We start from the raw sequence: 113,831 nt of genomic DNA, 5'->3' as shown, positions 1-113,831 counted from the left end.
GCAACCTGCGCATAAACGACCGCTCGATGATCTGGGCCAGTGTGTCTGTCTCCTCCTCGGGGAAGAAATCATCCGGCTTCGGCGTCCTGAGCACTGTCTTGCTGCGTTTGTTCCACGCGATCAGCCCGGTCTCTTCCATGCGCGCCAGAATGGTGCGCACGGTGGTACGGCTGACGCCAAGCAAAGTGCCCAGCTCCGGCTCTGACGGCAGGCTCTGCGTCTCATCGAGCAGCCGCAGACCCCTATTGTAAGCGTCCTTGTAGACGTTGTTGCTCTTCGACATCCCTGCCCCGTTGCGCGCCGGCGCTTGCTGTGGCTGGCTTGAAGCGCGATATCACATATGTCCTGGCTCTCACCCGGCAGAGCAAACGCTCTGCGTGTCAGACGCCGCTCCCCACAAGCCAAGCGTCCATCGGACGCATGGTCTCCTCCTGAAAAAACAATTGACGCACAAATGTTTTTTCACGATAAAAGACATTATATGTAAACAGACGCGTGTCAATCCGCGCATCCCCAGGAACAGACCCAGGAAACTGCCCGTGAACGCCTCGAACAGCATTCTTCTGTCCCCCGCCGACAATGTCGCGGTCGCCAATGGCCGCATCGAGATCGGCACCCCTCTGCCCGGCGGCGCCGTCGCCACGGCCTTGATCGAGCCCGGCCACAAGGTGGCGATCAAGCCTATCGCCGCCGGCGAGGCGGTGGTCAAGTATGCCCAGGCCATCGGCCGCGCCACCCAGGACATCGCGCCCGGCGACCACGTCCATTCGCACAATCTGGTCTTCGAGTCCGGCCGTCTGCCGGTGGTGCCGCCGAGCGAAGCGGAGCATGCCACCGAAGCTGACCGCGCCCGGACATTCATGGGCTATCGTCGCGCCGATGGCCGTGCCGGCACGCGCAACTTCATCGGCATCATCGCCAGCGTCAATTGCTCGGCCACCGTCTGCCACGCCATTGCCGACGAGGCCAACCGCGTGCTGTTGCCGAAATATCCGGGGATCGACGGCTTCGTCCCGATCGTCCATGGCCAGGGCTGCGGCATGAGCGGTACCGGCGACGGCATGATGGTACTGCACCGCACGCTCGCCGGTTACACCCGCCATCCGAATTTCGGCGGCGCGTTGATGGTCGGCCTCGGCTGCGAGGTCAACCAGCTCACCCTTTACGGCCAGAAGGGTGCGGCGGCGGGAAAACGCCATTTCAACATCCAGGACGCCGGCGGTTCGCGCAAATCGGTCGCAAAGGCGATGGGCGTGCTCGCCGAAATCGCCGAGGAAGTCGGCCAGTATCAGCGCGAGCCGATCCCGGTCTCGGAGATCGTCGTCGGCCTGCAATGCGGCGGTTCCGACGGCATGTCGGGCATCACCGCCAATCCCGCGCTGGGAGCGGCGGTCGACATCCTGGCCGGCGTCGGCGGCATCGGAATCCTGTCGGAGACGACGGAGATCTATGGCGCCGAACATCTGCTCGCCTATCGCGCGGCAACGCCGGAGATCGCCAAGAAACTCGACGGTTTCGTCAAATGGTGGGAAGACCACGTTGCCAAGCACGGCGCTTCGATCGACAACAACCCCTCGCCCGGCAACAAACGCGGCGGCCTGACCACCATTCTGGAAAAGTCGCTGGGCGCCGTCGCCAAGGGCGGCCAGACTCCGCTCAACGGCGTCTTCGGTTATGCCGAAAAGGTCACCGGCAGTGGCCTGGTGTTCATGGACACGCCCGGTTACGACCCGGTCTCGGCGACCGGTCAGGTGGCGGGCGGCGCCAACATCATCGTCTTCACCACCGGCCGCGGCTCCTGCTTCGGCTGCCGGCCGACGCCGTCGATCAAGGTCGCCACCAACTCGACCATGTACCACCAGATGGAAGAGGACATGGACGTCAATTGCGGTGTCATCGCTTCGGGTGAGAAGACCATCGCCGGCATGGGCCGGGAACTCTTCGAACTCATCGTCGAGACGGCATCGGGCCGCAAGACCAAGAGCGAGGCGTTCGGCTACGGCGACAACGAGTTCGTGCCGTGGCACCTCGGCGCGACGCTCTAACCACCGACGAAAAAAGCGGGCTGCAACGACTGCCCACAAGGGGAGGCTTTGGATGGACAAACGCCGCATCGGCACGACTGTGCTCGAGGTCACTGAGATAAGCTTCGGCGGAGCGGCGATCGGCGGGCTCTACCGGGCCTGTCCGCGCGAAGCGGCGATGGAGACGCTGCAGACAGCCTGGGATGCCGGCCTGCGCTATTTCGACACCGCGCCCTTCTATGGCTTCGGCCTGTCGGAGCGGCGGACCGGCGATTTCCTGCGCTACAAGCCGAGGGATTCCTATGTGCTGTCGACCAAGGTCGGCCGCCTGTTCCGCCCGGTGCCGAAAGACCAGGTTCCCGATCATTCCTATGTCGACCCGCTGCCTTTCGCGCTCGACTACGACTACTCGTACGACGGCATCATGCGCTCGGTCGAGTTCTCCTATGCCCGGCTCGGGCTGAACCGGATAGACATCCTGTTTGTGCACGACATCGGCACCTACACACATGGCGTCGAGAGGACGAAGCTGCACTTTCGCCAGCTGATGGACGGCGGCTTGAAGGCGCTGGAAGAGCTTAAAACGTCCGGCGTGATTTCCGCCTGTGGGCTCGGCGTCAACGAGGTGCAGATCTGCCTCGACGTGCTGCGCGAAGCGCCGCTCGACTGCATCCTNATCCTGCTGGCCAGCCGCTATTCGCTGCTCGACCGCTCGGCTGAAGCCGAGTTGCTGCCGCTGTGTCGTGAGCGACAGACTTCGCTGATCATCGGCGGCGTCTTCAACTCCGGCATCCTGGCAACCGGACCGGTGCATGGCGCGCATTTCGATTATCTGCCGGCGACGCAGGACATACTCGATCGTGTCGGGGCGATGGAGAAAATCGCTGATGAGGGCGGATATCCGCTGGCGGCGGCTGCATTGCAGTTTCCGCTGCAGGAGCCTGTCGTGGCCAGCGTGCTGACCGGAACGGCCAAGCCCGCCAACCTGACGCGCAACCTCGACCTGTTCGACGTCCAGGTGCCGCAAGCGGAATTCGCCCGCTACGCTCCCTACACCATCGTGCAGGAGCTCGGCTGACGAAACGCCACGATCACGGTTCTCAAGAAGGAATAAATATTCCATATTGACTCGACGGTGGAATTAATATTCCATGATGATCAAGGAGGATCGGGAGCGTCTGGACGTGGCACTAAGGATCGGCAGGGAGGTTTCCCCGCCAAGCCATGCGCAGGCCGATATGAAACACCGCTTGCGTCGGCCGGACCGATGCACTATCAAAAAGCGGCAACTGTTTTTTATTGATAAAGTTCTGTTTGGGCCGCGCCTATCCAAATGGAGCTTCCGTAACCTTCACCGGGCGATCTAGGGAGGATTCCTAATGAAATTCGTGACCAGCATTCTCAACCGCCGCTCACTGATGGCACTAGCTGCCGCCTCGATGCTTGCCGGCACGCTGCACACGGCGCCGGTTTCGGCGGCGGACGTGACCATTCCGATCATCGTCAAGGACACCACGTCCTTCTACTGGCAGATCGTCCTGGCCGGCGCCCGCAAGGCCGGCAAGGATCTCGGCGTCAACGTACCCGAACTCGGCGCCCAGGCTGAAACCGACGTCAACGGCCAGGTCTCGATCCTCGAGAATGCCGTCGCGGGCAACCCGGCCGCGATCGTCATCGCGCCGACCGAATTCAAGGCGCTTGGCAAGCCGATCGATGAAGCGGCCAGCAAGGTCAAGGTCATCGGCATCGACTCCGGCGCCGACTCCAAGGCGTTCACCTCGTTCCTGACCACCGACAATGTGCAGGGCGGTCGCGTCGCCGCTGACGGTCTTGCAGCAGCCATCGGCGAAGCCAATGGCGGCAAGATCGAGGGCGACGTCGCCCTGATCACCAACGCGCCGGGCGCCGGTTCGCTGGAGCAGCGCAAGCAGGGCTTCACCGAGCAGCTGGCCGCGAAATATCCGGGGCTGAAGCTCGTCGCCGACAAATATGCCGACGGCCAGGCAACGACCGGTCTCAACATCGCCACCGACCTGATCACCGCCAACCCGAACCTCAAGGGCATCTTCGCGTCCAACCTGATCATGGCGCAGGGCGTCGGTCAGGCAGTCGCCGAGAACAACCTTGGCGGCAAGCTGGCGCTGGTCGGCTTCGACAGCGACGAGAAGCTGATCAAGTTCCTCAATGACGGCGTCATTTCCGCGCTCGTCGTCCAGGATCCGTACCGGATGGGCTATGACGGCATCAAGACCGCGCTCGCCGCCTCGAAGGGCGAGAAGGTCGAGGCCAATGTCGACACCGGCGCCAACCTGGTGACCAAGGCAAACATGAAAGACCCCAAGATCGACGCCCTGCTCAACCCGAAGCTCTGAGCCCGTCAGGCAAAAATCGTTTCCGGGGCCTCGCGCCTCGGAAACATTCGATACCGGCTTGAATATCCACCGGCTTGAATTACCTCGGCGATGTGGCTGACTGCATCGCGACGTGCCAACCGTAAGGCCAACCTGGGAGGATTGTCATGACGCCCACGGCGCAGGAACTGCACCCGGCCCCAACGCTAGCGCCCGGCAGGACGATCCTCGAACTGCACGGACTGGAAAAGCGCTATCCCGGCACGCATGCGTTGAAGCCCGTTCACCTTGCCTTCAAGGCAGGTGAGATCCACGCCATCGTCGGCGAGAACGGCGCCGGCAAATCCACCTTGATCAAGCTTCTGACCGGCGTCATGCCGCGCACCTCCGGCGATGTCATCTGGGAGGGCAAGCCGGCAGCGCTGGCAACCCCGCACGAGGCAATGGCGCTGGGCATCAACGCCGTGCATCAGGAGGTCGTGCTCTGTCGCCATCTCACCGTCGCCGCCAACATGTTCCTCGGCGAGGAGAACTCGCGCTTCGGCATCCTGCAGCAGCGCGCCATGGTCAAGGAAGCGCAGAAGATCATCGACGGTCTCGGCTTCGACCTGCCGGCGCATGTCATGCTGGGTGACCTCACCATCGGCCAGCAGCAGCTGATCGCCGCCGCCCGCGCCACCGTGCGCGGCACCAAATTCCTCATCTTCGACGAGCCGACCGCCTATCTCACCCGCAAGGAAGCCGACCAGCTGTTCACGCTGATCCGCAGGCTCAAGGGCGAAGGCGTCACCATCATCTACATCAGCCATCGCATGGAAGAGGTGTTCGAACTCGCCGATCGCGTCTCGGTGCTGCGCGACGGCACGCTGGTCGGCACTCGCAACATTGCCGAGACCAATGACGCCGAGCTGGTCAAGATGATGATCAACCGCTCGATCGAGCAAGTCTATCACAAGGAGCATTTCACCCCCGGTGCCGTGATCGTTGAAGCGAAAAACCTGTCGGGCAAGGGTTTCGAAGACGTCTCGATGACGGTGCGCGCCGGCGAGATCGTCGGGCTCTATGGCCTGATCGGCGCCGGGCGGAGCGAGTTCGTCACCACGCTCTATGGCCGCCACAAGAAGTCGGCCGGACAGGTCCTTTGGCAAGGCAAGCCGGTCCACATCAATTCCGAGCACGACGCGATCAAGCTCGGCATGGCGCTGGCGCCAGAAAGCCGCCGCGACCAGGGCCTGTGCCTGAACCTGCCGGTCGGCCTCAACCTCAACCTGCCGATCTACAAGCGCATCTCCAACAACCTGCTGATTTCGAACACGAAGGAAAAGGCTGAAGCCGATCGCCAGATCGCCGGCCTCCGCATCAAAACGCAAACACGCGGCGCCCTGGCCTCCAGCCTGTCCGGCGGCAACCAGCAGAAGATCGTCATCGGCAAATGGCTGGCGCACGGCGCTAAGCTGTTCATCTTCGACGAGCCTACGGTCGGCGTCGATGTCGGCACCAAGGCCGAGATCTACCGCCTGTTCGGGGAACTGTTGTCCAAGGGCGCCGGCATCATCCTGATCTCGTCCTATCTGCCCGAGGTTTATGAGCTCGCCGATACGCTGCACGTGTTCCGGCGCGGCAAACTGGTCGCCAGCCATGGCTTTCGCGCCGCCAGCCACGAAGACGTGCTGACGCAGGCGATCGGCTGACAAAACGAGAAACGGGAGGAACCATGAGCATCGAAACCGCCGCGATCGAAAAACCGAAACGGAACTACAACGTCCTGTTCGGGCTGACGCTTCTGGCGTTGCTGGTTCTGCTCTGGATCGTGCTGTCGGTGGCGACGCCGAGCTTCGCCTCCTCCAACAACATCGCCAATCTTTTGCGGCAGGGCTCGATGATCGCCATCATGGCGGTCGGCCAGACCTTCGTCATCATCACCGGCGGCATCGACCTCTCGGTCGGCGCCGTGGTCGGCTTCGCCACCGTCATTGTCGCCATGATGATCAATGCCGGCTTCCCGATCTGGGTCGCCATTCTGGTGACGCTGCTGGTCGGCGTTGCCATCGGCCTGTTCCATGGCTTCGGCATCGTCAAGATGGGCCTGCCGCCCTTCATCATCACGCTGGCGACGCTGACCTCGTTGCGCGGCATCGGCCTGTTGATGACCAACGGCAATTCGATCAACATCAACAGCGACAGCTTCACGGCCTTCTCGCGCAGTTCCTTTGTCGGCATCCCCAATCTGTTCTGGATGGTGATCCTGGTCGGTATCCCGGCCTACATCTTCCTGCACCACAGCCGCTGGGGCCGCTATCTCTTCTCTGTGGGATCCAATGCCGAGGCCTCGCGCCTCTCGGGCGTCAATGTCCAGCGCACCATCTACATGGCCTACACGCTGTCGGGCCTGTGCGCGGCCTTCGTCGGCGTGCTGCTGGCGGCGCGCATCGGCATCGGCAACCCGACCCAGGCGGAAGGTTGGGAGTTGCAGGCGATCGCCTCATCGGTGATCGGCGGCACTTCGCTGTTCGGCGCCGTCGGCTCGGTGCATGGCCCGCTGCTCGGCGCCTTCATCCTGGCCACCATCAACAACGGCGCCAATCTGCTCAATGTCAACTCGTTCTGGCAGCGCATCATCACCGGCGCGTTGATCATCATCATCGTCTATTTCGACGGCCTGCGCCGTCGCGGCAAGTAATCCTCCCTGACCTTCCGTGTCGGTCCGCTCAACAACGGACCGGCGCCTTTTTGAACACTGGAATTGCCGAATGAAAGCTGTTGTCTGCCGCTCGCCCGGCGAGCTTGTCCTGGAAGACCGGCCGGCGCCAGGAGCGCCGCTTGCCGGCTGGGCGCTGGTCGCCGTCAGCCATGTCGGCATCTGCGGCACCGACTACCACATCTTCGAAGGCAAGCACCCGTTCCTCGCCTATCCCCGCATCATGGGCCACGAAGTGTCGGGCACCGTCGTCGAGACCGGCGAAGATGTCGACCTTGCCGTGGGCGAGCCCGTCATCATCAATCCCTATCTCGCTTGCGGAAAATGCATCGCCTGCCGGCACGGCAAGCCGAATTGCTGCGTCAGGATCGAAGTGCTTGGCGTGCATCGCGACGGCGCCATGGCCGAGCAGATCCTGGTGCCGGCACGGAATCTCTATCCAGCAAACGGCTTGTCGCTGGCCGACGCGGCGGCGGTGGAATTCCTCGCCATCGGCGCGCATGCCGTGCGGCGTGCCCGCGCCGAACCAGGCGCCCGCACGTTGGTCATCGGCGCCGGGCCGATCGGCCTTGGCGCAGCGCTGTTTGCGCGCATCGCCGGGCTCGATGTCAGCCTGCTCGACATGAGCACGGAGCGGCTGGATTTTGCAAAAGGCGAACTCGGCTTCGCCACGCTCGACGGTTCACAAAAAGCGGCAGCCGAACTGGTGCGCGACGCAACCGGCGGCGAAGGGTTCGACGTCGTCTTCGACGCCACCGGCAACACCGCCTCGGTGCAGTCGGCCTTCGCCCATGTCGCGCATGGTGGCACGCTCGTGCTGGTCAGCGTCGTCAAGGACGACATCGTCTTTTCCGATCCGGAATTCCACAAGCGCGAAATGACATTGATCGGCAGCCGCAACGCGCTGAAAGTCGATTTCGACCACGTCGCCGCCTCGATACGCAACGGCGCCGTGCCTCTGGCAAAACTCGTCACCCACCGCACCACGCTGGCCGGCACGCCGGATGATCTCGCCCGCTGGGCGCATGAGAAATCGGGGTTGATCAAGGCTGTGATCGAGGTGGGGTAAGACATCCGAAAAATTTGGTGGAGCGATAAGTGCCGAGTTAAGGCAGATCGCATACCTCGGCGATTTGCGAAAAGGCCCGTCGCTTCCTCATCCACGGGCGGAGCAAGGAGCGAAGCGACGCGGCGCAGACCCGAGGTTTCATTCGGTGACGTCTGCGCTAGAATCCAGCGGTGCAAAAAGAGGCGTCCATTCGCATCTCCTACCTGCACCGCTGCGGCGCGCGACAGTCGCGGCATGGGTCCTCGGGTCTCCGCGTCCGCTGCGCTCCCGCTCCGCCCGTGGATGAGGAAGTGAGCGGCTAAGCCGCCCGCTTCCACCCATCCCTGATATGCCTGTATCCCTCGCGATAAACTGCCTCCGGCGTCTCGGAAAAATCCCGCCACACCTTGGTCGCCGCCGCCAGATCCTTCAGCGATCTGCCAAACGCCTCGATCGTCAGCCAGTCGTCATAGCCGCTCTTGCGGATGGCCGCGAAAGTCTCTTTCCACGGAATGTTCCCGCGCCCCGGCACGCCGCGATCGTTCTCCGAAATGTGGATGTGCACGACATTCCGCCGGTGCTTCATGTAGGCGCCGATCGGGTCGGCTTCCTCGATATTGGCGTGGAAGGTGTCGTACATCGCCTTGATGTGCGGCCGGTCGATGGCATCGACGTGCTCGGACAGATCGGCCATCGTGTTCAGCAGATAGCACTCGAAACGGTTGAGCGCCTCCAACCCGATGGTAACGTTCCGCTTGCCGGCATGATCGCCAATGGCGCGCTGCGAGGCGATCGAGCGCTTCTTCTCGGCAGCGGTCGGCCCGCTGCCGGAGAAGGCGCCGAGCGTCGAATGCAGCGGCCCGCTCAGCGTACTCGCGCCGAGCGCCTGGGCGCAATCGATCGCCCATTTCATGTAGCCGATGCCGGCCTTGCGGGTCGCGGCATCCGGCGAGATCAGATTCATCGCCGGGTCGCCCATCGCCGTGACAGCCGTGCGCTCCAACCCGATGCGGTCGAGCAGATCGCCAAGCTTCTTGTAGTCCTCTGGCGTGCCTGAGAAGATCGGTATCTCGACGCCGTCGAAGCCGGTCGCCTTGATGTCGCGCAGCAACTTCTCGTGTTTCTTAGACACGGAAGTCGTCCACAAAAACATGCACATGCCGATTTTCATCGACAGCCCCTCCTCGTTTGACGGCGCGCGCTGGTTTCTTTCGCACCTCGCACCATGCGCCCTCATTCGGCCGCTTCGCGGCCACCTTCTCCCCGAAGGGAGAAGAGACTTGGCGCCGGCGCTCCCTAAAGTTTCGTCCACGCCCCGTTCTTCTTCGATGACTTCACGCAGGCCTCGATGAACGCCATACCTTCGACGCCGTCCTGGATGGTCGGGAACACCACGTCCTTGCCCGGCTTGCCGCCCTTCTTGCGTGCCGCGCGGATCGCCCGCGCCGCCTCCTGGTAGATGTTGGCGAAGCCTTCGAGATAGCCTTCCGGATGGCCAGACGGAACGCGGCTGACGCGTCCCGCAACTGGCAGCGCGCCGGCGCCGTTGCGGGTGAGCAGCTGCTTGGGCTGGCCAAACGGCGTGTACCAGAGATAGTTCGGATCGGCCTGCACCCATTCCAGCCCGCCTTTAGAGCCATAGATGCGCAGCTTCAGCCCGTTCTCGTGGCCCGGCGCCACCTGGCTCGCCCAGATCATGCCCTTGGCCGGATGCACCTTGCCGACCGGCTTGAAGCGCAGCATGACATTGACATTGTCGTCGAGCAGTCGCCCCGGCACGAAAGCGTCGAGATCGGCCGACAGGGAATCGAGCTCCAGACCCGAGACGAAGCGCGCCAGATTGTAGGCATGGGTGCCGATGTCGCCGAGCGCGCCGCCCGCGCCCGCCTGCTTGGGGTCGGAGCGCCACGCCGCCTGCTTCTGGCCGGTGGCGGCAAGATCCTCGGTCAGCCAGTCCTGCGGGTACTCGGACTGAACGATGCGGATGTCGCCAAGCTGCCCCTTGGCCACCATCTCGCGCGCCTGCCGGATCATCGGATAGGCAGTGTAATTGTGCGTCAGCACGAACACCTTGCCGGTCTTTTCAACCACGGCCGCGAGCTTCTTGGCCTCGGCCAAAGTCGTCGCCAGCGGCTTGTCGCAGATGACGTGGATGCCCGCCTCGAGGAAGACCTTGGCCGCCGGCACGTGCACATTGTTGGGGGTGACGATCGCCACCGCCTCGATGCCGTCCGGGCGCTTGGCCTCGGCCTTGGCCATCTCGGCATAGGAGGCGTAGCTGCGCGCCGGGTCGAGACCGAGTTCGGCGGCGGAAGCCTTGGCGCGCTCGGGATTGGCCGACAGGGCGCCGGCCACCAGCACGAAGTCATTGTCCATGCGCGCCGCGATCCGGTGCACCGCGCCGATGAAGGCGCCTTGGCCGCCGCCGACCATACCATAGCGGNTTGTCCATGCGCGCCGCGATCCGGTGCACCGCGCCGATGAAGGCGCCTTGGCCGCCGCCGACCATACCATAGCGGATCGGGCCGCCCCCCGCTTCCGACTTCGATGCGCCGACCATGTCTTTCTCCTGCTTGTGTCAAATACCCATCATGGCGCGCAGCATCTTCTTGTCGGTGGTGCCGCCGGCGAAATCATCAAAGGCCTTTTCCGTCACCCGGATAATGTGGTGCTGGATGAAGGGCGCGCCTTCGGCCGCGCCGTCCTCCGGATGCTTGAGGCAACACTCCCACTCCAGCACCGCCCAGGAATCGTAGCCATACTGGGTAAGCTTGGAGAAGATGCCGCCGAAATCGACCTGCCCGTCGCCAAGCGAGCGGAATCGCCCCGCGCGATTGGTCCAGCTCTGATAGCCGGAATAGACGCCTTGCCGCCCCGTCGGATTGAACTCGGCATCCTTGGCATGGAAGGCCTTGATCCGCTCGTGATAGATGTCGATGAATTCGAGATAGTCGAGCTGCTGCAAAAGGAAATGCGACGGGTCGTAGTTGATGTTGCAGCGCTTGTGACCGCCAACCGCATCTAGGAACATCTCGAAGGTTGCGCCGTCGAAGATGTCCTCGCCAGGATGGATCTCGTAGCCGACATCGACGCCGTTTTCGTCATAGACGTCCAGGATCGGCTTCCAGCGTGTGCCGAGCTCGGCGAAGGCCTCCTCGATCAGCCCGGCCGGCCGCTGTGGCCAGGGATAGAGGTACGGGAAAGCTAGGGCGCCGGAAAACGTCACCGAGGCTTTCAGGCCAAGATTCTTCGAGGCCTTGGCGCCGAACTCCATCTGTTCGACCGCCCATTTCTGCCTGGCCTTGGGGTTGTTGTGCACCGCAGGCGGTGCAAAGCCGTCGAACTGGGCATCATAGGCCGGGTGCACCGCCACCAGCTGCCCTTGAAGATGCGTCGACAGTTCGGTGATCTCGACGCCGGCATCAGTGCAGACGCCTTTCACCTCGTCGCAATAGGTCTTGGAAGATGCCGCCTTCTTGAGGTCGAACAGGCGTGCATCCCAGGTCGGGATCTGCACGCCCTTGTAACCGAGACCGGCCGCCCATTTGGTGATCGAGGCCAGCGAATTGAACGGCGCGGTATCCCCCGCGAACTGCGCCAGAAACAGCCCCGGACCCTTCATTGTCGACGGCATCGGCATCCTCCCAATTCATTTTTCCAAGGACCAAGCATAGCGTCTGATGAAAGCAGGGCCAGCCTCTTTGGTCTCTCGTGATGTGCATTCTCGTATCGGCATTCTGGTATTACCAAATACCGAAAATGGGTCAAGCCATTTGACTCACGCGCAAAGCTGCCAGGGCATTCCATTTTTGGCGATATATACCAGCATAATCAATACGGTACACAGATGTCGATATCGCATGGCGGCGGTTCTTGCCGCGCGACAAAAATTGCTGTAGACCTCCATTAGGGCCCAATTGGTCGAACCAGTTGCGCAAAAACGCTGGAGCGCCTTGGGGAGGAAACACGCGACGCGCCTTGTGGGGCGCGTCGCAGGCGAACTGGCACAGACGAATTCTGGGAAGGATAGACCATGCATCTTTCGACGCACAACTGGATGCGCGCGGAACCGTTGGAGGTGACGCTGAAGCGCATCAAGAAATTCGGCTACGAGTCGATCGAGATTTCCGGCGAGCCCGAGCAATACAAGACCAAGGAGACCCGCGCGCTGCTGAAAGAATACGGCATCCGCTGCTGGGGGTCGGTGACGCTGATGCTGGGCGAACGCAACCTTGCCGCCAGGGACCAGGGCCAGCGCGAACGCTCGGTGCAGTACGTCAAGGACGTGCTGACCATGGTCAGCGAACTTGATGGCGAGATCATAACGCTGGTGCCCGCGACCGTCGGCAAAGTGGTGCCGGACGGCACCGAGGAAGAGGAATGGAAGTGGGTGGTCGACGCCACCCGCGAATGCTTCACCCATGCCAAGAAGGTCGGCGTCAAGATCGCGGTCGAGCCGCTCAACCGCTTCGAGACCTATCTGTTCAACCGCGGCGCGCAGGCGTTGGCCCTGGCCGATGCGGTCAGCCCCGAATGCGGCGTCTGCCTCGACGCCTATCACATCCATATGGAAGAATTTAACGTCCATGACGCGATCCGTCAGGTCGGCAAACGGCTGTTCGACTTCCACGTCGCCGACAACAACCGCTTTGCCGCCGGCCTTGGCCAGATCGATTGGCCACGGATCGTGCAGACGCTGAAGGAAGTCGGCTATGACGGCGCGCTGACCAACGAATTCGTCGCGCCCGTCGACCGCACACCCGCCGCGCCCTATCCCGACATGGTCGACCGGAATCCGGTCGACATTTCTCCCGAACAGCTGAAGTTCATCCAGGATCACGGCTCCAGCGTGCTGACGGAGAAATTCTACACCGACCAGATGCGCATCACGGCCGAAACGCTGCTGCCGCTGATCAAGTAGCCGATCGGGATGCGCATCAAAACGGTCCAGGCGTGGTGGGTCCGCGTGCCGATTGAGGCCGCGAAGCAGCATCGCAGCGACTTTGGCCAGGTGACGACGTTCGACGCCGCCATCCTGCGCATTGAGACTGACGACGGGCTGATCGGCTGGGGCGAGGGCAAGAACGCCGCCGGCAGCGCCGGCAGCTATGGTGCGCTGGTCTACATGCTGAATCACGAGGTCGGGCCGCAGCTGATCGGCCGCGACCCCGCCGACATCGGCATGATCTGGGAGATGCTCTACAACGGCGTGCGCCATGACAGTGCCGCGCGCGCCGGCCATGCCATGCCGCAGCTGGCGCGGCGCGGCATGAGCATTGCGGCAATCAGCGCCGTCGATATCGCGCTCTGGGATATTCTGGGGAAGTCGTTGGGACAGCCGGTGTGGCGGCTCATCGGCGGCCGCAAGCTCGACCGCATGCCGGCCTACGCCTCCGGCGGCTGGGCTGCCGCCGACACTATCGGCGAGCAGCTCAAATCCTACATCGCCAAAGGCGGCTTCAGGGCGCTGAAGATGCGCGTCGGCGCCATGGACGGCGCCCCGCACATTTCCGCCGCCCGCGTCCGCGCCGCACGGCAGGCGCTCGGTCCTGACGTCGAGTTGATGGTCGACGCGCACGGCACCTATACGGTGGCCGAGGCCAAGCGCTTCATCAGCCTGGCCAGCGATCTCGACCTCGCCTGGTTCGAGGAGCCTGTTATCGCCGACGACAAGGCTGGTATGGCCGAGGTGCGCGCCTCGGGCTCGATCCCGATCGCCACCGGCGAAAGCGAAGCGACGCGCTACGCTTTCCGCGATCTCGCGGTGCTGAAATCCGCCGACATCTTCCAGCCGGATCCGGCCTTTTGCGGCGGTATCAGCGAGGCGATGAAGATCGGCACCATCGCCAGTGCCTTCAATCTGCGCTTTGCCCCGCATCTGTGGGCCGGCGCGCCATGCTTTTTCGCCGGCCTGCATGTTTGTGCGGCCTCGCCTGCCAGTTTTACTGTCGAATATTCGCTCGGCGCCAACCCCATGATCCACGATCTTATCGAAGAGACTGTCGAAGCAAGGGACGGTATGATAGCGATCCCTGAAAAGCCGGGTCTGGGATTCACCATTTCGGAGCGGTTCCTGGAGGCGCACGCGCAACGCGGTTGACGATGAAAGAAAAGAACCTTCTCGCCGAACTCGCCGCCTATCTGTTCGCCCATTCGGACAAGGAGAGCGGCCGCACGCCCTCGGAGCGCGAGCTGGCGGAGCATTTCGGTGTCAGCCGCGGCCAGATCCGCGAGGCGCTGGCCATTCTGGAGGCCATGCGCATCGTCGAGCGCCGCGCCAAATCCGGCATCTATGTCGACACCAGGCAGGCCAGTGTAGAAGCCTTGGCTCTTTTCGCCCGCGCGGGCCTGCCGCTCGATCCGGTGCAGATCTACGAGACCGTCGAACTGCGCAAGATCCACGAGATCAAGGCCGCCGAACTTGCCTGTTCGCGTGCCACCGAAGAGAATTTCGAACGCCTGCGGGAGATCCTGAAAGCCTCGGAGGAGTGCATCGCCGCCGGCGAAGGCCTCGCCAAGGAAGACCGCGAATTCCACCTCGAAATCGTGCGGGCGACCAAGAACGGCGTCTTCCACAATATCTGCAGCGTCTATTACCTGATGGGCGAGCAGCGGCTGCCGATCTACTTCAACGATCCCGAGCGCTCAGTGCGCTCGCATGCCGAGCATATCCAGATCTACGAGGCGCTGCTGCGTCGCGACGGCAATCTCGCCCAGGCGCTGATGAGCGCCCACCTGCAAGGCGCGGAAAGCTACTGGAAGGGGATCATCGAGGGCCGCGAGGCGCAAGCGCAAAGCCTGGCATTTGAGAAAGCCTAGAGCAATTCCAGGAAAAGTGTGAAACGGTTTTCCCGGGAAAGCGCGCAGCGCTTTCCCTTGCGACAAACACGAGAGCCCCATGCCCAGAATCCTGTCGACGCACACGCTGCATCCGCGTGCCTCCGCAATGCTGGCGGGCGCCGGTGAACTCGTCGTCGCCTCAGCGCTCGATGCGGCAACGCTGACCGCCGAGGCGAAGCATGCCGACGTCATCATCGTTCGCGCACCGCTGCCGCCGTCGCTGTTCGAAAACGCCACGAAACTCAGAGCCGCGGTCCGCCACGGCGCCGGGCTCGACATGGTGCCGATGGAGGCCGCGGCCGCGGCCGGCGTGCTGGTCGCCAACGTGCCGGCGGTCAATGCGCGTTCGGTCGCTGAATATGTGATGTTCGCGGCCCTTGCCCTGCTTCGGCGCTTCCGTTCGGTCGACCGCGACTTGCGCGCCAAGGGCTGGAATGCCGGCCGCGACCACGCCAGCCATGCCAGCGAGCTTGCCGGCAAGACCATCGGCATCATCGGCTTCGGCGCCATCGGTCAGGCAGTCGCCCATATCGCCGCGCACGGCTTTGGCCTCGACGTCGTGGCGACGACCCGCAGCATGCAGCCGGCACCCGACAGGATCGGCTTCCTGTCGATCGATGCGCTGATCGAACAGAGCGACATCATCGTGCTCTGCTGCCCGCTGACGGAAGAGACGCGCGGCTTGATCAGCCGCGAACGCATCGCCCGCATGAAGCCGGACGCGCTTTTGATCAACATTTCGCGCGGGCCGGTGATCGATGACGAGGCGCTGATCGAGGCCTTGCGCCAAGACCGGATCGGCGGCGCCGCACTCGACGTCTTTGCCACGCAGCCGCTGCCGGCAAACCATCCCTATTTCGGTTTCGACAATGTCATCGTCACCCCGCATATGGCGGGGATCACCGAGCAATCGATGATGCGCATGGGGGTGGGTGCTGCCGGCGAGACCTTGCTGGTGCTGGCCAACCGGCTGCCTGTCAATCTGCGCAATCCCGACGTGGTCGAGCATTACCGCCGGCGGTTTCCTGCCGACTGACGTTTCTGCGAGCCGCCTCAATTTTCGCGGATTTGCCGTCGACCTTCGCCGACATGGTCAAGAGCGTCGTGAGAGTTCTTCTTCTGATTGCCGGTACAAGCGTGCCGCCAGCCGAGGCTCAGGCCGAAAGCAGCTACGTGCCTTGCGACAACGGCCTGCGCTGCGTGATGGCGCCCTGCCCTTCTACCAGCGCGCTCGACCTCGCCACCGGAAAGGTCGTCAAGGGTGTGTGGGTCGACATCGACGGTTTGCCGCAGCAGGACAAGGCGCTTGACCTTTCCGACAAGCTCTATGCCGGCAAGCTCGTTGTCACAGGAACAATCGAGAACCGGCCACACAGCTTCAACGGCAAGCAGCACGACGTGCCGACATTGTTCGCGACGGGCATCCTGCGCACCGCCAAGGACAGCGAACGCAAGCACTGCTCGTCGGGTTGACTATTACCGACCAAGCAGCCGCTCGATTTCAGCCGCGATGCGCAGCAGATGGTGGTCATGGCCATTGCGCGCCACCAGCATCAGCCCGGCCGGCAGCGTCATGCCGGGCATCGGCAGCGAGATCGCGCAGAGGTCGAACTGGTTGGCGACCTGCGTGTTGCGCAGCAGCAGACCTTCGGTGCGTTCACGCAGAGCCGTATCCTCGGCCATCGAAACGATAGTCGGCGCTGTCACCGGCGTGGTCGGCAGAGCCAGCACATCGACCGAACCCAAGCGCTCGTCCATGGCTATGCACAGTGCCGCGCGACGACGCATTGCCCTGATATAAACCGGCGTCGGTATGGCCGCCGCCCGCGACAGCGGCCCGCTGACATGGGGATCGACCGGCACCGATGCGCCCGTCGCCAGCCAGTCGGCATGGATTTCAGCACCTTCCATGGCCGCGATCGAGCCGCGTTTGGTGGCCAGGCGCAGATCGGCAATGAGGTCGTCGATCGAAATGTCCGTCAGCCACGCGCCTGCCTGCTCGATCCCGGCAAGGCTGCGATCGAACGCGGCGGCAACCTCCGTTTCCGTGTCTTCGAAAAGCAGGCCGCGCGGAATGCCGACACGAAGCCCGGCAAGCGCTAACGGCAGGTGCAGTTGCGGCATCTGCTCGCCGGCCATCGCGGCGTCAGCAAGCGCACATTCGGCAACGCTGCGTGCCAGCGGCCCGATCGAATCCAGTGTCGCCGACAAGGGATAGGCGCCGGTCAAAGGCACGCGCCGCGCCGTCGGCTTGAAACCGACGACACCGTTCAGCGATGCCGGGATGCGCACCGAGCCGCCCGTGTCGGAGCCGATGGCGATGTCGCTCGTCCCCTCGCCCACGGACACACCGGCGCCGGACGACGAGCCGCCCGGGATGCGGCTGGCGTCGGCGGCATTGCCCGGTGTGCCGTAGTGCATGTTGTCGCCGATGGCGGTGAAGGCGAATTCGGTCATGTTGGTCATCCCGATGATGACCGTGCCAGCTTGGCGCAGACGGCTGACGATTGCCGCATCGTGTCGACGAGGCGCGGTGTTCCTCAGCATCAGCGAACCGGCCGTGGTCGGCTCGCCGGCGACATCGAACAGATCCTTGATCGAGACGATGGTGCCGTCGAGCGGCCCAAGCGACACGCCGGCCCGTTTGCGGGCGTCGCTGGCATCGGCCGCGGCGCGCGCGGCTTCGGCATAGAGTTTGGTGTAGACCTTCTCGTCCGCCTCACGATTGGCAAGACGTGACAGGATGATTTCGAGACGGTCGCGGATTGATTGCATGTCGATGTGGGATTCCGTCAAGGTGGAGCGTCTTTAAGGCAGGCGCCGGTTTGGCCTGCGAAAGGGATACCCCGGCCAGCGTGCCTTTGCACCTGCCAGCGATAGGAAGGGACTGATGCTGTACAAAGGTAGCTGCCACTGCGGCAAGGTTGCGTTCGAATTCAAGGCGCAGCTGACCGGCGCCGTGCGGTGCAATTGTTCGATCTGCTCGCGCAAGGGCGCGCTGTTGGCCGCCATCCCGCATGACAGCCTGACGGTGCTGGCGTGGGGCGACGATCTCGGCACCTACACATTCGGCAATCATGCAATGGCGCATCGCTTCTGCCGCACCTGCGGCATCCATCCCTTTGCCGAGGATGTCAGTCAGGGCAGCGAACGCAGCGCCTACATCAACCTCAACTGCGTCGCCGATTTCGATCCCACCGGCCTGCCGGTCTTCGACTTCGACGGCCGCGCGGTCTGACCCTACGGTGGCCTCTCACCACAAAAGCAACGCCCCGAAAACCTTGATAGTTCTCGGGCCCGCTGCTTCAGCCAAGGATGGCTATCGGCTATTCGACGCGCTTAGGGCCGCGCGCGAACACAACGATCGCCGCCAGCAAGGTCGCAGCGCCACAATAGGCGAAGGCGCTGGCCACACCGGCATTGTCGACCACCAGGCGGCCGAAGACGGCGCGTTTCTGGCGCTCGCCGTTTCTTGCGTCTTTCCCGCTCGCGCCTTTGACCTCGAGGACAGCTATCTCCCGGCCGACAAGATCCCCTATGTCGCCGAAGTGCCAGACCAGCCGCATCGCCTTGGCCCGTTGTGGGGTGACCGGGCCAAAGGCCCGGCGGGCACCTTGCTGAAAGTTCCCGGCAACTGGCGCGCGCCGGTTCATGCGCACACCGCCGACTATCGCGCGGTGGTCATCAAGGGACTGTGGGCGCATTGGCAAATGGACGGCGACGAAGCGACGAAGGTCGAATTGCCGCCGGGATCCTACTGGACCCAGAAGGCCAACGAGATGCACGACGACGCCTGCCTCTCAGAGATGGAGTGCGTGATCCTGCTGATCAACGATACGCCTTACGAGACCTACTTCCAGAAATAGCTGGACGATCGCCTGCAGATTTTCGCGGGCGGATTGGCGCCGGCGGGAGTCTGCAGGAGAGCCTATCCGGCGTGCCGCAAGCTCACGCCGCTGCCTTGTCGAACAGCACCACCTTGTCCGCGTTCCAGGCAAAGCGCACCGATTGCTCGATCGCCACATCGGTCCGCGCCGGCACGGTAGCGCGCAGCGTGGCGTCGCCGACCCGCAGAGTCAGGATCTTTTCCACGCCATGGTTCTCGACATCGTAGACGCGCGCCTCGACCGGCGCGCCGCTCTCGAGATAGACGTCCTCGGGACGGATGCCGAAGACGAGCGGGCGCCCTTCCGTTGCCGCACCAGTCTTCGCCCCTCCAAAACCCTTGGCTCCTGCTGAAAGCGGCAGCTCGAAATTCGTCGGCGCCATCACCGCGCGGTTGTTGATCAACCGGCCGTCGATGAGGTTCATCGGCGGCGAGCCGACAAAGCTCGCCACATAGGTGTCGCGCGGATTGTTGTAGATCTCGTGCAGCGTGCCGGTCTGGACGATGCGGCCATGGTTCAGCACGCCCACCTTGTCGCCCATCGACATCGCCTCGATCTGGTCGTGGGTGACGAACAGGAAGGTGGCGCCAAGCTGGATCTTCAGGTTCTTCAGTTCCGTGCGCAGCGCCTCGCGCAGTTTGGCGTCGAGCGCCGACAGCGGTTCGTCAATCAGGAACACGCGCGGCTTGCGCACGATGGCGCGGCCGATCGAAACGCGCTGCATCTCGCCGCCGGACAGACGATCGGTCTTGCGGTCGAGCAGATGTTCGATCCTGAGTGTTTTGGCGGCGCGGTCGACACGATCCTTGATCTCGGCGTCGGGTCCTCCGGTCAAGCCGGAGGATGACGGCGTGAGAGTTGAGAGGGCGACGCACACCGACCGTCGCGGACGGGCGCGAGCGCGACCTGCCGGATAGCGTCAGCTGCTGATCATCGCGCTGTCTTGTTGAGAGCGGTGACGATCAGCGCGAGAATCACCGCCGCGGCGGCGATTTCCCACACGAAAGCCTGCTTGTAGAAAGGCGGCGTGGCGAGCTGCGCCTTGCCGGCGAGAGTGTTGGGGTCCGGTGGATTGAGGAAGAAGACGCCGTAGAGATGCGCCGCCGTGATCGATACCAGCAGCGCAATGCAGAAGACCAGCGCCACGACCAGCGCTACGGTCACCACACTGCGCACCTTGACGCCCGGCTGGGCCAACGGCAGCAGGTTGTTGATGAGCCCGGCAAGCACCACGAGACCGCTGCCGACCGCGTACAGGCCGATGGAAAAGGGTTGAAAGATCAGCACCAGCGCCAAGACGCCGAGGCCAATGATGAAGAGCTCGAGGCGGAACGCGCCGGCGCGGCTCATGCCGGAAGAACTGTCGCTCATGACCGCACCGCCTTTCCGGCGCCATCGAAGACATGGGTTTGCCTGGGATCGGGGCGTAGATTCAGCGCCTCGCCGACCTTGACCCACTGGCTTCTCGTCACCACGACGCGGATGTCGGCGCCTGCCGCCGTGCGGGCATGAATAAGGGTTTCGGCGCCCATGGGCTCGATGAGCTCGGCTCTGGCGGAGATGGTGCCACGGTCCCCCGTATCGGTCACGGTGAAAGCACGGGGGCGGACACCGATCGTCACCTTGCCGGGCTGCAGGCGCGCGACCGCCGCGTCCGTGCGGATCGCCAGACTAATGCCGGCCACGGTCATGTCCGCCGTGCCATCGGCGAAGGCCTTGAGGTCGGCCTCGAGAAGATTCATCTGCGGCGTGCCGATGAAGCTCGCCACGAAAGCATTGGCGGGCTTGGCAAATACCTCGTGCGGTGACCCGACTTGCTCGATCAGGCCGTCCTTCATGATGGCGATGCGGTTGGCCATGGTGAGCGCTTCGAGCTGGTCATGGGTCACGATCACGGTCGCTTTGGAGAGGCCCTGCAGCACTTCCTTGATCTGGCCACGCATGGTTTGGCGCAGTTCGACATCGAGACGCGACAAGGGCTCGTCGAAGAGGAAGCAATTGGGGTCGCGGACGATGGCGCGGGCCATGGCGGCGCGCTGCTTTTCGCCCTCGGATATCTGGTTCGGCAGCCGGTCGAGAACGTGCTCCAAGTGAAGGATCGCGGCGACGCGGTTGACGCGGGCAGTCCGCTCAGCCCCGGAAATGCCGTCATGATAGAGCGGGAAGGCGATGTTCTCGGCGATCGATGCCGACGGGTAGAGCGCGTAGAACTGGAACACCATGGCGATGTCGCGCTTTTCGGGCGGCAGTTTGTTCATCACCTTGCCGGCGACGACGACCTCGCCGTCAGTGACGCTTTCCAGCCCGGCGATGACGCGTAAGGTCGTCGTCTTGCCACAGCCGGACGGGCCGAGAAGGCAGACGACCTCACCGGCGGCCACCGACAGGTCAACGTCCTTGACCGCGGTGAAGGAGCCGAAGCGCTTGGTGACTTTGCGGAGTTCGATGGTTGACATCTCAGCGCTTCACCGTGCCGAAGGTAACACCGCGCAACAGATGGTTTTGCAAGAAGAAGGTGACCAGGAAGACTGGGACGAGGAACAGGGTTTCGATGGCGGCAAGCAAAGTCCAGTCGGTGCCGCGTCCACCCGACGACACGGCCTGGTTCATGGCGACCGGGACCGTCCTCGTGTCGGGCCCCGAGAGCAAGAGGGCGAAGAGGAACTCGTTCCAGGTGAGGATCAGGCCGAACACGAACGTGGCGGCGAGCCCGGCAATGACCTGGGGCAGGCAAATCTTGAAGAACACCCGCATTCCGGACGATCCGTCGAGGCGGGCGGCATCCTCGACGTCTGGCGACAATTCATCGAAGAAGCTCTTCATCATCCAGATGGTGAAGGCCAGGTTGAAGGCGGTGTAGAGCATGATGATGCCGAGATACGAGCCCGACAGGCCCACTACGCGGAACATCAGGATCACCGGAATGATCACCACAATCGCCGGCAGCATGCGCGTGGTCAGGATGATGAACAGGTAGGTGTCATTGCCTTTCAGCGGATAGCGCGAGAAGCCGAAGGCCGCCAGGGTGCCGATGACCAGCGCCAGCAGCACCGAAGCCGAGGCGATGAAGATCGAGTTGAAGAAATAACGGTCGAATCCTGTCGCTTCCGGGGCACCGCCCGACGTCATCGAGCGAGAAAAGACGGACCCAAAATTTTCGAGCGTGGGCTTGAACACAAAATGATCCGGAATCAAGCCGAACAGCGACGTGGGCGACAGCGTCGGAGGCACCAGAAGCGCGTCGCCCTGCGGTTTGAAGGCGGTGAATATGATGAACAGCACCGGCAGAAAATAGATAAAGGCGACGACGGCCACGGCGAGCGTCCGCCCCCAGCCGGCCTCGTCTACTCCGCTGGCCCTGCGGAAGCCGAGCTTTCCCAATATCGATTCGGTCACGGGTTAGGCTCCCTGCGTACGGCGGTTTGCGAGGTACAGGTAGAGGTTGGTGAGAACGATCACCATGAACAGCATCAGATAGGAGATCGACGCGCCCTCACTCGTCTTGTTCTGCTCGTTGGCGATGCGGATCAAGTGATAGGAGATCGTCAGCGTGTCGTTGCCGCCCTTGGTGAGGAGGATGACGAGATCCGCCAGCTTGAATGCCTCGATGGTGCGGAAGAGAAGGGCCAACATCAGAAGGCCGCGGATGTAGGGGAAGGTGATCATCCAGAATTGCCGCCAGCTGGAAATACGGTCGATGGCAGCGGCCTCGTAAAGGTATTTCGGCACCGAGACGAGGCCCGCCAGCACAAGGAGCATGACGAAGGGCGACCACATCCATGCGTCGGCGAAAACGATTCCCGCCACGGCACCGACTTTGTTGCTCATCAGGATGAACTGGTTGCCGGAGATGGAATTGATGACGTAGCTGAGAATCCCGAATGTCGGGTCATAGTAGTAGGTGAAGAACACGCCAGAGGCGACAACCGAAAGCATCATCGGTGTCAGCACCAGGATCAACAAATACTTGCGCAGCGGAAATTGCTTGGCGAACAGGATGGCCAGCAGAAAGCCGACGATCATCTGCGCGGAGACGGTGAACACGACGAACATGGCGGTATTGATCAGCGCGCCCCAAGTCGCGTGAGCAGCGAGATCGTTGGTAAGGATCCGGATGTAGTTCCCAAGTCCGACGAAGCGGATCGTCTGCTGGTTTGCCTGGTAGGCGAAGAACGAAAGGCCCAGCGACCACAGCAGGGGGAAGATATTCATCACAAACAGAACGGCGATTGCCGGAGCGACCAGCAAGGCGCCGAAGTAGTGGCGGCGATACGCGTTGACGGTAAATGCGGCCGCGACCAACGCCACCGCGGCGCCCACCACCCAGAAGGAGACAGCCGCAGGCAAGCCCGCCATTGATATGGCCGACACGACGACAGCGACAGCGATGGCGAGTTTCCAGTTGTGGGCAACAACCGCGGTAAGGCGTGGTGTCAGCAGCGTGCTTGAAACAGCGGTCATGGGAGTCCGAAATATGGAGCGCCTGAAGTGGCAATGACGGGGAGCGGCTTTTGCCCGCTCCCCGCAGCTATGTCGGAAGGTTACTGGATAAGACCATCGTTCTTCAGGAGGTCCTCCTGGAACTTGGCGATGTTATCCAAGGTGGTCTTGGCGTCCTGCTTGCCAGTGATGGCTAGGTCGTACTGGTCCTGCTGCTGGGTGAGCAGTTCGAAGAACTGCGGCACGTGCCACATGTCCTTCTGCCAGTCGAGCGAGTTCGCCCAGGCGCGGTCCCACGGACGATAGGTCACATACTTCGGATCGCTGTAGACCGACTTGATCGCGGACTGGCCGCCGCCGGCGGCGAACTGGTGCTGGATATCAGGCGAGAGCCACCACTTCACGAAGCCAACCGCTTCCTTGATTTGCTCAGGCGTCGTCCAGGTGGTGAGAACGAAAGGCTGTCCGCCGATCTGTGACGTACGATTCACCTTGCCGTCGGCACCGCGCAGGCCTGGCGCCAATCCGAACACCAGCTTGTCGGCAACCTTCGACGTCTTGGGATCGAGCGAGGCTTCGGCGAGACCGATCCAGTCGATGTTCATGGCCACCTTGCCTTCACGGAACAACTGGTCCGAGACGAAGATGTCCATGGTGCCGGTCTTGACCACCGGCGGCATGAACTTCAGCAATTTGAGGAAATGCTCCATGCCCTCAATGGACTTCGGGGAGTTTACGACGCCTTCGGCATGTCCGGTCGGGGCCTTGGTTTCATCCCAGATGCCGCCGCCATGCTCCCAGACGAACGTGTGGACCGAGCTCGTCGAGAAGTCGTAGCCTTTGCCTGCCTGATAGGCGATGCCATAGAAATCGTCATCCAGCACCTGGCCGGCGAGCTTGTCGCCCTTCTTGCGCTGGAAGAATTCGCCAACATGCTCGAACGTGTTCCAGTCCATGGCGTCGATTTCTTCGCCGGTGCAGGGCAGCTTCTCATTGTACTTCGCCTTGTAGGCGGCCTGCTCGTCGTTGTTGCAGAGCACGTCCTTGCGGCCGTAGGTGACCAGCACGTCCGGGAACTGCGGGAAGCCGTAGTAGTTCGGCGTGCTGTTGGGATAGGTCGAGTAGGCGTTGAGCACGGCGGGATGCATCGACTCCATCGTCGCCTTGAGTTCCGGGTCGGCATCGATGAGATCGTTGATCTTGCGGAAGTAGCCGCCTTCGACGAAGGCGCCCAGCCACTGCGAGTCCGACACGATGAAGTTGTACTTCTTTTCGCCCGAGGTCAACGAGGCGTTGACGCGGGTGTAGAAATCCGGCCACGGAATGAAGTCCACATCGAGCTTCACAGTATTGCCAGACTTCGGCTTGTACTGCTCGTCGAAGAACTTCTTCATAATGCGGGTCGGGGGCCAATCCGGCACCGCCATCGTCAACGTCACTTCTTCGGCAGAGGCATAGGTCACGCCTCCCACCAGTAGTGTGGCAGCGAAGCTTGCGGCTGTCGCTAGCCCTTTCAGTTTGGTCATCGCCGTCATTCGCGTTTCCTCCCTTGGTTAACCGGATTGCTTCTCGCCGTTCGAGTCAGGTCATTGCCTGGCCGCTCGCGGCGCGGAAGACGTGGATTTTCCTGTTATCGATGGCGATCGATGCCGAATCGCCGGTCCTGATGCTGGCGGCGATCGCTTCCGGCAGCACCATGCGCAACATCTCGCCGCCGGCCTCGACCGAGACGATCGTTATGTCGCCGAGCGGTTCGACCAGATGCACCTTCGAGGCAACCCCGGCTTCGCCCTTGGCGGCGAGCCGAATGTCGCTCGGGCGAATGCCGATCAGCGCGGCCTCGTTGGCATCGGCAGTCTTTGGCGCCGTCGCCGGAACCAGAGTCCCGAGCGGCGTGTCGAAAGATCTGGTGTCGGCGCGCACCGAGGCCGTGAACAGATTCATGTGCGGCGAGCCGATCTTGCTGGCGACGTAGGTATTGATCGGCTGCTCGTAAAGCTCATCTGGCGTGCCGATCTGGACGATGCCCCCATCGCGCATGACGGCGATCGTCTCGCCCATCGAGAGAGCCTCGAGCTCGTCGGGCGTGGCATAGATCACGGTCATGCCGAACTGGCGGTGCAGCCGCTTCAGCTCGGCGCGCGTCTCGTGCCGAAGCTTGGCGTCGAGATTGGTGAGCGGCTCATCGAGCAGAAGAATCTTTGGCCGGCGGATCAGGGAGCGGCCGAGCGCGACGCGCTGCTGCTCTCCGCCGGACAGGGTTGCCGGCTTGGCCTTCAGGCGGTGTGTCAGCTTCAGGATCTCGGCGGTCTCTTTCACCCGCTTGTCAATCTCGGCGCGCGCGGCTTTCTCCTCGCGCAGCGGATAGGCGAGATTGTCATAGACCGTGAGGTGGGGGTAAAGCGCGAAAGACTGGAAGACCATCGAGATGCCTCGGCCGGCGATCGGCGCATGGGTCATGTCGCGGCCGCCGATCTCAAGCGTGCCGGAGTCGGCCTGGACGAGGCCGGCGATAGTGCGCAGCGTCGTCGTCTTGCCAACGGAGCTCGGCCCGAAGAGTACGAAGAAGCGGCCTTCGTCGACGGCGAAGCTCAGGTCGGTGATGGCGCGCACGGATCCATAGGCCTTGCTGAGCCCATCGAGGCGCAGCGCAATCCCCTTGCCGGCACTGGCGCGAGGCGACGTCTGCGTCACGATGCGCCACCTCGTGCGGACGGAACACGCGCCATCCGTATGATTCTCCTCGCCCTGCCGAAATGGACTGCGGCTGTCATTCTCGATCCGCCTTTTCTTTCCTAATCTGGTATTACCAATTTTAGATAGCCGTCAAGCTCTTTCTTGGACCACCACCGGACCTTGTATAACCGGATTCTTCATGTATCCGACTGTTTTCCCTGAATTTTCCTACTCGTTGATATAGGAGAGCCTTGTTTCGGCACTGCCATCCCGGTTAACATCAATAGTGGGCATCCAAATCTGGTCGAACCAGATTGGCGCTATTTCGCCAATGCCGCTGTCGGGGCCGCATCGATTTCAGCCGTTGATTCCGCCACCGCGGCGCGCACAAGGGCGCCCGCCGCCCATTGCGCGACCGACCGCATGCCGCGGCTATCGAGCCCCCATATATCCTTCAGCACGATCAGCACTTCGACGCCGAACATCATCGACAGCGCCTGGGCCAGGCGCTTGAACTCGCGCGGCGGCAGCCGGCCCTTGAGCGGTGCGATGGCATCCTTCAGCAGCTGGACGCGATGTCCGCGCGTGAATTGCGGCTCGCCGCCCAGCGTGCCCGCCTGCCGCTGCGCCCATTGGTCGAGCGACAGTTTCAGCGCTGCCTTGAAAGTTGCCTCGAAAGCTTCGATGCGCGGCATGGCGGTATCGAACAATTCGGCAACGCGCCGCCCGGCATCGGTGGACGTCGATTGCCAGGTCAGGATCGGCCCAAGCCCCTCGTCAACCACCGCCTGCACCAGGGCTGCCTGGCTGGGGAAATAGCGATAGGCGGTGGCGCGCGACACTTGCGCCGCCTCCGCGACTTCGCTGACCGACGGGGTGACGCCCGCCTGCATCAGCCGCGTCGCCGTCTTCAGCATCAGCCGTTTTGTGCGGGCCCGTGGGCCGCGTTCGGCAGCCTCGTTGGCGTCGTCGCTCCCAGCGGCTTGTTGACGTGAGACATCCATGTCAATACGATACGCGCGTCTCAAAAAATTGCAATGACCTTTGCCCACCGAAAGGCCGGCAAAGGGCGACAGGCGGTCCGGCGCCGGTCGGCCGGTGACGGGAGAAACGCGATGGAGCGCATCTACGTGGTGGGCACAGCCGACACCAAGGGCGAGGAACTTGCCTTCCTGGCCGATGCTATTGCCGCCACCGGCAGTTCGGTTGCCCGCGTCGACATCGGAACGCGCGGTGCCACGGTGCCGGTCGATATCCCGGCCAGCGAGGTCGCGGCGCATCATCCGGGTGGAGCCAGTGGCGTGCTCGGCATCGATGATCGCGGCACGGCAGTGGCCGGCATGGGCGCCGCCTTCACCGGTTTCATTCAGTCGCGCGACGACATATCAGGCGTGATCGGCATTGGGGGCGGCGGCGGCACGTCGATCATCACTGCTGGCATGCGCGCCCTGCCGCTTGGGCTGCCCAAGATCATGGTCTCGACGCTCGCCTCCGGCGACACCGCGCCCTATGTCGACGTCTCCGACATCATCATGATGCCATCGGTAACCGATATGGCGGGACTGAACCGGCTCTCCCGCACGGTGCTGCACAACGCGGCGCAAGCGATCGCCGGCATGGCCACAAAGCCGGCGCCGACTGCCACCGGCAAGCCGGCACTCGGGCTCACCATGTTCGGCGTCACCACGCCTTGCGTGACCGCCATCGCGGATCAGTTGCGCGCCAACTATGACTGCATGGTTTTCCACGCCACCGGCACCGGCGGCCGCTCGATGGAGAAGCTCGCGGACTCGGGCCTGCTCGCCGGCGTCATCGACATCACCACGACGGAAGTCTGCGACCTGCTGTTCGGCGGCGTGCTGCCTGCGACGGAGGACCGCTTCGGCGCCATCGCCCGCACCAAGCTGCCCTATGTAGGCTCGGTCGGCGCGCTGGACATGGTCAATTTCTGGGCGCCGCCGACCATTCCCGAGAAGTTTAGGGGCCGGCTGTTCTACGAACACAATCCCAACGTCACACTGATGCGCACCACGGTGGACGAATGCCGCGGTATAGGCGAGTGGATCGGCACCAGGCTCGCTCGCTGCGAGGGCCCTGTGCATTTCCTGATCCCCGAAAAAGGCGTCTCGGCACTCGACATCGAGGGCGGCGCCTTCTTCGACCCCGAAGCCGACGCCGTGCTGTTCGATGCCGTCGAGCGCACCATCAAGCCGAACGCCGCGCGCCGCGTCACACGCCTGCCGTTGCACATCAACGATCCGGAATTTGCCAAAGCCGCAACCGCGGCCTTCCTCGACATCGCCAGATAGTGAGAGCCAACAAATGCCCGCAATACCGCGCAAAGACATATTGAAGAAGTTCAAGGCGATGATCGCCGACGGCGTGCCCATCGTCGGGGGCGGCGCCGGCACCGGCCTGTCGGCCAAGGCCGAGGAAGCCGGCGGCATCGACCTCATCATCATCTACAATTCCGGCCGCTACCGCATGGCCGGGCGCGGCTCGGCTGCCGGCCTGCTCGCCTATGGCAACGCCAACGAGATCGTCAAGGAAATGGCCTATGAGGTGCTGCCGGTGGTCAAAAAGACGCCGGTGCTGGCCGGCGTCAACGGCACCGATCCCTTCGTCATCATGCCGCTGCTGCTTGCCGAGCTGAAGACGATGGGCTTTTCCGGCGTGCAGAATTTCCCGACCATCGGTCTGTTCGATGGCAGCATGCGCCAGAGTTTTGAGGAAACCGGCATGGACTTCGGGCTGGAGGTCGACATGATCGCCGAGGCGCACAAGCTCGATCTTCTGACCACGCCCTATGTCTTCAACCCCGACGAGGCGCGCGCCATGACAAAAGCCGGCGCCGACATCGTCGTTGCCCATATGGGGGTGACGACCGGCGGCTCGATCGGAGCCACGTCGGCCAAGTCGCTCGACGACTGCGTGGTCGAGATCGACGCCATCGCCAACGCGGCGCGATCGGTGCGCAAGGATGTCATCCTGCTTTGCCATGGCGGACCGATCTCCATGCCGGACGACGCGAGATACATCCTCGACCGCTGCAAGGGCCTGCATGGCTTTTATGGCGCGAGTTCGATGGAACGGCTGCCGGCTGAAGCCGCGATCGCCAGGCAGACGGCGGATTTCAAGGCCGTCACGCTGCACGACCAGAAGAAAAAGAAGGGATGAGATCATGACCGACAAGAGCAAGGTGTTCGTATACCCGAAGGACGTGAGCGCCTTCGGCTTTGACTGGGGCAAGCTGTCGCTGACGGTCGCGCCTGAAGTGAATGGCGCTGAGCGCTTTTCCGGCGGCGTCGTCGACCTGCCCTCAGGCAAGGGCCACACCCGCCACAACCACCCCGGCGCGGAAGAAATCATCTTCGTCATCTCAGGCAATGGCGAACAAATGGTCGAGGACGAGAACGGCAATCCGGTCGTCGCCAAGGTCGGCCCCGGCTGCACCATCTATGTGCCGGAAAGCCGTTTCCATTCGACACTGAACACGGGCGATGGGCCGATGCAGCTCTTCGTGGTCTATTCGCCGGCCGGACCCGAACTGGTGCTGCGGGAGCTGCCGGATTTCAGGCTGATCCCGGCGGGGAAGTAATCGCGAAAGGCCCCCTTCATCCGGCCGCTTCGCGGCCACCTTCTCCCCGAGGGGAGAAGAGGCAGAAGCCAGCGCCGGCGCAAACTCCTCTCCCCTCGGGGAGAGGTCGGATAGCCCCGAATTGCCCTTCGCAATTCGGATGGCAATCCGGGTGAGGGGGTAGCGCCGAGCTAGGCTATCCCACCTCTATTCCACCCCCGCGCCCGATCCCCAAACATCACATATCCCGTATCCGTCACCGCCAACGTGTCCTCCAACTTGATGAACCCCCGCGTGGGGTGAAGCATGGTCGTCTCCACCGACAGCACCATGTTTGTCTCCAGCGGCTTGGCGGCATAGGTGCCTTCATAGGTCACCGGATGGTTGGTCATCAGGAACGGAGCCTCATGCGTGATCAGCCCCATGCCGTGGGCGAAGAAATCCGTGTAGGGCGCGACCTCGGAGGCCTTCAGCACGCCCTCGGCATGCGAAATCATATCGCCGCCGACGGTGCCTGCCCTCACCTTCGAGAACGCCGCCTGCTGCACCGTCTCGACCTCGGCCAACAGATCTTCCAGTTCGGCATCCGGTTCGCCCAGAATGCCCATGCGGCAGAGGTCGCCAATATAGCCGTGATAATTGCCGCCGGAATCGATCGACAGCACGTCGCCCTTTTTCCAAGCCTGCGGTGACGCCGCGCGGTTGTGGCTGGCGCCCAACGTCAGCAGGCAATATTCGAAATGCGCGCCGCGATTGGTCTCCTCGCGCCGCAGATGCTCGATGATCTCGGCCTTGGTCTTGCCTTCGTGCGCCCACTGGATGGTCGCCAACATGGAATCGGTGATCAGCTCGGAGGCGATGCGCAGCTTTTCCAGCTCGGCGTCCGTCTTGATGGCGCGCATGCGCTCCAGCATATCGGTCGCGTCGATCAGCTTCGCGTCCGGCAGCGCCTTGCGGATCAGTGCATAAGCATCGGACGGCAGGAAGGCCGGCTCGATGCCGAGGCGGGCGCCGGCCTTGCCGATCTTGCTGATGTGCTCGACCGCAAGATTGGCAGCATCGAGCGTGCCCCAGCAGGCGGGATGCAGCGTCGGCGTCCAGAACGGGTTGTTCTGGTGCTCGGCGCCTTCCATGCGGTTGCCGATATAGGCGGCATGATCGGGCCCACCCTTTTCATAGACGACGACAGGCAGGTAACGGCTATGGCCGATCGCATCCATGGCGGCAAAGAAGATGAACTTGTAGCCGCCGAGCAGATACTGCGTGTTGTGCTTGGACGTCGCGAGCAGAACATCGATGCCGGCCTCTTCCATCAGCCGGTCGACCCTCGCCTGGTCGAACGGGATATTGCTGACGGCGCTCTTGCCCGGGGCAATGTTCATCTTTCTCTCCCTGATATCAGTGGGATCGCCGGCCGTACTGCGCCCAATCCCTTGGCTTCGATCAAATCTGCACCATTTCGTTAACTCTGGTCCAGCCAGAAACAGGTTAGATTGCTTCGGCAGGCTGTCACCACTCGTCATTGCTGCACACTAAGGCAATCTGGTCCTACCAGAATTCCAGAATGAAAGGGCCACCTCTAAAACTGGTCCAGAGGACGAAAATTTCAAAGCCAAGCAAAGATGCGCCAATTCCGTCTCTGGCGAAACCCTTGGCAAGGGCCATAATCGCCGCGAGGATGCTGGCGGGTGCCGCCAGCTTCGAGGGGTGCGCCCATCTGGTCGCGGAGAGGACGGAGGTTGATCATGTCGGATATTTCCAGACGCACGCTGCTTGGCGGCTCAGTTTTACTGCTGGCCTCCACCGCCATGCCCACATTCAGCTGGGCGCAGACGCCGAAGAAGGGCGGCCGCCTCGTGCTTGCCGCCGATTCCGAGCCGCGCAACCTCAATCCGGCCATCGTCGCCTCCAACGGCGTCTTCTTCATCTCCAGCAAGATCGTCGAAACGCTGGCCGAGGCCTCCTTCGACGGCAAGGACGGGCTCCAGCCGCGGCTGGCACTCAGCTGGGAGGGCGCGGCCGACGGCCTGTCGGTGACGTTCAAACTACGCGAGGGCGTCAAATGGCATGACGGCAAGCCGTTCACCTCGGCCGACGTCGCCTTCTCCGCGCTGCAGATCTGGAAGCCGCTGCAAAATCTCGGCCGCACCGTGTTCAAGGATCTGGCCAGCGTCGACACCCCTGACGATCTGACCGCCGTCTTCAAATTCGCCAAGCCAACGCCGTTCCAGCTGATCCGCAACGCGCTGCCGGCGCTGTCAAGCGTGGTGCCGAAGCACATCTACGAGGTCGGCAAGATCGAGGACAACCCGGCCAACAATGCACCCATCGGCACCGGGCCGTTCAAGTTCGGCGAATACAAGGCCGGCCAGTATTACAAGCTGACCAGGAATGCCGATTACTGGGCCAAGGACGAGCCGTATCTCGACGAGATCATCTACCAGGTGCTACCCGACCGCACGTCGGCTGCAGCGGCGCTCGAGGCCGAAGAGATCCAGCTCGCCGCCTTCTCCGCCGTGCCCCTGGCCGACCTCGACCGCATCTCCAAGGTGCCGGGCCTGAAGGTGATCTCCAAGGGCTATGAGGGGCTGACCTATCAGCTCGTCGTCGAGATCAACCATCGCCGCAAGGAACTGGCCGACGTGAAGGTCCGCCAGGCGATCGCGCATGCCATCGACAAGGACTTCGTCGTCAAGACGGTGTTCCTCGGCTATGCCGCTGCCGCCACCGGCCCGGTGCCGAAGAACGATCCGCAATTCTACACTGCCGACGTGCCGATCTATCCATTCGACGTCGCCAAGGCCAACGCCTTGCTCGACGACGCGGGGTACAAGCGCGCCGATGACGGCAAGCGTTTTGCGCTGAAACTCCTGCCGGCACCCTATTTCAACGAGACCAAGCAGTTCGGCGACTATCTGCGCCAGGCGCTGGCGGCAATCGGCATCGACGCCGTGATCGTCAACAACGACTCGGCCGCGCACATCAAGGCCGTCTACACCGACCACGCCTTCGACCTCGCCGTCGGCCCGCCGGTGTTCCGCGGCGACCCGGCGATCTCGACCACCATCCTGGTGCAGAGCGGCATTCCCGACGGCGTGCCGTTCTCCAACCAGGGCGGCTACAAGAACGCCGCGCTCGACGCGCTGATCGCCAAGGCTTCGGAGACGCTGGATACGTCAGCGCGCACCGACCTCTACAAGGAATTCCAGAAACAGGTCGCGGCGGACCTGCCGCTGATCAACGTCGCCGAATGGAGCTTCATCAGCGTCGCGCGCGAGACGGTGGGGAACATCGCCAACAACCCGCGCTGGGCGGTTTCGAACTGGGCGGACACGTATCTGGAATCGTGACACATTTGCGCGGATGAAAGTTCGCAAAGAAATTGGTGTGAAGGCATGGCGTAGGGCCGCGTTTCGTCACACCCCCCTCTGTCCTGCCGGACATCTCCCCCGCAAGGGGGGAGATCAGCAGCTTCCAGAGAGGGGTGTCTCGCACCAGCGTCACGATCAGCTATGCGCTGACTACTTCAAAAACCCGTTCTTCTTCAAAAAGTCCTCGGCGACACCCTTGACCGGCTCGCCGCCGACCTGGACGCGGCCGTTGAGTTCCTGCAGCGTGACGAGGTCGAGCTTGGCGAACACCGGCTTCAACAGCGTCTCGATCTCCGGATGCTCTTTCAGCACCGCTTCGCGGATGATCGGCGCCGGCTGGTAGACCGGCTGCACGCCCTTGTCGTCGGCGAGCACGACCAGGCCGGACGGCGCGATGCCGCCGTCGGTGCCGTATACCATGGCGGCGTTGGCGCCGTTGGTCTGGTTGGCGGCAGCACCGATTGTCGCGGCGGTGTCGCCGCCCGAAAGCGTGATCAACTGCTCCGGCTTCAGCGTGAAGCCGTAAGTGGTCTGGAACGCCGGCAGGGCTGCCGCCGAATTGACGAACTCGGCCGACGCCGCCAAAACCACCGTGCCGCCGCCGGCGACGTATTTGCCGAAGTCGGTCAGGGTCGCCAGCTTGTTGGTCTCGGCAATCTCCTTGCGCAGCGCGATCGCCCAGGTGTTGTTGGCCGGTGACGGCGACAGCCAGACGATCTTGTTGGCGTCATAGTCGAGCTTCTTGGCGGTCTCATAGGCCTTGGCGGCATCCTTCCAGACCGGATCGTCGGCCTTCTCGAAGAAGAAAGCGGCATTGCCGGTGTACTCGGGATAGATGTCGATCTCGCCGGCAGTGATCGCCTTGCGTACCACCGGCGTGCCGCCGAGCTGGATGCGGTCGGTGGTCTTGATGTTGTTGGCGTTGAGCACAAGCTGGATGATGTTGCCGAGCACGCCGCCCTCGGTGTCGATCTTCGAGGAGACGACCACCTGGGCATTGGCGGAGGCGGCCGTGATGCCGAGCGCCAACGCCGCGCCGGCCAGAATCTTGACTGAAAACATTGTGAAAACCCCTTGCTTTGGACCGAAATGCGGTGGCCGCATATGAGCATGGCTTCAACGCCCCGTCGGGGCACACGGTTTCATAACAATGGGTACAGACGCAATAATTTTGTGCGGTCGCCGCGATTTCGGCCGCCGCCATGCTGACACGTCGTGCCAAGCCAAAGATAGAACCGGATCAGGCGCGGGCTTTGCGCGATCCGGTCAGTTTGAGCGCGCCAAGGGCGACGAAGCAGAGGGCGACGACCGGGAAAACCAGCCAGTTCAGCATCTCCCAGCCCCAGGCATTGTAGATGGCGCCCGACATTAGCGAGGCGAAGGCGACGGAGCCGAACAGGACGAAGTCGTGGAAGCCCTGCACCTTGCTCTTTTCGGACGGATGGTAGCTGTCGGCGACCATGGAGGTGGCGCCGATGAAGGCAAAATTCCAGCCGAGGCCAAGCAGGATCAGCGCCGTCCAGAACTGCCACAAATGCAGGCCGGACAATGCCACCGCGGCGCAGCCGATGAGCAGGACCAGGCCGGTGGCGACGATGCGTTCGGCGCCGAAGCGATGGATCAGCGATCCGGTGAAGAAGCTCGGCGCAAACATCGCCATCACATGCCAGGAAATGCCGAGCGTGGCGTCGTCTGTCGACAGGCCGCAGCCGACCATGGCCAGCGGCGCGCCGGTCATGACGAAACTCATCAGCGCATAGCTGCCGACGGCGCAAAACAGCGCCGCGACAAAACGCGGCCGGGTGACGATATCGGACAGCGGCCGGGCGTCGCTTGACGCGACTTCCGCGTGGCCGGGAGCCTTGGCCGGGATGCGCAGGAATGACAGGATGATGGCGCCGGCCGCCGCCAGAACCGGAATGGCCACGAACGAGCCGGCAAACATCACCGGCGCCAGCAATTCGCGGGTGAAGATGACGATCTGCGGCCCGAGGATCGCGGTGATGACGCCGCCGGCCAGCACGAAGGAAATGGCGCGCGCCTTGAATTCGGGCGGAGCATTATCGGCGGCGGCGAAGCGGAACTGCTGGACGAAGGCGCCGCCGACGCCGATCACCAGCAGGGCGAAAGCGAACAGCCAGAAGCTGGCGTGGAACAGTGCCAGCGTGGAGATGACGCCGCCAAGCGCGGTCACGATGGTGCCGGTCATGAAGCCGCCGCGCTGGCCGAGCCAGCGGATGATGGCCGCGGCCGGCAACGCGCCGAGCGCCACGCCGATGTTGAAGCCGGTGATTGGCGCCGTTGCCAGCGACTTATCGGGGCCAAGCAGATATTGCCCGGCCAGCCCGCCCATGGAAATGGCAATCGGCGCGGCCGAACCGATAATCGCCTGCGACGTCGCCAGGATGATCGCCGTGCGGCGCGCTTCCCTTGCTGCGCCGGGGACGGTGCCGGTCACAATGCGTCCTTGCCGCGCCCCTCGCCCCGCACCCGGCGCGACACACGGTCGAGCACGGCGTTGGTCAGCTTCGGCTCGTCTTCCTCGTAGAAGGCCTTGGCGATGTCGACATATTCCGAAACGATGACGGCCACCGGCACGTCGTCGCGCTTCATCAGTTCGTAGACGCCAGCGCGCAGGATGGCGCGCAACGTCGAATCGAGTCTGGACAGCGGCCAGTCTTCCGTCAGCGCCTGGCGTATGATCGGATCGATGGTCGTCTGGTTCTCGACGACGCCGGCCAGGATGGCGCGGAACCACTGCGCGTCGGCCTCCCGATAAAGCGCGCCGTCGACTTCCTTGCCGAGCCGGAACGCCTCGTATTCGGCGGTGATCTCGAAGACGCCGCTGCCGGCCACGTCCATCTGGTAAAGCGCCTGCACGGCGGCCAGACGGGCGGCGCCACGCTTGTTGGCGTGGCGTATCGCGGGCTGGCCGGGCGAAGCGGGTTCGCTCACGATTGCGCTCCCAGCTTCTCTTTGAGCGCGATCATGGTCAGCGCCGCGCGCGCGGCAAAGCCGCCCTTGTCACCCTCCGAGCGCTTGGCGCGCGTCCAGGCCTGCGCGTCGTTCTCGGTGGTCAGGATGCCGTTGCCGATCGCAATCGCTTCCTGGACCGAGAGATCCATCAGCGCGCGACTCGATTCATTGGCGACGATATCGAAATGATAAGTGTCGCCGCGGATGATGGTGCCGAGCGCGACAAAACCATCATAGTCCTTGCCGCCCTCGCCCATGCCGTCGAGCGCAAAAGTGATCACGGCTGGAATTTCCAGCGAACCGGGAACGGTGACGACGTCATAGGTCGCGCTAGCTTCGTCGAGCGCGCTCGTCGCGCCGTCGAGCAGTGCGTCGGCAAGATCGTCATGAAAGCGCGCCTCGATGATCAGAAGGTGGGCCTTCTTCTTCGGGCGAATGAACGCTTTGCCGTGTTGGGATGTGCCAGCCATAAATGTCTCCGGGGGTAGCCGGTGACTTAGGCCGAAGCCGGTTCGATCGCAAGCGGAAGATTGCTGGAGGCGAAGCCTGGCCTAGCGCGTCTTTGGGCTGGGCGTCGGTAGCGGCCACTCGCTGCAGAGGCTTTCAGCCCAGACGAGAACAGCTTCGTGATCCACTACACGACCCCCGTCTACATCGGACATTGCTTCGCGCGTAAGCCGCTTTTTCTGTTCGATTGTGAGTCTTGCGGCCATCAAAGCCCCTCTTTCGCCGCCTCGACTAGGCGCGCGGCGTAGCGGGCCATGGTGTCGATCTCGAGGTTGACCTTGTCGCCGACCTTGCGCTCGCCCCAAGTGGTCACGGTCAGCGAATGGTGGATCAGAAGCACGTCGAAACGGGTGCCCTCGACCTTGTTGACGGTAAGCGAGGTGCCATCAAGTGCGACCGAGCCTTTTGGCGCGATGAATCTCGCCAGTTCGCGCGGCGCCTCCAGCGTAAAGCGCACCGCATCGCCTTCATCCTTGCGCTCGATGATTTCGGCCATGCCGTCGACATGGCCCGACACGATGTGCCCGCCGAGTTCGTCGCCGATCTTCAGTGCCCGCTCGAGATTGACCTTGGTGCCTGATTTCCAGCCCGACGCCGTGGTCAGCCTGAGGGCCTCTTCCCAGGCTTCGACCTCGAACCAGCGTGCGTTGGACCCGCCATCTGGCAGCGCCGTCACCGTCAGGCAGACGCCGCCGCAGGAGATCGAGGCACCGATGGCGATCGTCGCGGGGTCATAGCCGGTGTCGATGCGCAGGCCGACGCCTTCGCTCAGCGGCTTGACGGCCGCGACGGTGCCGATATCGGTGACAATTCCAGTGAACATTTCAGATATCTCTCACCCATTCGGCATAGCTGTCTTCCCCGAAGCGTATCTCGCGCAACTTGCGGAAGCCTGCCGGGATATGGTTGGCGTCGATGGGCGACGCAATGCCGCCCTCGCCGATCGCTTCCGGTCCCTGGAACAGCACGATGCGGTCGACCAGTCCTTCGGCGAGGAAGGCGCTGGCTACCTTGGCGCCGCCTTCGACCAGAACGCTGGCCATGCCGAGCGCGCCGAGATCCTCGAGCAGCTCCGGCAAGGCAATGCCGCCTTCATGGGTTTCGGTGCCGATGAAGCGCACACCGGCACGCTCCAGCACCGACCGCCGCAGCGGGTCGGCCTCCAGGCTCGCGGCGATATAGAGCGGCACCCGGTCGATGCCGGAGACCAGCTTCGAGGCTTCGGGCAGCCTGATCTGGCGGTCGAGCACGATGCGCGCCGGCGAGCGGTTCTCCAGCCCCGGCAGCCGGACGGTGAGCGCCGGATCATCCTCCAGCGTCGTGCCGATGCCGACCAGTATGCCATCGGCTTCGGCGCGCATCAGATAGACTTCGCGGCGGGCGATATCGCCGGTGATCGCGACCTGGCCGGCGCCGTGCCTGCCGATCTTGCCGTCGCTGGAAAGCGCAAGCTTCAGAATCACTTCCGGGCGCTTTTTCAGGGACCGAATCAAATAGCCGGCCATCTGCTCGGCGGCTTCCTCGGCCAGCACCTTTTCGACCACTTCGATGCCGGCGGCGCGCAGGATGGCATAGCCTTTGCCGGAGACGCGCGGATCGGGATCGCTGGCGGCGCCGACGACCCGCGCCACTCCGGCATTGACCAGCGCGTTGGCGCAAGGCGGCGTGCGGCCATGGTGGGCGCAGGGCTCCAGCGTGACATAGGCGGTGGCACCGCGCGCCAACTCGCCGGCTTCAGCCAGCGCTTCGGTCTCGGCATGCGGCCGGCCGCCAACAGCGGTGACGCCGGTGCCGACGATCATCGGGCCGGCGCCATCGTCGCGAACGATGATGGTGCCGACCGAAGGGTTGGTCGAGGTGCGGCCGGCATTTCTGCGCGAGAGCCTCAGCGCTGCGGCCATGAAGCGGCGATCGAGGGCCTGCTGATCGGCCTTCCCTGACGTTTGGCTTGCCATGCTCAGCCGGCGTCCTCTTCGCTCTTCAGCTCGTCGCCTTTGAGTTCGTCACCTTTGAGCTCACCCAGCACATCGTGAAAATCCTTGGCCTCACGGAAATTGCGATAGACAGAGGCGAAGCGGACATAGGCGACGTCGTCGAGCGACTTCAGCGCTTCCATCACGAGCCGGCCGACCTCGCCCGAGGCGATTTCCGTCTCGCCGGAGCTTTCGAGCTGGCGCACGATGCCGGTGACGGCGCGGTCGATGCGCTCGGGATCGACATTGCGCTTGCGCACCGCGATCTCCACCGAACGCAAGAGCTTGTCGCGGTCGAACGGCACCTTTCTGCCGGACTTCTTGACCACCACGAGGTCCCGCAACTGGACGCGCTCGAAAGTGGTGAAACGGCCACCGCAATCGGGGCAAACGCGCCGCCGGCGGATCGCGGCGCCATCCTCGGCGGGGCGCGAATCCTTCACCTGCGTATCTTCGGACTGGCAATAGGGACAGCGCATGGAGAGCCTTCGGGTTGGCGATTCTGGCGGAACGATAGGCTTAGAGGTTTTTGCCGGGACGGCAAAGGTTCGGCAACGGCCGCTCGCGCCCTCAGAGATAGCGAGGCGGGAGGAAAATTGCCAGCCGCGCCAGATATGTCAGGGGGCGACGTCCTTGGTCGGGAAGCCGCAGGACGTTCCGAGGTTGCGGTAGGCCTTGGTGAAGCCATCCATCGGGATGCTGGCGACAGCCTGCTTGCCGAACGTCACATCGAGCGAGATGACCTGGCGCATGGCCCGCAACAAAGCGAGACTGGTCTTGGCCTGGTTGTCGACGGTCCAGCTCGGGCGGCCGGCATCATTGGAATAGACGGTCGCGGAAACCTTGACGCCGGGGTCACCGAAGGTCGCGGCGATCTTCTTGCCGGTCGGCAGCTCCTTGTTGGCGATCGTGAACATGATCGCGGGATAGGCATCGGGCGGCAGCGCGTCGCCGGTCGAGATCGAAAGCGTCAGCGTGCCGGCATTGCCGCCGCCATCGACAAAGGCCGTGGAGGCAGCGCAGGTCTTGCGGGAATCCTGGCCGGTGTCGAGCGCATCGATGATGGTGGTCCACCTGCCAAAGGTGTTTGTGGCGGGGATATCCGTGCCCGGCTGCGTCTGCTCCTGGGCGATCGCGCCCGACACGGCGACAGCGGCAAGCGAGCCGAGGGAGGCCAGAACGGCAGGATGGAACATGCGCATCGTCAAATCTCCAACAGGCCGCGCCGCCCGGACAGCAAGCGGCGCAGAGCGCGGGATAAAAGACGAAGCGCCGCTGGCGGTCAACCGAGATAGGGATAGAGCGGGAAACGATCGGTCAGCGCCACGACCTTTGCCTTCACCGCCGCCTCGACCGCCGCATTGCCTTCGTCGGAATTGGCGACCTTCAGCCCGTCCAGCACTTCGGCGATCAGCTTGCCGATCTCGCGGAACTCGGCCTGGCCGAAGCCGCGCGTGGTGCCGGCCGGCGTGCCCAGACGCACGCCAGAGGTGACGAAAGGCTTTTCCGGATCGAACGGGATGCCGTTCTTGTTGCAGGTGATGTTGGCGCGGCCGAGCGCTGCCTCGGCGCGCTTGCCGGTGGCGTTCTTGGGCCTGAGATCGACCAGCATCAGATGGTTGTCGGTGCCGCCGGAGACGATGTCGAGGCCGGTTTCCTTGAGGCTCGACGCCAGCGCCTTGGCGTTGGCGGCGACGCTCTCGGCATAGAGCTTGAAGCTCGGCTTCAGCGCCTCGCCGAAGGCAACCGCCTTGGCGGCGATGACATGCATCAGCGGGCCGCCCTGCAGGCCGGGGAAAACCGCCGAGTTCATCTTCTTGGCGATGTCCTCGTCATTGCACAGGATCATGCCGCCGCGCGGGCCTCGCAACGATTTGTGCGTGGTCGTGGTCACGACATGGGCGTGCGGCAGCGGTGACGGATGCACGCCGCCGGCAACCAGGCCGGCGATATGGGCCATGTCGACCATCAGATAGGCGCCGACCGCATCGGCAATCTCGCGAAAGCGCTTCCAGTCCCAGATGCGCGAATAGGCGGTGCCGCCGGCCAGGATCAGCTTCGGCTTGGTCTCATGCGCGGTCTTTTCGATCGCGTCCATGTCGAGCAGATGGTCGTCCTTGCGCACGCCATAGGAAACGACCTTGAACCATTTGCCGCTCATATTGACGGGCGAGCCGTGCGTCAGGTGGCCGCCGGAGTTCAGGTCGAGGCCCATGAAGGTATCGCCCGGCTGCAGCAGCGCCAGGAAGACCGCCTGGTTCATCTGGCTGCCGGAATTCGGCTGGACATTGGCGAAGTTGCAGCCGAACAGCTTTTTGGCGCGCTCGATAGCGAGTTCCTCGGCGACGTCGACGAACTGGCAGCCGCCATAATAGCGCTTGCCCGGATAACCCTCGGCGTATTTGTTGGTCATGATCGAGCCCTGCGCCTCGAGCACGGCGCGCGAAACGATGTTTTCCGAGGCGATCAGCTCGATCTCGTGACGCTGGCGGCCAAGCTCGTTGCGGATCGAGCCGAAGATCTCCGGATCGGCATCTTCCAGCGTGGTTTCGAAGAAGGATTCGAATTTGTTCGACGCTGCCGCTGCAGTTGCCATGGCCTGAAATCCTTCGGTTCGGGGCATTTATCTATGCATATCGTTGCCCCGAAACCGCTGCACGGTTCCGGGCGACATGCATTGCCGCGCCATTAACACAGTTGTTTTCGCCTCGCCACGTTTGCAGCGCGAAATTTGCTGGCCGGATTGCGCCAGAGCGGCCCTGAACCGCTATTTTCGCTCCTGCCGCCCCTGCAGCAAGGCTTCGGTGAGCGTGATCTCGGTAAACAGCGCCTGCGCCGTATGGTCGTTGATCGCGCCGCTGCTTAACATGTCGCACACGGCGATGCGCTCGGCCTCGATGCCGGCAAGCCGCATTTCGAGCTCCAGCCGCCCGGCTTCGCGGGCCTCCGCCCGGGCGTCGTCGGCCTCGTCCGAGGTGGCGATGCGGCGCCGGTAGCCGACGACGATGTTTTCGGCGGCGGCAAGCCTGGCGCCGGGGACCTCGCCCTGGTCGTCGTCGCTGGCGCCCGCCATGCTTTCGACGCGGGCGATGGCCGCCTTGGCGGCGCCGATGCGGGCGAGACGCTCCTCGATGGCGCGGCCATCCTCGCCCGGCTCGACCAGCCCGCGCGCTATCTTCGGCAGCGCCACGCTGGCGATGGCGAGCGAACAGATGATGACGCCGGCGGCGAGGAAGATCACCAGGTCGCGCGCGGGAAAAGGCGAGCCGTCCGGCATCGCAAGCGGGAGCGACAGGATGCCGGCCAGCGTGATCGCGCCGCGCACGCCCGCCACCGAGCCGGCAAGCCGCACACGCATCCCGAACGGCTCGGCCTTGCGCTTTCCCCATTTTGCCTTGAGGCCTGCCGCGATGTCGCCGACCCAGATCCAGAGGAAGCGCAGCGCGATCAGGCACAGCGTCAGCGCTATCACCGTCGCGACCGGCTGGATGATCGGGTAATGGCCGGTCAGTTCAGGCGGCACGCGGCGAATGATTTCGGGAAGCTGCATGCCGAGCACGATGAACAGCGCGCCATTGTAGACGAAGGACAAGGTCGTCCACAGCGAGATCGTCTGCATGCGCGCCGAGACGCCGAGGAAGCGGAAGACGCCGGAGCTGCCGGTCAAAACCCCGGCGGTGACCGCCGCCAGAATGCCTGAGGCATGCAGATGTTCGGCGACGAGATAGGCATGAAGGGCAGCAGGACCATGACCAGAACCTGCGCCTCGGCCGGAACGCCGCCGATGCGATTCAGAAGCTGCAGCAGCCTGGCGGCGATGAACAACGCGGCGATGCCGGCCAGGGATGCCGATGGCGACGGCATAAACGAAGCTCAGCGATGCATCGGCGAAGGAAAAGCTGCCGGTCACGGCGGCGGCGACGGCGAAGCGGAACATGACCAGGCCCGAGGCGTCGTTGAGCAGCGCCTCGCCTTCCAGAATATGCATCAGCCGCGCCGGCACCAGGCTTCTGTCGACGATCGAGGACACCGCCACGGCGTCGGTCGGGGACAGCACGGCGGCGAGCGCGAAGGCGACGACCAGCGGGATGCTCGGCACCAACCAGTGCAAGGCATAACCGAAGCCGACAATGGTAAAGAAGACCAGCCCGATGGCCAGATCGAGGATCGGTCCGCGCAGCGCGATCAGCTCGCGTTTGGGCGCTCCATAGGCATCGCCGAACAAAAGCGGCGGGATGAACACCAGCAGGAAGAGTTCGGGGTCGATCTCGACATGGATGCCCTTCACCGGCCATGCGAGCGCGGCGCCGATGGCAATCTGCAGCACCGGCAGCGGCACCCGAACCAACCGCACCAGTGCGCCGGAAAGAGCGACGAAGACCAGCACGGCGAGGATGAAGATTGCGACCTGCATGGCGCGATTCCGGCTGTTTTGAGGACCATGCGCAATTGCCGTTAGTCCGTCCAGATGGGCCTGCGGCGCAACGTCCGGCAGTGTTCATGGCCTGCATGGCTGGCGGCCACCAGTCTTCTTCTGTTGGGATGTCGAACGGAAAAGGCCGCCTCACGGCGGCCTTTCATAAAAAATTCAGGCACCTAGAGCGAAGAGGTGATCTGCAGTTCGCTGGCGCCATCGAGCGCGTAGACGTCGTCGCGGAACTGCACGACGCCCGGACCCGTCGACCAGGCCGACACATAGAGGAAGTGGACCGGAACCGGGTTGACGACCTGCACCGGCGTGTTCTCGCCGGTCTTGATGGTCGCCTCGAAATGCTGGCGGTCCCAGCCGGGTGTGTCGCGCAGGATCCATGTGACGAGGTCGCGCACGTTCTGGACACGCACGCAGCCCGAGGAATCGAAGCGCATCATCTTGCCGAACAGGCTTTGCTGCGGCGTATCGTGCATGTAGACGCCGTCGGGGCTGGGGAAGTTGATCTTCACCGAGGCCATGGCGTTGCCGGAACCCGGATCCTGGCGGAAGCGGTATTTTGCGGCATCATCCGTCGACCAGTCGACAGTCATCGGATCGACTTCGCTGCCATCAGGCGCAAACAGCCGGATGTGGCTGTCCTTGAGATAGTCGGGGTTCTTCCGCATCAGCGGAATGATGTCCTTGCGCACGATCGAGACCGGCGCGTTCCAGTAAGGATTGACGATGATCTCGTTGATCTTGGAATTGACCACCGGGGTCTGGCGGTCGATCTTGCCGACGATTGCGGTGTGGCGCAGCACGACGCGATCGTTCTCGACCGCCTCGATCTGTGCCGCCGGGATATCGACCAGCACATAACGGCTGCCCAGCGTGCCGGCCTTTTCGCGCAGGCGCTCCAGGTTGGTCTGCAACTGACCGAGGCGGATCTGCGCCGAAACGTTCATCGCGGCGTAGGTGTATTTGCCCATGGCGCCGTCGGCCGGCAGGCCATGGCGCGCCTGGAAGCGCTTGACCGCGGCGTCGACGTAGGAATCGAACGATGTCGAAATGCCGGCGCTCTGCGCCAGGTCGCCCGAAACCATCAGCCGCTTGCGCAGCGGCACCACGTCCGGATCGTCGACGCCAAGCTGCAGCTTCTTGGTCGCCGGCACCTCGCCCCAGCCGCCCTGGGCGACGATGTTCTGATACTGCGCCACCGCCTGTTCGGTGAAGGCGACCGTCTGCAGGCTGAAGATCGGCAGCGTCGAGGCGACCTTGCCGCCCTCCGAGGCGCGGGCATCGAACTGGTCGTCCCAATTGCCGCGGCCCGATGATTTCAGGATATCGTCGATCACATCCTGCGCGCTGGCGGCATTGGCAACCATGGCAACGGCGAGCGCGGAAGCTCCGGAAAGGAAAAGGCGGCGGCTGGTTCTCATGGACGTTCCAGACATTCTTGTCGTGTTTGGCTTCTAGCGTTTGGCTGTTGCAGCGTTCGGCTACGTGCTCGATCTTGGGCGATATCGCCCGCACTCTAAAGTTGGCACTGTTAACAATTAGCCAACCATGACCTGCATCACTGAGCCGTGAAAAGCGGACCGCGATGCGACATTACAGGCGCGCGAACAGCTTTCGCCGCCGCATCACCCGCATCCCCGCTTCCACCGCGAATATGGCGGCAACGTGGCTTACGCCGAATTTGGAAGCGCCGGCGGCTCGAAAAGAAAAGGCCGGTGCTTTTCGGCACCGGCCTGTTGGCTGAGACTTTCCTCCGGCCGCGCTTCTTCCGGCGCAGCTGCTATTCAATGGCCCGCTGATTACATCCGGTAGGCGATGGTGTCGTTCCAGAAGCGGTCGAGGCGCTGCAGCGCGCGGTTCATCTGCTTGAACTCTTCGCTGTTGATGCCGCCGACCTGTTCGATCGAGCCGACATGGCGCTCATAAAGACCGGCGACGACTTCCGCCACTTCATTGCCCTTCGGCGTCAGCGAAACGCGGACCGAACGGCGGTCGATGCGCGAGCGCTGGTGGTTGATGAAGCCGAGATCGACCAGCTTCTTCAGATTGTAGGAGACGTTCGAGCCGAGATAGTAGCCACGCGAGCGCAGCTCGCCGGCGGTCAGTTCGGAATTGCCGATATTGAACAGAAGCAGCGCCTGGATGGCATTGATGTCGGAACGGCCGTTGCGGTCGAACTCGTCCTTGATCACGTCAAGCAGACGGCGATGCAGACGCTCCACCAGCTGCAGCGATTCCATGTAAAGCGAACGGATAGCCTCGCGGCGATCGTCGGATACGTTGGCGGTCTTCGCCGCCGGACGCGAATTGATCATTGTCTTTGCCTCTCGTTTGTCGCCCTGGTGATTTTTTGTTTTTCACCTTGATTGCGACACTATCGAATACTCATAAAATTCGACTTAAACGCTAGGGCTAACAAGAGCTTACCGGTAATAGGTTTCGCAAGACGCTTAACGAACGGTCACCCGAGCAAGGATAATTAACCTAAAGATTTAGCCAATGGCTGCGGGGCGGCGTTTCAGGCGCGCGCGGGGCGCTTGCGCATCCAGATAACGACGCGGAAGGCGATGTAGAGCAGCGCCACCGCGGCATGCGAGAAGACGATCAGCGGCCGGTGGCCGTACAGATCGGGGAAGCCGGCATACATGATGGTCTCGGTCACCGCGCAGATGAACCAGATCACCGGGCCCCACGACGCCAGCATCCAGAGGCCGGCGGCGGCGAAGGGGAAGAACACGGCCAGCATCACCGCCACGACCTGCCAGTGCACCGGCATCAGGTCGAAGCGCCACAGCGGGCCGGGATAAAAGCCGATCAGCCGTATCCAGTACAGGATGCCGAACAGCAGGCAATAGCCCGCTATGACGCGCTGGAACCAGGCGAAGATGATCTCGACACCCGAGGGCTGCAGCACGATGCGCCGCGACGTGACCTCGCTCACAGTTCGAGCTCCCGTTCGAGCGGCGCGAAATAGGCGTCCACCGAAGCAGCGTCGACCTCGGCCAGGCTTGCCGGCCGCCACTGCGGCGTCGAACCCTTGTCGACGAGGACGGCGCGGATGCCTTCATAGAAGTCGTGCCCGGCCAGCATGCGGTTGAGGATGCGGAACTCCATCTTCATGCAGGCTTCCATCGACAGCGTCAGCCCGGCGCTGATCTGGCGCCACGCGACATTAAGGCTGGTCGGCGAGCGGGTGCGGATGGTGGCCAGCGTCTTGGCGGCAAACTCGTCGGCGCCTGCCGCCCGCTCCAGGCTCTCGAGGATTTCGGCGAGCGAGGGTTGGGAAAAATGCCGGGCAATGGCTTCCAACACCGGCTGGCCGGTCTCGCGCCTGGCCGGCACGAAAAAGCCGCGCAGCACCGATTCCGGATCGCCATTGGCGCAGAGCCGGTCGAGAAAGGCAGCCTGGTCGGCGGCCTTGATGGTGTGGGTGGCCAGGCCAGACCACAGCGCATCGCCATAGCGGATGCGGTTGCCGGTCAGCGCCAGATACATGCCGAAGCTGCCGCCGAGGTCAGGCAGCAGATGGCTGCCGCCCACGTCGGGGAAGAAACCGATGCCGACTTCGGGCATGGCGAACTGGGCGTTCTCGGTCAGCACGCGCTGCGAGCCGTGGAAAGAGATGCCGACGCCCCCGCCCATCACGATCCCGTCGATCAGCGCGACATAGGGCTTTTTGTAACTGTTGATGCGGGCGTTGAGCCGGTATTCGTCGGCGAAGAACTCGACCGGCGGCTTCCCGGCGCGGGCCTCGTAGACGTGCATGATGTCGCCGCCGGCGCAAAACGCTCTGCCCTCGGCCTTGACGACGACGACATCGACGCCGGTATCGCGTTCAAAAGCGTCGAGCGCCTTGTCCAGCGCCTTGATCATGCGATGTGTCAGCGCATTGAGCGCCTGCGGCCGCGTCAGCGTGACGACGCCCGCCTTGCCCAACCGTTCGAAGCGGATCTCGTCGCCGCCGCCAAAAACCATCGTCAGAGAATCCCTCCCCGCGCCTGCGGGACTGAAGTGCTAAAGGTGGCGCATGGGTGCGTCAACCGGCGGGCGCGGTTTGGATTTTCGCAAGGGAACGCGACCGTGCTTTGCCCCCGACAGAAATGCGCGCAAAATTGCCGGGCAAAACAGCCTTTCTTCTGATGCAGGGACAAACGCATGACGCTTGAAACCGCAGCGCCGAGCCATGGCTGGGAGATGCCGAAAAAGTTCGACCCGGATGATGTTCTCAGCCGCCCGCTGATGGCCAATCTGGCGACCGTGACGCCTGACGGCGCGCCGCGCAACGCGCCGATGTGGTTCATCTGGGAGGACGCTGCGATCTGGCTGCTCGGCTCGACCGGGGCAAGTGCTGTCAAACACCTCGAACGTGACCCGCTGCGCCGTGGAGATCGTCCATTTCGACAATGAGGCCGGCATCCTGCTGCATCTCGGCCTGCGCGGCGTCGCCACCATCGAAGCGATGGCGCCGAACCGCTTCAAACGGCTGCTGCACAAATATCTCGGCCCGGAGGCGACCTGGAACCGCTGGTTCATCGACAATGTGGCCGACATCGACCATCCGGACGGGCGCCTGATCCGGCTCGCCCCGGAGAGCATCTTCACCAACAATGTGTCGTTCTTCAAAACCGGCCCCGAGCTGGCGTGGCCGCCGAAGCCGTAAGCAGCGCGTTATCGACTGGCACAATCGTGTCGCATTGGTCAGAGGCAAGGCCTCGTGGTAAAAGCCGCCTCGACCCGGAGTTTTTGCGATGAACAAATTCACTCCCGCGACGAGCAACAAATTCGCACCGGCAAAGCCCGCCGGTGCGCGCAGCGTCGACGAGATCACCGGCAGCCGCCGCTTGCGGCGCATGCGCAAGGCCGACTGGTCGCGCCGCCTGGTGCAGGAAAACCGGCTTACCGTGGACGATCTGATCTGGCCGATCTTCGTGATCGACGGCAAGAACACGCGCGAGCCGATCGCCGCCATGCCCGGCGTCTTCCGCCTGTCGCTGGACCTCGCCGTCAAGGAGGCCGAGCGGGCCGCTAAGCTCGGCATTCCGGCGATCGCCACCTTCCCCAATGTTGAACTCAGCCTGCGCGACCAGACGGGATCGCACATCCTCGACCCGGAAAACATCATCAACCGCGCCACCCGCGCCATCAAGGACGCGGTGCCGGAGATCGGCATCATCACCGATGCGGCGCTCGACCCGTTCACCTCGCACGGCCATGACGGCATCTTGCGCGACGGCATCATCGTCAATGACGAGACAGTGGAACAGGTGACCGCCGCGGCCGTCATCCAGGCAGCGGCCGGCGCCGACATCATCGCGCCGTCCGACATGATGGACGGCCGCATCGGCGCCATCCGCGACGCACTCGACGCCAATGGTTTTCAGGATGTGGCGATCATGTCCTATGCGACGAAATTCGCCTCCGCCTTCTACGGCCCCTTTCGCGAGGCGGTCGGCACCGCCGGCCTGCTCAAGGGCGACAAGAAGACCTACTATCTCGACCACGCCAATTCCGACGAAGCGGTGCGCGAGGCCGAGCAGGATATCGCCGAGGGCGCCGACATGCTGATGGTCAAGCCCGGCCTGCCCTATCTCGACATCATCCGCCGGCTGAAGGACGAGTTCCAGATGCCGACCTTCGCCTACCAGGTGTCAGGCGAATATTCGATGATCAAGGCGGCGGCCGCCAATGGCTGGATCGACGGCGAAAAGGCAATGCTGGAGAGCCTGCTCGCCTTCAAGCGCGCCGGCTGCGACGGCATCCTGACTTACTTCGCGCCGGAAGTGGCGCAAATGCTGAAGGGATAAATTCACTCCAGCACATAACTCTCTTTGACATTTCTTGTTTCGAAGTCCAGCCGACCACGCCCGCAAACCGACATGTCTTGGAACAAGTCGGGCTTCTTGATGCCTGCTTCAACACAGGCTTCTCTCAATTTGGGGGTGCAAATGACAATGCCCATGTTCTTCTGTTTGAAGATATGCGCATCGCCAACAATCTCCTCCTTGAAATAGAAGCAGGCGCCTCCGGCGCGGTCGTAGTGGACGCCTCCATTCTCGCCGATCAAAAGCCTAAACTTCGACGATTCGAGATCCACGGCATCAATCTTGCGAACGATGTCGCAAAGGTAGTGCTTTGGTTCGATCGGCTTTCCGCTCAAATAGAATACGTCGCAGTCGTTAAACACGACCCCATCGGGGTCGACTGACTGCAGAACGTCCTTCAGGCGCTCGGATACAAGCCAGTAACAATGAAAATCTTCTAAGTCTTTTGGTGGCCTGCAATAGGCTGTCGCTTCAGGCCGTAGCCTGGGCGTCTCCGGGTACTCAGGAAAGCCGTATCCCCCAAACTCCGTCGGCCCGAGCAGTATGCGGGGTGGCGGCACCAAAGCTTGGGCGTTTTCCAGCTGAAGACAATGGGACCCGCCGCGATATGTCGGTCCGATCTGGAAGAATTTTCCATGTTTCTTGAATTTCGCCTCTTTGCGGAAAACCCGCTCTGGGACTTGAGCTGGCCTATTCTGCGGGCGGTTCCGGTTGGCAAACAGTTTTGCAATGAGTGAAATAATGGTCACGTGCGCGCCTGCTCAGTTTACCGACTTTCGAGTTCAAGACTAAATCGCGTGAGAGTACCCGTCCACCTGCTTCGCGCCCGAAGTGGCGCAAATGCTGAAGGGTTAGCCGGAACCCTGATACACCGGGTTCCGGCTTTTCCTCACGCCTTCGGCAAATAAGGGATCGTTCCAGCGAGATCGGTATCGTCGATCAGTTGGAAGCGGCTGTCGCTGCCCTTCCGGCGCTCCGCCACAAACGGAGCGTATTGCGGATCGTTGGTGAAGGCTTCGGCTGCCTTTGCCGACGGAAACGCCATGATGGCGATCAGGCTGGTGTCGAGCGGCTTGCCCTCCAGCGTCTTCACATTGCCGCTGCGGGCGAGATACTTGCCGCCATGCTTGTGGACGAGGTCATGCACCGAAGCGGCATAGGCCGGCACCCATTTGTCGTCCTTCACCTTGATGTCTGCGATCACGTAAGCGGTCATTGTCCAACTCCTCATGGATCGGCACCGGACTGCCCGGTGACGTGACCGCTGCCTCGCATGGCGGCGCCGGACCGCTCCAGTCACAGAACTGTACCGGGGGTGCCAGTACAGCTTCTGTACTGGCTGAACTCAGGTTTTCTGAATAAGGTCCGGCAACATCTTTTGGAGCTCACCACATGACACAAGCCGGTTACAAGCAATTCTGCCCGCTCTCCATGGCCGCCGAGCTGCTCTGCACACGCTGGACCATGGTGCTGCTGCGCGAACTGGTGGCGGGATCGACCCGCTTCAACGATTTGCGCCGCGGCGTGCCGAAAATGTCGCCAACCCTTCTGTCGCAACGGCTCAAGGACCTCGAGGCCGGCGGCATCGTCGAGCGGACCGAGATCGCGACCGAGAAGGGCGTGTTCGAATACCGGCTGACCGAGGCGGGCCGGGATTTGCGCCCGGTTGTCGAGGCGATGGGGTTTTGGGGCCAGAAATGGGTCGAGGCCAGGCTGTCGCTCAAAAACCTCGATCCGTCGCTGCTGATGTGGGACATGCGGCGCAATCTGAACCCCAGTCCGCTGCCGGACGGGCGCACCGTGATACAATTCCTGTACCATGACCTGCCGGCGTCAAAACGATCGTGGTGGCTGATCGTCGAAAAGCAGGGCGAGGTCGATCTTTGCTGGTACGATCCGGGCTTCGACGTCGATCTCTACGTCTCGACCGATCTGTGCACCATGACCTCGATCTGGATGGGGCTGACGACAGTTCACAAGGAACGCGACAAGATCAGCCTGACCGGCGATCTCGACGTCGCCGGCAAGATGCAGATCTGGCTTGGGCTCAGCCCGTTTGCGGTGATGCCGAAGCGCGTGGCGGCTTGAGGTCCCTGCGCATTCCACAGATCGGCTTGCCTCTAAAAATACTAGTTGCAAAATGCAATCAGTTTGAATACTGATTGCAAATCACAACTGGTCACCGAAAGGGAGTCTCCATGTCCAAACTTCGCGTCAATGCCTTCACCTTGTCGCTCGACGGTTTCGGCGCCGGTCCTGACCAGGACCTGCAAAATCCGCTCGGCGTTGGTGGCGAATATCTGCACAAATGGATGACCGGCACCCGCACCTTCCATGAGATGGTCGGCAAGGATGGCGGCACCACCGATGTGGACGACCGGTTCACTGTCCGCAGCTTCGACAATGTCGGGGCCTGGATCCTCGGCCGCAACATGTTCGGCCCGATCCGTGGCGAATGGCCAGACGAGAGCTGGAAAGGCTGGTGGGGCGACAACCCGCCCTATCACGTGCCGACCTTCGTGCTGACCCACTACAAGCGCGACCCCATTGTGATGGAAGGCGGCACCGTTTTCCACTTCGTTGCCGGCGGCATCCACGCCGCGCTCGAACAAGCAAAGGCCGCGGCCGGCGGCAAGGATGTCCGCGTCGGCGGCGGCGTTTCCACCATCCGGCAATATCTGCAAGAGAAGCTCATCGACGAGTTGCATCTGGCGGTGTCGCCGGTGTTGCTCGGGAGGGGCGAGAGCCTGTTTGCCGGGCTGGATATGCTGAAGCTGGGTTACCAGTGCACCGAGCAGGTGGCGACAGCGCTCGCCACGCATGTGACGATCAAGCGGGTGTAGTGGCGAAGTGATAGGCGCAGGCTTCTTTCTCCCCGTTCTACGGGGAGAAATGCCCGGCAGGCAATGAGGGGCAGCGCTGCTTTTGGAGGTTAGCAGCGTCCGACGGCTGTGAATTCGTCGATGCCGGCGCTGCCCCTCATCCGCCCTTCGGGCACCTTCTCCCCGTGAAACGGGGAGAAGGAAAAGTGCTCAATACTTCTCCGGCACGTAAAGCTCGCGCGGCAGGACCTGGCGCTCGTACTCCGGGTTGAACACCCGCTCGGGCAGCGTGATTTCTTCGTGCGGCACGTCCTCATAGGGCAGCTGTTTGAGGAGATGGTCGATGCAGTTCAGCCGCGCCCGCTTCTTGTCGTTGCCTTCGACGATGTACCACGGTGCCTCTGGGATGTTGGTGCGGGCAAACGTCTCTTCCTTGGCCTTGGTGTACTGCTCCCAGCGCACGCGCGACTGCAGGTCCATCGGCGACAGCTTCCACTGCTTCATCGGGTCGTGGATGCGCATCATGAAGCGCATCTGCTGTTCCTCGTCGGTGATCGAGAACCAGTATTTGACCAGCGTGACGCCGGAGCGGACCAGCATGCGCTCGAACTCCGGCACGTCGCGGAAGAACTCTTCGACCTGATCGGGTTCGGCAAAGCCCATCACCCGCTCGACGCCGGAGCGGTTGTACCAGGAGCGGTCGAACAGCACGATCTCGCCGCCGGCCGGCAGATGCGGCACGTAGCGCTGGAAATACCACTGCGATTTTTCGCGCTCGGTCGGCGCCGGCAGCGCCACGACGCGGCAGATGCGCGGGTTGAGGCGCTGGGTGATGCGCTTGATGACGCCGCCCTTGCCGGCGGAATCGCGTCCTTCGAAAACCACCACCAGCTTCTTCTTGTGGTAGGCGACCCAGGACTGCAGCTTGATCAGTTCCGACTGCAAGCCGATCAGGTCGCGGAAATACTGCATGCGGTCGATCGACGGCGGATGCGCGTTCTTGTAGATCTTGGAGATCTCCAGCGACAGCGCCGGCTCCGACATTTCAAGCTCATAGTCCTCGTCGAGCATGTCGGCGAGTTCGGCTTCCAGCCAATCCCTGGCCGGAGAATTCTGCTTCAACTCGGTCATTTCCACTGCTCCGCTTGCCGGCTGGCATGAAACCCTGAGCCGACTCGATATAGGCCGCCAATGACGGTTTTATTGCAAGCCGCCGGCCAGCCGGTCATCACTGCAAACCAGCGAGCATTGCCGATCCATCGCCCTGGGATGGCGACAAGCCGCTCAAATTGTCCTACAATTGGCGGACCCCTTCGGGCTTCCCCGCCCTTTCCTGCTAAAACCGCCTCCCCACCAAAACTACGAGGATCTGACATGGAATACCGCACGCTTGGCCGTTCCGGCTTGAAAGTTTCGGCGCTGACCTTGGGAACCATGACCTTCGGCGGCAGCGGGCCGTTCGCCGCCGTCGGCAATTCCGATCTCGCGGAGGCCTCGCGCATCATCGACACTTGCATCGATGCCGGCATCAATCTCATCGACACCGCCAATGTCTATTCCAACGGTCTGTCGGAAGAGATCATCGGCGAGGCGCTCGGCGGCAAGCGCAAGAACGACGTGCTGATCGCCTCCAAGGCGCGCATGCGGATCGGCAAGGGCCCCAATGACGAAGGCCTGTCGCGCCATCATCTGATCCGCGAATGCGAGAAGAGCCTGAAGCGCCTCAGGACCGATGTCATCGACATCTATTTCCTGCACGAATGGGACGGCGCGACACCGCTCGAGGAAACCATCTCCGCGCTCGACACGCTGGTTGCCCAGGGCAAAATCCGCTATGTCGGCTGCTCCAACTATTCCGGCTGGCAGGTCATGAAGGCGCTCGGCATCAGCGACAGCCAGCACCAGCCGCGTTTCGTCACCCAGCAGATCCACTACACGCTGGAAGCACGCGAGGCCGAGTATGAGCTCTTGCCGATCTCGGTCGACCAGGGCCTTGGCGTGCTGGTGTGGAGCCCGCTCGCCGGCGGCCTGCTGTCGGGCAAATACCGCCGCGACAGTCCGACGGCGCGCCAGATCGGCGGCTGGTCGGAACCGCCGATCCGCGACGAGGGCCGGCTGTGGCGGATCGTCGACGTGCTGGTCGACATCGGCGCCACTCGCGGCGTCTCGGCGGCCCAGGTGGCGCTGGCTTGGCTGCTTGGCCGGCCGGCCGTCAGTTCGCTGGTGATCGGCGCACGCAACGAGGCCCAGTTGAAAGACAATCTCGCCGCGGCAAGCCTGACGCTGTCCTTTGATGAACGCCAGCGTCTCGATGCCGTCAGCCGGCCGCCGGTGCTCTATCCCTACTGGCACCAGCAGTTTACGGCGAAGGACCGCTTCGGCCCGGCCGATCTGGTTATGGACCGCAGCGTCATCTGACTTAAGGGCGCCGGAAGCCGCTAGCCCGCGATAAACCGCCAGACCTGCGGATCGGGCTCGATCTGGCCGCTGAGCACGAAATATTTGTAGAGCACGAGCAGGCAGATCGCCTGCTCGGCCCGCTCGTCGGCGAATTTGCGGCAATAGGCGTTGGCCGCCGCAACGATGCGCTGGGCCTCGGCCGGATGCTGCTCGAGATGATGCACCCGCTCGGCCAGATCGCTGAAGTCGGGCGCCAGCGGCACATAATGGACATCGGGCTCGAGCTGCCCCTCGGCGAACCAGGTCTCGTAAGTCGGCAGCGGCATCAGGCAGAGCGAGTTCGAGCTCATGATCCATTTCAGATTGGTCGCGACATCATTGCCTTCGAGCGAGATGATGTAGCGGTAGCGGCGCTGCTGATCGATGCTGAGATAGGGCTTGCGGTATTCCGCAGGTGCTGTCGCCCTCGGCGTGCCGACATCGCAGAACGGCAGATTGCGGGCTGCATCCAGCAACAAGGTGCGGATCGGATTGTTGAGTTCGCCGCGCCAAACGACGAGCGGATGCTTGTCGGCGAAGGCGACATCGTCGGCCGGCATGTAGAAATGACGGAACTTGTTCAGCTTGAACAGGACGCCGTTGCCGTTGTCGCCCGCTATCGGCCGATCCTTGACGATCGACGGCATCTTCGGCACTTCGATGACGTCGCCGAATTCCAGGTCGATGCGCAGATCTGGGTCGAAATAACGGGTGAACTCCTTCAGATCGTAATAGTACATGCTGCGGTCCGACGGCAGCCGGCTGACCGGCACGGCCTCGGGGCTGGGGCTAAAAGGCTCCCGCAGCGTGTTGTAGTAATTGAGCCGCTGGCGGACCGATGCGTCGGAAAGCCTGGCCTGATCGAGCAGCCGGCCGAGCCGGCGCCGGAAAAGAACCGGCGGCGCGATGTCGCGCATGGCGTTGCGCGCATAGTAGATCAGCTTCTGTGCGTTTCTTTGAAGCGTGGCCATCGGTCGTTTTGATTCGAAATCGGTCGGCGGCGGCTCCAGCAACTGTCCCGCAGCCTTTTCTAAACCATTGTGTTCGCCATCACGCAAGTCCAGAACCGCTGGCATCTGCCCTCGCGGCGCTGTTGTGTTTGCCGGCCAATGCTTCTAGGCAGGATCAGGCACAGCGAAAGGAAACGATATGGCTCGACCACCGAATTACGGTCAGGAACGCAAAGAGCGCGACCGGCAGAAGGCCGCCAAGAAGGCGGAGAAGCTCGCCGCCAAGGTCGCGGCCAAGGAGCGCGCCGAGCCTGAGAACGAGGCAAGTTCGAAAACCGACACCGAGACAGAAAAATAGGCAAGACAGGATCACCGGCCCGCGAAACGGGCCGGATCCTGGCAAAATGCCGGTCTGATCAGGCCGATGTGATCAGGCCGGGGCCTTGTCGCTGACGAAGACGTTGACCTCGCGCGCGGCGGCGATGAAGGCGCGTCTTGCAATCATCGCCGGCTTGTCGCCGGCCAGCGCGTCATGGCAGGCCTGCAGCGCTTCGCGGTGCTTGGGGCTGCGCTTGCCGGGCCAGCTGTTGAGCAGGTAATCGGAAGCCTCGCGCACCGTACGCAAGAGCTGAGTGCTTCCCTCCGTGCCCGACTTAACGGTCACGGGTGTTTCAAATCGGTTGTTTTCCATGGCCGCCTCTTACGCCATCGGCGTCCGCGAAGCGAGGCCGAAAGCGGATCGCGACGGCGTTCTTTCGTTTTCGTGACCAGTATCAAGCGGCGACGACGGCAAAACCCCTGGCGCGCAGGCCGCGCCGGTCATTGTGCAACGACGTCACCAGGCGGTCGCGGCTGCCGGCGATATGGGCCGAAAGTCGCGCCGCCGCCGCATCGGCATCGCCGGCCCGCACCGCCGCCAGAATGGCGTGATGCTCGCTCCAGGCGCGGCCAAGGGCCGCCTCGTCGCGCACCTCCAGCCAGCGCGCCCGCGACAGGCGCGTCATGGCATCGCGCACGGCCCGAAACAGGAACTCGTTGCCGGAGAGCCGCGCCAGTTCGATATGGAAATCCATGCCGACGCGGTGCCATTCCTCGCGCGGCGTGGCAGTGTCGCAGGAATCCAGCATCGCCTCGATGACATCGGCTGCGCTCCTGTCGGCCAGCGCCGAAGTCAGCCTGACCGCCGCGACCTCGACCGCTTCGCGGTACACAGCGATCTGTTCCAGTTCGGCAAGGTTGATCGGCGACACGGTCCAGCCGCGCCCGTCGCGGCAGATAAGCCCTTCCGTCTCCAGCCGCAGCAGGGCTGCCCTGACCGGCGTACGCGAGGCGCCGAAGCGGCTCTCGATCCAGCGCTCCGTCAGCCGCTCGCCAGGACCGACCTCGAGGCCAAGGATCATCTCGCGAAGCGCTTTTTCGACGATGTGCATCTGCGACATAGTTGCTTCCATTGCTGGCGATCGGCCTTGCCCGTTGGTCTTGCCGATCACATTGAGAGCGCCTGATTGACAGCAGCCGGGCTTTGCGTCCATGAGGGTACCAAGTTGGTATCCCAAAATGGTATCCGCAGCAAGCGGACAGGACAGGACATGCCGCAGGACAGTGCAGCGCGGGCCGCCGAAGCGCCTTCCACCTACAACATTCATTGGCGGCGCAACCTCTTCGTGTGCTTTGCCGGATCGTTCAGCACGCTTGTGGCGATGACGTTGCTGCTGCCGTTCCTGCCGCTCTATGTCGAACAGCTGGGCGCCGTGGGCCACGCGGCGATCGTGCAATGGTCCGGCATCGCTTTCGGCGCCACCTTCCTTGCCGCCGCCCTTGTCGCGCCACTGTGGGGACGGCTGGGTGACCGTTATGGCCGCAAGGTGATGCTGGTGCGCGCCAGTTTCGGCATGGCGATCTGCATGTCGCTGACCGGCATGGTGCAGACCGTCTGGCAATTGGTGCTTTTGCGCCTGTTGATCGGCTTTGCCGGCGGTTATTCCTCAGGCTCGACGATCCTTGTCGCCATGCAGACGCCGAAGGAGCGCTCCGGCTGGGCGCTTGGCGTGCTGTCGGCCGGCATCACCGCAGGCTCCCTGGTCGGCCCGTTGCTTGGCGGTGCGCTGCCGCCATTGATCGGTATTCGCGCTACCTTCCTCATCGCCGGCGGCGTCATTTTCCTGGCGGCGCTGGCGACGACGTTCCTGATAAAGGAGATGCCTCGCCCGCCAGTACAGGCAAAACGCGAGGAGAAACCAAAGGGCGGTTGGGCGCAGATCCCCGACAAACGCCCTGTCGTGGCCATGCTGGCGACCGGCATGCTGTTCACCTTCGCCAACATGTCGATCGAGCCGATCATCACCGTCTACGTCCAGCAACTGGTCGCGGACGCAAGCCGGGTGACCCTGGTCTCAGGTGTCGTCATGTCGGCGGCCGCACTCGGCGCCATCCTGTCGGCGTCACGGTTGGGCAAACTCGCCGACCGCATCGGCCACTGGAACGTCATCGTCGCATCGCTGGCCGTCTCGGCGCTGCTGTTGATACCGCAGGCCTTCGTCACCGAGAGCTGGCAGTTGGTCGGGCTGCGGTTCCTTATGGGTCTGGTGCTGGGCGGGCTGTTGCCCTGCATCACCAGCGTCATCCGCCACAATGTTCCCGATGGGGTCGGCGGCAATGTGCTGGGCCTGGCAATCTCGGCGCAATATGTCGGCCAGGTTGCGGGGCCGCTGCTGGGCGGCTTCGTCGGCGGCCATTTCGGCATGCGCGCGGTGTTTCTCGGCACGTCGTTGCTGATGGCGGGCGGTGCCGCGTATAATTGGCTGGCCCAGGCGCGCCGCACGCGCGACATGCTGGCGATATCGGAAAAATCCTGACAGACAGGTCGCGCCGCCTATCGTCAATCACGGAGCCCGAGACATGAGCATCGCCGAGTCAGCACCAGCAAACAGCGCGCGCATCCTCGTTTTCGCCGGCGGCATTGCCGGCGCGGCGGGCGTGGCGCTGTCGGCGGCTTCAGCGCATCTCGGCGGCGCGTTCGTCGGCACGGCCGCATCCTTCCTGCTCATGCATGCGCCGGTGTTTTTGGCCGTCGGCCTCGCCGGCGCAAGCCGGATCTTGCGGATCGGCAGCCTGGTGCTGCTCGTCGGGCTTGTTCTGTTCTGCGGCGATCTGCTGGCACGGGATTTCGTGGGATCGCGGCTGTTCCCGATGTCGGCGCCGATCGGCGGCACCTTGCTCATCGCGGGCTGGCTGGTGATCGCGGCCTCGGCGCTCGTGCGACAACGGACCTGACGGGGCAAGAACCCTGCCCCATCAAATATCGCAGATTTAATCCTGCCGGCTTTCCGGCAGCAGGTCGCGGTTGCGCTTGGCAGGCTTGGTCGGCCGCCGCCGTTGCGGCTGCTCCGTGGCAGGCGAGATACCCCAGTAATTGCGATAAATGTCTTCGAACAGATGTTTCACGGGATGCATGTTCGTTCTCCTCTTCAAGAACTTGAATCGATCCAATCAGCTGGCACGAAAATGTCTGGCCGATCAGCTGCGCTTGCGTTTCACAAGGTATTGGTCTGGCCGATCAGCTGCGCTTGCGTTTCACAAGGTATTGCAGGTCACGCCTCCACGGCCCGACCTTGTCGCGGCGCCTGCGGGTGGCGGCGTCGGAGACTATGCCCCAATCATTGCCGTAGATGTCTTCGAACAGATAATTCACGGGATGCATGGCACCCTCCTCTTGAATCGATCCAAGTTGTACTTAATGAATCCCTTGGATCGATTCAAATATAGACCCTCTCCGCCGTCCGATCAAGGGAAAATTTGAACCGATCCAACGAAAGTGCTAAACAGGCTCCGGTTCAGGAGACGAAAATGACGGCATTGACCTCCGGCAAGACGAGACCAGTGCGGCTTGCCGACATCGCCAAGGCGGCCGGGGTCTCGCACGGTACCGCGTCCAACGTGTTCGCTCGCCCGGAGATCGTGCGCGAAGAGGTCCGCGAGCGGGTCAAGGCGGCGGCGGAAGCGATGGGCTATGCCGGCCCGGATCCCAAGGGCCGGCTGCTGCGCGCCGGCAAGGTCAACGCCATCGGCGTGGCAACGGCGGAACCATTGTCCTATTTCTTCGACGATCCCTTTGCCCGCGTCATGATGGCCAGCATTTCGCAGGCCTGCGACGCCACCGGCGCCGGAATTTCGCTGGTCTCGGCCGCCAACAGCGAGCAGCTCGCCTGGAACATCCAGAGCGCCCTGGTCGACGGCTTCATCGTGTTCTGCATCGAGGGTGGGTCGCGGCTGGTCGAACTGGCGCGCGAACGCAAACTGCCTTTCGTGGCGCTTGATCTCGATTCGGAAAATGAGGCGGTCGCTGCGATCGGCGTCGACAACGTCGCCGGCGCGGGTCTGGCGGCGCGCCATCTGGCCGAGTTCGGCCATCGCAGCTTTGCCGTCCTCGCCCTGGAATCTGCCGACGCTGGCTTTGGTCCCGTCACGCAGGAGCAAGTCGAGACGACATCCCTCTACTCGGGCACACGCGACCGTCTGCGTGGCTATTTCGGCGAGCTCTCCCGCTTCGGCATCGACGTCTCGCAAGTGCCAATCTACGAAACCCTCAATGACGAGGCGAGCGTGCGGGCCGGCCTCGATCATATTTTCGCGCTGCCGCAGACGCCGACGGCAATCCTGGCCATGTCGGACAAGATCGCGCTGCATGCGCTCGACTGGCTGCGCGAGCGTAACATTGCCGTGCCGGGCGATGTGTCAATCGTCGGCTTCGACGGCGTGCCGGAAGGCGCCGACTCCGAGCCGCCACTAACCACTGTCGCCCAGCCGATCGCCGAGATGGGCCGGCTGGCCGTCAAGGCGATCCTCGAAAATGACGGCTCGCAGCACCGGCAATTGCTGCCGGTCGATCTTGTGGTGCGGGGGTCGTCCGGCCCCTCGCCTGCTAGCTAGGCGGCTGATGTGGGATCACCGGCTTAGCCTTGGCATCGCGGGCATGCCGAAGGTCTGGTGAACGGCTGGCGCTTCTTTGCGAACCGGCTTTTTGCCCAACCCGATGCCGGACAGCCACTCAAGATAGAAGGCGAGCGCGAATTGCATGGCGATGCCGGCCGAAATCAGCAAGGCGTCATAGGCAAAGCCGCCCGGATTGATCAGCTTCATCACCTGCGCCGCCATGGCGATCAGCGTGCCGGCGAGGAACACCGGCAAGGAGCGCTTGCCGAGCAGCGCTAGCGGGTGATCCGGGCTGAGACAGAACAGGTTCGAGAAAGCCGGCAGGGCGACGATCAGATAGCTCACCGCCAGTATGTGCAGGAGCCGCGGCAGCGACAGGAACGTCTTGTCGAAGCCGCCGATCACCACGGGCAGGTTAAACCATGTTATCTCGCCCCAGAGCGGGCTGTGCACCCAGACCGCCGCTGCCGCGACATAGGTCGCCGCGGCGCCCACCAGCCAGCGGTTCACCGGGAACGTGCCGCCGCGCCTGACATGCAGCATGCCGGCAAGGCCGATGTTGAACAGGAATTGCCAGGACAGCGGGTTGAGGAACCAGAAGCCGGGCTCGGGATAGTTCGGCGGCGCGATCTGCCAGAGGCCGGCGGCAAGCCACAGCGCGCCGGAAAAGACCAGCGCCGGGAGCGGCCGGTAGCTGACGAAGAGCAGGAAAAGCGGCGCCATCAACAGCAGCGCCGCATAGACCGGCAAAATGTTGTTGTAGCCAAGCTGGTGGCCGAGCGTGACAATGCCGATCATGACCTCCGGCGTGTTCTTCATCAGCGGCTCGATGTTGATCAGCTTGAGCAGTTCCGGCCGCCGGCCGTACACCGCCGCGGCGCAGAACAACGCCATCACAACCATGGTGGTGACGATGTGGGCACTGTAAAGCACGCCGGCCCGGCGCCACATCTTCAACATCGCCAGCAGCCGGCCGCCCGGCTGGAACTTGTTGCCATAGGCGAGTGCGACCGACATGCCGGAAATCAGCACGAAGGCTTCCGCCGCGTCCGAGAATCCGAAATTCTTGTAGGTCAGCGTTTCGAAGACGGTGCCCGGCACGTGGTCGATATAGATGGTCAGGAGTGCGAGCGCACGGAACACGTCAATGCGCGTGTCGCGATCGGGGATACGCGGAGCGCGATCGGCGATACGCGGAGCGCGATCGGCGATACGCGGGGCGCGATCGGGCGGGACTGGCAGGGTCATCGACAAAAGGCCTCAAAGGAGAGCAAGGATGCTCGCGTTGTTCATGCCGGGATGCGACCATCGGCGCACACCGCTTCGATTCCTCCCGCAGGGAGCATATCGGCGCAGAAACGGTCTGAAATGAGCCTGTTGCAATCACATTTGGCGGAGCGTGAAAATATTCCGTTTTGAAGCTGGCAAAGGACCAATGTCTCCGTGAAAACAACGAGATATGAGCGTGCATCGATATAGCGACGAGAACGCCTTTCTGCACCAGGATCTGGCCTTTCCCTACCGCCTCCTCAAGCCGGAGAATGCCGGCGGCGAGAGCCTGTTTTTACTGCACGGATCGGGTGTCGACGAAACGACGATGGTCCCGATTGCGAGGCAGATCGCCCCTAACGCCACGCTGGTCGCGGTGCGTGGCCGCATCCGCCAAGAAGACGGCTTCCGCTGGTTCGAGCGGATCACGCCGACCAGTTTCGAACAGGCGAGCATCCGTGCCGAAACATCGTACTTTGCCGCCTTCGCAAGCGAGGCCGCAAAGCGCCACGGGCTCGACCTCGCCCGGGCGACTTTCCTCGGCTATTCCAACGGCGCCAATCTGGTTTCCAGCCTGATGCTGCTCAACTCCGGCCTCGTCCGAAAAGCGGCGTTGCTGAGAGCAATGCCCGTGCTTGACGATGCGCCGGCAACCAATCTGACCGGAACGCGCGTCCTGATTGTCGCCGGTGCCGCCGATGAGACCTACGGGCCGTTTGCGCCGCCACTGGTGACGCTGCTCAACAAACATGGCGCCGAGGTCGATGCGCGCATCGTGCCTTCAGGTCACGAAATCGGCGACCCGGATGCCGCCATCGTCCGGCAGTGGCTTGCGGGACCAGCATTGGTCGCACGCCAGGCAGGCTAGGAGACCTCCGGTAGACCGCATCGGCGCCCGGCGGAACAGCTGAGCAGATGCTCGTCGCCTAGCCCTGTCCCATCCGGTTCCAAGCATCGAGCCCGGCGATCTTGTAGGCTTCGGCCAGCGTCGGATAGTTGAAGGTGTTGTTGACGAAGAAATCAACCGTGCCGCCGAGGTTGATCACCGCCTGGCCGATATGGATAAGTTCGGTGGCGCCTTCGCCGACGATGTGGGCGCCGAGCAGGCGGCGCGTTTCGACCGAGAACAGCAGTTTCAGAAAGCCGGAGTTGACGCCCATTATGTGGCCGCGCGAGGTTTCGCGGAACCGCGCCAGACCGACTTCATAAGCAGCGCCGCTCTCGCGCACCTGCTCCTCCGACTGACCAACGGTGGAGATTTCCGGCACGGCGTAGATGCCATAGGGGAAGGTTTCCGGCGGCGGTGGCAGTTGCACGCCGAAGGCGTGGCAGGCGGCCACCCTGCCCTGCTCCATCGATGTCGAGGCAAGGCTGGGGAAACCGATGACGTCGCCGGTGGCATAGATGTTGGGCGCACTGGTCTGGAAGGTCTGCGGATCGACCTTGATGCGGCCCCGGGAATCGGCCTCGATGCCGACCACGTCGAGGCCGAGGCTGCCGAGATTGCCGCTGCGGCCGGCGGCGTAAAGCACGATCTCGGAGCGGATGGTGCGGCCATCGGCGAGCGTCACTTCGGCATAGTCGGGTTTTGAGACGATTTCCTTGACCGTACTGCCGAGGCGAATGGTCATGCCGCGGTCGCGCATCTGGTGGATGAAGTCGTCGACGATCTCGCGGTCGACGAAATCGAGGATGGTGTTGCGCGGCTCCACCAGCGTCACCGGCACGTCGAGCGCCGAAAAGATCGTCGCATATTCAACGCCGATGACGCCGGCGCCGATCACCGTCAGCGTGCGCGGCAGATGGTCGAGTTCCAGCATCTCATCGCTGTCGAAGACGCGGATCTTGTCGAAAGGCACGTCGCGCGGCCGGTGCGGCCTGGTGCCGACCGCGATCAGCGCATTGGTGAAACCAACCTCCGAGTAGTCGCCATTGTCTGCCGTCAGGCTGACCTTGTTTGGGCCGACGAATTTCGCCATGGCGCGGACGCTTTTGACGGCGTTGCGCATAAACTGGTGCTGCAGCACCTCGACCTCGTGGTCGAGCGTCTTGTGCAGCCGCTCGACCAGGTCGGCGATGGAGATGTCCTGCTTGACCCGGTAGCCGCGGCCGTAAAAGCCCCGCTCGCGCCAGCCGGACAGGTTCAGCACCGTCTCGCGCAGCGTCTTCGACGGGATGGTGCCGGTGTGCACCGAGACGCCGCCGAGGCGCCGGCCCCTGTCGACCACCAGCACCGATTTGCCGAGCTTTGCCGATTGCACCGCGGCGCGGCGCCCGGAAGGGCCGCTGCCGATGACCAGCATGTCGTAATCCATGTAACCCCGTCCCCTCGGCGTCTTGTTGCGCCGCAGCAAGCTAACGCCATCCGTCCACCAAATTCAATCGGCTCAACCGCGCCACACTGCCGACCCGGACCGATGGACGAACCGATCTTGATTCCGCCCGCGGTCTTCACCATTTCAGTGGCGGCGCACCCTAGCGTGGCGCCTGTTACGAGGACATGACATGAACGCGCGCGTACTTGACGGCGAAATCATCACCAGCAGGCTCGACGACGTCAGGGCCTATGACGGTGTGCGCACGCGGCGCATCCTGGCCTTCATAATCGACTATTGCATCGTGGCGCTGCTCACCATTCCGTTCGCGATCCTGGTGGCCGTGCTTGGCCTTTTGACATTCGGTCTTGGCTGGGCGCTGTATTCCATCCTCGTGCCGGCGGTCGCCATTCTCTACATCTGGAACACGCTGGGCGGTCGCAACCAGGCCACATCAGGCATGAAGATGATGGGCATTCGGCTCGATCGTCTCGACGGCAGCCGTATCGACGGCCTCACCGCCGTTGTCCATTCGGTGCTGTTCTGGGCGAGCACGGTCATCCTGACGCCGCTCGTCCTCCTGGTGACGCTGTTTTCCGATCGCAAGCGCACACTGCACGACCTGCTGCTTGGCACGGTCGTCAGCCGCAGCGACCGTTGAACCGGCGTCCAACCGACGCCAACAGGCATTTGTGCGCAAATGTGAAGGGGTCCGTTCAACCCCGCCTTCACAATCCTGTTGAATTTTTCGCCAGCCAAGCCAAAGGTAGAGCGATTCGCAGGAGTGTTCCCAAGGTTCGATGACGCACCATCCGACCCAGTCGCCGCAGTTCTTCCTGACCGCGCCATCGCCGTGCCCGTATCTCGAGGGCCAGTTCGAACGCAAGGTGTTCACGCATCTGGTCGGCGACAAGGCGCCGGAGATGAACGATCTGTTGACGCAAGGCGGTTTCCGGCGCTCGCAGAACATCGCTTACCGTCCCGCCTGCGAGACCTGCCGCGCCTGCGTCTCGGTGCGTATCCTGGCGCAGGAGTTCACCGCCAGCCGCAACATGAAGCGGGTGATCCAGCGCAATTCCGATCTGATCGGCGCCATGCACGACGCGCAGCCGTCGACCGAGCAGTATTCGCTGTTTCGCGGCTATCTCGACGCTCGCCATCGCCGCGGCGGCATGTCCGACATGACGGTGCTCGACTACGCCATGATGGTCGAGGATACCCATGTCGACACCAAGGTGATCGAATACCGGCGCCGCGGCCCCGACACATTCATCACCGGCAAGGGCCAGGGCGAGCTGATCGCCGTGGCGCTGACCGACAAGATGGCCGATGGCCTGTCGATGGTCTATTCCTACTTCAATCCCGAGTTCGAGGACCGTTCGCTCGGCACCTTCATGATCCTCGACCACATCGCCCGCGCCAGGGCCATGGGCTTGCCCCATGTCTATCTCGGCTACTGGGTCAACGGCTCGCGCAAGATGAACTATAAGATGCGCTTCATGCCGCAGGAGCATCTCGGCCCGAAGGGCTGGGAACGCTACGACCACGAAGCGGTCACGCGCTGATTTTTCTTCTTACCAAATCCTGATCTAAACATTTTCAGCCGAGACGATGCTGGTCTTTCCGCCCGTTGGCGGGGCGATTGCGCCGACCGGCATCTGCTCAAATCATTGCGAAAGCCGTTGCATGTCCTCTCACAATGCCCACACCAAAGGACTTCTGCTCACCGCGCTTGGCGGGCTGGCGCTGACCATCGACATTCCCCTGATCCGGCTCGCCCATGGCGAAGCCTGGACGATCCTTTTGCTGCGCACCGGCTGCACCTTCGTGGCAGGGCTGATCGTATGGGCCATCTGGCGCTCGTTCAGCAAGAATGCTCCGCAGCTGATACCCGGCTGGTCGGGGCTCGTCGTCGCCACCCTCTACGGGCTCGGCGCGATCGCCTTCATCACTGCCGTCTACAACACCTCGACCGCCAATCTGGTTTTCATCCTGGCCTTCTCCACCATGTTCTCGGCGCTGCTGTCGTGGCTGTTCCTGAAGGAGCGACCACAGCCGCTGACGCTTGCGGCAATGGCGCTGATGATCGTCGGCATCGCGATCATCGTCGGCGATTCCGTCGGCACGGGAAATCTGTTCGGCGATGTGATGGCGCTGTGTTCGGCCTTGGCGATTGCCTGCGCCATCACCGTTTCACGCGCCAGCGGCAGGGATATGGGATTCACCGCGCTGACCGGCGTCCTGCTGCCGTTCGGGCTGGCGGCGCTCATGGTCTCCAAGACCGGTTTTCAGGTGGAGGCGCCATGGTGGATCGTTTTCAACGGCGCCGTCATCATGCCGTTCGCCTTCTTCTGCCTAGCCAACGGGCCGAAATACATTTCAGGCCCGGAAGTGGCGATGTTCTATCTCCTGGAAACGGTTCTGGCGCCGGTCTGGATATGGATGATCTTTGCCGAGACGCCGTCGCGCAACAGCTTGATCGGCGGCGTGATCCTGATCGTCACGCTGGTTGCCCATTCCCTGTGGCAGTTGCATGAAGGGCGCAAGCGCCGGGCAGCGCTCGCCGTCGCTTACCCAGCCTGACCTCTCTTCGCCGGGCCGGCGACAATCTCGATCTGCGGCGGCCCGCCTTCGAGCTCGGCCGCCGCGTCGGGAACGGTGTCTTCGGCCAGTTCCACCTCGCGCAGCCATTCGCGCCATATCGCCACCAGCAGCGCCATCAGCACGGGGCCGATGAACAGGCCGAGAAAGCCCATCGTCTTGACGCCGCCGATCAGGCCGAAAAAGGTGGGCAGGAAGGGCAATTTGATCGGTCCGCCGACCAGCTTCGGGCGCAAGGTCTTGTCGACGATAAACAGCTCCACCGCGCCCCAGATGAACAGCGCCAGACCCGCCATCGGCGAGCCGCTGGCGGCGAGGTAGATCGACACAAGCGTAAACGACAGCGGCGCGCCGCCGGGGATCAGCGCCATCACGCCGGTCAATGCGCCCAGCGTCACCGGCGACGGCACCCCGGCCAGCCAGTAGGCGATGCCGAGCACCAGCCCCTCGCCGATGGCGATCACGGTCATGCCGGTAACGGTCGAGGAAATGGTCGCCGGCACGACGCGCGAAATCCGCTCCCAGCGCGTCGGCAGGATGCGTTCGCCGAGCCGGTCGATCTGGCTGGCAAAGTGTTCGCCGTCGCGGTAGGCGAAGAACAGCGCGATCATCATGAACAGCAGCGTCAGCAACAGGCCGAAGGCGCTGCCGCCGGCAGCCAGCACGCCGCGATAGATGCTGCCAATATTGGCGCCGCTGACCAGCTGGATCAGCTCGCCGATGCCGCCGGGATGGCCGAAATTGTCGATCCACTGTTCGTTCAGCCACTCGCCGACGACAGGCAGCGAGGTGATCCAGTGCGGTGTGACCGCGCCGTGCCTGTTGGTCTCGATCGCCCAGCCGACCCATTCGCGGACCTCGTTGATGGCGTAGGTGCCGGCGAGCGCTATCGGCACCACCAGGAAGGCGAGGATGAACAGGATGGCGAGCGTCGCGGCGACGGTGCGGTTACCGCCGACACCGGCAAGCAGCCGGCGGTAGAGCGGCCAGCTGGCAAAAGCAATGACGAGGGCTGCCAGCACGGGAAACAGGAACCCGTGGAAGAAATAAACGCCGGCGGCGACGATCAGCACCAACAGCCAGCGCGCAGCCGACAGCGGCGGAATGACGGCGGATCGCAACGGTGTCGACAGGCCGAACAGGCGCTGCTGACGTTCGGGCTTCTGGATCTTCGCTTCCTTCAAACGGTCAATTCTCCCCAGCCTACACAGCGTTTATGCACTGTTATAGTGCCGCAATCGTGACGATAGTCCAAATGCCTTGGGATCTCCCCCCTTGAGGGGGAGATGGCCGGCAGGCCAGAGGGGGTCGCCGCATGAAGCGCCAGCCTTCTCTGCCAGCGAAAGGGTGTCGTGTCAGGACGTACCGACCCCCTCTGTCGCCTTCGGCGACATCTCCCCCTCGAGGGGGGAGATCCCTACCCAAATTTCCCCGTCCGCGGGAATCCCTTCGGCACCATCCGTCCGGCCGACGCTCTCGCGCCGATCCATTCCGCCAGCTCCTCGCGCGACCTGACGAAGGTGCGGTCGGCTGAATCCTGCCAGGACAGGCCGCTCGCCAGCGTGAAGGGTTTCAGGTCGAGCAGACCGCCATCCTTGTATTTCTGCAGGCGAACGCCCTTGCCGCGGCCCATCTCCGGAATTTCGGAGAGCGCAAACACCAGCATCTTGCGGTTCTCGCCGACAATGGCGAGATGATCGCCTGACACCGGGACGCAGGCCTTGGCCTCGTCGGGCGCCTTGACGTTCATCACCTGCTTGCCCTTTCGGGTGTTGGCGACGACTTCCTCCTCAGGCACGACGAAACCATTGGCATCGTAGGAGACGAGCAGCAGCTTGCGCTTCGGGTCGTGGACGAAGGCGGTGACGATGTCCTGGTCGTTGTCCATGTCGACGATGATGCGGATCGGTTCGCCATGGCCGCGGCCGCCCGGCAGCCGGTCGGCGCCGATGGTGTAGAATTTTCCGCCGGTGGTGAAGACCAGGATCTTGTCGGTGGTCTGGGCATGGAAGGCGAGCTTGAGGCTGTCGCCTTCCTTGAAGGAGAGCGTGGAATGGTCGGCCAGATGGCCTTTCATCGCCCGCAGCCAGCCCTTTTCCGAGACCACCACGGTGACCGGCTCGCGCTCGATCATGGCGTGCGCAATGTCGGTCAGATCATGCTCCGGCGCGTCGGCGAACTGGGTGCGGCGCTTGCCGAGTTCGGTCTCGGGGCCGAACTTGTCGCGAACCTGCGTGACTTCCCATTTGATCGTCGACCATTGCTTGGCGTCGGATGCGAGCAATGCCTCGATCTGCTTCTTCTCGGTGGTGAGACCGTCGAACTCCTTGCGGATCTCGAACTCTTCCAGCTTGCGCAGGGCCCGCAGCCGCATGTTGAGGATGGCTTCGGCCTGGGTGTCGGTGAGCGACCAACGGGCCATCATCACCTGCTTGGGCTCATCCTCCTCGCGGATGATCCTGATGACCTCGTCGATGTTGAGATAGGCGATCAGGTAGCCGGCAAGGATTTCCAGCCGCTTCTCGATCTCGTCAAGCCGATGCTTCGAGCGGCGGATCAGCACATCGCGCCGATGGTCGAGCCACTCCTTCAGCACGCCCTTCAGCGACAGGACGTTGGGCACCTTGCCGCGCGACAAAACGTTCATGTTGAGGGGAAACCGGCTTTCGAGCTCGGTCAGCTTGAACAGCGATTCCATCAGAATGCCGGGATCGACCGAACGGCTTTTCGGTACGAGCACAATGCGGACGTCCTCGGCGCTTTCATCCCTGACATCCTCAAGCAGCGGCAATTTGCGCGCGATCAAAAGCTCGGCGATCTTCTCGATCAGCCTGGCCTTCTGGATGCCGTAGGGGATTTCAGTGACGACGATGCTCCAGGTGCCCCTGCCCTGATCCTCCTGGCCCCATTTGGCGCGCACGCGAAAACCGCCGCGGCCGGTCTCATAGGCCTCCAGGATGGATGCGCGGCTGTCGACGATGATGCCGCCGGTCGGGAAATCCGGCCCCTGGACGAACTCCATCAGCTTTGTCACGGGCGCGTCCGGCTGCTCGATCAACTGCAGCGCCGCGTTGCAAAGCTCGGCGGCATTGTGCGGCGGGATGGAGGTAGCCATGCCGACCGCAATGCCGGAGGAACCGTTGGCGAGCAGATTCGGGAAGGCGCCGGGAAGCACTACGGGCTCCTCGTCCTCCTCGTTGTAGGTTGGCCGGAAATCGACGGCGTCCTCGGTGATGCCGGCAAGCAAATCGCTCGCCACCTCGGTCATGCGCGCCTCGGTATAGCGCATGGCGGCGGCGTTATCGCCGTCGATATTGCCGAAATTGCCCTGCCCGTCGACGAGGGGATAGCGCATGGAGAAATCCTGCGCCAGGCGCACCAGCGCGTCGTAGATCGACTGGTCGCCATGCGGATGGAACTTGCCCATCACGTCGCCGACGATGCGGGCGCATTTGGCAAAGCCCTGGTCGGGGTTGAGCCTGAGCAGCCGCATCGCATGCATGATGCGGCGATGCACAGGCTTCAGCCCGTCGCGCACGTCAGGCAGCGCCCGGTGCATGATGGTCGACAGCGCATAGGCGAGATAGCGCTCTTCCAGCGCCTTCTTCAGATCGACCGGTTCGATGTGGTCACCACCGCCATTTTCAGGCGGCAAAATCCTTTTTCCCATGCGGCTGGACTAGCCGAGCGGGTGATTCGCGGCAAGGCGGGGCTGCGGAAATCCGCACTTTGCAGCCTTTGGGCTTACGAGGGCGGCTCAAGGTCCGACAATGGATGTGACGGACTTCATGTTCCCCCTTGCCGTCCCTGTGCAACAGCAGCGGTAGCAGTGCTGTTGCCAACCAACATCAATCTGTTACACGCCCTCTCTAAGGCAGGAGACGGTATGCAGGGGAGCCCGACCTTCATGACATATTCACCGCATCGGGCGAAGGCTCCCGCTCCGATTTGCCTTTCGCCGTGATTTTCGACAACTCTGCGGGAAAGCGCCTTTTTCCCGTCCAGTTCGTCACGGAATGGTGATGGCGTAGAATTGAGAAAACACTTTTTCAGGACTCTCTCAGGGAACTCGCGATGACAATCCAACGTTCGACACTCAAGAAACTTGCTTTTTCGACCTTTTTGCTGACGCTGCCGCTGAATGCCGCCTTTGCGCAAGACACGGCGGTTGCCGACCGACTGAAGGCCGCACTTGCCGTCCAGGGCGTCGATATCACCTGGACCGGCGTTACCGGCGACAATTCCAGCATGGTGCTGCAGGGCGTGTCGGTCAAACCGGCGGCCGAAAAGGAGGCGCTGCCGATCGGCGACGTCAAGCTCGAAGGCGTGACCGAAGCCAATGGCGGCTTCGATGTCGCGACCATCACGACTTCGGCCTTCGAGCACAGCAAGGACGGCGTCACGCTCAACCTCACCCCCTTCGTCATCCACGACGCCAACATCCCGGCTGAGGGCGCTACAGGCCCGCTCGGCTCGATGATGATCTACAAGTCGGCCGAACTCGAAAACCTGACGGTCAAGGTTGCCGACAAGACCGCCTTCTCGGTGGATGGGCTTGCTGTCCAGATCACGCCGCCGGCCGACGGCAAGGCGATGGAGTTTTCCGCCACCACGGAAAAGTTCAACGCCGACCTGACCCTGGTCGACGATGCGAAATCCAAGGAAGCCATCGAGGCCCTCGGCTACCAGAACATCTCGGGCAATATCGAAATCGGCGGCACCTGGCAGCCGAGCGACGGCAAGATGGACCTGTCGAAATACGACATCTCGGTCGAGAATGCCGGCACGCTCGGCATGACCTTCGGCCTCGGCGGCTACACGGTCGACTTCGTCAAGTCGCTGCAGGAGATGCAGAAGAAGATGGCGGCGCAGCCCGAAGGGGCTGACAATTCGGCGCAAGGCATGGCCCTGCTCGGCCTGTTGCAGCAGCTCTCCTTCAACAGCGCATCGATCCGCTTCGATGACGATTCGCTCACCGGCAAAGTGCTTGAGTATGTCGGCAAGCAGCAGGGCATGTCGGGCAAGGACATCGCCAACCAGGCCAAGGCGATCGTGCCGTTCGGCATGGCGCAGCTCAACAATCCCGAACTGACCGCCGAAGTGACGGCCGCGGTGAGCAAGTACCTCGACGATCCGAAGAGCCTCGAGATTTCGGCCGAGCCGCCGGCAGCGGTGCCGTTCGCGCTGATCATGGCCGGCGCCATGTCCAACCCGGCCGACCTGACCAAGACGCTGGGCGTCCACGTCAAGGCCAACGAAGACTGATCGAAGTTCGCTCCCTTCTCCCCGTCACTATACGGGGAGAAGGTGCTGGCAGGCAGATGAGGGGCGGCGCCAACGCCTGCAAATTGTAGTTCGATGCTGAACCGATTGTCAGAAGGCGCCAACTGCTAAGGCCGTTCGCCAATCGCCTGCATGCGTGCTGCCCCTCATTGTCCTGCCGGACATTTCTCCCCGTATAGAGACGGGGAGAAAGGGCAGCTGCAACGCTGCCGTCAGTCCTTCTTCACTGCCGCGACACGCAGCGACAGATCACGCAACTGCTGCGGCGAGGCTTCCGAAGGCGCGTTCATCAACAAATCGTAGGCCTGCTGGTTCATCGGGAACATGGTGATCTCGCGCAGGTTCTTGGCCCCGACCAGCAGCATGACCACGCGGTCGACACCGGCCGCCATGCCGCCATGCGGCGGCGCGCCATACTGGAAGGCGCGATAGAGGCCGCCGAAGCGCTCCTCGACCGTGGCGCGGTCCAGCCCGACCGTCTCAAACGCCTTGACCATGGTCTCGGGCAAATGGTTGCGGATACCGCCAGAGGCGATCTCGAAGCCGTTGCAGACCATGTCGTACTGGAAGGCCTTGATGCCGAGCAGGTCGTCGCCGTTGAGCGCGTCGATACCGCCTTGCGGCATCGAGAACGGGTTGTGGGCGAAGTCGATCTTCTTCTCCTCCTCGCTCCATTCGAAGAACGGGAAGTCGACGATCCAGCACAATTCGAAGCGCTCGCGGTCGACAAGGTTCAGTTCTTCGCCGGCACGCGTACGCGCGGCACCGGCGAAGGTAACGAACTTCTTCGGATCGCCGGCGACGAAGAAGGCGGCGTCGCCATCGGCAAGGCCGAGCTGCTGGCGGATCGCCTCGGTGCGCTCCTCGCCGATGTTCTTGGCCAGGGGACCGGCGCCTTCAAGCTTGTCGCCTTCCTTGCGCCAGAAGATGTAACCCAGTCCCGGCTGGCCCTCGCCCTGCGCCCACGAGTTCATGCGGTCGCAGAAGGCGCGGCTGCCGCCGGTCTTGGCCGGAATGCCCCACACTTCGGCCTTCGGATCGTTGGCCAGGATGTTGGCGAAGACCTTGAAGCCGGAATCGCGAAAATGGTCGGAGACGGCCTGCATCTCGATCGGGTTGCGCAGGTCCGGCTTGTCGGAGCCATATTTGCGCATCGCGACATCGTAAGGAATGCGCTGGAATGTCTGCGTCACCGGCTTGCCGTTGGCGAAGGTCTCGAAGACGCCGCGCATCACCGGTTCCATGGTCGACAGCACGTCGTCCTGCTCGACGAAGCTCATTTCGAGGTCGAGCTGGTAGAATTCGCCGGGCAGACGGTCGGCGCGCGGGTCCTCGTCGCGGAAGCAGGGCGCGATCTGGAAATAGCGGTCGAAGCCCGAAACCATGATCAGTTGCTTGTACTGCTGCGGCGCCTGCGGCAGCGCGTAAAAGGTGCCGGGATGGATGCGCGACGGCACCAGGAAGTCGCGCGCGCCTTCCGGCGACGAGGCCGTCAGGATCGGCGTCGAGAATTCGGTGAAGCCGACATCGGTCATACGCTTGCGCATCTCGGCGATGATTTTCGTGCGCGCCACGATGTTCCTGTGCAGCGTCTCGCGGCGCAGGTCGAGAAAACGGTACTTCAGGCGGATGTCTTCGGGATAGTCGGGCTCGCCGAACACCGGCAGCGGCAATTCCTTGGCTGCCGACAGCACCTCGATCTCGCGGGCAAAGATCTCGATCTCGCCGGTCGGCAGGTTGGCGTTGGTGGTGTCCGGCAGGCGCGCCTTGACCTCGCCGTCGACGCGGATCACCCATTCGCCACGCAGCGTCTCGGCGACCTTGAAGGCGGGCGAATCCGGATCGACGACGATCTGGGTCAGGCCGTAATGGTCGCGCAGGTCGATGAACAGCAGGCCGCCATGGTCGCGCACGCGATGCACCCAGCCCGACAGGCGAACCGAAGAGCCGACATCGCTCTTTCTCAACTGGGCACAGGTGTGGCTGCGGTAACGATGCATTGTCATGTCAAAATTCCGGGGTGTTCTGGTTGCGGGCCGAAGCATCAAAGCCCGGTCCAAAATTTGCGCGAAAAGCGCATGGGAGGCCCGATTTGTCAAGGCAAGCCGGGTTTGGGTCGTCTCTCTAACCGCTCGTCAGTGTTGAAGTCTTTGCCAGGCTTGGCGCATTGCCGCCAGAAGTGTTTCTCGCGACAGTGCAGTCATCGAATGATCTGGAGATACTTCATGCCAAAACCCACAGTCCCGCCGAGTGTCGGGCCACATAATGGCCGCGAATTGGAGCTGATGCTTCAGGGCGACAAATCAATGGCCTTGTTCGCGGCGGAACCGGGTATGGACGCCGACATATTGGCGATGCAGGCTTTGCACCGTTTGTCGACAAAGGCCGCATCCTGAAGTTCACCCAGATTGTTCCTAAAACCTCAGTGGAAGAGCGCTGATACTGCCTGCCGACAGAAGAATGACGCTGCAAACTGAGCTTGTTGATCTCCAGAACGTGCCGCAGCGGAGAGGCCTTTGACATCTTCACATCGAATGATCTGGCGAGGCTTGAAGGAGCCCTTCTCGGTCATTCAAAGGAAGATGTCGAAGTGTTCGTCGCCCATGCTGCGTCCCGGACTGCCCGCGCGCCGAGCTCCGTTTAAGCCAAATGGATTTCGGCGCCCTGGCGTTCGAAATCCGCGAGGATTGCGGCCGGCGCGGTCTTTTCGACCACGAGGTGGCGGATCGCCTCTGGCCTGGCGACCCGGTAGGGTGCGGCTGTGGCCAGCTTGTCGTTGGTTACAGCGATGACGATGCCTGCGCTGTTCTTGGCCATGGCCCGCTTTACCTCGGCCTCAGCCGAATCGAAGGCCGTGACGCCGCGCGACCCATCGAGACCGCAGGATCCGAGAACAAACAAGTCCGCGCCAAGTTGCCCGACAGCTGCAAGCGTGTCGGCGCCGACGCAGGCGCCGAGATGGCGGTCGAACCGCCCGCCCAGCACAATCAGTTCGACCAAAGCGTGGTCTGACAGGACGGAGGCAATTTCGAGCGAATTGGTGGCGACGGTCAGATCTATGTCGCGCGGGATGGCCCTGGCGATCGCGGCATTGGTCGAGCCGCTGTCGATGAACAGGGTCTGTCCGCGCGAAAGCAGTGCCACGGTTGCGCGGGCCAGCCGCGTCTTTTCTTCGACGGCATGACTGGCGCGCAGGCCGACAGTCGTCGATGCGAAGGGTGCGGGCGCGACCGCACCGCCATAGACGCGGCGGCATTGCCCGGCCTTGGCGAGTTCCCTGAGGTCGCGGCGAACCGTGTCCTCCGAAACGCCGAAGCGGCTTGCCAGCTCGCCGGCCAGTACCCGGCCCTCGACGGCGAGGCGATCGCGAATGATTTGATGCCGCTCATCGGTCAGCATTGCATGATCCTGTTTTCTTTTTGCACGTTCTTGCACGATTTGCATGTTTGTGCAAGATAAGAGAATATCAACCACAATCGCCGGCTCTCTTCCCCGAAAGCATCGTCATGACCTTTGGCCTCCGCCTCGCTCCGCAACACCGGGTCTACGCCGGCTTTGCGATCTATTCGTTCGCCATGGGCCAAATCTTCCCGCGGCTGCCCGACATCAAGCATGCCATGGGCATAGGAGACGGCACGCTCGGGCTCAGCCTGATCGGGACGCCGATCGGCACCTTGACCGCGCTGACGCTGGCGGCGCCGATCCTGGAGCGCGTCGGCTTCCGCCGCGCGCTGCTCGGGCTGGTGCCGCTCTTGTCGGTTGTCTTTGCCATTGCCGTGCATGCGCCTGGGCCGCTTGCGCTGTTCCTGATGCTGTTTCCGGTCGGCCTGATGATCGGCAGCGTCGAGATCATTCTCAATGTCGAGGCTGACAGAACCGAATTCCTGCTCAAGCGCCGGATCATGAACCGGGCGCATTCGTTCTGGAGCATCGGCTTTTTCGGCGCCGGCCTGTTCGGCGCCGCGCTTGCGCATCTCGGCATTTCGCCGCAACTGCACCTGGCGATTGTCGTACCGATGGTGGCGACAGGAATCGCGCTGTTTCTCGGCGGTTACGAACCGGCGCCGAGCCGCTTCGCTGGCAATGACGAGACGGCGCCAAGGCTGGCGCGGCCGACGCTGCCGATCCTCGTCCTCGTCGCGGTGACACTGTCGGCGATGCTGATGGAAGGCGCCAGCATCGACTGGTCGGCAATCTACATGCGCACCGTGTTCGATGCGGGCCCTTTCGTCGCCGGCTTCACCGTGGCGCTGTTTGCATTCTCGCAAGCGAGCACGCGCTTCTTTGCCGACTCCTTTGTCGACCGCCACTCGCCGAGCGTCGTGGCGCGGGTGCTGCTGGCGACGATGGCGGTGGGCGTGCTGCTCGTCTTCTTCTCGCCTGCCCCGCTCGTATCGATGCTGGGCTTTGCGCTACTTGGCATCGGCAGCAGCGCGATCTTTCCGCTGGCGATCTCGGCGGCGGCCCAACGCACGGACCGCTCCGCGGCAATCAATGTCGCGGCGCTGTCGCAGATCTCCTTCGTCGCCTTCCTGCTCGGCCCGCCATTGCTCGGCTTCGTCTCCGACCATTGGGGCATCCGCTCGGCCTTCGGTATCGGCATCCCGTTCATCATGCTCAGCCTGCTGACCGCCGGCTCGCTTGGCCGAAGGGCGTCCCGCCCGGCCGCACAAGCGGATGAAGCTTTGACGAGGGCTCACGAAGCCTGAACGGCCCTACCTGAAAGCCACACACCTGTTGGCGGCGGGATAAGCCACTGGCATTGGCCACACCGATGGTTCAGAACTGTGGAGCCACTTGGACGAGTATGACGTTTCGTCGATCGTCACACTCATCCAACTCTTTCTCGAAGCATGATCTTTTCCGAAAACCGGTTCCCACTTTTCGGGATCATGCTCTAAGCAACGGTTCCGTATGTCCTCCATCCGCCCGCTGATCCCGCTCCTCATCGCCGCCGGCATCCTGCTTGGCGGCAATGGGCTGCAGGGCACGCTGATCGCGCTGCGCGGCGCGCAGGAAGGGTTTTCGGCCTCCGACATCGGCCTGATGGGTACGTTCTATTTCGCCGGCTTCCTGTTGGGGTGCTTGGCCGTCACCCGTATCCTCAAGGCAGTCGGCCATGTCCGGACGTTTTCAGCGCTCGCCGCCATCGCCGCTGCCAGTACGCTGCTCCTGGTGCTGGTGATCGATCCGGTGATGTGGTGCGCGGTGCGCTTTGCCGGCGGTTTCTGCTTTGCCGGCCTGTTCACCGTCATGGAAGCCTGGCTGAACTCCGGCGTCGAAAACAAGGATCGTGCGCGGGTGCTCGCCGTCTACCGCATGGTCGATATCGGCTCGGTAACCGGCGCGCAGTTCCTGATCCCGATCTTCGGCCCCGGCGGCTTTGCCATCTTCGCCATCATGTCGATGATGATCACGCTGTCGCTGGTTCCGGTGTCGCTCGGCGACCGCTCCAACCCGACGCCGCCGGAAGACGTCAAGCTCGATCTCGCCCGTGTCTGGCGGATTTCGCCGCTCGGCTGCTTCGGCTGCATCTGCGTCGGCGTCACCAACAGCGCGTTCCGCACGCTGTCGCCAGTCTATGCCGAGCAGATCGGCATGTCGGTGGCCGATGTCGTCACCTTCGTCAGCGTCGGCATCTTCGGCGGCGCCCTCATCCAGTATCCGCTGGGCTACCTCTCCGACCGCTGGGATCGGCGCGCGGTGCTTTTGGCCACGACATGCGGCGCCATGTTCGCCGCGCTGGCGCTGGTCTTCGTCGCCGGCGCCGATCCGACCCTCAATTTGATCATCGTCTTCATCTTCGGCAGCTTCGCCATGCCGCTCTATTCGCTATCGGCGGCGCATTCCAACGACCGCGCCGACAAGGGCGAGTTCGTGCTGATCAACGCCGCCTTGATGCTGTTCTATTCCTTCGGCGCCATTGGTGGCCCCTTCGCGGCGTCCGCAGTGATGCAACATTTCGGACCGGGCGCCCTGTTTGTCTTCAGCGCAGTCGTCTACGCCACCCTCATCGCCGTCATTCTCTACCGCATGCAGGTGCGCGGCAGCGTGCCGGCGGGCAAGCGCAGCCGCTTCACGGCGCTGCTGCGCACATCAACCGTCTTCGCGCGGCTGGCGCGCAGAAATGGCGATTCCGACGGATCGGCTGATACTTGACCGAAGGGCGGCTTGACGAAAGCGCCCATGGCTGAAATTGAAAGAGAACCTTACCCGTTACTAAAAAGCGATTTGATGCACGTCATCACCACCCAAAATGAGCTCGAGTCCGTTCTCGCCGCTTTTGAAAAGTCGGATTTCGTCACCGTCGACACCGAATTCATCCGCGAAACGACATTCTGGCCGATTCTGTGCCTGATCCAGATGGCGGCGCCCGGCGTCACCGCGCTGATCGACCCGCTGGCGCCCGACATCAACCTCGCCCCGTTCTTCCGGCTGATGGCCAATGAGGCGGTGGTCAAGGTTTTCCATGCCGCGCGCCAGGACATTGAAATCATCGTCCATCTCGGCGATCTGGTGCCCCATCCGGTGTTCGACACCCAGGTCGCGGCCATGGTCTGCGGCTTCGGCGACAGCGTCTCCTACGATCAGCTGGTGCAGCGCATCACCGGCGCACGGCTCGACAAATCCTCGCGTTTCACCGACTGGCGCCACCGGCCGCTGTCGGACAAGCAGCTCGACTATGCCTTGGCCGACGTCACCCATCTGATCGACGTCTACAAGCATCTCAGCGCCGAACTGGAGCGGGAAAACCGCGCCCATTGGCTAAACGAGGAAATGGAGGTGCTGACTTCGCGCGAGACCTACGATCCGCACCCCGAAGACGCTTGGAAGCGGCTGAAGATGCGGCTGCGCAAGCCGCAGGAGCTGGCGATCGTGCAGACGGTGGCGGCATGGCGCGAACGCGAGGCGCGCGAGCGTGACGTGCCGCGCGGCCGGGTGCTCAAGGACGACGCCATATACGAGGTCGCCCAGCAGGCGCCGCGCGATGCGGCAGCGTTGGGCAAGCTGCGCACGACGCCGAAAGGCTGGGAGCGTTCGTCGACGGCTACCGCATTGCTTGGCGCGGTCAACACGGCGCTCGCTTTGCCCCGCGAAGAGATGCCGAAGCTGCCCAAGAGCTTTCAGCCGCCCGAGGGCTCCAATGCCGCCTCCGAGCTGCTGAAGGTTCTGTTGCGGATCGTCGCCGAGAAGGAAGGCGTCGCCTCGAAAGTGCTGGCGTCCAGCGACGACATCGACCGCATCGCCGCCGAGGGCGAGGATGCCGACGTGCCGGCCCTGCAGGGCTGGCGACGCGCCGTGTTCGGCGAAGCCGCACTGAAGCTGGTGCGCGGCGAAATCGGCATCAAGTTCGACAAGCGCAAGATCGCGGTGTTCGATTTGTAGACCCCCACCCCGCTCCGCTGCGCGGAGCGACCCTCCCCACAAGGGGGAGGGTAAACAACTGCCCTACACCGCTCCGAGCAGGTGTAGCGCGAACCAGATCCATGCCAGCAAGAGAATGATCGCGCCGACGTAGAAGGCGCGGCTGCGAAACCGCAGATTGTTGCTGGTGAGGTGGACCCAGGCGTGGCCATAGCGGGAAATCACGAAAATCCACATCAAGGCCAGGGTCAGATAATTGACGCCATTGGTAGCGTGCAGCGCCAGGCACAGCACATAGAACAGCACCGGCAGTTCAAACTGGTTGATGAGATTGTTGGCAACCGTGACGCTCGACCCGGGCTCGGTCGTGCGCACCTTGTATTGACCGACCTTGGCCTCGCCCGATTTGACCGCGCCGTAGCGGCGCCGGCCCATCACGACATAGACGATATAGACGAGCAACACCTGCGCCAGCATCGGCCAGAAAATCGCGGTCTGGCTCATGGCGTTGCCCCTGCTCTGTCGTTCATGCCTGTGGACGCCGCTGGGCGGCAAGGATCAAAAACGCGATGACGATGACGGGGATCGCCAGCAGCGCGAATTTGGTGACGATCAGCGACGAGGCCAAAGACAGAGAATCCGGGTTGGCCGACAGCGCATCGGACAAGAGCCGCGCCACCGCAATGTTCTGGGCGTAGTCGGCGCATGTGTAGGGCAGCACGATGACCAGCGCGAACAGCGCCTGAAGCTGCACCGGCATGGCACGAAAATTCTTCAGCCGCCGCCCCGTTGCCAGGATCAGGCTGACCATGGTCAGCGACAGCAGCGCCGGGAAGAGAAGGTCGAAAGTCAAATAGTGCCAGACCAGGATGATCTCGCTGCCGCGTCGGCCGAGTGCCGTCAGCCAGGCCATGCCCTCATCGGGCGTGAACCCGCCAAGGCGCACGTCGAGCGACGGCAGGCCACCGCTCAGCCGGCGGAAATAGAAGAATTCCAGCAGCGTCATGATGATGAAAACCGCCGCGGCGGCAAAGCACAGCGCGCCGGCATGGCGCGCCAGCCGCAGCACGATCGTCGCCTGGTGGCGCCAGAGCATGTACCGCTCTGGCTGCCGGTCAGGCTCCGCCAGGATAGTTCGGGCTTTCGCGGGTAATCGTGACGTCATGGGCGTGGCTTTCACGAAGTCCGGCGTTGGATATGCGCACAAAGGTGGCGCGTTCGCGAAAATCGGCAAGGTCGCGGCCACCGACATAACCCATAGCGGCTTTTAGCCCGCCCGCAAGCTGGTGCAGCACGCCAGACACAGGTCCCTTGTAGGGCACCTGCCCTTCAATGCCTTCCGGGACCAGTTTCAGCGTGTCGCGAACCTCGGCCTGGAAGTAGCGATCGGCCGAGCCGCGCGCCATGGCGCCGACCGAGCCCATGCCGCGATAGGCCTTGAAGGAGCGGCCCTGATGCAGATAGACCTCGCCCGGGCTTTCGTCGGTGCCGGCCAGCAGCGAACCGATCATGGCCGCACTGGCGCCCGCGGCAAGCGCCTTGGCCAGGTCACCCGAATATTTGATGCCGCCGTCGGCGATGACCGACACGCCTGATCTATGCGCCGTCTCGACCGCCGACATGATCGCCGAAAGCTGCGGCACGCCGACGCCGGCGACGATGCGCGTGGTGCAGATCGAGCCCGGGCCGATGCCGACCTTGACGGCATCGGCGCCGGCGTCGATCAGCGCCTGCGTGCCTTCGGCGGTGGCGACGTTGCCGGCCAGGATGCGGACGGAATTGGAAAGCTTCTTGGCCCGCGTCACCGCATCGAGCACGCGCTGCGAATGGCCATGCGCGGTGTCGATGACCAGGAGGTCGACACCGGCATCGATCAACCGCTCGGCGCGCTCGAAGCCGTCATCGCCGACGCTGGTGGCGGCCGCCGCCCGCAGGCGCCCCTGCGCATCCTTGGTGGCGTGCGGGTTGAGCTGCGACTTCTCGATGTCCTTGACGGTGATCAGGCCGACGCAATTGCCGGAGTTGTCCACGACGACGAGCTTTTCGATGCGGTGCTGGTGCAGCAGCCGCTTGGCCTCGTCCTGGTCGACATTCTCCTTGACCGTGATCAGGTTCTCACGGGTCATCAATTCGTAAACTTTCTGCCCCGGATCGGAGGCGAAGCGCACGTCGCGGTTGGTCAGGATACCAACCAGGCGGCCGATCTTCTGGCCGCCGGTGCCGCCATTCTCGACAACCGGAATGCCCGAGATGGAATAGGTGCGCATCAGCGCCAGCGCGTCGGCGAGCGTGGCGTCGGGGCCGATGGTGACCGGATTGATGACCATGCCCGATTCAAACTTCTTGACCTGGCGAACCTGCTCGGCCTGTTCGGCCGGCGAGAAATTGCGGTGGATGACGCCGATGCCGCCGGCCTGCGCCATGGCGATGGCGAGCCGCGCCTCGGTGACGGTGTCCATGGCGGCCGACAGGATCGGCACGTTGAGGTCGATGTCGGTGGCGATGCGGGTGCGGATGTCGGTCTCACCGGGCATGACCTCGGAATGACCGGGCTGCAACAGCACGTCGTCAAAGGTCAGCGCCAGCGCGCCGGTGGACGTTTCGATGATTTTTGCCATGGCCAGTCCTCGGATACGAAAAGCGCTGGGAGAATACAAAAAAGCGCTGGACCGAAATGGACAGCGCCGACTCGTTTCTTCCCTTTCAGGATTGGCGCTGGCTGGTAACACGTCGCGGCGCCGATGAAAAGCCGGTCATCTCCTATTCGGCGGACCTGCCCAGGAGAGCGTCGATTTTCGCCAGTTTCATCTTTTGTGCAGAAACGCAGCACCCTCTTGTCCGCGCGCGGTCGCACAAAAGTGACAGCAAATTAATGCGACATCGCCCCTGAGGCGTGATAACCGCCGGTTCGTATCGCTTGCCCCGCCTTTTCATTGCCTGGATTGGCCGGCAGGCACATTTAGACCAGTTCGGACGCGTTCGTTGAACCGCATCATTCCGCTCATTCTGGCGGTCGCCTTGTTCATGGAAAACATGGATTCGACCGTCATCGCGACATCGCTGCCGGCGATTGCCGTCGACATCCACACCAGCCCGATCGCGCTCAAGCTGGCGCTGACCGCCTATCTGGTGGCGCTGGCGATCTTCATTCCGGTCAGCGGCTGGATGGCCGACCGGTTCGGCGCCAAGACCATTTTTCGCGCCGCGATCGGCGTCTTCATCGTCGGCTCGGTCTGCTGCGCCATCTCCAATTCACTGCCGGCCTTTGTCGTCTCGCGCTTCCTGCAAGGCATAGGCGGCGCCATGATGACGCCGGTCGGCCGGCTGGTCCTGGTGCGCGCGACGCCGAAGAGCGAGCTGGTCGCGGCCATGTCGTGGCTGACGGTGCCGGCGCTGGTCGGCCCGCTTGTGGGACCACCGATCGGCGGCTTCATCACCACCTATTTCACCTGGCATTGGATCTTTCTGATCAACGTGCCGATCGGCCTGATCGGCATCTGGCTGGCGACACGCTTCCTACCGCAAACCGACTCGATGGAGACGCCGCCGCTCGATTTCGTCGGTTTCGTGCTGAGTGGGCTGGCGGCCTCCGGCGTCGTCTTTGGCCTGTCGGTGGTCAGCCTGCCCTATCTGCCGCCGGCGACCGGCCTCATCACCGTGGCGGTCGGGCTGATTTCCGGCGTGCTCTATCTGCTGCATGCGCGGCGCGCCAAGAATCCCCTGCTGGCGCTGGAACTGTTCCGCAACCAGGTGTTCCGCTCCTCGGTGCTCGGCGGCTCGCTGTTTCGCATCGGGATCGGCGCGGTGCCGTTCCTGTTGCCCCTGATGTTCCAGATCGGCTTCGGGCTGACGCCGTTCCAGTCGGGCATGATCACCTTCGTCTCGGCCATCGGCGCCATTGGCATGAAGTTCGTCACTGCGCTGATCTTCCGGCTTGCGGGGTTCCGCCGGGTGCTGATCTGGGGCTCGCTGATCGCCGCGGCATCGATCGCCATATACGGCCTGTTCACGCCGGAGACGCCTTACGCGCTGATGCTGGCGATATTGCTGGTCGGCGGCTTCATCCGCTCGATGTTCTTCACCGGCGTCAACGCGCTCTCCTATGCCGAGGTGACGGCTGAAGACACCAGCAAGGCAACGCCGATCACGGCGGTGTTCCAGCAACTGTCGATCGCGCTCGGCGTGGCGCTGGCCGGCGGCATCCTGGAAGTCTCGACCTCGATCCATGGCGGCCCGCTGATGCTCGGCGATTTCCACATTGCCTTCTTCATCGTGGCGGCAGTGTCAGCGGCGGCGTCGGTATCGTTCATGCGGCTGGCACCGGATGCCGGCAATGCGGTGTCGGGCCACGGCCGGCTGACGACGCCGAAGACGCTGGAGCCGGTGAGGACGGCTGGGAAGTAAGGGGCGGCGCGACGAAAATCGTCGACGTCGGCGATCCTTCACACCCCCCTCTGGCCTGCCGGCCATCTCCCCCGCAAGGGGGGAGATCGGATATCACGCGGCTTTCGCGCCAATCTTGCAACTTTGAAGGAATGGCGAGGCGGTCGCAGCTGCCAATCTCCCCCCTTGCGGGCGAGATGTCCGGCAGGACAGAGGGTCGGAACGCTACGAAGCGTCTTTCACGCCGTGCCGTCTCTGCCCTTAAAATCCTTCGCCAGCAAATACAGTTCCACCGACTCATCGCGCGACGCCGGCGGCTTCACGTGGTGCACCGAGCGGAAGTTCTTCTTGAGCATCGACAGCAGCTCGTTTTCGGCGCCGCCTTGAAACGTCTTGGCCAAAAAGTGCCCGCCCGGCTTCAGCACCGACAGCGCGAAATCGGCGGCCACCTCGCACAGATGCATGGTGCGGATGTGGTCGGTTCGCTTGTGGCCGGTGGTCGGCGCGGCCATGTCGGACAACACGATATCGGGGTCGCCGCCCAGCGCCTCGGCGAGCTTTTGCGGCGCTTCCGGGTCGAGGAAATCCATCAGCAGCACCGGCGCACCCGGCACCGCATCCATTTCGAGATAGTCGATGCCGATGACATGTGGATTATCAGCCGTCGATTTCGTCCTCGCGGCCGCCACCTGGCACCAGCCGCCGGGGGCCGCACCGAGATCGATGACCTTCATGCCGGGTTTCAGCAGATGATGCTTGTCATCGATCTCGATCAGCTTGTAGGCCGCGCGCGAGCGATAGCCGTCGGCCTTGGAGCGCTGGACATAGGGATCATTGATGTGGCGCTGCAGCCAGCGGCGCGACGATTCCTTCAGGCCGCTCTTCTTCTTGATCCGCGTCTTGAGGACACGAATGCTGGCGGAGCCCGGCTTTTCCGGCTTCTTGGTCACTGTCGGCCTCGCCCACTGTTGCGCCAGACGCCGTCATCGGCCATCAGCTCGCTCAAAATGCCTTCGCGTAAGCCCCGGTCGGCGACGCGCAGCCGCTCCGACGGCCACACCGCACGGATGGCTTCCAGGATAGCACAGCCGGCCAGCACCAGGTCGGCACGGTCGGCGCCGATGCAAGGGTTGGCGCAGCGCTGCTGGAAGTCCCAGCCGACCAGCTTTTCGACCATGCGGTCGACGCTGTCGCGGTCCATCCACAGCCCGTCGACGCGGCGGCGGTCGTAGCGTTCGAGATCGAGATGGACGCCGGCCAGCGTCGTCACCGTGCCGGATGTGCCCAGCAGATGGAATTTCGGACTGGCCAGCACATGGCTCAGCCGGTCGCGGCCGTCGAAGGACTTTAGCCGCACCGCGACATCATCGACCATGGCGGCAAAGATCTCGCGCGTCACCGTGCGGCCGCCAAAACGCTCGGCCAGCGAGACAACGCCGACCGGAAGCGACGTCCACGACACGATGTGGTTGGCAAGCCGCGGCGAGCGCTGGCCGGTGAGGTCGATCAGCGCGATTTCGGACGAGCCGCCGCCGATGTCGAACAGCACCACGCCTTGCGTGTCGCGCTCGACCAGCGAGCCGCAGCCGGATACAGCCAGACGCGCCTCGGTCTGGCGATCGATGATTTCCAGCTTCAACCCCGCCTCTCGTTCGACGCGCTGCAGGAATTCCACGCCATTGTCGGCGGTGCGGCAGGCCTCGGTGGCGATCAGCCGTGCCTTGCGGATCTTGCGGTTGCGCAATTTGTCACCGCAGATTTTCAGCGCCTCGACGGCGCGGTCCATCGCCGCCTGGCTCAGGTGCCCATTCGCCGTCAGCCCCTCGCCCAGCCTGACGATGCGCGAGAAGGCGTCGATGACGCGGAACTGGCCATGGCACTGCGGCACCGCGACCAAAAGCCGGCAATTGTTGGTGCCGAGATCGAGCGCGGCAAACACCGGCAGTTCCTGCATCGGCGGACGATGCATGGGCTGTTCCGGTCGGGATTGTGGGGCCGAGGGCAAAGGCACGGGCGCTGGAGCGGCCGGGCCGACTGAGGCCGGCGCACTAACCGCTGCGGCGGTTGCGAGAGGGCTGTCGTCGCGCGCAAAAACCTTGCGCCCACGCCGGCGCTTGCGCCGCTTTCTCGCCTTGCCTCGCTGATGCTGGGCTTCGCCGGCCTGTCCGTTACCGGACTGAGGCCCCGCCTGGCGGGGCCGCCCGGCGGATGGGCTTGGCCCGCCTGACGGCGGCGAAGCCCTGGACACGCCCACTTCCGGCGCGCCAGCGCCGGTGTCGTGGTCTTCCACTTCAGTTCCTTCCGGCGCCGCGCGAACCGGAAAACCGGACGCAGCAGGCGCTTCAATCTTTTAAGTTGCCGCCAGAGTAGCAGCGCCGGACCGGATCACCAAGAGCAAGGGCTCAATTTTTGCCGGCTGCGTCCTGCCAGATCCCCGCTGCTTTGCAGCGTCCCGGCGTTCGCTAGCCTTTCATCGTGCCGCTGGCACGACGAATTCGCCGTTGGCGAACCGGCTGCTCACCCTTGCCGGTTGAATAGCCGGCTTCGATGAGGCATTTCTGAAATGAGGGGGAATTGGTGAATCGCGGACGTTTTAACGCCCGCCTGGGCGATGGGCAGCAACGCATGACGACAACTCCATGAATTGGGGGGCCACGAATTGGAAGCGCTATCTGTGGCCGGTCATCGGTGTCGCGGCGGTCATCGGGTCGCTGTTGTTGCTGTGGCATGAACTGCGCGGCATCTCGATCGACGATGTCTGGGACGGCATATCCGCCATCCCGACGCGCGGCTGGATGCTTGCGGCACTGAGCTCGGTGGTCGCCTATGCCTCGCTCGCCGGCTACGACCACATCGCGCTCTTGCATATCGGCAAGAAGATGTCGTGGCTGTTCGTCACCTTCTGCTCCTTCACCACCTACGCGCTGTCGCACAACATCGGCGGCTCGGTGTTTTCGGGCGCCGTGATCCGCTACCGCGCCTACGGCACCAGGGGGCTGACCGGCCAGGATGTCGGCATTCTGGTGGCGATCTGCTGGATCACCTTCGTGCTCTCCAGCATTCTGGTCGGCGGCCTGGTGCTTGTGTTCGAGCCTGCAATCATCGACCGCTTTTCCGGCGCGCCGCACCACGGGCTGGCGATCGCCGCCGGCATCGCTTTGCTCATCCTGGTCGGCGCCTACATTTTCGGCAGCTGGCTGCACCTGAAGCCGCTGAGAATCGCCGGCTTCCAGCTGCACTATCCGGCGCTGCCGATCGTGGCGCGGCAATTGCTGATCGGCCCGATCGAACTGCTCGCGGCGGCGGCGATCATCTTCTTTGCCCTGCCCGTTGCCGGCAATCCCGGCTATTTCGTCATCCTCGGCGTGTTCCTGGTGTCGTTCTCGGTTGCGCAGATCTCGCACGCGCCGGGCGGGCTCGGCGTGTTCGAGGTCGTGTTCCTCGCCGGCCTGTCTGATATGGACCCGGTCGGCGTGCTGGCGGCACTTCTGGTGTTCCGGCTGTTCTACCTGATCATCCCGCTGCTGATCGCGCTCGGCGTGGTGCTGTTCTTCGAGCATTCGCAATACAGCCGGACGGAGAGCTGAGGTTGATTGGGTGCGGCGCGCCACCCGGGCGTAATTGCCCCTATGAAACGCTGTGATTGAAACGCAGCTTAGGCTTGACTATTTTCCGGCGGCGGCTACAAGGCACGCGCGGCTGCTTCGGCGGCCCACCAGCGCGACAGCGCCTGCTGGGGAATAGGTTAACGGTAGACCCACGGACTCTGACTCCGTTAGTCCTGGTTCGAATCCAGGTTCCCCAGCCACTACCTTTTAATGCAATAATTTCAATCGCTTACTTGGTAGGCGAAAATTGCGTCCGGAACACTATTCCGTCGCATCCTGCTGGACCAGACTCAGATTTCCCACAATCCAGGATGCCTAGCCTTGTGCATGGAGGGGAATCTCTGTGGACCTCAAGGAGGAATCCGTTAGTATTTTTCGCCAACGAAGGGGGGTCGCAGTGGAATATTCTAGTGCACAGCTAAAAGGGTATGGTGAGGCCGTCCAGTCTCTCAAGCTATATCGACGTGCGGAATTGAGGGACACGGCCCACGACGCGCCCATCATCGAACAGCTATACGTAGATCCTCTGCAAAACGATGCAGTGCTAGAGACCATGCTGCGGCCCAATACGACCTTTCTTATCGGCCGAAAAGGAACGGGCAAATCGACCGTATTCCAGCGTGCCCAGCATGAGATCAGAAAGAAAAATCGCACGATATCAGCTTACATCGATATCAAAACCGTCTTCGAGTCTGCGGTTGTCGATAACGATGTGTCACAAAAGATCTCCGCCATAAGTAGCGCTGTGACAGAATCAGATCTGAAGCGGATCCTGCTTTATCGATCGTTTACGAGATCCGTGTTCATCGATATTCAGAAAGAGCTGAAATCGCAGATAAGCAATTCCCTGCTCGATAAAATATTTGGCAAAAAAGACCACAACAACAAGCGAATAGCGGCAATTGAGGCTATCGATCAGTTACTTGAGGGAGCGTTTGAAGCTGAGGTAACAGATGTAACCGGCTTCTCTGCTGCCACGATCAAGAAAAATACGAGCGGAAAGTCGATTACGTCGTCGAAGGCTAGTGCTGAAGCTAAGTTTTCGACCGGTCCTGCAGGCATCCCGTCCGGCGATTTGCAATTTGCCACGGGACTGGACGATTCTACGGAGTTGGGGTTTGGTGATTCCAAAGAATTTTCGCAGATTCTTATCAAGACATTTAATATAAATCGAATTATGGAACGCCTCGAGGCCGTTTTATCTGGGATAGGAATTCGGCATCTCTACATTTTCCTCGATGATTTTTCTGAACTCCCGATCGACGCAATGTCTATACTTGTCGATAGCATCTTAGCACCACTAAATAATTGGTCTAACGAGCTAATAAAATTCAAAGTAGCCGCCTACCCTGGGCGGATATATTTGGGGAAAATTGACGCAACGAAGATCGATGAGATTTATCTGGATACTTATCGCCTATATGGATCTAGCGATGTCTCATCAATGGAGACAAAGGCGGTAGATTTCACCTTCCGCCTGCTCGACAGCCGGTTCAGCTATTTCCTCGACACGGGCTTTGATGCCTTTTGTGACACGGATCCGCATGAGGTTTATCGGCAGCTATTCTTTGCTAGCATGGGGAATCCTCGCATTCTGGGTCACCTCCTACACAACCTTGGCGAAACGCATGTTGGATACGGAAGGCGCATTGGGCCGCGCGCCATACAGGACGCAGCGGCGCGCTACTACGAGGAAAAAGTCGAGCCGTTTTTCGGAATTCAGAAATTCGCTCATGAGTCGTTTGCCGAAAGATCTTCAATTTTCAGCCTGAAAGAACTTCTTGAGTCTATTGTCAGCCAAGCTAGAAAGCTGAGAGACTATAAGGGGTCGGCTGTTACAAAAGAGATTTCAGGCAGGACCCCATCGAGCCATTTTCACATCGTCAGCGAATTTGAATCAATTCTATCGACCCTTGAACTGAACTTTTTTATCTCGAAATACTACGAGATGAAGGACAGAGATGGCCGGAAAGTTTCTGTTTTCGCCTTGAACTACGGTCTGTGCTATAGGTATAGCATTGCATTTGGCCGGCCAACGGCGTTGCGAGAGCACAGGTTATATTTTGTTGAAAGGATATTCGATTATACTACCATATTGCGAAAATATCTTCAGAAAAATCAGGAGATTAAGTGCGATGCTTGCGGCGAGGTCCAGAGTTTGGATAAACTCGAAAGCCTCAAGCTTTTTGATATGCTTTGCCCCGCATGCAAGAAGGGAACGTGCAGCGTATCGAACCTTTCTAGGAAATACGAGGCAATTATCAAGGATATCAACTCTGAACTTCTGCTTCCGAACACAGAGCTTGGGATACTAGAAACTTTGTATCCAGAGACTACTGGTTTGGCCGCCGCAGATATAGCGGGTGAGTTGGATTGTTCTTATCAGCTGGTTGGAAAGCGTGGAAAGATCATGGCCGAACGTGGGCTTGTCGAGCGAGAAAAGAATGCGAAAAACCGCCGCATCTTTCTCATCACTCAAAAGGCACGGGAGGAATACTTCGACCAGAACGCTGACCGAAAGCTGTCCGTTCCGGACTGACGGTCCGGGTCGCACGCAGCGTAGCTAGACGCTTTGGTCGTTACTAAAATGGCCACGGAAACGCCTGAAGCCAAGCGAGGACCGCATCTGTCGCTGTATTCAAAAGCGCGAGGAGCCTTTGGCCATACAATGCACCGCCACTAACCAGGACGACAGTTACCGCCGCGTCGATTTGAGCGTTGCCACGATCCCGCAGCCAGACGGCAATAGACGTCGCCATCCGTCTTAAGGATCCAACGCTTGCACCTACCGTAGTAACCGTTGGCTCTGCCTTTTCAGCCTCAGCCTCGATAACAGCTATCGCGTTGAGGGCCTGTTGGGCGTCTTGTGCGGAGACTGGGCTGCTATCATCTATAGGTCCAGGTGGCTGGTTGTGACCGATCATTCCGTAGTCATGCAGACCGAGCTGCAATTGCTCTTTTAACTCAGCCAGTTCCGCCAACATGGCGCTCTTCAGTCGGTCAAGATCCTCCTTTGACGCTGGAGCAGGGCCGCGCCGCGTTCTCGTGAAATCGTCCAGGTCAAAAGCGGAGGGTTCGAAACTGGTGTCGTCGTCAGATTGACTGTCGGCCACTGGAGCCCAGTCGAAGAGCCCGTCGCTCTGAACCTGGTCTACTGCTTCTTGCATTAGTTCGAAGCTTGCGACGTCTGAGAACTCGCTCTGGATCTCCTCGTCTGCGCTATAGGGACCGCCCCAAATCCATTGATAGCCGCCCTCCGCTGACTCATAAGGAAGTCGAACAGCTGGATCCTCGAAATGTTCATGGAACCACCGAACCATTAGCTCGATCTTCTTGCTGCGTGGCAGTTTTCTGAACGCCGATGGCGAGTATTCGAACTCGTCGATCATATACTTTCGACCGCGTGCCATACTCCCCTCCGGAAAAAGGCCTCTCAGAGCGTGTTACAACCCTCCGTGTCAAGGCTGAGATCTGCTTGGATCACTGCCGGCCAGATGTTGCCTGCGTCGCCAAGGACGGCAATGATCTCGTTGTCCTCGATCTTGCCAGAGACGGCGCACGGCTGCACGGCGGCCAGGGCGTCCACGAGGTCGCTGTAGAACTCCGCGACGACCTTCCTGTCGACCATCCGCAGCTCGCCCAGATAGATGCCGGCCAAGCTCAGGTTAGCGTGCGCAGCGTAGCCCCGCTCGTCAGCATGCTTGTAGGTGCGCCTCAATGCCTGACGGAGGCATCGAACGAGCAGGTAGTAGCGGCTCGTTTCGAGGAAAAGCTCAGTCTGGTCAGTCATACTCGTCTCCTATTGGTCGTCTAAGCCAGGATTCTGAGTCAGTCCGCCAGCTTTGTAAAGCCATATTTTGCAATAAAAACAATAGGTTAGTCAGTAGTGACTTACTTCAAGCCTTCTTCGCGCGACGGCGGCGCTGCCTAAGCTTCGCCTGTTCGGCCTTGCGCGCTTCTCGCTCATCAGGCGACATGCCAGCAAGTGATTGTCGAGGGATAGCGCCGGCTTCTAGGCGGCGCTGACGCATTTGCTCCGCACGCAGCGCCTTGCGCTCATCGTCCGAAAGCGTGTCGAGGCCCTGGCGGTATCGCCGAACCGGACGGCCCTTCTCTTCCAAGACTTTGGCGGCGTAAGCCTCGCGGCCTTTCTTCGCCCAGCTGTCGTAAACAGCTGGGCGGTTGGCGAGCCATAAAGGGCCACCCGGCCCGTATCGAGTGGCAGCGCGTTCGATCATGTCTTGAAAGGTGACTGGCCGCTTGTTGTCGAGATCCGCCTCTAGGGCGGACAACTCTTCGTCGGTCGGGTCGCCTTGCTCATCGGTAGAGGCTGGCGTGTCGATGGCATCAAGTTCCGCCAACACCGGATCATGATCGGGGTCACCGCCGACGCTGATCTCTGGCGAAGGCACGTCAAGCTCAGCGAGGTTACGCCGGGCCTGTTCCTCCATCTCGTCGTCGGTGAGGCGGCGGGTCATTGGATGATCAGTCGATGGACTTGATCGCCCGGCCGCATAGAAGGCGCGCCAGATCAACCGCAACGTTCCGGGCCACTGTGGACCGCGCGACGTTGTTGACGTCTGTCAGGGCGATGCCAGGGCCGGTGCGCTCGATCTTCACGTTGGCGTCCAAGTCGAGAACAGCCCTCGCCTTCCCTCCAGGCTGCGCCAATCGTTCTATGGTCCCAGCAAGCGCCTGGGCGGCGGTCTTTGACATGGTCACGTCGAACTCCGGCACTGCGGTCGCGAGGCGAACCTTACCGTTCGGCTTGTGCTCGACCGTCCAGCCGGGAAGCGTGTCAGGGATACGACCAGCGACCACTGCATCGTTGATGAAGTCACTGATCACGTCGACGATGGTGACGCCGTCGAGGGCGGCGATCTGTTGCAGTTGCAGGTAGCGTTCCTGCGGGATGCCTACGTTCTGGCTGGGCATTGAGAACTCCGTTAGCATTATCCCATTAATGTGGTGATGCGCCGACGGAATTGCAATAGCCACGGCCGAACGGCATGGCCTTTTCGCATACCGCCAGGGTAGCGGCCTCGCCTTCCGAGACCGGGAGTAGCTTGATTGACGGTGTCACGCTTACGTCACCATTCTCTAACCGCTTACGGTGTTTTTTCCCACCGGAATTGGGCTCTTTTCGTCACGCTTGCGTCACCATTTTCACCTATGGTATTTCTTGTTTTTAGATTCTTAAAGTATTTATCTATCAGGAGAAAATGGTGACGTAAGCGTGACTCTAAACAACTCGCCCGGCGGAGAAGAAACTACCCGGCTACGAGGAACCCCTCCCGGCTAAGGACAACCGTGCCGTCGGACGGCCCACAATGAACCGTGCCGGCGCGACCGGCGGGGTGAAGTTCGCCATCATCAGCGCCCCCTCAGGACGCCCCCAGGACGCATGGCGGTGCGCAACTCTCCCTGGACGATGGCCCGCACGGCGTCTTGCGTCTCGCGAGCTGTTTGGCGTGCCAGGTCGCGGTTTTGGGCAGGATCTCCACCTTGGGCAGTCACCGTAACCGCCACGGGCATGTTGATCACCTGGGCAGGATTGTCATTGGCCGGCCTGTGGAGCCGCCCTACGTTGCGGCCGTCGAGCGGGCCACCAGATGCCAGCGCCGGCAAGCTGCCATCGTTGATCGCCTGTAGAAGGGCGCGGTGCTTCGTGGCCTGCTTGGCGCGCACGACGAACTCGCCATCACTGAGCATAGCCGGGACGCTATCGCTGGTGCCGGTGCCAGGTCCGCGAACATGCCCGCCACCGGCCAGGTGCACAATACCGCCCTTGCTGAAGCCAAGCAGGCCTCCGAACAAGCCGAAGATCCCGCCACCAGCCGAACTGAAGAGGCTGTTCAGCGCCAGGTCCAGGAGCTTGTCGGCGATCTTGTCGAGCGCGCCGGCAAGCGCTTCAGCCGCCGACTTGCCGCTACGCAGATCGCTGACGAAGCTGCCGAGCACGTCTTTGCCGAGCCCTGCCCACTCCTGGGCCGACTCCTTCGTCTTGTCCTGTGCCTCGGCGAGCTTGGCGGCGTCGACGGATGCGTCGGCGTAGTTCTGAGCGAGTGTGTCGATCGAAGCCGCGAGTTCCGGCGTGATCGTCTTGCCGGCCGCCTGGGCAGCGTTCAGAAGCTCCTGCTTGATGCGCGCCTTCTCGAGAGCCGCGCCGTAGTCATCGACCAGCGGGTTGACGCCCGCCTGGGCAGCGGTCTCGGCGCGCAGTGAGGCAATGCGCTTCTGGATCTGCTCGACTTCGCGGGCGTAGTCGTCGGCGCCTTTTCCTTTCGTGCCGGCACCTTTACCGCCACCGGTCACGGGATAGTCGGCGAGCGTGATTTGCTCTGCCTTCAGCGCTACCGGCAAGCGGTCGGTTTTCTCGGTCGATGTCGTGGCCGCGCCGTTGCCATAGTGCTCTTGCGCCCATTGCTGCACCACTGCATCGGCCTGTGGAACGTCGCCGGCCATTCGGTCGCGAACGCCAGCCGGCGAGGTCATGCCGATCGCCTGACCAAGCTGGGTCGTCGCCAGCCACTTCCCCAGATTGTCCGTGCCGAGCGCCTGACCGATACTCTCGCCGAAGTTCTGCGCAAGGCCGTTCAGGGCGTTGAGCTTGGCGGCCAAGGCGTCGAGGTTGCCCATCAGCCGATCAAAGTTCAATTGATCGACGTAGGCGGCGACATCACCAAGGGTCGCGCCAAAGCGCTTGCTTGTCTCGGTGGCGGTGTCGAACTTGCCGGCCGCTCGAATAAGCGAGTTGGTCAAGATCGTGAAGCCCTGTGAGGTCGTCATGGTCGCACCGGCAACCTTCGCCTGAAGCGTCTCGGCGCCAGCCGCAAAGCCGTCGAAAAAAGCCTTCGATGAAACCTTGCCATCGACGACGAGTTGCTTCAGCGCGGCGACAGAACCGTTAGCCTCTTTAATGCCGCTGGCCGTCGCCTGGGCGATCGTCGGAACGCCTTCGAGGATCGAGTTGAACTCTTCGGCATGAACGGTGCCAGAGCCAAGCGCCTGGCCAAGCTGGAGCAGCGCGCCCGATGCCTGGCCTGCGTCGGTGCCGGCAACGCGAAGCGCAACCGCCACGTTCTCGGTGAACGACAGCAACTGTTCGCTCGATACGCCCAATTCCTTCTGTTGCTGCGCAGCGCGGCCGTAGAGCGTGACCAGCGCTTCGAGCGGAGCGGCGTTGCGTTGAGCGCTATCGAAGAGCGCGTCATAAACCTTGGTCAGGTCCGTGCCTGACAGGCCAGCGACCTTCAAGCTGTTGCTGATGCGAGTAGCGGCGTCGATGAGCTTTTGAGCGGCCTGAAGGCTAACGCCCGCGAGCAGGCCGGAAGCCATGCCTTTGAGGCTCGCACCGACACGGGTCGACGCTGTGGTGAACGACGATTCCAGCTTCGAGGCCGACAGCTTGGCGCGGCCCTCGATGCTGCCGAACTGCTTGCCGGCGGTCTGGCTGGCGCGAGCCATGTTTTTCTCGAATTGGTTGATTCGAGCTTCTAGTGAGACGATCAGTCTTTCTTCGTCAGCCATCGGTAATCCTCAGTGAAAAATGAAAAGGCCGGGGCTTTCCGGCGCGCTGTAAACGGAGACATTGCTTTCGCCGACGAAGGCACGGCCAACGGCCATCGCCGCCGCCTGTGCGCCGTCAATGCGATCGGTGGACTTGCCCTTATGAAAGGTCTGGTTGCCGGCCTTGTCGGTCTCGACTGCGATATTGCTGAAGTTCCAGCGCAAAACGGGGTGCCCGCCATGCTGGAACTTGCCGGCGATGATCGCGCGTTCAAGCTCTTTGATGGCCGGCGCCATAGTGACCCACCCCTGTCTCATTTCGACCGCTGGCAGGCCATCGGCGATGAGGCGCGTCATGGTCTGGCGCGCCATGTGCGGGTCGAATGCGATCTCCTGGACGTCGAAGTCGTCGCAGAGATCCCGAATACGCTGCTCGACGTAATCGTAGTCGACTACGTTGCCAGGCGTCGGCGTGATGAAACCGTCATCGCGCCACAATCCGTAGGGGACGCCGTCGCCTTCGGCACGCCGTCGCAGACTATCGCCAGGGCAAAAGAACCAAGGCTTGACGATGTAGCCGCCGTCATCGTTGCGCCAGCAAGCAGCGATGCAGGTCAAGTCGGTGGTGCTAGATAAGTCGCAAGAAAGCCAGCAAGGTCTGCCGCGCAACGCCTCCAGATCGATAGGCGCGTTGCCCTGGTCATACACGGCCATGTCGACAAATGGATTGGTCGAGCGGTCGAGCCAGATGTTCAGCTTCAGCTGCCGTAAGCTCTCACGCTCTGACACACTGCGCTCAGCGCGATCGGCGTGCCGGCGGAAACCGGCCAGCGAAGGATAGCCGTGCGCCAGGCCGGGGTTGATCCGCCGCCAGATGGCTTCATCGCGCCAATCGCTATCGCGGTCGGCTTCAAAAAGGATGGGCAGGATAGTCGGGTCGACCACGTCGCCACGTGCTACCTTGCGGGCATCCTCGACGATCTCCCAGGCGATATTGTCCTGGCCTCGCCCGGCAGTCGTGGCGACGACGAGCAGAGCGTCGTCGGTCTTGTCGAGGCCGGTCTGAAGAGCGTCCCAAAGGTCACGGCCGCGCCAAATGTGAAGCTCGTCAACCAGCACGAAATTTGGGGTGCGACCATGCTGCCGGTTGCCATCAGCCGAGATGGTTTCGAGTCTGGTGCCGTCGTTCTTGAAGGTGATCGACTTAGCCGAATTGGTTGCATCGGATACCTTTACAGCTGCGCTGATCCGCTTGTCGGCGCGAACGATCGACAGCGCCTCACGAAAGCCGATGCTCGCCTGGTTTCGATCAGACGCGGCGAAGATGGCCTCGCCGCCAGGCACGCGCTCAGGGCCGATGGTGTGGAGTAATGAAAGAGCCGCGGCGAGACTGGTCTTGCGATTTCCCCGCGGTAGGAGGAGCACGACCGTCGAGATGATGCGCTTCCCATGCTCGTCACGCGGGCCGTAGATCTTGCGCACGATGCGCTCTTGCCAGTCGTCAAGCTGGAAGGCGCGCTTCATGGCACGGCTCTTCGGGTGCTTCAGTGCGCGCAGAAACCGCACGGCGCGATCACCATGGCCAAGAGGGTCATCGATCGGCGAGCCGTCATAGATCCACTCAGGAAATGTCGAGCGGATTGTCATTGTCGTTATCGTTGTCGCCGTCGTCACGTATCGACGGACGCGACCGTGAGACAGGCGTGAGGCCAAGCTCAGCGGCGCATAGGCGCGCGGTCGTCTGGGCGGCGTTCATCATGCCGAATGCAGGATGCCGCTTGCCAGCGACGACCAGGCCGTCGCGGTTCAAGGCACGGTGAGCCTCGCGCACGGTGCCGGTGGCGATGCAGTAGGATTCGAGTGTGCCAAGGTCGGCCTCGGTGAGCACCTTGCGGTCATTGACCAGGATGTGCGCCACGCGCCGCCATTCGGCTTTGGCGTCCGTGGATAGCCAGGCCGGCGCGGGCGGAGCCTTCGTGACGGTCGAGGTGCCGGCGATGATCCCGGCGGGTTTGCGGCCTCTCATGTGCGGATCCTCTCGCAGCGCAGTTCAAGGCCTCGCCGCCGGCCGATCTCGACAATGTCCTTGATGCCGTAGGCCAGGCCGCCGTCGAGCAGGCGGTCGGCGGTGGTAATCTCGACGTTGTTCAGCCAGCGGATCCGGTAACTGCGAACGACGGTCTCGGCCTCGCCATAGCTGGTCGTGGCCTCGTCGGCGGTCGCCTGAAGCAGTTCGGCGCGGACCGTAGCCATGTCGGTCCACTCGGAAGAGACCGCGCCAGACGGCGCCACGGTCTCGACGGAGCGTTGAAGGGTGATGGCATGGTCGAGCTTGCCGGCGCGCATTACACAATCCACCGGATGAGCGCTTCAACCGACAGAACGCCGTGGCCGTAGCGCGGGTCAGGATCACGTGGATACACGGCGCGGGTTACTTCAAAGTGGTCGCAATAGGCGCCGTCGAGGTCGAGCTGACCGTCGAGCGCCTGGCAGACCGCAAACGCGATCGCCTTCGCCGCCTCCAGACCCTGGTCGAGCGTCCAGATATGCAGGTCGAGATTCACCCAGGCGGCGCGCTGGGCGGTGTAATCGTAGCCGTGCAACGCCGTGGTGCCATCGCTCATGATGATCGCGGGCGTCTGGTCAGGCCTGGTGCTGCCGGCGCGGATGTTGTCCGGCTGCACGAGCGCGGTGACGGCCTGGTCGTCGAGCAGGCGCGATCGGATGGCAGTCTGGAGGGCGATGGTCGGTTCGATCATGGCTTGTTCCATCCATCCCGAACGGCCTTGCCAATGGCGCGCCTGGTGCGGTTCTTGATCCGCTTTTGAAGCAGTCGGAAAGCAGGCCAGAAGAACGGTTGTGCCGATGCTCTGCTCGTGCCGTATTCGACAAGATGCGGATAGCGCACGTCTTGGTCGCCGACCGTCACAAGCACCTCTAGCTCGCCGGCAACGCGGGAGCCGCCTGGCTGGCTGTAAGGCGGCGTCGATTGGCCGGGCATGGTGACGGCAATGCTGTCGATGAGTGCGCCGGTATCACGGGACGGTTCGGCAAGCTGGCGCATGGCGCCGGCAAGCTCTTCGCCAGACTTCACCAGCGACGGCACGACGGCAGTCCGGACAGTCTTCGGAATCGCTGCAAGCCGCCGCTGAAGGCGTGTGATTTGTGCCGATTGTGCCATTTCAGAAAGACCAGACCTTGTGCGGTCCAAGCAGATCGGTGACGCCAAAAGGCAACGTCGAGCCGGATGCGCCTATCAAGGTGGCCTCGCGGTTCTCGTAGAGGTCGGCCGCTATTCGCAGGATGGCCTCGCGGATGCCGGCCGGGAGCGGGTCGAGGTCGACCAGTGACGCACCGATGTAACCGGCGCACCAGCCTTCGGCCGCTGCGATCTTCTGATCGAGCAGCACGTCGTCCTCGTCGTCGGACAGGTTCGAATGGGCCTTCAGTTCGGCCGTGGTGACGATGGTCATGAGTGGGCCTCATCGGGCTTTTCAGAAAACTCTAATTCGGCGCGATCGCGCGCTGCGCTCCTCCCGCCGGTCCCCGAAGACTCAGTCAAGTCGTGACCCACCCCCTGGGTGCTGGTCATTGGCCTGGGGATCGAGCGTTGTCTCGGGCCGCCCATGGCGACCGCTTCAGCGACTGTTCGGTTGCCGTCTCGCAGGCGCTTCAGGAATGCGTCGTAGCTAATGCCAAGGTGGTCAGCCCATTCGCCATAGGTCTTGCTCATCCCGTCTACGGTGTGCAGAAGGCCGGCACGCTTGCCGCTACTAAGGTGCGCCAGGGCATGTTCAAGCGTTTGGCCTTGCCTAAGTCTCTGGGCAAGCGAGCGATGGTTTACGTCATAGATGACGGCCCATTCGGAAAGGGTCTTGCTTACGCCGTTGACGGTGTGCCGCTGAGGCTTGCGACCAGGCCGGCCGTTGAAGCGGCGGGGCTTGGGCTTGAAGGCAGGATCGATTGCCTCTTCGAAGGATCGACCGGAGTCCAATCGGCTTCTGATCGTGTTGATCTTGATGCTCGTAAACTCGGCCCATTCAGGTAGGGTCATCGAGCGGCCCGCATACTCGTAGCGCGCTACTGGGCGTGGTGCTGGCGACAGCGGCCTGGTGATCTCGAACTTGGTGCCAGAAGCCTCCGCCTGGTCATAGCGCTCGAATGCAGAGGCTGCACGATCTGCTACGGCTTCAGGGTCGAGGTCGGCGAGCGCGCAGACTTCAACAAAGTCGGGATTGGTGAGCTGAAACCATTTGCGCTCTTGCTTGTCGGCCAGACCGTCTTCGGTGGCCCGCAAGATGACGTTAACCCACAGTTCGCGCTCGGACGTGTGCTTCATAGCCGGCATTCCCTGGCCTGTTTGATGGATGAGTGGCAGGGCGTGCAGAGCGGTTGCCAGTTAGACTTGGACCAGAACAGGCGCATGTCGCGACGGTGTGGCTTGATGTGGTCGACCACGGTTGCTGGTGCCGGGCAGTAACGACAGATCGGGTTAGCGATCAGGTATTCTGCCCTCGCCTTCTGCCACTTGCCGTCATAACCGCGTTCGCGGGCAGACGGCCTGGTGAGATCGAAGCGGGCTTTGCGCTCTCGGTCGCGGATGATCTGGCAAGCACAACGCTCGCCGGAGGGCACAACCTTGCCACAAGAGCAGACCCTTGGCGGACGGACAGGCATGCTAGAGCACCAGCCCGCGAAGCGTGGCGAGGCCTTCCTTGACTTGATCGGGGCTGACAGGCTGGCGCGGGTCGCCCTCCTGCTTGTCGTCAGGGGTGCCGTGGATGGCCTTCAGCTTGGCGATGAGGCCGCGCTGGGCGATCATGATTTCAGTCGGCGTTGCCGCCCAGGTGTCGGCCGACGACCAGCCAAGCCAGCCGGTGCCGATCTCGAACAAGGTTTCAAGGTGCGGTGTGATCCAGTCAGATGTGTCGGGCGTCTTGGCGACACGCTCGGATGTTGCTTCGGCCTCTTTGCGGTCGATGCCGAGCAGAGCGAAAGCGAAGTCCGACAGCGGCTCGACCAGTGCGCCAAGCTCGCGAACGCCATGCGATGAGATGCTGTTGACCAGCTTGCTTGCGGTGACCTGGTCTGTGCCTTCCACGATTATGTCAACGATCATACCGAGATGGGCCTCGCCAATACCCAGCGCGAGCTTGCGCAGATCGTGGCGGGCGTGGAGGCGGACAGCGGCCCGCAAAGACGGCCGCAAGCGCACGGAATGAGCAGGACCGTGCGGGATTGCGATTATGTCGTTTGCGAGCCGCATGGGTGTTAAGCCGCGACTTTCAGCTTCAGGAAGCGATCGGCGTGGGTGATGTCGCCGCCGACGCGCTTGCGGGCGTGGAAGCGGACCTGACCCTTCGTCGCCAGGCTGAAAGGGTCGCGCATGACCGACAGGCCGATGCGATCGACAATGCGATAGCCCGACAGATCGCCAAACATGACCGGATAGGCGTTGGCAGCCACGTCGGGCATGTCGACGGCCTCAACGATCGGTCGGCCAAGCAGCGTGACGGGTGCGCCAGCGGTGATCGGGTCGAGCATGATGAAACGGCCGGTGCCGTCCTTCAGAGTGCGGAAAGCGCCCAGCGTCTTGCGGTTCATCAGCCAGACGCCGTTCTGCGCGACGACAGATGGGAGCGCATGGAACATGCCGATGATGGTCGCTGCCGGGTCGGTGCCGAGCGTGGCGGCGTTGCCGGTCTTGACTTCGGCAATGCCGGCGGCTGCGAGCACGCCTTTCGGCTTGCCGGTGCCGTCGCCGATAACGAATGCAGCTGCCTCGGTCTTGCCGAAAGACTCGGCGAGGTCGTCCTGAAGCTCGCCTTCGAGATTGTAGGCGTTGTCCTCCAGGAGCTGCGTCGAGATGTCGGTGTAGGTAGCAAGCTCGTAAGGCGTGAACGTCGCCTGTTCGAACGTCATGCCCGACGCCGTGCGGTCGTCGGTCTCGGCAACCCAGGTTGCAGCGGTGCCGGTGAGCCGGCGCGGCAGCTTGATCTCGGCCGCCGAGATGGTGACGACCTTGGCGTATTGTCGGATCGGCGAGAACTCGACAATCTTCTTCAGGATCTCGGTGCCGAAGTCTTCCGGTGCGAGGTAGCCGCCGTTGGCGTCAACCGCAACGGTGAGCGCCTTGACTTCCTCGGCGCCCATGCGTTCGACGCCACGGCGCGTGAAGGTCGAGAACGCCTTCGTTTCTATCGCGACGTTGTCATTGTCGGCGGCCGGGACGTTGGAGTTGGCAGCGGACGGGCGGTTGAGCTTCGCTTCGAGCTTGTCGAAGCGCTCGGTGAGCTTGGCGACGGTCTTCACCTCGTCGGCGACGGCCGCAACCTTCTTTTCAAGTTCCGTCCATTCGGCGACGGGTGCCGTATTTTCGTTGGGCATTTCATATCCTTGGTTTTGTGCCGCGCCATCGGCGGACTTCACGGTGAGAATTCGCGCGTCCGGATGGCTAGGGTTCGCGACGATGGAGATTTCAGCGAGGTTGAGGGCGAGGATAGTGCGGTTGCCGTCTGGCCTGGTCTTGGTTTCCGTGGCGCGGAAGCCGATCGAGAGGCCGTTGACACGCCCGCGCTTTAAACTGGTGTGAACGTCGCGAGCACGCGGAACGCCGTCGAGGAACAGCCGGCCTTTGACCTGAAGGCCTTCGTCAGTTTCTTCGACCGACTCCCAATTGCCGACGACGCGGTTCGGGTCGTGCTCGAACAAGATCGGCATAGCCGCCGCCTTGGTGAACGCGCCTTTCTGGATAATGTCGCCGACGCTGTCAGGCGTGCCGAACGGCCATGCAAGGCCGGTGATCTCGCCGGCATCCGACACGCTGAAGGCGGCTTTGATTTCAAGCTTATCCATTGGCGGTGCCTTCCAGGCTGGTCGTCGCCGGCTCGCCTGACCAGACGGCTTGCAAGACGGCGATTGCGATAGGGAATGATTCATTGAGCGGACGCTTGGCGGCGTAGGTGTCTGCGAGGAGTGCCGCTTCCTGTGGCGTGGTGCCGCCGCCGATGAGCGAAAGCCGAATGAGGTCGACCAGCTCATTGAGCCGGAAGTGACCTTCGGGCACGCGCATACATAGCGCGCCAATGCCAGCGCCGGTCTTGCGTTCAAGCTCTTGGATGAGATCTGGCGTGAGCGTGAAGGCGTGCTTGCGCTCGCCGAAGAAAGCGGTATGCGTCACGCTGCTACCTCGCCGGGCTTGCGATTGTCGTTCTGACCGGCGGGCTTGCCGGGCGTGATATTCGGGTTTTCCAGCGTGTCGCCGCCGTCGATCGGAGCGCGGTTCAAACCGGCGCGGACCTCGTTGGCGGTCAGCACGCCCATGGCGCGATATTGCTGATAGGTCGTGGCGCGCGTGGCGGTGTTCGCGGTCATGATGTCGTCAATGACGAACTCGACGTAGTAGCCGCTGGCACGCTCTTCCGGGGTGAGTAACACGCGGGCGTAGGCCCATTCCCAAGCGTCGAGCCACGGCCGCAGTGTGAGGGTCAGGAAGGACTGGAACATCTCTTCGGCGTTCGACCAGGTTGCGCGGGAAAGCTCGAAAAGTAGATGGGGCGGAACGCGAAACAGCCGGGCGATCTCGACGACCTGCTCGGCGCGGGTGGCGGTGAACTCGGCATCGGCCGCAGTCATTGCGTCGAGGCCTTCAAAGCTCATGTCCTCGTCCAGGACAGCAACACCACCGGAGCCGCCGCGACCAAAAGCAGCGTTCCATGCCGCCGCGAATTTGCGCTTTACGTCCTCGCCCAGAACCTTCCTGGTCTTGATAACGCCGCCCGGGCGTGCGCCGTTGGCGAACAGCGAAGCAGCGTGTTCTTCCATGACCTTGGCCAGGCCGATGGCCTCGCGGCCGGCCTTGACCGGCGCCAGGCCCAGGGGTGCAGAAATGTGCAGGATCTCGCGATGACCAAAGCGACGGATTTGGGTTCCGACGCGCTGCTCGTAGAAGGGCTCGCCGGTTGCCGGGTCGGCCTTGATGGAGACGGAACGCGGGTCGAGACGGATGAACTCGACCACGCGATCGTTGACGCGATTCGCGAACGCGAAGCCATGGTCGTGCAGAAGAGCATCGGCGGTCAGTTGACCGCGCAGAGCTCCTGCCGATGTCCAATCGTTGGACTCATCATGCACGAGGCGATAAGCCGGATGGGTGTCGGCGGTTCGCTTCCCGGAAGGTGAGGAGTTGAATACCTTGGCGGGAAGCGAACCAATCGTGCCAGTCACGAGCACGATAGCAGAGTAGACGGCAGGGACGCGCAGAGCTGTCACGGCGTTGATGGCAGGACCGGCAACCGCATTCGGTGTGCCGAAGATAGCTTCCATGCCTATTGAGTCAGAAAGCGGAACCGATTTCTTTTCGATTCCGCTTCCGAACACACTTTTTAGGAACTTGACTTGAACTGAATGCACAATAACTCCGAAAACTCATTTCGGAATTATTGTCTCACGATCAATGATAGGAAAGAAGTCCTTTATTTGAACTTTGTAGGAATATATTCCATTGACTTTTTCGCTGTTTTCCTCTACGCATAGCGCTGGAGGTAACGGTGGGAGGAACAATGCGGAAAATTTTTACTTTGGCATTTGCGCTTATGTGCAATCTGCCTCTCGACCCGGCTATTGCCGAGGAAGTGAAATTTGACAATTCGAGCATCGAAGCCCTTCAGGCGTCTATGCAGAAGGTCTTGGACTCAATGGACCCCGACCAAAAACAGGCACTTGGTGGCGCAATTTTCCGTTTGTCTATGATTGCATCCCCGTTGGGGCAGAAGCTGACCCCAGAGCAGATTCACGACAAAATAGGCCCTCTTCTTGACGGCCATACGGGAAAAGAGGTCATCGACCTATACAACCATCAATGACTGCCGATCGCGACTTGGCCTAAGTTGACGAAAGCTGAGATAGGTCCAAACCTGGATAGGCGATAGAGTTCACCAGGGCCACGCGCTGCGCAAGCATCCCCTGTGGCATGATCCCGTAGCGGCCGGTCATGGTGCCGGCGGTGTGGCCTAGGATGAAGCCGAAGTGCTCGTCCAGATGCCCTGCCCGGCGTAAGGCGTCAGCCGCACCATGCCGGAAGCTGTAGAGCGACAAGCCGCGACCGGTCTTCATTCCCAGCCGCGTGAGGTATCGCCCGAACTCACGTGAGAACTCGGCGACCATCTGGCCGCGTGAGTTCCGCTTAGCCTCAGGGAATAGGCGCTTATGGCCTGCCGCTTCCATGCCGTCCCGATACTTGATGAAGCCCAAACGGATCAGCTCGTCATGAACAGGAACTACGCGCATTGAGCCTTCGGTCTTCACGCTCTTGTCGCCCTCGCCTTCCGTGGTGATGTGCATGATCCAGTGGCCGTGCTCCTGGCGCACATCGGCGACTGCAAGCTGCGCAATCTCGGCCGGCCTGGCGCCCGAGTAGAGCATGATAAGCGGGAGCCAGTAGCGATGGTCGAGGATCTTGACGTTGCCAGGCTTAGCAACGAAGCGCCACTCGTCGGCACTCTGGCATCCGGTAAACAGGGGCGACTTGAACAGGGCGTTCATCTGGTCCGACGTGAAGACAGGCTTGCTGCTCTTCGTCTTCTTTAGAAACATGCCGTCAGCCGGGTTATGATCGAGGTAGCCGTGATTGACCAGCCAGCTACAAAACGCACTAAACCCGGCGAGGTAGCGGTTGACGGTGCGAGCGGTGATTACCGGCTTTCCGATCGTCTCATTGTGCTTGACGATCTGCGCGAGCTTCATGCCGGCGAAGGCCGTGCTTTCGGTCGCCTTCACCGGATACTTCATCAATAGCGCTTTCCACTCGCGGACGGCCTTCTTGTCGATCCGGTGAACAGGGCAAGTGCTACCGACGTAGTCGACGAAGGTGCCAACGTCGCGGCGAGCCTGTGCGATGGTGTCGGTGGCGATGCCTTTCGGGTTTTCGGCAGCATAGACTTCGAACAGTTCCATTATCCCCTCACCTGGCGCGGCTTGTTCGCGTGAGGTGCCGGTGGCAGGCTTTACGATCGGGTCCTTCGGTGAGCCGCCGTAGTCGCCCTGGTCGCGCTCGACGGTGCGCTGTAGGGCCTCGATCTCAGCGCGCATCATCTTCCGGGCGAGATCGCCCCGATCTGGAGACAGCGGGTCGATCAGGAGCTTGTTGCGCTCGATGTAGTCGTCGAGCTCGTCTTCGATGAGCGCCGTCTCACCGGCCACCAGATGCTTGCGCATGGCGTCAAGCTTAACTCTTCGGGCGTGAGCGTCGAAGGCGCGACGTTTCTTCAGGACCATCACGTCAACGCTTGCGTCGAGCAACACCAGGGTGTCGCGCACATCGATGCCGTCGCGCTGGACGCGCTCGACAGCCTGTTTGGTCGCAGCCTCAATGTCGGCATCCGTAGGCATCGTCTGCCGTATCTGCTCGTCGCGCTGAAGGGCGCGGGTGTAGTGCTGCCAGACCGCATCGGCCTTGTCGTCGGCGGTGAGTTCTCGCCGGGTGCGCACGTCATCGAACTCCGCGCGCCAGGCTTCAATGACCGGCCAGAGCCGCGCCTTCGCTGTCGCCTCATCCTTTGTGCGCAGCGACTTCTTTCGCGTGGTCGTGTGGTAAAGTGGCACAAGATCAACGGGAATGTCGATCCGCGCATAGTAAGTTGCACCGCGTCTTTCGAGGTAAGTAAGCCTTGCCATTTCGCCCTTCCGTAGCACCATTCCGGAACACTAAACCGGAACAGTTTTACGCCGAAAAGACATTTAAAAGCAATAGTTTGTTCGATTTCAAAGGCTTAAAAAATGTTGGATTACTGTCCAGGTTCCCCAGCCAAGGCACGTCATGCCCACTGACAGCCAGTACATCCTCGAACGCATCCGCCAGGGATGCGTGGAGTTGTCCGACGACGAGTTCGCCATCGACAGGCTGGCAAAATATGTCGGCAACGGGAGAATCCGCTGGCATGTCGAGTTGCGTGGGCATCGCATCGAGCTGACAACCGGCCAGATCAAGAAGCAGCCTACCTTTCGCAGGAAAATCCTCGAACAGGCCGGCGTTCTGCCGCCGCAGCGTGCCGGGGCCGATTACCGGCGATGGGCACTCGATCTCAGGCGGAATGCCATCGAGCTTCCCTGGCGCGACAGGCCGGTCGATGCCGGTTTTGCCATCGACAGGCTGACCAGCCACGGCGATGGGCGCTGGACGGTGGAATATCAGGGCAAGGCGATAAAATTCACGACGACGAAACTGCGCCGGCAACTCAGTTTCCGCAAACGCATGCTGGCCAAGGCTAAGGTGCTGCCGCCGGAATTGGCCCCGCCTGCCTATCGCAAGTGGATGGACTCGCTCATGCAAAACGCCACAGAGGCGGTACCGCAGGCCGGCGAAGCTTCGGCGACGGAGAAGAGTTGGCTTGACGACCTGCCGGAGCTGGCCGGCTGGGAAGATGAAGCGCCGCCCGAGAATTGATTGGGTTCCAATGATCATGAAATCCGGCGATGCCTCTCCGGAACTGCGCGATTGGGCAGCGGACGTTCTGGGGATACAGACCGATATCGGAATGCCTGCCAAAATTGCCCAGCAATAATCGCCTACCCGCCTCATATTCCTCCGGCGGGAATTTGGTCGCCGCCCAAATCAGCGGCCGGCGCCGCTCATTCAAGAGATGGCCTGAGGAGGCGCCGGCCAGGCGGGCATTGGGGTACCCGCCGACGCTACATTAGCATTCACGCATAGATTTGGAATGGCGCGAACGCGGAAGGCCGGCTGCCTTCACAGCAGCATTACCGCAATTTTTCCCAAGACCAGGAACCCGCAACGGTGCAAGGGTTGGAACGCCCAGCGTTTCGGCGCGGCTTGCCTGGAGACAATCATGGCGACGTTTCTTACCGCTCTCGCATCCGAAGGTCCGCCAGCCGACCGGGCGAAAGACATGGACCTGTATGGATGGTTGATCGGCAGTTGGGACATGGAGACGCTCCACCACCGCAACGACGGCACAATTCAGAAATGGGATGGCGAGTGTCACTTTGGTTGGGTGCTCGAAGGCCGCGCCATTCAGGACATCTGGATCAGGCCCAGGCGCCCTGCCCCGTCCACCATGTATGGCACGACCTTGCGCGTCTTCGATCCCGGGATCGGTGGCTGGCACATTATCTGGAGCGATCCGCTCAACCAGGATTACTCGCGCCAGATCGGGCGGGCCGAAGGCAAGGACATCGTCCAGATGGGCGCCGACTCGCGCGGCCTGCAGGCGCGGTGGCGGTTCACCGAGATCACCGCCGACAGCTTTCACTGGATCGGCGAGGAGAGACGCGCGGAGAGCGACCCCTGGCGCGTGACCTATGAACATTTCGCCCGCCGGGCGGGTTTCTGAAGCACGCCTGCGCGTTCCGCCCTCGTGCCCTTGCGCAACGCTCGATCATTTTCCCAACCGGCGCGATAACCCTCGTCCCGGTCGACGCCCCCGGCGAGAGCACGAAGGCGGTGGTCCCGCCGCCTGCCCCGCCCGCGAAAGGCAACAGCGCGCATACCGGCGTTTGAGCGAAAGACGGAAGCTTACTCCGCCGCTTTCGTAGCCTGCGATGCCCCTGATCGAGAGGAAATCCTCGAGCCTGTATCCGGCGTATTCGGCCGTTGCCGGATTGCTTTGCGCCGCCCGACCGGCAGCCTGCGCCAGCCGGGATGGTTGATGCAGACATTGTGGTGCGCATGGCGGGCGAGGTACGACCATAGATTAGCGATAGCTCAATTAACACCAAACGAGTATCTCAAAACCCGCCGGTACAAGCGCGCCCAAGAACCTTCATATGTACTGAGCGCGAACAGAGGCTAGACAAGCGAAGATTCCAATAGCATTGTTGCCACTGGGACGGGGCTCGACCGGCAAGCGCAAACGATGCTTGTCGGTGGTTGGCAACAGCTAAACCGTACGGCCGTAATTGCCACGGCTGCGAGACCAAGGAGTCCCAAGGATGCCGAACCCAAGCCAAACCAGCGATCAATGGTGGGTCAACGACCAGACGCCGGACAACCCGTACGGCAAAAGCGAAGATTACGGGGCCTTCCTCACCTACCTTGGAGCGCTGGACCGGTCGATAACGCCGGCGATCGCGGCGGGAACGCTGAGGATCAATGTCTCCGAGCTCAATGACCATCCCGAATACAAGGCCGCCGCGATCGGCGCCTTGCAGATGTGGGCCAGTGTCACCCCTTTGAAGTTCGAAATCGTCGACAATGCACCATACAACAGCGCAACGGACTGGATGCAGGTTGTCAGCCCCGAACTGGGCGAAGAGGACGACGGCAGCGCCTATTCCAACGACCGCTATGTCAGCATCGGCCAGCGTTTCCACGACACCGAGGTCAACAAGACGGATATTGGCGGCTATGTCTTCGATTCCTTCATCCATGAATTCGGTCATGAGTTCGGGCTGAACCACCCCGGGCTCTACAATTACAGCGGCCCCGGCGGCGTACAGATCAATTATCTGAACAATGCGACCTGGACCTACGACCGTCAGCAATACAGCGTCATGTCCTATTTCGACGGGATCGATGTCGGTGAAACCAGCCGCTGGTCGGCGTCAACGCCGATGATGGCCGACATCGAGGCGGTCATCCGCCGCTTTTTCTCCACCGTCGACGAGAACGGCGTGCGCACCTATCAGCATATCGATCTCAACACCGGCGACAACGTCTACGGCTTCGGCAGTGCCGTGGACGGCTACCGGCTGACCTCCTCGGGCATGCAGCACGATATCGGCTTTGTCATCCATGACACCGGCGGAACCGACACGATCGACTTCTCCGGCTCGACGGCCGGTACGATCCTCGATTTGCGCGCCGGACAGTTCTCCAGCGTCAACGGCCACAGCAACAATGTGTCGATCTTTGCCGGGCACAACGCCGACGGCACCGACTATTACATCGAGAACGGCATCGGCAGCAGCTATGACGACGTCCTGATTGGCAATGACGGAGCCAACGTGCTGGATGGCCGCGGCGGCGGCGACCGCATGGCCGGCAATGGCGGCGACGACACCTACTTCGTCGATTCCCTCGACGACATCGTGCGCGAGGAAGCGAATGGCGGGAATGACACGGTCGTTCTGCTGAACCGGAACTTGAATATCCGGAAAATCGCCAACGTCGAACACATCATCTACGCCGACGAGTCGACACTCCAGCCTGGAGACGGCGGCACCGAAACCGCACCGACCATCGGCGACAACACGATGACCAGCGTCATCTTCGGCGACAATGGCAACAATACGCTCGACGGCGGCGCCGGCGACGACACGATCTTCGGCCAGGGCGGCGATGACCTCATCATCGGCGGCCGCGACTCGCTCGCCAGCCGCGACATCAACAACACCATCGATGTCGCCGACCTTCCAGACCAGACCGAGAGCGACGACGGCAATGACACGCTCTATGGCGGCCGCGGCAACGATACGATCCTCGGCGGCCAAGGCAACGACATCCTCGACGGCGGCGACGGCGACGATACGCTGAGCGGCCAGGATGGCGTCGATATATTCAGGGGCGGCGCCGGCGTCGACACGGTAGACTTCAGCAAGGAGAGCCCCTTCCAACTGCTCGTCAACCTCGAGACGAACGTTGCCAATGGCGGCACCGCCACCGGCGACACCTTCTACAGCATCGAAAACCTGATCGGCTCCGATGACCGCATCGACCGTTTCATCGGTACGTCGGCGGCAAATCATTTCTGGGGCCGGGGCGGCGGCGACTATTTCAACGGCGGCGGCGGCAACGACATACTGGATGGCGGCAATGACGGCGACATCCTGTACGGTGAAGCCGGCAACGACACGATCATCGGCGGCGCCGGCCAGGACTATCTGGATGGCGGCGCCGGCATTGATACGGTCGTCTACGAAGGCAGTTCCGCCGGCGTGACGATCGACCTCGCCAATGGCACGGCCAATGGCGGCGACGGCGATGGCCCGGTGCAGATCGTCGGGCGCGGCACCGTTATCCGGCACGACATCCTGGTCGGCTTCGAAAACGCCGTCGGGTCGTTCTTTGACGACCATCTCATCGGCAACGCCCAGGCCAACAAACTTTCCGGCGGCGCCGGCAACGACACGCTGACCGGCGGTGGCGGCGCCGATATATTGAATGGCGGCGCCGGCAGCGACACGGCGGACTACGCCGACGCGGCCAGCGGGCAAAACCTCAAACTGGGTGGCGGCAAATCCGGCGGCGACACCTATATCTCGATCGAAAATCTGGCTGGCTCGGGCTTCAACGATCACCTGACCGGCGATGGCGCGGCCAATGTGCTGACCGGCCAGGGCGGCGCCGACAAGATCGACGGCGGCGGCGGCGATGACACCCTGCTCGGCGATTTCGCCTATCAGGGCGATGCTCCGCCACGCCCGGGCATGGGCACCGGCTACGCCACGCTCGGACCGGACGCGACCAACAATTCGGTCTCGACCGCCTTCGACATCTCGAACAACTTCTCGCTGACCGCCGACCCCGACATCTTCGATTCGACGACCACCCTTCACACCACCGTCAATGCCACCGGAAACGGCTTGGGCGGATATTACAGCATCAACCTGGCGGCCGGCACGATCATCACCATCGACATCGATGGCATTGCCGACCCCAATGTCCATGACAGCATCGTCAGGGTGCTGGACAGCGATGGCAATATCGTCGCCCAGAACGACGATGGCGGCAACGACCCCGGCTCCAACAACGGCCGCGATTCGAGCACCAGCTTCATCGTTCAGGAAACCGGAACCTACTATATTGTGGAGGGCGAATGGTCGGACTCGGCTCCTGGCGATGGCTGGGTCGAATCCGTGCCGGAGGGCTCGACTTACAAGCTGAACGTGTCGGTCGAATTCCCGCCGGCACCAGCTCAGCCGGGCGTTGCGGGCGCCGATACGCTCAACGGCGGCGGCGGCAGCGACCTTTTGGATGGCGGGCTGGCTGCCGATACGCTGACCGGCGGCGCCGGCGACGACTATTTCCGCTTCTCGACAGAACTCGGGAACGGCAATATCGACTGGATCAAGGACTTCAAGGTCGCCGACGATACGATCCTGCTGGACAACCTCATCTTTGCCAGCGTTGGCGGCGACGGCGCCCTCGCTTTGGGCTCATTCTACAAGAGCGCAGCCGGTGCTGCTCATGATGCCGACGACCGCATCATCTACGACACCGACAGTGGAATATTGTCTTACGACGCCGATGGTTCCGGACAGGGAGCAGCCGTTCAGTTTGCACACCTGAACACAAATCTGGATCTTTCGGCTGCAGACTTCATTGTCATCTAACGCGTTGCCGGGGGAGGGGTGCCGTCAGGCTCCCCTCCCGCATACCCCAGCGCAGTGAAAAGGGAGAGGACGCGATGACCGACCGCCGCACAGTGTTAATGGCCGCCGGAGTTGCGGCAGTCGCCGCGGCCACCGGGGCAGCGGCAGCGCAATCGCCAGATATTCGCGCGCCAGATATCCGCGCAACAGATATTCGCGGCGCCGTCACCTTTGTGGGCGGCAAGGCTATCCCGGAAGGTCATCTTGAGATCTATCTTGAGGATCCCGCCATTCAGGACAGTGGGCGACGCCGCGCCGCCAAAACCAGCCTCAAGAGCGAGGGCGGCTCAAAGACCATAGAATTTTCCTTGCCCCTGCCCGCAAGCTCGACCGCTTCACCAACGCTGCAGGTCGTTGCGCGCCTGGAGCGTGCGGACGGCTGGCTGGTGGCGCGGGGCAGCGCGCAGTTCCAGGCCGGCTTGCCCGTCCATGTCACACTCAAGGCAGTTATCTATTGAAGGGACGAGATGCCATATCCTGATTGCGAGCCTGCATGCAGCTGACGCCATCGACGCCGCTTACGCTGGTCGGAATCCTGGCGTCCTTTCGACGTGCGTTTTCGGGCATCGTCCTGATGAGCGGGGTCGTCAACGTGCTGACCCTGACCGGCTCGTTCTTCATGTTGCAAGTCTATGACCGCGTCGTTCCGGGTCGCAGCGTGCCGACGCTGGTCGGCCTGGCGGTGCTTGCGGGAACATTGTTCGTGTTTCAGGGAGTGCTGGAGCTGATCCGCTCTCGCCTCATGGTGCGGCTGGGACAGGGGTTGGACGCAAAGCTGAGCCCGTCGGTCTATTCGGCGCTGATGCGCCTGCCGCTGCGCGCCAAGCCTTCCGGCGACGGGCTGCAACCCCTACGGGATCTCGATCAGGTCCGCTCCTTTATCGGCAGTGCCGGACCGACCGCTTTGTTCGACCTGCCATGGATGCCGCTCTATATCGGCATCTGTTTCATTTTTCATTTCTGGATCGGCGTTACCGCGCTTGCCGGCGCCGTTGTCCTGTTTGCACTGACGCTTCTGGCCGAATTCCGGACCCGCGGCCCGACAAGGATCGCCGGACAGCACGCGGCCGTTCGCAGCACGTTGGCCGAGGCGACAAGGCGCAATGCCGAAGCCATGCAGGCCATGGGTTTTGGCGGGCGTATCGCCGAGCGGTGGTCTGCCGTCAATGCCGAGTACCTGAACGCCCATGCGGCGGCCAGCGATGTCGCGGGAACGCTTGGCACGATTTCCAAGATCCTGCGGTTGATGCTGCAATCGGCAATGCTGGCGATCGGCGCTTATCTGGTCATCCAGCAAGAGGCGACCGGCGGCATCATGATCGCAAGCTCGATCATGATGGGCAGGGCGCTGGCTCCGATCGAACTGGCGATAGCGCATTGGAAGGGCTTCATTTCAGCGCGGCAAAGCTGGGCACGCCTGAAGCAGCTTCTGTCCGCGCTGCCGGAAGGCGCAACCGGCGTGACCCTGCCCGCGCCTGTCAGCGCGCTGGCGGTCGAGAATGTCAGTGTCGCCCCGCCGGGCGAACGCACGCCGGTGGTGTGGGATGCAAGTTTTTCACTGGCCAGGGGAGCAGGCCTGGGGGTCATCGGCCCGAGTGCTTCCGGCAAATCATCGCTGGTGCGTACGCTTGCAGGTGTCTGGCTTCCGGCGCGCGGCGCCGTGCGGCTGGACGGCGCGACGCTTGACCAGTGGCCGGCCGACGAGCTGGGTAAACATATCGGCTATCTGCCGCAGGATGTGCAGTTGTTCGACGGCACGATTGCGCAGAACATCGCCCGCTTCGACCCGGATGCGTCGTCCGACATGGTGCTTGCGGCAGCCAAGGCCGCCGGCGTGCATGATCTCGTCGTGCATCTGGCCGACGGTTACGACACAAAGGTTGGCGAAGCCGGCGCCTCGCTGTCGGCGGGGCAACGCCAGCGTGTCGCCCTTGCCCGCTCTCTTTATGGCGATCCGTTCATGGTCATCCTGGACGAGCCGAATTCCAATCTCGACTCGGAGGGTGAAGTGGCCTTGTCCGCAGCGATCCAGGGCATCAGGGACCGCGGCGGCATCGTTATCGTCGTCGCGCACCGGTCCAGTGTGCTGGCCAATGTCGATACGGTGCTGGTGATGGCCAATGGCCATGTGCAGGCCTTCGGTCCGAAGGACGAGGTGCTGAACAAGGTCTTCCGATCGGCAGCGCCGCTCAAGGTCGTTGCCGCCACGGAGCGAGGCGTTCCGGCATGAGCGAGGACAGAAGCGCTTTGCATCACCGGCAGGTCCGCCGCTATCTCGTGGCTGGCGTTGCTACCTGTCTGCTGCTTGTCGGAGGTGTTGGCGGCCTGGCGGCGGTGACCAAGATGTCGGGTGCGGTGATCGCAGCTGGCCGGCTGGTGGTCGATTCCAATGTAAAGAAGGTTCAGCATCCGACGGGCGGCGTGGTCGGCGAGATCAGGGTGCGTGAAGGCGACCGGGTCAAGGCGGGCGATATTCTGGTGCGGCTGGACGAGACGACAACGCGCGCCAATCTGGCGATCGTCTCAAAAGGTCTGGATGAGTTTTATGCACGGTTGGCGCGCCTGGAGGCGGAGCGTGACGGCAAGGACACGATCAGCTTTCCGGACGTTTTGACATCGCGGCGCGACGAAGCCGGTGTCGCCGCATCGATGGCCGGAGAACAATCGCTGTTCGATTTCCGGCACCAGGCGCGGTCTGGCCAGCGATCGCAATTGCGCGAACGGATCGCGCAGTTGAAGCAGGAGAGTGCCGGCCTGACCGAGCAGCTGCAGGCGAAACGCCGCGAGATCGAGCTGATAGGGATCGAGCTGGAAGGTGTGCGGTCGCTCTGGCATCGCAAGCTGATAGGAATCGACCGCATGACGTCGCTGGAACGGGACGCGGTGCGGCTCGAAGGCGAGCATGGCCAGTTGACCGCGGGAATTGCCCAGGTGAAAGGCAAGGCGTCCGAGATCGAACTGCAGATCATCCAGATCGACCAGGATCTTCGCAGCGAGGTCGCGACCGATTTACGCGATACCCAGGGAAAGATCTCCGAGTTCGTCGAACGCAAGGTAGCGGCCGAGGACCAGTTGAAGCGCATCGATCTGCGCAGCCCGCAGGATGGCGTGGTGCTGCAGTTGGCGGTGCATACGATCGGCGGGGTCATCACCCCCGGCGAACAGGTGATGCAGATCGTACCGGTGACGGACGACCTGACCGTTGAAGCGCATATCGCACCGCAGGATATCGACCAGGTGACGATGGGCCAGAATGCGATTTTGCGCCTGTCGGCGTTCAATCGGCAAACCACGCCGGAGCTGACCGGGACGCTGTCGCGGATCTCGGCGGATCTCACCATCGAAGAGCGTACCGGAGCAGCCTTCTATGTGGCGCGGGTGGCGCTTCCGAAAACCGAGGTCGCCAA

110 protein-coding genes, 1 tRNA gene and 1 pseudogene (2 of these 112 cut by a window edge) are annotated in these 113,831 nt (G+C 62.5%); 47 read left to right on the top strand and 65 right to left on the bottom strand.

The window, feature by feature from the left end:
- A protein-coding gene (locus X728_RS152750; protein ID WP_023700141.1) for a GntR family transcriptional regulator crosses the window boundary here: on the bottom strand, positions 1 to 283 show its 5' end (the start). The gene continues 620 nt to the left of window position 1, outside the view; only the first 283 of its 903 coding nucleotides appear in the window; the start codon lies at positions 281 to 283; its stop codon lies off the left edge, out of view.
- A 256-nt stretch (positions 284 to 539) separates the two neighbouring features.
- Here X728_RS152750 and X728_RS152755 point away from each other — a divergent pair, with 256 nt between their 5' ends.
- From X728_RS152755 to X728_RS152785, 6 genes are all read left to right on the top strand, one after another.
- Entirely contained in the window at positions 540 to 2,045 is a 1,506-nt protein-coding gene (locus X728_RS152755) for an altronate dehydratase family protein (protein ID WP_023728563.1), read from the top strand.
- A gap of 52 nt (positions 2,046 to 2,097) precedes the next feature.
- Complete coding sequence (locus X728_RS152760) at positions 2,098 to 3,102, top strand: aldo/keto reductase (protein WP_023831618.1); 1,005 nt, start codon at positions 2,098 to 2,100, stop codon at positions 3,100 to 3,102.
- A 301-nt stretch (positions 3,103 to 3,403) separates the two neighbouring features.
- On the top strand, positions 3,404 to 4,396 hold the full coding sequence (locus X728_RS152770; RefSeq protein WP_023744071.1) for an ABC transporter substrate-binding protein: 993 nt from the start codon (positions 3,404 to 3,406) through the stop codon (positions 4,394 to 4,396).
- 146 nt (positions 4,397 to 4,542) lie between these two features.
- The gene (locus tag X728_RS152775; protein WP_031195487.1) at positions 4,543 to 6,066 is read left to right on the top strand and encodes a sugar ABC transporter ATP-binding protein; all 1,524 of its coding nucleotides are present in this window, start codon (positions 4,543 to 4,545) and stop codon (positions 6,064 to 6,066) included.
- Between the two features lie 23 nt (positions 6,067 to 6,089).
- Entirely contained in the window at positions 6,090 to 7,055 is a 966-nt protein-coding gene (locus X728_RS152780) for an ABC transporter permease (RefSeq protein ID WP_023669818.1), read from the top strand.
- Between the two features lie 70 nt (positions 7,056 to 7,125).
- Positions 7,126 to 8,142, top strand: a complete 1,017-nt coding sequence (locus X728_RS152785) for a zinc-binding alcohol dehydrogenase family protein (RefSeq protein ID WP_023831616.1) — start codon at positions 7,126 to 7,128, stop codon at positions 8,140 to 8,142.
- 298 nt (positions 8,143 to 8,440) lie between these two features.
- Here the strand turns inward: X728_RS152785 and X728_RS152790 are convergent, their stop codons facing one another.
- From X728_RS152790 to X728_RS152795, 3 genes are all read right to left on the bottom strand, one after another.
- Positions 8,441 to 9,292: a sugar phosphate isomerase/epimerase gene (locus X728_RS152790; protein ID WP_023831615.1), complete on the bottom strand. Its 852-nt coding sequence runs from the start codon at positions 9,290 to 9,292 to the stop codon at positions 8,441 to 8,443.
- 125 nt (positions 9,293 to 9,417) lie between these two features.
- Entirely contained in the window at positions 9,418 to 10,554 is a 1,137-nt protein-coding gene (locus tag X728_RS16035; RefSeq protein ID WP_050589904.1) for a Gfo/Idh/MocA family oxidoreductase, read from the bottom strand.
- A gap of 145 nt (positions 10,555 to 10,699) precedes the next feature.
- Positions 10,700 to 11,755 (bottom strand): sugar phosphate isomerase/epimerase, encoded by a 1,056-nt coding sequence (locus tag X728_RS152795; RefSeq protein WP_023740803.1) that lies wholly within the window; start codon positions 11,753 to 11,755, stop codon positions 10,700 to 10,702.
- Positions 11,756 to 12,154: 399 nt separating this feature from the next.
- Between X728_RS152795 and X728_RS152800 the strand changes: the two genes are divergently transcribed.
- The 5 genes from X728_RS152800 to X728_RS152820 all read left to right on the top strand — a co-directional run bounded on the left by X728_RS152800 (position 12,155) and on the right by X728_RS152820 (position 16,434).
- Positions 12,155 to 13,042, top strand: coding sequence for a sugar phosphate isomerase/epimerase (locus X728_RS152800; protein ID WP_023669836.1), 888 nt, complete (start codon positions 12,155 to 12,157; stop codon positions 13,040 to 13,042).
- Between the two features lie 9 nt (positions 13,043 to 13,051).
- A complete protein-coding gene (locus tag X728_RS152805; protein WP_023831613.1) occupies positions 13,052 to 14,221 on the top strand; it encodes a mandelate racemase/muconate lactonizing enzyme family protein in 1,170 nt (389 codons plus the stop codon).
- A gap of 2 nt (positions 14,222 to 14,223) precedes the next feature.
- Positions 14,224 to 14,940 carry a FadR/GntR family transcriptional regulator gene (locus tag X728_RS152810; RefSeq protein ID WP_023683008.1) on the top strand — a complete coding sequence of 239 codons (717 nt, stop codon included), beginning with the start codon at positions 14,224 to 14,226 and terminating at the stop codon, positions 14,938 to 14,940.
- A gap of 79 nt (positions 14,941 to 15,019) precedes the next feature.
- The gene (locus X728_RS152815) at positions 15,020 to 15,997 is read left to right on the top strand and encodes an NAD(P)-dependent oxidoreductase (protein ID WP_023831612.1); all 978 of its coding nucleotides are present in this window, start codon (positions 15,020 to 15,022) and stop codon (positions 15,995 to 15,997) included.
- 68 nt (positions 15,998 to 16,065) lie between these two features.
- Positions 16,066 to 16,434 carry a hypothetical protein gene (locus tag X728_RS152820; RefSeq protein WP_245263082.1) on the top strand — a complete coding sequence of 123 codons (369 nt, stop codon included), beginning with the start codon at positions 16,066 to 16,068 and terminating at the stop codon, positions 16,432 to 16,434.
- A 3-nt stretch (positions 16,435 to 16,437) separates the two neighbouring features.
- Here X728_RS152820 and X728_RS152825 read toward each other — a convergent pair whose 3' ends face one another.
- Positions 16,438 to 17,736: an amidase gene (locus X728_RS152825; protein ID WP_023714139.1), complete on the bottom strand. Its 1,299-nt coding sequence runs from the start codon at positions 17,734 to 17,736 to the stop codon at positions 16,438 to 16,440.
- 115 nt (positions 17,737 to 17,851) lie between these two features.
- On the opposite strand from X728_RS152825, the gene X728_RS152830 reads away from it, so the two are divergent.
- A complete protein-coding gene (locus X728_RS152830) occupies positions 17,852 to 18,199 on the top strand; it encodes a GFA family protein (protein ID WP_023669842.1) in 348 nt (115 codons plus the stop codon).
- Between the two features lie 217 nt (positions 18,200 to 18,416).
- Positions 18,417 to 18,827, top strand: a complete 411-nt coding sequence (locus X728_RS0135185; protein ID WP_031195482.1) for a DUF4437 domain-containing protein — start codon at positions 18,417 to 18,419, stop codon at positions 18,825 to 18,827.
- Positions 18,828 to 18,889: 62 nt separating this feature from the next.
- Here X728_RS0135185 and X728_RS01000000166760 read toward each other — a convergent pair.
- The 8 genes and pseudogenes from X728_RS01000000166760 to X728_RS152860 form a co-directional block, all read right to left on the bottom strand.
- Positions 18,890 to 19,662, bottom strand: a pseudogene (locus X728_RS01000000166760) (ABC transporter ATP-binding protein); the annotation flags it as partial.
- A gap of 116 nt (positions 19,663 to 19,778) precedes the next feature.
- Positions 19,779 to 20,219: a hypothetical protein gene (locus X728_RS152835; protein ID WP_023728570.1), complete on the bottom strand. Its 441-nt coding sequence runs from the start codon at positions 20,217 to 20,219 to the stop codon at positions 19,779 to 19,781.
- Entirely contained in the window at positions 20,216 to 21,304 is a 1,089-nt protein-coding gene (locus X728_RS152840) for an ABC transporter ATP-binding protein (RefSeq protein ID WP_023733630.1), read from the bottom strand. Before X728_RS152840 ends, X728_RS152835 begins: the two co-directional genes overlap by 4 nt.
- A 1-nt stretch (position 21,305) precedes the next feature.
- Complete coding sequence (locus X728_RS152845; protein WP_023728572.1) at positions 21,306 to 22,244, bottom strand: carbohydrate ABC transporter permease; 939 nt, start codon at positions 22,242 to 22,244, stop codon at positions 21,306 to 21,308.
- A 3-nt stretch (positions 22,245 to 22,247) separates the two neighbouring features.
- Entirely contained in the window at positions 22,248 to 23,309 is a 1,062-nt protein-coding gene (locus X728_RS0135175) for a sugar ABC transporter permease (RefSeq protein ID WP_023835039.1), read from the bottom strand.
- Positions 23,310 to 23,389: 80 nt separating this feature from the next.
- Positions 23,390 to 24,823: an ABC transporter substrate-binding protein gene (locus tag X728_RS152850; RefSeq protein WP_023728574.1), complete on the bottom strand. Its 1,434-nt coding sequence runs from the start codon at positions 24,821 to 24,823 to the stop codon at positions 23,390 to 23,392.
- Positions 24,824 to 24,869: 46 nt separating this feature from the next.
- Positions 24,870 to 25,982: an ABC transporter ATP-binding protein gene (locus tag X728_RS152855; RefSeq protein ID WP_031195479.1), complete on the bottom strand. Its 1,113-nt coding sequence runs from the start codon at positions 25,980 to 25,982 to the stop codon at positions 24,870 to 24,872.
- A gap of 302 nt (positions 25,983 to 26,284) precedes the next feature.
- Complete coding sequence (locus X728_RS152860) at positions 26,285 to 26,968, bottom strand: TetR/AcrR family transcriptional regulator (RefSeq protein WP_023828301.1); 684 nt, start codon at positions 26,966 to 26,968, stop codon at positions 26,285 to 26,287.
- Between the two features lie 111 nt (positions 26,969 to 27,079).
- Here X728_RS152860 and X728_RS152865 point away from each other — a divergent pair, with 111 nt between their 5' ends.
- From X728_RS152865 to X728_RS152875, 3 genes are read left to right on the top strand one after another with little or no spacing between them, the layout of a single operon-like run.
- Positions 27,080 to 28,273 carry a Tm-1-like ATP-binding domain-containing protein gene (locus X728_RS152865; RefSeq protein ID WP_023831609.1) on the top strand — a complete coding sequence of 398 codons (1,194 nt, stop codon included), beginning with the start codon at positions 27,080 to 27,082 and terminating at the stop codon, positions 28,271 to 28,273.
- 13 nt (positions 28,274 to 28,286) lie between these two features.
- Complete coding sequence (locus tag X728_RS152870; protein WP_023698984.1) at positions 28,287 to 29,141, top strand: phosphoenolpyruvate hydrolase family protein; 855 nt, start codon at positions 28,287 to 28,289, stop codon at positions 29,139 to 29,141.
- A 4-nt stretch (positions 29,142 to 29,145) separates the two neighbouring features.
- On the top strand, positions 29,146 to 29,562 hold the full coding sequence (locus tag X728_RS152875) for a cupin domain-containing protein (protein WP_023753232.1): 417 nt from the start codon (positions 29,146 to 29,148) through the stop codon (positions 29,560 to 29,562).
- Positions 29,563 to 29,732: 170 nt separating this feature from the next.
- Here X728_RS152875 and X728_RS152880 read toward each other — a convergent pair whose 3' ends face one another.
- The gene (locus tag X728_RS152880) at positions 29,733 to 30,923 is read right to left on the bottom strand and encodes a Xaa-Pro peptidase family protein (RefSeq protein WP_023831608.1); all 1,191 of its coding nucleotides are present in this window, start codon (positions 30,921 to 30,923) and stop codon (positions 29,733 to 29,735) included.
- Between the two features lie 363 nt (positions 30,924 to 31,286).
- On the opposite strand from X728_RS152880, the gene X728_RS152885 reads away from it, so the two are divergent.
- The gene (locus X728_RS152885) at positions 31,287 to 32,891 is read left to right on the top strand and encodes an ABC transporter substrate-binding protein (RefSeq protein ID WP_081732412.1); all 1,605 of its coding nucleotides are present in this window, start codon (positions 31,287 to 31,289) and stop codon (positions 32,889 to 32,891) included.
- Positions 32,892 to 33,062: 171 nt separating this feature from the next.
- On the opposite strand, the gene X728_RS152890 is transcribed toward X728_RS152885, so the two are convergent.
- From X728_RS152890 to X728_RS152950, 14 genes are all read right to left on the bottom strand, one after another.
- The gene (locus tag X728_RS152890) at positions 33,063 to 33,974 is read right to left on the bottom strand and encodes an ABC transporter substrate-binding protein (RefSeq protein ID WP_023831606.1); all 912 of its coding nucleotides are present in this window, start codon (positions 33,972 to 33,974) and stop codon (positions 33,063 to 33,065) included.
- 178 nt (positions 33,975 to 34,152) lie between these two features.
- Positions 34,153 to 35,370: an MFS transporter gene (locus tag X728_RS152895; RefSeq protein ID WP_023682389.1), complete on the bottom strand. Its 1,218-nt coding sequence runs from the start codon at positions 35,368 to 35,370 to the stop codon at positions 34,153 to 34,155.
- Complete coding sequence (gene nusB, locus X728_RS152900; RefSeq protein WP_023682390.1) at positions 35,367 to 35,867, bottom strand: transcription antitermination factor NusB; 501 nt, start codon at positions 35,865 to 35,867, stop codon at positions 35,367 to 35,369. Before nusB ends, X728_RS152895 begins: the two co-directional genes overlap by 4 nt.
- Entirely contained in the window at positions 35,864 to 36,358 is a 495-nt protein-coding gene (gene ribH, locus X728_RS152905) for a 6,7-dimethyl-8-ribityllumazine synthase (RefSeq protein WP_023682391.1), read from the bottom strand. Before ribH ends, nusB begins: the two co-directional genes overlap by 4 nt.
- Positions 36,359 to 36,600: 242 nt before the next feature.
- Positions 36,601 to 37,218 (bottom strand): riboflavin synthase, encoded by a 618-nt coding sequence (locus X728_RS152910; protein ID WP_023831605.1) that lies wholly within the window; start codon positions 37,216 to 37,218, stop codon positions 36,601 to 36,603.
- A gap of 1 nt (position 37,219) precedes the next feature.
- Positions 37,220 to 38,350: a bifunctional diaminohydroxyphosphoribosylaminopyrimidine deaminase/5-amino-6-(5-phosphoribosylamino)uracil reductase RibD gene (gene ribD / locus X728_RS152915; protein ID WP_023831604.1), complete on the bottom strand. Its 1,131-nt coding sequence runs from the start codon at positions 38,348 to 38,350 to the stop codon at positions 37,220 to 37,222.
- Positions 38,351 to 38,352: 2 nt separating this feature from the next.
- Positions 38,353 to 38,847: a transcriptional regulator NrdR gene (gene nrdR / locus X728_RS152920; protein ID WP_023669351.1), complete on the bottom strand. Its 495-nt coding sequence runs from the start codon at positions 38,845 to 38,847 to the stop codon at positions 38,353 to 38,355.
- 138 nt (positions 38,848 to 38,985) lie between these two features.
- Complete coding sequence (locus tag X728_RS152925) at positions 38,986 to 39,570, bottom strand: hypothetical protein (protein WP_023730852.1); 585 nt, start codon at positions 39,568 to 39,570, stop codon at positions 38,986 to 38,988.
- A gap of 80 nt (positions 39,571 to 39,650) precedes the next feature.
- Positions 39,651 to 40,964: a serine hydroxymethyltransferase gene (gene glyA / locus X728_RS152930; protein ID WP_023669349.1), complete on the bottom strand. Its 1,314-nt coding sequence runs from the start codon at positions 40,962 to 40,964 to the stop codon at positions 39,651 to 39,653.
- A gap of 171 nt (positions 40,965 to 41,135) precedes the next feature.
- On the bottom strand, positions 41,136 to 42,782 hold the full coding sequence (locus X728_RS01000000166755; protein ID WP_081732405.1) for a Na+/H+ antiporter: 1,647 nt from the start codon (positions 42,780 to 42,782) through the stop codon (positions 41,136 to 41,138).
- A gap of 182 nt (positions 42,783 to 42,964) precedes the next feature.
- The gene (locus tag X728_RS152935) at positions 42,965 to 44,218 is read right to left on the bottom strand and encodes a L,D-transpeptidase family protein (protein ID WP_023708671.1); all 1,254 of its coding nucleotides are present in this window, start codon (positions 44,216 to 44,218) and stop codon (positions 42,965 to 42,967) included.
- Between the two features lie 378 nt (positions 44,219 to 44,596).
- Positions 44,597 to 45,112 carry a winged helix DNA-binding protein gene (locus tag X728_RS152940; protein WP_023672997.1) on the bottom strand — a complete coding sequence of 172 codons (516 nt, stop codon included), beginning with the start codon at positions 45,110 to 45,112 and terminating at the stop codon, positions 44,597 to 44,599.
- 203 nt (positions 45,113 to 45,315) lie between these two features.
- Positions 45,316 to 45,738 (bottom strand): DUF6163 family protein, encoded by a 423-nt coding sequence (locus tag X728_RS152945; protein WP_023682398.1) that lies wholly within the window; start codon positions 45,736 to 45,738, stop codon positions 45,316 to 45,318.
- Positions 45,735 to 46,772: an enoyl-CoA hydratase/isomerase family protein gene (locus X728_RS152950; protein WP_023831603.1), complete on the bottom strand. Its 1,038-nt coding sequence runs from the start codon at positions 46,770 to 46,772 to the stop codon at positions 45,735 to 45,737. Before X728_RS152950 ends, X728_RS152945 begins: the two co-directional genes overlap by 4 nt.
- Before the next feature lie 180 nt (positions 46,773 to 46,952).
- On the opposite strand from X728_RS152950, the gene X728_RS1000000171580 reads away from it, so the two are divergent.
- The 3 genes from X728_RS1000000171580 to hemB all read left to right on the top strand — a co-directional run bounded on the left by X728_RS1000000171580 (position 46,953) and on the right by hemB (position 48,601).
- A complete protein-coding gene (locus tag X728_RS1000000171580) occupies positions 46,953 to 47,204 on the top strand; it encodes a pyridoxamine 5'-phosphate oxidase family protein (protein WP_245260289.1) in 252 nt (83 codons plus the stop codon).
- Entirely contained in the window at positions 47,164 to 47,457 is a 294-nt protein-coding gene (locus X728_RS1000000171575; protein ID WP_245260449.1) for a hypothetical protein, read from the top strand. Before X728_RS1000000171580 ends, X728_RS1000000171575 begins: the two co-directional genes overlap by 41 nt.
- Before the next feature lie 88 nt (positions 47,458 to 47,545).
- The gene (hemB, locus tag X728_RS152955; protein WP_023831602.1) at positions 47,546 to 48,601 is read left to right on the top strand and encodes a porphobilinogen synthase; all 1,056 of its coding nucleotides are present in this window, start codon (positions 47,546 to 47,548) and stop codon (positions 48,599 to 48,601) included.
- Between the two features lie 2 nt (positions 48,602 to 48,603).
- Here the strand turns inward: hemB and X728_RS0135155 are convergent, their stop codons facing one another.
- Positions 48,604 to 49,368 carry a DUF1629 domain-containing protein gene (locus X728_RS0135155; RefSeq protein WP_023697454.1) on the bottom strand — a complete coding sequence of 255 codons (765 nt, stop codon included), beginning with the start codon at positions 49,366 to 49,368 and terminating at the stop codon, positions 48,604 to 48,606.
- A gap of 140 nt (positions 49,369 to 49,508) precedes the next feature.
- Positions 49,509 to 49,835 carry a DUF1330 domain-containing protein gene (locus X728_RS152960; RefSeq protein ID WP_023673003.1) on the bottom strand — a complete coding sequence of 109 codons (327 nt, stop codon included), beginning with the start codon at positions 49,833 to 49,835 and terminating at the stop codon, positions 49,509 to 49,511.
- Between the two features lie 176 nt (positions 49,836 to 50,011).
- Here X728_RS152960 and X728_RS152965 point away from each other — a divergent pair, with 176 nt between their 5' ends.
- Together X728_RS152965 and X728_RS152970 are read left to right on the top strand one after the other, a co-directional pair.
- Complete coding sequence (locus X728_RS152965) at positions 50,012 to 50,707, top strand: helix-turn-helix domain-containing protein (RefSeq protein WP_023682403.1); 696 nt, start codon at positions 50,012 to 50,014, stop codon at positions 50,705 to 50,707.
- A gap of 110 nt (positions 50,708 to 50,817) precedes the next feature.
- Positions 50,818 to 51,462, top strand: coding sequence for a dihydrofolate reductase family protein (locus tag X728_RS152970; protein ID WP_023697456.1), 645 nt, complete (start codon positions 50,818 to 50,820; stop codon positions 51,460 to 51,462).
- A 189-nt stretch (positions 51,463 to 51,651) separates the two neighbouring features.
- Here the strand turns inward: X728_RS152970 and ppk2 are convergent, their stop codons facing one another.
- Positions 51,652 to 52,572 carry a polyphosphate kinase 2 gene (gene ppk2 / locus X728_RS152975; protein ID WP_023682405.1) on the bottom strand — a complete coding sequence of 307 codons (921 nt, stop codon included), beginning with the start codon at positions 52,570 to 52,572 and terminating at the stop codon, positions 51,652 to 51,654.
- A gap of 243 nt (positions 52,573 to 52,815) precedes the next feature.
- Here ppk2 and X728_RS152980 point away from each other — a divergent pair, with 243 nt between their 5' ends.
- The gene (locus tag X728_RS152980; RefSeq protein ID WP_023700559.1) at positions 52,816 to 53,859 is read left to right on the top strand and encodes an aldo/keto reductase; all 1,044 of its coding nucleotides are present in this window, start codon (positions 52,816 to 52,818) and stop codon (positions 53,857 to 53,859) included.
- A 20-nt stretch (positions 53,860 to 53,879) separates the two neighbouring features.
- On the opposite strand, the gene X728_RS152985 is transcribed toward X728_RS152980, so the two are convergent.
- Positions 53,880 to 54,851 carry a glycosyl transferase family 90 gene (locus X728_RS152985; RefSeq protein WP_023753659.1) on the bottom strand — a complete coding sequence of 324 codons (972 nt, stop codon included), beginning with the start codon at positions 54,849 to 54,851 and terminating at the stop codon, positions 53,880 to 53,882.
- 178 nt (positions 54,852 to 55,029) lie between these two features.
- Here X728_RS152985 and X728_RS1000000168855 point away from each other — a divergent pair, with 178 nt between their 5' ends.
- On the top strand, positions 55,030 to 55,188 hold the full coding sequence (locus tag X728_RS1000000168855; RefSeq protein WP_023673009.1) for a hypothetical protein: 159 nt from the start codon (positions 55,030 to 55,032) through the stop codon (positions 55,186 to 55,188).
- Positions 55,189 to 55,260: 72 nt separating this feature from the next.
- On the opposite strand, the gene X728_RS152990 is transcribed toward X728_RS1000000168855, so the two are convergent.
- On the bottom strand, positions 55,261 to 55,494 hold the full coding sequence (locus tag X728_RS152990) for a DUF982 domain-containing protein (protein ID WP_245259900.1): 234 nt from the start codon (positions 55,492 to 55,494) through the stop codon (positions 55,261 to 55,263).
- A 109-nt stretch (positions 55,495 to 55,603) separates the two neighbouring features.
- Complete coding sequence (locus X728_RS152995; RefSeq protein ID WP_023742859.1) at positions 55,604 to 56,269, bottom strand: GntR family transcriptional regulator; 666 nt, start codon at positions 56,267 to 56,269, stop codon at positions 55,604 to 55,606.
- A gap of 150 nt (positions 56,270 to 56,419) precedes the next feature.
- On the opposite strand from X728_RS152995, the gene X728_RS153000 reads away from it, so the two are divergent.
- The gene (locus X728_RS153000; protein WP_023831601.1) at positions 56,420 to 57,685 is read left to right on the top strand and encodes a multidrug efflux MFS transporter; all 1,266 of its coding nucleotides are present in this window, start codon (positions 56,420 to 56,422) and stop codon (positions 57,683 to 57,685) included.
- A gap of 43 nt (positions 57,686 to 57,728) precedes the next feature.
- Complete coding sequence (locus tag X728_RS153005; protein ID WP_023831600.1) at positions 57,729 to 58,103, top strand: DUF423 domain-containing protein; 375 nt, start codon at positions 57,729 to 57,731, stop codon at positions 58,101 to 58,103.
- Between the two features lie 36 nt (positions 58,104 to 58,139).
- On the opposite strand, the gene X728_RS1000000171015 is transcribed toward X728_RS153005, so the two are convergent.
- Together X728_RS1000000171015 and X728_RS1000000171010 are read right to left on the bottom strand one after the other, a co-directional pair.
- Complete coding sequence (locus X728_RS1000000171015) at positions 58,140 to 58,283, bottom strand: hypothetical protein (protein ID WP_023697463.1); 144 nt, start codon at positions 58,281 to 58,283, stop codon at positions 58,140 to 58,142.
- 103 nt (positions 58,284 to 58,386) lie between these two features.
- Positions 58,387 to 58,530, bottom strand: a complete 144-nt coding sequence (locus X728_RS1000000171010; RefSeq protein WP_023673015.1) for a hypothetical protein — start codon at positions 58,528 to 58,530, stop codon at positions 58,387 to 58,389.
- A 146-nt stretch (positions 58,531 to 58,676) separates the two neighbouring features.
- Here X728_RS1000000171010 and X728_RS153010 point away from each other — a divergent pair, with 146 nt between their 5' ends.
- Entirely contained in the window at positions 58,677 to 59,759 is a 1,083-nt protein-coding gene (locus X728_RS153010) for a substrate-binding domain-containing protein (RefSeq protein ID WP_023682412.1), read from the top strand.
- Between the two features lie 15 nt (positions 59,760 to 59,774).
- On the opposite strand, the gene opgC is transcribed toward X728_RS153010, so the two are convergent.
- Complete coding sequence (gene opgC / locus X728_RS153015) at positions 59,775 to 61,010, bottom strand: OpgC domain-containing protein (protein ID WP_023831599.1); 1,236 nt, start codon at positions 61,008 to 61,010, stop codon at positions 59,775 to 59,777.
- Positions 61,011 to 61,227: 217 nt separating this feature from the next.
- Between opgC and X728_RS0135150 the strand changes: the two genes are divergently transcribed.
- A complete protein-coding gene (locus X728_RS0135150) occupies positions 61,228 to 61,899 on the top strand; it encodes an alpha/beta hydrolase (RefSeq protein WP_245260287.1) in 672 nt (223 codons plus the stop codon).
- Between the two features lie 58 nt (positions 61,900 to 61,957).
- On the opposite strand, the gene sthA is transcribed toward X728_RS0135150, so the two are convergent.
- Positions 61,958 to 63,346, bottom strand: a complete 1,389-nt coding sequence (gene sthA, locus X728_RS153020; RefSeq protein WP_023682415.1) for a Si-specific NAD(P)(+) transhydrogenase — start codon at positions 63,344 to 63,346, stop codon at positions 61,958 to 61,960.
- Positions 63,347 to 63,536: 190 nt separating this feature from the next.
- Between sthA and X728_RS153025 the strand changes: the two genes are divergently transcribed.
- The 3 genes from X728_RS153025 (at position 63,537) to X728_RS153035 (ending at position 65,929) form a co-directional block, all read left to right on the top strand.
- Positions 63,537 to 64,007 (top strand): RDD family protein, encoded by a 471-nt coding sequence (locus X728_RS153025; protein WP_023673020.1) that lies wholly within the window; start codon positions 63,537 to 63,539, stop codon positions 64,005 to 64,007.
- A 139-nt stretch (positions 64,008 to 64,146) separates the two neighbouring features.
- A complete protein-coding gene (locus tag X728_RS153030) occupies positions 64,147 to 64,911 on the top strand; it encodes an arginyltransferase (protein WP_023682417.1) in 765 nt (254 codons plus the stop codon).
- Between the two features lie 121 nt (positions 64,912 to 65,032).
- Positions 65,033 to 65,929, top strand: a complete 897-nt coding sequence (locus X728_RS153035; RefSeq protein WP_023829426.1) for a DMT family transporter — start codon at positions 65,033 to 65,035, stop codon at positions 65,927 to 65,929.
- Here X728_RS153035 and X728_RS153040 read toward each other — a convergent pair.
- Positions 65,917 to 67,131, bottom strand: a complete 1,215-nt coding sequence (locus X728_RS153040; protein WP_023831598.1) for an AI-2E family transporter — start codon at positions 67,129 to 67,131, stop codon at positions 65,917 to 65,919. The genes X728_RS153035 and X728_RS153040 overlap by 13 nt on opposite strands.
- Before the next feature lie 233 nt (positions 67,132 to 67,364).
- Positions 67,365 to 69,617 (bottom strand): DNA topoisomerase IV subunit A, encoded by a 2,253-nt coding sequence (parC, locus tag X728_RS153045; protein WP_023831597.1) that lies wholly within the window; start codon positions 69,615 to 69,617, stop codon positions 67,365 to 67,367.
- A gap of 404 nt (positions 69,618 to 70,021) precedes the next feature.
- Between parC and X728_RS153050 the strand changes: the two genes are divergently transcribed.
- Complete coding sequence (locus tag X728_RS153050; RefSeq protein WP_023697470.1) at positions 70,022 to 71,212, top strand: hypothetical protein; 1,191 nt, start codon at positions 70,022 to 70,024, stop codon at positions 71,210 to 71,212.
- A 230-nt stretch (positions 71,213 to 71,442) separates the two neighbouring features.
- Here X728_RS153050 and aspS read toward each other — a convergent pair whose 3' ends face one another.
- Both aspS and X728_RS153060 read right to left on the bottom strand, forming a co-directional pair.
- Positions 71,443 to 73,230, bottom strand: coding sequence for an aspartate--tRNA ligase (gene aspS / locus X728_RS153055; protein ID WP_023715385.1), 1,788 nt, complete (start codon positions 73,228 to 73,230; stop codon positions 71,443 to 71,445).
- Positions 73,231 to 73,870: 640 nt separating this feature from the next.
- Positions 73,871 to 74,629: a DeoR/GlpR family DNA-binding transcription regulator gene (locus tag X728_RS153060; protein WP_023831595.1), complete on the bottom strand. Its 759-nt coding sequence runs from the start codon at positions 74,627 to 74,629 to the stop codon at positions 73,871 to 73,873.
- Between the two features lie 107 nt (positions 74,630 to 74,736).
- On the opposite strand from X728_RS153060, the gene X728_RS153065 reads away from it, so the two are divergent.
- The 3 genes from X728_RS153065 (at position 74,737) to rnd (ending at position 78,616) form a co-directional block, all read left to right on the top strand.
- On the top strand, positions 74,737 to 75,939 hold the full coding sequence (locus X728_RS153065; RefSeq protein ID WP_023831594.1) for an MFS transporter: 1,203 nt from the start codon (positions 74,737 to 74,739) through the stop codon (positions 75,937 to 75,939).
- Positions 75,940 to 76,144: 205 nt separating this feature from the next.
- A complete protein-coding gene (locus X728_RS153070) occupies positions 76,145 to 77,389 on the top strand; it encodes an MFS transporter (protein WP_023673030.1) in 1,245 nt (414 codons plus the stop codon).
- Between the two features lie 75 nt (positions 77,390 to 77,464).
- Positions 77,465 to 78,616 (top strand): ribonuclease D, encoded by a 1,152-nt coding sequence (rnd, locus tag X728_RS153075; protein WP_023682426.1) that lies wholly within the window; start codon positions 77,465 to 77,467, stop codon positions 78,614 to 78,616.
- 63 nt (positions 78,617 to 78,679) lie between these two features.
- Here the strand turns inward: rnd and X728_RS153080 are convergent, their stop codons facing one another.
- Genes X728_RS153080 through guaB form a run of 3 tightly spaced genes read right to left on the bottom strand, consistent with a single transcriptional unit; the run spans position 78,680 to position 81,213 of the window.
- On the bottom strand, positions 78,680 to 79,099 hold the full coding sequence (locus X728_RS153080; RefSeq protein WP_023673032.1) for an MAPEG family protein: 420 nt from the start codon (positions 79,097 to 79,099) through the stop codon (positions 78,680 to 78,682).
- Positions 79,100 to 79,121: 22 nt separating this feature from the next.
- Positions 79,122 to 79,691 (bottom strand): hypothetical protein, encoded by a 570-nt coding sequence (locus X728_RS153085; protein ID WP_050587175.1) that lies wholly within the window; start codon positions 79,689 to 79,691, stop codon positions 79,122 to 79,124.
- A gap of 19 nt (positions 79,692 to 79,710) precedes the next feature.
- Positions 79,711 to 81,213 carry an IMP dehydrogenase gene (gene guaB / locus X728_RS153090; protein WP_023831593.1) on the bottom strand — a complete coding sequence of 501 codons (1,503 nt, stop codon included), beginning with the start codon at positions 81,211 to 81,213 and terminating at the stop codon, positions 79,711 to 79,713.
- Between the two features lie 56 nt (positions 81,214 to 81,269).
- Here guaB and X728_RS1000000170330 point away from each other — a divergent pair, with 56 nt between their 5' ends.
- Positions 81,270 to 81,485 carry a hypothetical protein gene (locus X728_RS1000000170330; RefSeq protein WP_155923974.1) on the top strand — a complete coding sequence of 72 codons (216 nt, stop codon included), beginning with the start codon at positions 81,270 to 81,272 and terminating at the stop codon, positions 81,483 to 81,485.
- Positions 81,486 to 81,577: 92 nt separating this feature from the next.
- Complete coding sequence (locus tag X728_RS153095) at positions 81,578 to 82,999, top strand: MFS transporter (protein WP_023831592.1); 1,422 nt, start codon at positions 81,578 to 81,580, stop codon at positions 82,997 to 82,999.
- A gap of 218 nt (positions 83,000 to 83,217) precedes the next feature.
- Here X728_RS153095 and X728_RS153100 read toward each other — a convergent pair whose 3' ends face one another.
- Positions 83,218 to 83,928, bottom strand: coding sequence for an RlmE family RNA methyltransferase (locus X728_RS153100; protein WP_023694903.1), 711 nt, complete (start codon positions 83,926 to 83,928; stop codon positions 83,218 to 83,220).
- On the bottom strand, positions 83,925 to 85,268 hold the full coding sequence (locus tag X728_RS153105) for a Ppx/GppA phosphatase family protein (protein ID WP_023831591.1): 1,344 nt from the start codon (positions 85,266 to 85,268) through the stop codon (positions 83,925 to 83,927). The genes X728_RS153100 and X728_RS153105 overlap by 4 nt, the downstream gene beginning before the upstream one ends.
- A 349-nt stretch (positions 85,269 to 85,617) precedes the next feature.
- Between X728_RS153105 and X728_RS153110 the strand changes: the two genes are divergently transcribed.
- The 3 genes from X728_RS153110 to X728_RS16365 all read left to right on the top strand — a co-directional run bounded on the left by X728_RS153110 (position 85,618) and on the right by X728_RS16365 (position 89,125).
- Positions 85,618 to 86,565, top strand: a complete 948-nt coding sequence (locus tag X728_RS153110; protein ID WP_023831590.1) for a lysylphosphatidylglycerol synthase domain-containing protein — start codon at positions 85,618 to 85,620, stop codon at positions 86,563 to 86,565.
- Positions 86,566 to 86,712: 147 nt separating this feature from the next.
- Positions 86,713 to 86,786: transfer RNA gene (locus X728_RS153115), tRNA-Gln, on the top strand.
- A 143-nt stretch (positions 86,787 to 86,929) separates the two neighbouring features.
- Positions 86,930 to 89,125 carry a MarR family winged helix-turn-helix transcriptional regulator gene (locus X728_RS16365; RefSeq protein ID WP_023831589.1) on the top strand — a complete coding sequence of 732 codons (2,196 nt, stop codon included), beginning with the start codon at positions 86,930 to 86,932 and terminating at the stop codon, positions 89,123 to 89,125.
- Between the two features lie 43 nt (positions 89,126 to 89,168).
- Here the strand turns inward: X728_RS16365 and X728_RS153120 are convergent, their stop codons facing one another.
- The 17 genes from X728_RS153120 to X728_RS153195 form a co-directional block, all read right to left on the bottom strand.
- Positions 89,169 to 89,975, bottom strand: a complete 807-nt coding sequence (locus tag X728_RS153120; protein ID WP_023831588.1) for a hypothetical protein — start codon at positions 89,973 to 89,975, stop codon at positions 89,169 to 89,171.
- Positions 89,976 to 90,019: 44 nt separating this feature from the next.
- Entirely contained in the window at positions 90,020 to 90,376 is a 357-nt protein-coding gene (locus X728_RS153125; protein ID WP_023831587.1) for a hypothetical protein, read from the bottom strand.
- Positions 90,377 to 90,482: 106 nt separating this feature from the next.
- Positions 90,483 to 91,064, bottom strand: coding sequence for a hypothetical protein (locus tag X728_RS153130; protein WP_023831586.1), 582 nt, complete (start codon positions 91,062 to 91,064; stop codon positions 90,483 to 90,485).
- 7 nt (positions 91,065 to 91,071) lie between these two features.
- Entirely contained in the window at positions 91,072 to 91,521 is a 450-nt protein-coding gene (locus X728_RS153135) for a hypothetical protein (RefSeq protein WP_155923973.1), read from the bottom strand.
- Positions 91,522 to 91,959: 438 nt separating this feature from the next.
- Positions 91,960 to 94,116 (bottom strand): tape measure protein, encoded by a 2,157-nt coding sequence (locus X728_RS1000000171570; RefSeq protein WP_023831584.1) that lies wholly within the window; start codon positions 94,114 to 94,116, stop codon positions 91,960 to 91,962.
- Between the two features lie 9 nt (positions 94,117 to 94,125).
- Positions 94,126 to 95,742 (bottom strand): terminase TerL endonuclease subunit, encoded by a 1,617-nt coding sequence (locus X728_RS153140; protein WP_023831583.1) that lies wholly within the window; start codon positions 95,740 to 95,742, stop codon positions 94,126 to 94,128.
- Complete coding sequence (locus X728_RS153145) at positions 95,717 to 96,121, bottom strand: phage terminase small subunit P27 family (RefSeq protein ID WP_023831582.1); 405 nt, start codon at positions 96,119 to 96,121, stop codon at positions 95,717 to 95,719. Before X728_RS153145 ends, X728_RS153140 begins: the two co-directional genes overlap by 26 nt.
- Positions 96,118 to 96,441 carry a head-tail adaptor protein gene (locus X728_RS153150; protein WP_023831581.1) on the bottom strand — a complete coding sequence of 108 codons (324 nt, stop codon included), beginning with the start codon at positions 96,439 to 96,441 and terminating at the stop codon, positions 96,118 to 96,120. The genes X728_RS153145 and X728_RS153150 overlap by 4 nt, the downstream gene beginning before the upstream one ends.
- On the bottom strand, positions 96,441 to 96,854 hold the full coding sequence (locus X728_RS153155; RefSeq protein ID WP_023831580.1) for a DUF3168 domain-containing protein: 414 nt from the start codon (positions 96,852 to 96,854) through the stop codon (positions 96,441 to 96,443). Before X728_RS153155 ends, X728_RS153150 begins: the two co-directional genes overlap by 1 nt.
- A complete protein-coding gene (locus tag X728_RS153160; protein WP_023831579.1) occupies positions 96,851 to 97,276 on the bottom strand; it encodes an HK97-gp10 family putative phage morphogenesis protein in 426 nt (141 codons plus the stop codon). The genes X728_RS153155 and X728_RS153160 overlap by 4 nt, the downstream gene beginning before the upstream one ends.
- 1 nt (position 97,277) lies before the next feature.
- Positions 97,278 to 97,568, bottom strand: coding sequence for a head-tail connector protein (locus tag X728_RS153165; RefSeq protein ID WP_031195471.1), 291 nt, complete (start codon positions 97,566 to 97,568; stop codon positions 97,278 to 97,280).
- Positions 97,565 to 98,434, bottom strand: coding sequence for a hypothetical protein (locus tag X728_RS153170; protein ID WP_023831577.1), 870 nt, complete (start codon positions 98,432 to 98,434; stop codon positions 97,565 to 97,567). Before X728_RS153170 ends, X728_RS153165 begins: the two co-directional genes overlap by 4 nt.
- On the bottom strand, positions 98,431 to 98,772 hold the full coding sequence (locus X728_RS1000000168835) for an HNH endonuclease signature motif containing protein (protein WP_023831576.1): 342 nt from the start codon (positions 98,770 to 98,772) through the stop codon (positions 98,431 to 98,433). The genes X728_RS153170 and X728_RS1000000168835 overlap by 4 nt, the downstream gene beginning before the upstream one ends.
- A gap of 1 nt (position 98,773) precedes the next feature.
- Entirely contained in the window at positions 98,774 to 99,214 is a 441-nt protein-coding gene (locus X728_RS153180; protein WP_155923972.1) for a hypothetical protein, read from the bottom strand.
- 152 nt (positions 99,215 to 99,366) lie between these two features.
- Positions 99,367 to 100,950 (bottom strand): phage major capsid protein, encoded by a 1,584-nt coding sequence (locus X728_RS153185; RefSeq protein ID WP_023831574.1) that lies wholly within the window; start codon positions 100,948 to 100,950, stop codon positions 99,367 to 99,369.
- A complete protein-coding gene (locus X728_RS153190; RefSeq protein ID WP_023831573.1) occupies positions 100,943 to 101,275 on the bottom strand; it encodes a gene transfer agent family protein in 333 nt (110 codons plus the stop codon). Before X728_RS153190 ends, X728_RS153185 begins: the two co-directional genes overlap by 8 nt.
- Positions 101,272 to 102,420: a phage portal protein gene (locus X728_RS153195; protein ID WP_081732403.1), complete on the bottom strand. Its 1,149-nt coding sequence runs from the start codon at positions 102,418 to 102,420 to the stop codon at positions 101,272 to 101,274. Before X728_RS153195 ends, X728_RS153190 begins: the two co-directional genes overlap by 4 nt.
- 236 nt (positions 102,421 to 102,656) lie before the next feature.
- Between X728_RS153195 and X728_RS153200 the strand changes: the two genes are divergently transcribed.
- A complete protein-coding gene (locus X728_RS153200) occupies positions 102,657 to 102,959 on the top strand; it encodes a DUF6694 family lipoprotein (RefSeq protein WP_155923971.1) in 303 nt (100 codons plus the stop codon).
- Between the two features lie 19 nt (positions 102,960 to 102,978).
- On the opposite strand, the gene X728_RS153205 is transcribed toward X728_RS153200, so the two are convergent.
- Positions 102,979 to 104,769, bottom strand: coding sequence for a site-specific integrase (locus X728_RS153205; protein WP_023831570.1), 1,791 nt, complete (start codon positions 104,767 to 104,769; stop codon positions 102,979 to 102,981).
- 142 nt (positions 104,770 to 104,911) lie between these two features.
- On the opposite strand from X728_RS153205, the gene X728_RS0135130 reads away from it, so the two are divergent.
- From X728_RS0135130 to X728_RS153230, 6 genes are all read left to right on the top strand, one after another.
- Positions 104,912 to 105,538, top strand: coding sequence for a hypothetical protein (locus tag X728_RS0135130; protein ID WP_031195469.1), 627 nt, complete (start codon positions 104,912 to 104,914; stop codon positions 105,536 to 105,538).
- 403 nt (positions 105,539 to 105,941) lie between these two features.
- A complete protein-coding gene (locus tag X728_RS153210) occupies positions 105,942 to 106,445 on the top strand; it encodes a hypothetical protein (RefSeq protein ID WP_023689675.1) in 504 nt (167 codons plus the stop codon).
- A gap of 598 nt (positions 106,446 to 107,043) precedes the next feature.
- Positions 107,044 to 110,385, top strand: coding sequence for a M10 family metallopeptidase C-terminal domain-containing protein (locus tag X728_RS153215; RefSeq protein WP_023831569.1), 3,342 nt, complete (start codon positions 107,044 to 107,046; stop codon positions 110,383 to 110,385).
- A gap of 74 nt (positions 110,386 to 110,459) precedes the next feature.
- Entirely contained in the window at positions 110,460 to 110,882 is a 423-nt protein-coding gene (locus X728_RS153220; protein WP_023682883.1) for a hypothetical protein, read from the top strand.
- Positions 110,883 to 110,917: 35 nt separating this feature from the next.
- A complete protein-coding gene (locus X728_RS153225) occupies positions 110,918 to 112,654 on the top strand; it encodes a type I secretion system permease/ATPase (RefSeq protein WP_023831568.1) in 1,737 nt (578 codons plus the stop codon).
- A protein-coding gene (locus X728_RS153230) for an HlyD family type I secretion periplasmic adaptor subunit (RefSeq protein ID WP_023682885.1) crosses the window boundary here: on the top strand, positions 112,651 to 113,831 show its 5' portion. 130 nt of this gene lie beyond the right edge of the window; only the first 1,181 of its 1,311 coding nucleotides appear in the window; its start codon is at positions 112,651 to 112,653; the stop codon falls past the right edge of the window. The genes X728_RS153225 and X728_RS153230 overlap by 4 nt, the downstream gene beginning before the upstream one ends.

It is taken from the genome of Mesorhizobium sp. L103C119B0 (genome assembly GCF_000502235.1).
In the GTDB taxonomy this organism is placed as follows: domain Bacteria; phylum Pseudomonadota; class Alphaproteobacteria; order Rhizobiales; family Rhizobiaceae; genus Mesorhizobium.
This window is presented reverse-complemented; position numbering and strand designations above follow the sequence as displayed.

Bases quoted from the DNA above. Each gene is read 5' to 3' on its own strand.
- X728_RS152770 (WP_023744071.1), top strand. From the start codon at position 3,404: ATGAAATTCGTGACCAGCATTCTCAACCGCCGCTCACTGATGGCACTA.
- X728_RS152775 (WP_031195487.1), top strand. From the start codon at position 4,543: ATGACGCCCACGGCGCAGGAACTGCACCCGGCCCCAACGCTAGCGCCC.
- X728_RS152780 (WP_023669818.1), top strand. From the start codon at position 6,090: ATGAGCATCGAAACCGCCGCGATCGAAAAACCGAAACGGAACTACAAC.
- X728_RS152785 (WP_023831616.1), top strand. From the start codon at position 7,126: ATGAAAGCTGTTGTCTGCCGCTCGCCCGGCGAGCTTGTCCTGGAAGAC.
- X728_RS152790 (WP_023831615.1), bottom strand. From the start codon at position 9,292: ATGAAAATCGGCATGTGCATGTTTTTGTGGACGACTTCCGTGTCTAAG.
- X728_RS16035 (WP_050589904.1), bottom strand. From the start codon at position 10,554: ATGGTCGGCGGCGGCCAAGGCGCCTTCATCGGCGCGGTGCACCGGATC.
- X728_RS152795 (WP_023740803.1), bottom strand. From the start codon at position 11,755: ATGCCGTCGACAATGAAGGGTCCGGGGCTGTTTCTGGCGCAGTTCGCG.
- X728_RS152800 (WP_023669836.1), top strand. From the start codon at position 12,155: ATGCATCTTTCGACGCACAACTGGATGCGCGCGGAACCGTTGGAGGTG.
- X728_RS152805 (WP_023831613.1), top strand. From the start codon at position 13,052: ATGCGCATCAAAACGGTCCAGGCGTGGTGGGTCCGCGTGCCGATTGAG.
- X728_RS152810 (WP_023683008.1), top strand. From the start codon at position 14,224: ATGAAAGAAAAGAACCTTCTCGCCGAACTCGCCGCCTATCTGTTCGCC.
- X728_RS152815 (WP_023831612.1), top strand. From the start codon at position 15,020: ATGCCCAGAATCCTGTCGACGCACACGCTGCATCCGCGTGCCTCCGCA.
- X728_RS152825 (WP_023714139.1), bottom strand. From the start codon at position 17,736: ATGCAATCAATCCGCGACCGTCTCGAAATCATCCTGTCACGTCTTGCC.
- X728_RS152830 (WP_023669842.1), top strand. From the start codon at position 17,852: ATGCTGTACAAAGGTAGCTGCCACTGCGGCAAGGTTGCGTTCGAATTC.
- X728_RS152835 (WP_023728570.1), bottom strand. From the start codon at position 20,219: ATGAGCGACAGTTCTTCCGGCATGAGCCGCGCCGGCGCGTTCCGCCTC.
- X728_RS152840 (WP_023733630.1), bottom strand. From the start codon at position 21,304: ATGTCAACCATCGAACTCCGCAAAGTCACCAAGCGCTTCGGCTCCTTC.
- X728_RS0135175 (WP_023835039.1), bottom strand. From the start codon at position 23,309: ATGACCGCTGTTTCAAGCACGCTGCTGACACCACGCCTTACCGCGGTT.
- X728_RS152850 (WP_023728574.1), bottom strand. From the start codon at position 24,823: ATGACGGCGATGACCAAACTGAAAGGGCTAGCGACAGCCGCAAGCTTC.
- X728_RS152860 (WP_023828301.1), bottom strand. From the start codon at position 26,968: ATGGATGTCTCACGTCAACAAGCCGCTGGGAGCGACGACGCCAACGAG.
- X728_RS152865 (WP_023831609.1), top strand. From the start codon at position 27,080: ATGGAGCGCATCTACGTGGTGGGCACAGCCGACACCAAGGGCGAGGAA.
- X728_RS152870 (WP_023698984.1), top strand. From the start codon at position 28,287: ATGCCCGCAATACCGCGCAAAGACATATTGAAGAAGTTCAAGGCGATG.
- X728_RS152875 (WP_023753232.1), top strand. From the start codon at position 29,146: ATGACCGACAAGAGCAAGGTGTTCGTATACCCGAAGGACGTGAGCGCC.
- X728_RS152880 (WP_023831608.1), bottom strand. From the start codon at position 30,923: ATGAACATTGCCCCGGGCAAGAGCGCCGTCAGCAATATCCCGTTCGAC.
- X728_RS152885 (WP_081732412.1), top strand. From the start codon at position 31,287: ATGTCGGATATTTCCAGACGCACGCTGCTTGGCGGCTCAGTTTTACTG.
- X728_RS152890 (WP_023831606.1), bottom strand. From the start codon at position 33,974: ATGTTTTCAGTCAAGATTCTGGCCGGCGCGGCGTTGGCGCTCGGCATC.
- ribH (WP_023682391.1), bottom strand. From the start codon at position 36,358: ATGGCTGGCACATCCCAACACGGCAAAGCGTTCATTCGCCCGAAGAAG.
- X728_RS152910 (WP_023831605.1), bottom strand. From the start codon at position 37,218: ATGTTCACTGGAATTGTCACCGATATCGGCACCGTCGCGGCCGTCAAG.
- ribD (WP_023831604.1), bottom strand. From the start codon at position 38,350: ATGGCAAGCCAAACGTCAGGGAAGGCCGATCAGCAGGCCCTCGATCGC.
- nrdR (WP_023669351.1), bottom strand. From the start codon at position 38,847: ATGCGCTGTCCCTATTGCCAGTCCGAAGATACGCAGGTGAAGGATTCG.
- X728_RS152925 (WP_023730852.1), bottom strand. From the start codon at position 39,570: ATGCGCATGTTCCATCCTGCCGTTCTGGCCTCCCTCGGCTCGCTTGCC.
- glyA (WP_023669349.1), bottom strand. From the start codon at position 40,964: ATGGCAACTGCAGCGGCAGCGTCGAACAAATTCGAATCCTTCTTCGAA.
- X728_RS01000000166755 (WP_081732405.1), bottom strand. From the start codon at position 42,782: ATGCAGGTCGCAATCTTCATCCTCGCCGTGCTGGTCTTCGTCGCTCTT.
- X728_RS152935 (WP_023708671.1), bottom strand. From the start codon at position 44,218: ATGAGAACCAGCCGCCGCCTTTTCCTTTCCGGAGCTTCCGCGCTCGCC.
- X728_RS152940 (WP_023672997.1), bottom strand. From the start codon at position 45,112: ATGATCAATTCGCGTCCGGCGGCGAAGACCGCCAACGTATCCGACGAT.
- X728_RS152950 (WP_023831603.1), bottom strand. From the start codon at position 46,772: ATGGTTTTTGGCGGCGGCGACGAGATCCGCTTCGAACGGTTGGGCAAG.
- X728_RS1000000171580 (WP_245260289.1), top strand. From the start codon at position 46,953: ATGACGCTTGAAACCGCAGCGCCGAGCCATGGCTGGGAGATGCCGAAA.
- hemB (WP_023831602.1), top strand. From the start codon at position 47,546: ATGAACAAATTCACTCCCGCGACGAGCAACAAATTCGCACCGGCAAAG.
- X728_RS152960 (WP_023673003.1), bottom strand. From the start codon at position 49,835: ATGACCGCTTACGTGATCGCAGACATCAAGGTGAAGGACGACAAATGG.
- X728_RS152965 (WP_023682403.1), top strand. From the start codon at position 50,012: ATGACACAAGCCGGTTACAAGCAATTCTGCCCGCTCTCCATGGCCGCC.
- X728_RS152970 (WP_023697456.1), top strand. From the start codon at position 50,818: ATGTCCAAACTTCGCGTCAATGCCTTCACCTTGTCGCTCGACGGTTTC.
- ppk2 (WP_023682405.1), bottom strand. From the start codon at position 52,572: ATGACCGAGTTGAAGCAGAATTCTCCGGCCAGGGATTGGCTGGAAGCC.
- X728_RS152980 (WP_023700559.1), top strand. From the start codon at position 52,816: ATGGAATACCGCACGCTTGGCCGTTCCGGCTTGAAAGTTTCGGCGCTG.
- X728_RS152985 (WP_023753659.1), bottom strand. From the start codon at position 54,851: ATGGCCACGCTTCAAAGAAACGCACAGAAGCTGATCTACTATGCGCGC.
- X728_RS1000000168855 (WP_023673009.1), top strand. From the start codon at position 55,030: ATGGCTCGACCACCGAATTACGGTCAGGAACGCAAAGAGCGCGACCGG.
- X728_RS152995 (WP_023742859.1), bottom strand. From the start codon at position 56,269: ATGTCGCAGATGCACATCGTCGAAAAAGCGCTTCGCGAGATGATCCTT.
- X728_RS153000 (WP_023831601.1), top strand. From the start codon at position 56,420: ATGCCGCAGGACAGTGCAGCGCGGGCCGCCGAAGCGCCTTCCACCTAC.
- X728_RS153005 (WP_023831600.1), top strand. From the start codon at position 57,729: ATGAGCATCGCCGAGTCAGCACCAGCAAACAGCGCGCGCATCCTCGTT.
- X728_RS1000000171015 (WP_023697463.1), bottom strand. From the start codon at position 58,283: ATGCATCCCGTGAAACATCTGTTCGAAGACATTTATCGCAATTACTGG.
- X728_RS1000000171010 (WP_023673015.1), bottom strand. From the start codon at position 58,530: ATGCATCCCGTGAATTATCTGTTCGAAGACATCTACGGCAATGATTGG.
- X728_RS153010 (WP_023682412.1), top strand. From the start codon at position 58,677: ATGACGGCATTGACCTCCGGCAAGACGAGACCAGTGCGGCTTGCCGAC.
- opgC (WP_023831599.1), bottom strand. From the start codon at position 61,010: ATGACCCTGCCAGTCCCGCCCGATCGCGCCCCGCGTATCGCCGATCGC.
- sthA (WP_023682415.1), bottom strand. From the start codon at position 63,346: ATGGATTACGACATGCTGGTCATCGGCAGCGGCCCTTCCGGGCGCCGC.
- X728_RS153025 (WP_023673020.1), top strand. From the start codon at position 63,537: ATGAACGCGCGCGTACTTGACGGCGAAATCATCACCAGCAGGCTCGAC.
- X728_RS153030 (WP_023682417.1), top strand. From the start codon at position 64,147: ATGACGCACCATCCGACCCAGTCGCCGCAGTTCTTCCTGACCGCGCCA.
- X728_RS153035 (WP_023829426.1), top strand. From the start codon at position 65,033: ATGTCCTCTCACAATGCCCACACCAAAGGACTTCTGCTCACCGCGCTT.
- parC (WP_023831597.1), bottom strand. From the start codon at position 69,617: ATGGGAAAAAGGATTTTGCCGCCTGAAAATGGCGGTGGTGACCACATC.
- X728_RS153050 (WP_023697470.1), top strand. From the start codon at position 70,022: ATGACAATCCAACGTTCGACACTCAAGAAACTTGCTTTTTCGACCTTT.
- aspS (WP_023715385.1), bottom strand. From the start codon at position 73,230: ATGCATCGTTACCGCAGCCACACCTGTGCCCAGTTGAGAAAGAGCGAT.
- X728_RS153060 (WP_023831595.1), bottom strand. From the start codon at position 74,629: ATGCTGACCGATGAGCGGCATCAAATCATTCGCGATCGCCTCGCCGTC.
- X728_RS153065 (WP_023831594.1), top strand. From the start codon at position 74,737: ATGACCTTTGGCCTCCGCCTCGCTCCGCAACACCGGGTCTACGCCGGC.
- X728_RS153070 (WP_023673030.1), top strand. From the start codon at position 76,145: ATGTCCTCCATCCGCCCGCTGATCCCGCTCCTCATCGCCGCCGGCATC.
- rnd (WP_023682426.1), top strand. From the start codon at position 77,465: ATGCACGTCATCACCACCCAAAATGAGCTCGAGTCCGTTCTCGCCGCT.
- X728_RS153080 (WP_023673032.1), bottom strand. From the start codon at position 79,099: ATGAGCCAGACCGCGATTTTCTGGCCGATGCTGGCGCAGGTGTTGCTC.
- X728_RS153085 (WP_050587175.1), bottom strand. From the start codon at position 79,691: ATGCTCTGGCGCCACCAGGCGACGATCGTGCTGCGGCTGGCGCGCCAT.
- guaB (WP_023831593.1), bottom strand. From the start codon at position 81,213: ATGGCAAAAATCATCGAAACGTCCACCGGCGCGCTGGCGCTGACCTTT.
- X728_RS1000000170330 (WP_155923974.1), top strand. From the start codon at position 81,270: ATGGACAGCGCCGACTCGTTTCTTCCCTTTCAGGATTGGCGCTGGCTG.
- X728_RS153110 (WP_023831590.1), top strand. From the start codon at position 85,618: ATGAATTGGGGGGCCACGAATTGGAAGCGCTATCTGTGGCCGGTCATC.
- X728_RS153120 (WP_023831588.1), bottom strand. From the start codon at position 89,975: ATGATCGACGAGTTCGAATACTCGCCATCGGCGTTCAGAAAACTGCCA.
- X728_RS153125 (WP_023831587.1), bottom strand. From the start codon at position 90,376: ATGACTGACCAGACTGAGCTTTTCCTCGAAACGAGCCGCTACTACCTG.
- X728_RS153130 (WP_023831586.1), bottom strand. From the start codon at position 91,064: ATGACCCGCCGCCTCACCGACGACGAGATGGAGGAACAGGCCCGGCGT.
- X728_RS153135 (WP_155923973.1), bottom strand. From the start codon at position 91,521: ATGCCCAGCCAGAACGTAGGCATCCCGCAGGAACGCTACCTGCAACTG.
- X728_RS1000000171570 (WP_023831584.1), bottom strand. From the start codon at position 94,116: ATGGCTGACGAAGAAAGACTGATCGTCTCACTAGAAGCTCGAATCAAC.
- X728_RS153140 (WP_023831583.1), bottom strand. From the start codon at position 95,742: ATGACAATCCGCTCGACATTTCCTGAGTGGATCTATGACGGCTCGCCG.
- X728_RS153145 (WP_023831582.1), bottom strand. From the start codon at position 96,121: ATGAGAGGCCGCAAACCCGCCGGGATCATCGCCGGCACCTCGACCGTC.
- X728_RS153150 (WP_023831581.1), bottom strand. From the start codon at position 96,441: ATGCGCGCCGGCAAGCTCGACCATGCCATCACCCTTCAACGCTCCGTC.
- X728_RS153155 (WP_023831580.1), bottom strand. From the start codon at position 96,854: ATGATCGAACCGACCATCGCCCTCCAGACTGCCATCCGATCGCGCCTG.
- X728_RS153160 (WP_023831579.1), bottom strand. From the start codon at position 97,276: ATGGCACAATCGGCACAAATCACACGCCTTCAGCGGCGGCTTGCAGCG.
- X728_RS153165 (WP_031195471.1), bottom strand. From the start codon at position 97,568: ATGACCATCGTCACCACGGCCGAACTGAAGGCCCATTCGAACCTGTCC.
- X728_RS153170 (WP_023831577.1), bottom strand. From the start codon at position 98,434: ATGAAGCACACGTCCGAGCGCGAACTGTGGGTTAACGTCATCTTGCGG.
- X728_RS1000000168835 (WP_023831576.1), bottom strand. From the start codon at position 98,772: ATGCCTGTCCGTCCGCCAAGGGTCTGCTCTTGTGGCAAGGTTGTGCCC.
- X728_RS153180 (WP_155923972.1), bottom strand. From the start codon at position 99,214: ATGATCGTTGACATAATCGTGGAAGGCACAGACCAGGTCACCGCAAGC.
- X728_RS153185 (WP_023831574.1), bottom strand. From the start codon at position 100,950: ATGGATAAGCTTGAAATCAAAGCCGCCTTCAGCGTGTCGGATGCCGGC.
- X728_RS153195 (WP_081732403.1), bottom strand. From the start codon at position 102,420: ATGGAAGCTATCTTCGGCACACCGAATGCGGTTGCCGGTCCTGCCATC.
- X728_RS153200 (WP_155923971.1), top strand. From the start codon at position 102,657: ATGCGGAAAATTTTTACTTTGGCATTTGCGCTTATGTGCAATCTGCCT.
- X728_RS153205 (WP_023831570.1), bottom strand. From the start codon at position 104,769: ATGGCAAGGCTTACTTACCTCGAAAGACGCGGTGCAACTTACTATGCG.
- X728_RS0135130 (WP_031195469.1), top strand. From the start codon at position 104,912: ATGCCCACTGACAGCCAGTACATCCTCGAACGCATCCGCCAGGGATGC.
- X728_RS153210 (WP_023689675.1), top strand. From the start codon at position 105,942: ATGGCGACGTTTCTTACCGCTCTCGCATCCGAAGGTCCGCCAGCCGAC.
- X728_RS153215 (WP_023831569.1), top strand. From the start codon at position 107,044: ATGCCGAACCCAAGCCAAACCAGCGATCAATGGTGGGTCAACGACCAG.
- X728_RS153220 (WP_023682883.1), top strand. From the start codon at position 110,460: ATGACCGACCGCCGCACAGTGTTAATGGCCGCCGGAGTTGCGGCAGTC.
- X728_RS153225 (WP_023831568.1), top strand. From the start codon at position 110,918: ATGCAGCTGACGCCATCGACGCCGCTTACGCTGGTCGGAATCCTGGCG.